95 protein-coding genes and 2 tRNA genes (1 of these 97 cut by a window edge) are annotated in these 115,343 nt (G+C 42.6%); 38 read left to right on the plus strand and 59 right to left on the minus strand.

The genetic code is table 11. The features are described 5' to 3' along the window. Nucleotides 1-814 precede the first annotated feature (814 nt). The 11 genes from ACZ5QV_RS15030 to ACZ5QV_RS15080 all read right to left on the minus strand — a co-directional run bounded on the left by ACZ5QV_RS15030 (nucleotide 815) and on the right by ACZ5QV_RS15080 (nucleotide 11,716). Entirely contained in the window at nucleotides 815-1,585 is a 771-nt protein-coding gene (locus ACZ5QV_RS15030) for a hypothetical protein (protein WP_464600567.1), read from the minus strand. A gap of 43 nt (nucleotides 1,586-1,628) precedes the next feature. Continuing rightward, a complete protein-coding gene (locus ACZ5QV_RS15035) occupies nucleotides 1,629-1,802 on the minus strand; it encodes a hypothetical protein (protein WP_464600568.1) in 174 nt (57 codons plus the stop codon). A gap of 28 nt (nucleotides 1,803-1,830) precedes the next feature. Then, nucleotides 1,831-1,998, minus strand: coding sequence for a hypothetical protein (locus tag ACZ5QV_RS15040; RefSeq protein ID WP_464600569.1), 168 nt, complete (start codon nucleotides 1,996-1,998; stop codon nucleotides 1,831-1,833). Then, nucleotides 1,995-2,345 (minus strand): PAS domain S-box protein, encoded by a 351-nt coding sequence (locus ACZ5QV_RS15045; protein WP_464600570.1) that lies wholly within the window; start codon nucleotides 2,343-2,345, stop codon nucleotides 1,995-1,997. Before ACZ5QV_RS15045 ends, ACZ5QV_RS15040 begins: the two co-directional genes overlap by 4 nt. A 199-nt stretch (nucleotides 2,346-2,544) precedes the next feature. Beyond that, entirely contained in the window at nucleotides 2,545-3,876 is a 1,332-nt protein-coding gene (locus ACZ5QV_RS15050) for an ABC transporter permease (protein ID WP_464600571.1), read from the minus strand. 41 nt (nucleotides 3,877-3,917) lie between these two features. Next, nucleotides 3,918-5,258, minus strand: coding sequence for a COG1361 S-layer family protein (locus tag ACZ5QV_RS15055; protein ID WP_464600572.1), 1,341 nt, complete (start codon nucleotides 5,256-5,258; stop codon nucleotides 3,918-3,920). Nucleotides 5,259-5,306: 48 nt separating this feature from the next. After that, nucleotides 5,307-6,023 (minus strand): ABC transporter ATP-binding protein, encoded by a 717-nt coding sequence (locus ACZ5QV_RS15060; protein ID WP_464600573.1) that lies wholly within the window; start codon nucleotides 6,021-6,023, stop codon nucleotides 5,307-5,309. A 132-nt stretch (nucleotides 6,024-6,155) separates the two neighbouring features. Then, nucleotides 6,156-8,777: an S-layer protein domain-containing protein gene (locus tag ACZ5QV_RS15065; RefSeq protein ID WP_464600574.1), complete on the minus strand. Its 2,622-nt coding sequence runs from the start codon at nucleotides 8,775-8,777 to the stop codon at nucleotides 6,156-6,158. Between the two features lie 112 nt (nucleotides 8,778-8,889). Next, complete coding sequence (locus ACZ5QV_RS15070; RefSeq protein WP_464600575.1) at nucleotides 8,890-10,062, minus strand: ATP-grasp domain-containing protein; 1,173 nt, start codon at nucleotides 10,060-10,062, stop codon at nucleotides 8,890-8,892. Nucleotides 10,063-10,310: 248 nt separating this feature from the next. Then, nucleotides 10,311-10,442, minus strand: coding sequence for a hypothetical protein (locus ACZ5QV_RS15075; protein ID WP_464600576.1), 132 nt, complete (start codon nucleotides 10,440-10,442; stop codon nucleotides 10,311-10,313). Between the two features lie 140 nt (nucleotides 10,443-10,582). Then, nucleotides 10,583-11,716 carry an aldo/keto reductase gene (locus ACZ5QV_RS15080; RefSeq protein ID WP_464600577.1) on the minus strand — a complete coding sequence of 378 codons (1,134 nt, stop codon included), beginning with the start codon at nucleotides 11,714-11,716 and terminating at the stop codon, nucleotides 10,583-10,585. A 467-nt stretch (nucleotides 11,717-12,183) separates the two neighbouring features. Between ACZ5QV_RS15080 and ACZ5QV_RS15085 the strand changes: the two genes are divergently transcribed. The 3 genes from ACZ5QV_RS15085 (at nucleotide 12,184) to ACZ5QV_RS15095 (ending at nucleotide 16,196) form a co-directional block, all read left to right on the plus strand. Next, the gene (locus ACZ5QV_RS15085) at nucleotides 12,184-12,603 is read left to right on the plus strand and encodes a MarR family winged helix-turn-helix transcriptional regulator (protein WP_464600578.1); all 420 of its coding nucleotides are present in this window, start codon (nucleotides 12,184-12,186) and stop codon (nucleotides 12,601-12,603) included. A gap of 105 nt (nucleotides 12,604-12,708) precedes the next feature. Beyond that, nucleotides 12,709-15,102 (plus strand): endopeptidase La, encoded by a 2,394-nt coding sequence (lon, locus tag ACZ5QV_RS15090; protein WP_464600579.1) that lies wholly within the window; start codon nucleotides 12,709-12,711, stop codon nucleotides 15,100-15,102. Between the two features lie 749 nt (nucleotides 15,103-15,851). Further along, complete coding sequence (locus tag ACZ5QV_RS15095) at nucleotides 15,852-16,196, plus strand: hypothetical protein (RefSeq protein ID WP_464600580.1); 345 nt, start codon at nucleotides 15,852-15,854, stop codon at nucleotides 16,194-16,196. Between the two features lie 109 nt (nucleotides 16,197-16,305). Here the strand turns inward: ACZ5QV_RS15095 and ACZ5QV_RS15100 are convergent, their stop codons facing one another. From ACZ5QV_RS15100 to ACZ5QV_RS15110, 3 genes are all read right to left on the minus strand, one after another. Continuing rightward, complete coding sequence (locus ACZ5QV_RS15100; protein WP_464600581.1) at nucleotides 16,306-19,023, minus strand: tetratricopeptide repeat protein; 2,718 nt, start codon at nucleotides 19,021-19,023, stop codon at nucleotides 16,306-16,308. Between the two features lie 18 nt (nucleotides 19,024-19,041). Further along, nucleotides 19,042-19,458, minus strand: coding sequence for a hypothetical protein (locus ACZ5QV_RS15105; protein ID WP_464600582.1), 417 nt, complete (start codon nucleotides 19,456-19,458; stop codon nucleotides 19,042-19,044). 192 nt (nucleotides 19,459-19,650) lie between these two features. Continuing rightward, nucleotides 19,651-20,109, minus strand: a complete 459-nt coding sequence (locus ACZ5QV_RS15110; RefSeq protein ID WP_464600583.1) for a pyridoxamine 5'-phosphate oxidase family protein — start codon at nucleotides 20,107-20,109, stop codon at nucleotides 19,651-19,653. Between the two features lie 602 nt (nucleotides 20,110-20,711). Here ACZ5QV_RS15110 and ACZ5QV_RS15115 point away from each other — a divergent pair. Then, complete coding sequence (locus tag ACZ5QV_RS15115; protein WP_464600584.1) at nucleotides 20,712-22,427, plus strand: thiamine pyrophosphate-binding protein; 1,716 nt, start codon at nucleotides 20,712-20,714, stop codon at nucleotides 22,425-22,427. Nucleotides 22,428-22,527: 100 nt separating this feature from the next. Here the strand turns inward: ACZ5QV_RS15115 and ACZ5QV_RS15120 are convergent, their stop codons facing one another. From ACZ5QV_RS15120 to tnpC (ACZ5QV_RS15135), 4 genes are all read right to left on the minus strand, one after another. Continuing rightward, nucleotides 22,528-24,126 (minus strand): vWA domain-containing protein, encoded by a 1,599-nt coding sequence (locus ACZ5QV_RS15120; protein ID WP_464600585.1) that lies wholly within the window; start codon nucleotides 24,124-24,126, stop codon nucleotides 22,528-22,530. Nucleotides 24,127-24,276: 150 nt separating this feature from the next. Then, complete coding sequence (locus tag ACZ5QV_RS15125; RefSeq protein WP_464599431.1) at nucleotides 24,277-25,941, minus strand: IS1634 family transposase; 1,665 nt, start codon at nucleotides 25,939-25,941, stop codon at nucleotides 24,277-24,279. Between the two features lie 624 nt (nucleotides 25,942-26,565). Next, nucleotides 26,566-28,095 carry an AAA family ATPase gene (locus tag ACZ5QV_RS15130; protein WP_464602119.1) on the minus strand — a complete coding sequence of 510 codons (1,530 nt, stop codon included), beginning with the start codon at nucleotides 28,093-28,095 and terminating at the stop codon, nucleotides 26,566-26,568. Between the two features lie 274 nt (nucleotides 28,096-28,369). After that, nucleotides 28,370-29,842 (minus strand): IS66 family transposase, encoded by a 1,473-nt coding sequence (gene tnpC, locus ACZ5QV_RS15135; RefSeq protein WP_464599339.1) that lies wholly within the window; start codon nucleotides 29,840-29,842, stop codon nucleotides 28,370-28,372. Nucleotides 29,843-30,206: 364 nt separating this feature from the next. Here tnpC (ACZ5QV_RS15135) and ACZ5QV_RS15140 point away from each other — a divergent pair, with 364 nt between their 5' ends. After that, the gene (locus ACZ5QV_RS15140) at nucleotides 30,207-31,760 is read left to right on the plus strand and encodes a right-handed parallel beta-helix repeat-containing protein (RefSeq protein WP_464600586.1); all 1,554 of its coding nucleotides are present in this window, start codon (nucleotides 30,207-30,209) and stop codon (nucleotides 31,758-31,760) included. A gap of 156 nt (nucleotides 31,761-31,916) precedes the next feature. Then, entirely contained in the window at nucleotides 31,917-33,062 is a 1,146-nt protein-coding gene (locus ACZ5QV_RS15145) for a DUF1015 domain-containing protein (RefSeq protein WP_464600587.1), read from the plus strand. Between the two features lie 130 nt (nucleotides 33,063-33,192). On the opposite strand, the gene ACZ5QV_RS15150 is transcribed toward ACZ5QV_RS15145, so the two are convergent. Beyond that, nucleotides 33,193-33,681: a hypothetical protein gene (locus tag ACZ5QV_RS15150; protein ID WP_464600588.1), complete on the minus strand. Its 489-nt coding sequence runs from the start codon at nucleotides 33,679-33,681 to the stop codon at nucleotides 33,193-33,195. Between the two features lie 210 nt (nucleotides 33,682-33,891). Further along, a complete protein-coding gene (locus ACZ5QV_RS15155) occupies nucleotides 33,892-34,794 on the minus strand; it encodes a hypothetical protein (RefSeq protein WP_464600589.1) in 903 nt (300 codons plus the stop codon). A gap of 217 nt (nucleotides 34,795-35,011) precedes the next feature. Here ACZ5QV_RS15155 and ACZ5QV_RS15160 point away from each other — a divergent pair, with 217 nt between their 5' ends. Then, entirely contained in the window at nucleotides 35,012-35,803 is a 792-nt protein-coding gene (locus tag ACZ5QV_RS15160) for a helix-turn-helix transcriptional regulator (protein ID WP_464600590.1), read from the plus strand. Nucleotides 35,804-35,920: 117 nt separating this feature from the next. On the opposite strand, the gene ACZ5QV_RS15165 is transcribed toward ACZ5QV_RS15160, so the two are convergent. The 7 genes from ACZ5QV_RS15165 to ACZ5QV_RS15195 form a co-directional block, all read right to left on the minus strand. Next, on the minus strand, nucleotides 35,921-36,046 hold the full coding sequence (locus ACZ5QV_RS15165) for a hypothetical protein (RefSeq protein WP_464600591.1): 126 nt from the start codon (nucleotides 36,044-36,046) through the stop codon (nucleotides 35,921-35,923). 309 nt (nucleotides 36,047-36,355) lie between these two features. Next, nucleotides 36,356-36,601, minus strand: coding sequence for a hypothetical protein (locus ACZ5QV_RS15170; RefSeq protein ID WP_464600228.1), 246 nt, complete (start codon nucleotides 36,599-36,601; stop codon nucleotides 36,356-36,358). 485 nt (nucleotides 36,602-37,086) lie between these two features. Then, on the minus strand, nucleotides 37,087-38,367 hold the full coding sequence (locus tag ACZ5QV_RS15175; RefSeq protein WP_464600592.1) for a nitrogenase component 1: 1,281 nt from the start codon (nucleotides 38,365-38,367) through the stop codon (nucleotides 37,087-37,089). Further along, on the minus strand, nucleotides 38,367-40,673 hold the full coding sequence (locus ACZ5QV_RS15180; protein WP_464600593.1) for a nitrogenase component 1: 2,307 nt from the start codon (nucleotides 40,671-40,673) through the stop codon (nucleotides 38,367-38,369). Before ACZ5QV_RS15180 ends, ACZ5QV_RS15175 begins: the two co-directional genes overlap by 1 nt. Nucleotides 40,674-40,989: 316 nt before the next feature. Next, a complete protein-coding gene (locus ACZ5QV_RS15185; RefSeq protein ID WP_464600594.1) occupies nucleotides 40,990-41,679 on the minus strand; it encodes a TIGR00153 family protein in 690 nt (229 codons plus the stop codon). Further along, on the minus strand, nucleotides 41,676-42,701 hold the full coding sequence (locus ACZ5QV_RS15190; protein ID WP_464600595.1) for an inorganic phosphate transporter: 1,026 nt from the start codon (nucleotides 42,699-42,701) through the stop codon (nucleotides 41,676-41,678). Before ACZ5QV_RS15190 ends, ACZ5QV_RS15185 begins: the two co-directional genes overlap by 4 nt. A gap of 1,119 nt (nucleotides 42,702-43,820) precedes the next feature. Next, a complete protein-coding gene (locus ACZ5QV_RS15195) occupies nucleotides 43,821-44,576 on the minus strand; it encodes an MBL fold metallo-hydrolase (protein WP_464600596.1) in 756 nt (251 codons plus the stop codon). A gap of 95 nt (nucleotides 44,577-44,671) precedes the next feature. Here ACZ5QV_RS15195 and ACZ5QV_RS15200 point away from each other — a divergent pair. The 3 genes from ACZ5QV_RS15200 to ACZ5QV_RS15210 all read left to right on the plus strand — a co-directional run bounded on the left by ACZ5QV_RS15200 (nucleotide 44,672) and on the right by ACZ5QV_RS15210 (nucleotide 46,952). Beyond that, nucleotides 44,672-44,756: transfer RNA gene (locus tag ACZ5QV_RS15200), tRNA-Leu, on the plus strand. Nucleotides 44,757-45,119: 363 nt separating this feature from the next. Continuing rightward, nucleotides 45,120-46,037, plus strand: coding sequence for a Dam family site-specific DNA-(adenine-N6)-methyltransferase (locus tag ACZ5QV_RS15205; RefSeq protein ID WP_464600597.1), 918 nt, complete (start codon nucleotides 45,120-45,122; stop codon nucleotides 46,035-46,037). A 276-nt stretch (nucleotides 46,038-46,313) separates the two neighbouring features. Further along, nucleotides 46,314-46,952 carry an HNH endonuclease gene (locus ACZ5QV_RS15210; RefSeq protein WP_464600598.1) on the plus strand — a complete coding sequence of 213 codons (639 nt, stop codon included), beginning with the start codon at nucleotides 46,314-46,316 and terminating at the stop codon, nucleotides 46,950-46,952. A 779-nt stretch (nucleotides 46,953-47,731) separates the two neighbouring features. Here the strand turns inward: ACZ5QV_RS15210 and ACZ5QV_RS15215 are convergent. Further along, a complete protein-coding gene (locus ACZ5QV_RS15215) occupies nucleotides 47,732-48,034 on the minus strand; it encodes a protease inhibitor I42 family protein (RefSeq protein WP_464600599.1) in 303 nt (100 codons plus the stop codon). A gap of 311 nt (nucleotides 48,035-48,345) precedes the next feature. After that, complete coding sequence (locus ACZ5QV_RS15220; protein WP_464600600.1) at nucleotides 48,346-48,522, minus strand: hypothetical protein; 177 nt, start codon at nucleotides 48,520-48,522, stop codon at nucleotides 48,346-48,348. A gap of 148 nt (nucleotides 48,523-48,670) precedes the next feature. On the opposite strand from ACZ5QV_RS15220, the gene ACZ5QV_RS15225 reads away from it, so the two are divergent. Next, nucleotides 48,671-49,459: a helix-turn-helix transcriptional regulator gene (locus ACZ5QV_RS15225; protein WP_464600601.1), complete on the plus strand. Its 789-nt coding sequence runs from the start codon at nucleotides 48,671-48,673 to the stop codon at nucleotides 49,457-49,459. 160 nt (nucleotides 49,460-49,619) lie between these two features. Here the strand turns inward: ACZ5QV_RS15225 and ACZ5QV_RS15230 are convergent, their stop codons facing one another. Next, nucleotides 49,620-49,964, minus strand: a complete 345-nt coding sequence (locus ACZ5QV_RS15230; protein WP_464600602.1) for a hypothetical protein — start codon at nucleotides 49,962-49,964, stop codon at nucleotides 49,620-49,622. 189 nt (nucleotides 49,965-50,153) lie between these two features. On the opposite strand from ACZ5QV_RS15230, the gene ACZ5QV_RS15235 reads away from it, so the two are divergent. Both ACZ5QV_RS15235 and ACZ5QV_RS15240 read left to right on the plus strand, forming a co-directional pair. Beyond that, nucleotides 50,154-52,754, plus strand: coding sequence for a histidine kinase dimerization/phosphoacceptor domain -containing protein (locus tag ACZ5QV_RS15235; RefSeq protein ID WP_464600603.1), 2,601 nt, complete (start codon nucleotides 50,154-50,156; stop codon nucleotides 52,752-52,754). A 33-nt stretch (nucleotides 52,755-52,787) separates the two neighbouring features. After that, complete coding sequence (locus ACZ5QV_RS15240; protein WP_464600604.1) at nucleotides 52,788-53,171, plus strand: response regulator; 384 nt, start codon at nucleotides 52,788-52,790, stop codon at nucleotides 53,169-53,171. A gap of 254 nt (nucleotides 53,172-53,425) precedes the next feature. On the opposite strand, the gene ACZ5QV_RS15245 is transcribed toward ACZ5QV_RS15240, so the two are convergent. Next, a complete protein-coding gene (locus ACZ5QV_RS15245) occupies nucleotides 53,426-54,232 on the minus strand; it encodes a tetratricopeptide repeat protein (protein ID WP_464602120.1) in 807 nt (268 codons plus the stop codon). 188 nt (nucleotides 54,233-54,420) lie between these two features. On the opposite strand from ACZ5QV_RS15245, the gene ACZ5QV_RS15250 reads away from it, so the two are divergent. After that, nucleotides 54,421-56,085: an IS1634 family transposase gene (locus ACZ5QV_RS15250; RefSeq protein WP_464599431.1), complete on the plus strand. Its 1,665-nt coding sequence runs from the start codon at nucleotides 54,421-54,423 to the stop codon at nucleotides 56,083-56,085. A 28-nt stretch (nucleotides 56,086-56,113) separates the two neighbouring features. Here the strand turns inward: ACZ5QV_RS15250 and ACZ5QV_RS15255 are convergent, their stop codons facing one another. Next, nucleotides 56,114-56,566 carry a tetratricopeptide repeat protein gene (locus ACZ5QV_RS15255; protein WP_464600605.1) on the minus strand — a complete coding sequence of 151 codons (453 nt, stop codon included), beginning with the start codon at nucleotides 56,564-56,566 and terminating at the stop codon, nucleotides 56,114-56,116. 281 nt (nucleotides 56,567-56,847) lie between these two features. Between ACZ5QV_RS15255 and ACZ5QV_RS15260 the strand changes: the two genes are divergently transcribed. Together ACZ5QV_RS15260 and ACZ5QV_RS15265 are read left to right on the plus strand one after the other, a co-directional pair. Further along, complete coding sequence (locus ACZ5QV_RS15260) at nucleotides 56,848-58,218, plus strand: MATE family efflux transporter (protein WP_464600606.1); 1,371 nt, start codon at nucleotides 56,848-56,850, stop codon at nucleotides 58,216-58,218. A 149-nt stretch (nucleotides 58,219-58,367) separates the two neighbouring features. Further along, on the plus strand, nucleotides 58,368-58,802 hold the full coding sequence (locus tag ACZ5QV_RS15265) for a hypothetical protein (RefSeq protein WP_464600607.1): 435 nt from the start codon (nucleotides 58,368-58,370) through the stop codon (nucleotides 58,800-58,802). Between the two features lie 181 nt (nucleotides 58,803-58,983). On the opposite strand, the gene ACZ5QV_RS15270 is transcribed toward ACZ5QV_RS15265, so the two are convergent. Beyond that, a complete protein-coding gene (locus tag ACZ5QV_RS15270) occupies nucleotides 58,984-59,118 on the minus strand; it encodes a hypothetical protein (protein ID WP_464600608.1) in 135 nt (44 codons plus the stop codon). Between the two features lie 548 nt (nucleotides 59,119-59,666). Here ACZ5QV_RS15270 and ACZ5QV_RS15275 point away from each other — a divergent pair. After that, nucleotides 59,667-60,500 carry a glycine betaine ABC transporter substrate-binding protein gene (locus tag ACZ5QV_RS15275; RefSeq protein ID WP_464600609.1) on the plus strand — a complete coding sequence of 278 codons (834 nt, stop codon included), beginning with the start codon at nucleotides 59,667-59,669 and terminating at the stop codon, nucleotides 60,498-60,500. A gap of 850 nt (nucleotides 60,501-61,350) precedes the next feature. Here ACZ5QV_RS15275 and ACZ5QV_RS15280 read toward each other — a convergent pair. The 8 genes from ACZ5QV_RS15280 to ACZ5QV_RS15315 all read right to left on the minus strand — a co-directional run bounded on the left by ACZ5QV_RS15280 (nucleotide 61,351) and on the right by ACZ5QV_RS15315 (nucleotide 71,155). Beyond that, the gene (locus ACZ5QV_RS15280) at nucleotides 61,351-63,015 is read right to left on the minus strand and encodes an IS1634 family transposase (protein WP_464599431.1); all 1,665 of its coding nucleotides are present in this window, start codon (nucleotides 63,013-63,015) and stop codon (nucleotides 61,351-61,353) included. 36 nt (nucleotides 63,016-63,051) lie between these two features. Beyond that, on the minus strand, nucleotides 63,052-64,524 hold the full coding sequence (gene tnpC, locus ACZ5QV_RS15285; RefSeq protein ID WP_464599339.1) for an IS66 family transposase: 1,473 nt from the start codon (nucleotides 64,522-64,524) through the stop codon (nucleotides 63,052-63,054). Between the two features lie 349 nt (nucleotides 64,525-64,873). Continuing rightward, nucleotides 64,874-65,473: a DnaJ domain-containing protein gene (locus ACZ5QV_RS15290; RefSeq protein WP_464600610.1), complete on the minus strand. Its 600-nt coding sequence runs from the start codon at nucleotides 65,471-65,473 to the stop codon at nucleotides 64,874-64,876. Between the two features lie 519 nt (nucleotides 65,474-65,992). Beyond that, complete coding sequence (locus ACZ5QV_RS15295; protein ID WP_464600611.1) at nucleotides 65,993-66,568, minus strand: hypothetical protein; 576 nt, start codon at nucleotides 66,566-66,568, stop codon at nucleotides 65,993-65,995. Nucleotides 66,569-66,609: 41 nt separating this feature from the next. Continuing rightward, entirely contained in the window at nucleotides 66,610-67,341 is a 732-nt protein-coding gene (gene iscB / locus ACZ5QV_RS15300) for an RNA-guided endonuclease IscB (RefSeq protein ID WP_464600612.1), read from the minus strand. Nucleotides 67,342-67,620: 279 nt separating this feature from the next. Beyond that, nucleotides 67,621-68,505, minus strand: a complete 885-nt coding sequence (locus ACZ5QV_RS15305; RefSeq protein ID WP_464600613.1) for a PAS domain-containing protein — start codon at nucleotides 68,503-68,505, stop codon at nucleotides 67,621-67,623. Between the two features lie 169 nt (nucleotides 68,506-68,674). Continuing rightward, nucleotides 68,675-68,965, minus strand: coding sequence for a helix-turn-helix domain-containing protein (locus ACZ5QV_RS15310; RefSeq protein WP_464600614.1), 291 nt, complete (start codon nucleotides 68,963-68,965; stop codon nucleotides 68,675-68,677). Nucleotides 68,966-69,727: 762 nt separating this feature from the next. Further along, on the minus strand, nucleotides 69,728-71,155 hold the full coding sequence (locus ACZ5QV_RS15315; protein ID WP_464600615.1) for an alpha/beta hydrolase: 1,428 nt from the start codon (nucleotides 71,153-71,155) through the stop codon (nucleotides 69,728-69,730). An 87-nt stretch (nucleotides 71,156-71,242) separates the two neighbouring features. Between ACZ5QV_RS15315 and ACZ5QV_RS15320 the strand changes: the two genes are divergently transcribed. Further along, the gene (locus ACZ5QV_RS15320; RefSeq protein WP_464600616.1) at nucleotides 71,243-71,371 is read left to right on the plus strand and encodes a hypothetical protein; all 129 of its coding nucleotides are present in this window, start codon (nucleotides 71,243-71,245) and stop codon (nucleotides 71,369-71,371) included. A 203-nt stretch (nucleotides 71,372-71,574) separates the two neighbouring features. Here ACZ5QV_RS15320 and ACZ5QV_RS15325 read toward each other — a convergent pair whose 3' ends face one another. After that, the gene (locus ACZ5QV_RS15325) at nucleotides 71,575-73,776 is read right to left on the minus strand and encodes a PAS domain S-box protein (RefSeq protein WP_464602121.1); all 2,202 of its coding nucleotides are present in this window, start codon (nucleotides 73,774-73,776) and stop codon (nucleotides 71,575-71,577) included. Nucleotides 73,777-73,871: 95 nt separating this feature from the next. Between ACZ5QV_RS15325 and tnpC (ACZ5QV_RS15330) the strand changes: the two genes are divergently transcribed. Next, the gene (gene tnpC, locus ACZ5QV_RS15330; protein WP_464600617.1) at nucleotides 73,872-75,434 is read left to right on the plus strand and encodes an IS66 family transposase; all 1,563 of its coding nucleotides are present in this window, start codon (nucleotides 73,872-73,874) and stop codon (nucleotides 75,432-75,434) included. Here tnpC (ACZ5QV_RS15330) and ACZ5QV_RS15335 read toward each other — a convergent pair. From ACZ5QV_RS15335 to ACZ5QV_RS15345, 3 genes are all read right to left on the minus strand, one after another. Then, on the minus strand, nucleotides 75,385-76,083 hold the full coding sequence (locus ACZ5QV_RS15335; RefSeq protein ID WP_464600618.1) for an MEDS domain-containing protein: 699 nt from the start codon (nucleotides 76,081-76,083) through the stop codon (nucleotides 75,385-75,387). The genes tnpC (ACZ5QV_RS15330) and ACZ5QV_RS15335 overlap by 50 nt on opposite strands. A gap of 545 nt (nucleotides 76,084-76,628) precedes the next feature. Further along, nucleotides 76,629-79,691, minus strand: coding sequence for a chemotaxis protein CheB (locus ACZ5QV_RS15340; protein ID WP_464600619.1), 3,063 nt, complete (start codon nucleotides 79,689-79,691; stop codon nucleotides 76,629-76,631). Between the two features lie 600 nt (nucleotides 79,692-80,291). Further along, a complete protein-coding gene (locus ACZ5QV_RS15345) occupies nucleotides 80,292-82,832 on the minus strand; it encodes a U32 family peptidase (protein WP_464600620.1) in 2,541 nt (846 codons plus the stop codon). Nucleotides 82,833-83,249: 417 nt separating this feature from the next. Between ACZ5QV_RS15345 and ACZ5QV_RS15350 the strand changes: the two genes are divergently transcribed. Then, nucleotides 83,250-83,408, plus strand: a complete 159-nt coding sequence (locus ACZ5QV_RS15350) for a hypothetical protein (protein WP_464600621.1) — start codon at nucleotides 83,250-83,252, stop codon at nucleotides 83,406-83,408. Nucleotides 83,409-84,259: 851 nt separating this feature from the next. On the opposite strand, the gene ACZ5QV_RS15355 is transcribed toward ACZ5QV_RS15350, so the two are convergent. After that, nucleotides 84,260-84,916, minus strand: a complete 657-nt coding sequence (locus ACZ5QV_RS15355; RefSeq protein WP_464600622.1) for a flavodoxin family protein — start codon at nucleotides 84,914-84,916, stop codon at nucleotides 84,260-84,262. 213 nt (nucleotides 84,917-85,129) lie between these two features. On the opposite strand from ACZ5QV_RS15355, the gene ACZ5QV_RS15360 reads away from it, so the two are divergent. Beyond that, on the plus strand, nucleotides 85,130-85,390 hold the full coding sequence (locus ACZ5QV_RS15360) for a hypothetical protein (RefSeq protein ID WP_464600623.1): 261 nt from the start codon (nucleotides 85,130-85,132) through the stop codon (nucleotides 85,388-85,390). Between the two features lie 205 nt (nucleotides 85,391-85,595). On the opposite strand, the gene fxsT is transcribed toward ACZ5QV_RS15360, so the two are convergent. Further along, nucleotides 85,596-88,538, minus strand: a complete 2,943-nt coding sequence (fxsT, locus tag ACZ5QV_RS15365) for an FxSxx-COOH system tetratricopeptide repeat protein (protein WP_464600624.1) — start codon at nucleotides 88,536-88,538, stop codon at nucleotides 85,596-85,598. A 96-nt stretch (nucleotides 88,539-88,634) separates the two neighbouring features. Continuing rightward, a protein-coding gene (locus ACZ5QV_RS15370; protein ID WP_464600625.1) for an IS630 family transposase occupies nucleotides 88,635-89,767 on the minus strand; the annotation gives its coding sequence in 2 pieces (ribosomal slippage) (nucleotides 88,635-89,341 and nucleotides 89,341-89,767; 1,134 coding nt in all). Nucleotides 89,768-89,944: 177 nt separating this feature from the next. Between ACZ5QV_RS15370 and ACZ5QV_RS15375 the strand changes: the two genes are divergently transcribed. From ACZ5QV_RS15375 to ACZ5QV_RS15390, 4 genes are read left to right on the plus strand one after another with little or no spacing between them, the layout of a single operon-like run. Further along, a complete protein-coding gene (locus ACZ5QV_RS15375) occupies nucleotides 89,945-90,181 on the plus strand; it encodes a hypothetical protein (RefSeq protein WP_464600626.1) in 237 nt (78 codons plus the stop codon). A gap of 24 nt (nucleotides 90,182-90,205) precedes the next feature. Beyond that, nucleotides 90,206-90,412 (plus strand): hypothetical protein, encoded by a 207-nt coding sequence (locus ACZ5QV_RS15380; protein ID WP_464600627.1) that lies wholly within the window; start codon nucleotides 90,206-90,208, stop codon nucleotides 90,410-90,412. 24 nt (nucleotides 90,413-90,436) lie between these two features. Then, nucleotides 90,437-90,673: a hypothetical protein gene (locus ACZ5QV_RS15385; protein WP_464600628.1), complete on the plus strand. Its 237-nt coding sequence runs from the start codon at nucleotides 90,437-90,439 to the stop codon at nucleotides 90,671-90,673. Nucleotides 90,674-90,719: 46 nt separating this feature from the next. Next, nucleotides 90,720-91,124 carry an ATP-binding protein gene (locus ACZ5QV_RS15390; RefSeq protein WP_464600629.1) on the plus strand — a complete coding sequence of 135 codons (405 nt, stop codon included), beginning with the start codon at nucleotides 90,720-90,722 and terminating at the stop codon, nucleotides 91,122-91,124. On the opposite strand, the gene tnpC (ACZ5QV_RS15395) is transcribed toward ACZ5QV_RS15390, so the two are convergent. Next, nucleotides 91,075-92,637 carry an IS66 family transposase gene (gene tnpC, locus ACZ5QV_RS15395; protein ID WP_464600617.1) on the minus strand — a complete coding sequence of 521 codons (1,563 nt, stop codon included), beginning with the start codon at nucleotides 92,635-92,637 and terminating at the stop codon, nucleotides 91,075-91,077. The two genes, ACZ5QV_RS15390 and tnpC (ACZ5QV_RS15395), sit on opposite strands and share 50 nt — an antisense overlap. Nucleotides 92,638-92,822: 185 nt before the next feature. On the opposite strand from tnpC (ACZ5QV_RS15395), the gene ACZ5QV_RS15400 reads away from it, so the two are divergent. Continuing rightward, nucleotides 92,823-93,899: an AAA family ATPase gene (locus ACZ5QV_RS15400; protein ID WP_464600630.1), complete on the plus strand. Its 1,077-nt coding sequence runs from the start codon at nucleotides 92,823-92,825 to the stop codon at nucleotides 93,897-93,899. Nucleotides 93,900-93,922: 23 nt separating this feature from the next. Here ACZ5QV_RS15400 and ACZ5QV_RS15405 read toward each other — a convergent pair whose 3' ends face one another. Continuing rightward, nucleotides 93,923-94,738: an IS5 family transposase gene (locus ACZ5QV_RS15405; protein ID WP_464599682.1), complete on the minus strand. Its 816-nt coding sequence runs from the start codon at nucleotides 94,736-94,738 to the stop codon at nucleotides 93,923-93,925. Nucleotides 94,739-94,980: 242 nt separating this feature from the next. Between ACZ5QV_RS15405 and ACZ5QV_RS15410 the strand changes: the two genes are divergently transcribed. Continuing rightward, nucleotides 94,981-95,352: a hypothetical protein gene (locus tag ACZ5QV_RS15410; RefSeq protein ID WP_464600631.1), complete on the plus strand. Its 372-nt coding sequence runs from the start codon at nucleotides 94,981-94,983 to the stop codon at nucleotides 95,350-95,352. A gap of 107 nt (nucleotides 95,353-95,459) precedes the next feature. Here the strand turns inward: ACZ5QV_RS15410 and ACZ5QV_RS15415 are convergent, their stop codons facing one another. Then, on the minus strand, nucleotides 95,460-96,101 hold the full coding sequence (locus ACZ5QV_RS15415; RefSeq protein ID WP_464602122.1) for a 6-hydroxymethylpterin diphosphokinase MptE-like protein: 642 nt from the start codon (nucleotides 96,099-96,101) through the stop codon (nucleotides 95,460-95,462). 774 nt (nucleotides 96,102-96,875) lie between these two features. Further along, nucleotides 96,876-100,052 carry an isoleucine--tRNA ligase gene (gene ileS, locus ACZ5QV_RS15420; RefSeq protein WP_464600632.1) on the minus strand — a complete coding sequence of 1,059 codons (3,177 nt, stop codon included), beginning with the start codon at nucleotides 100,050-100,052 and terminating at the stop codon, nucleotides 96,876-96,878. 393 nt (nucleotides 100,053-100,445) lie between these two features. On the opposite strand from ileS, the gene tnpC (ACZ5QV_RS15425) reads away from it, so the two are divergent. The 3 genes from tnpC (ACZ5QV_RS15425) (at nucleotide 100,446) to ACZ5QV_RS15435 (ending at nucleotide 102,972) form a co-directional block, all read left to right on the plus strand. After that, a complete protein-coding gene (tnpC, locus tag ACZ5QV_RS15425) occupies nucleotides 100,446-101,918 on the plus strand; it encodes an IS66 family transposase (RefSeq protein WP_464599339.1) in 1,473 nt (490 codons plus the stop codon). Nucleotides 101,919-102,028: 110 nt separating this feature from the next. Continuing rightward, nucleotides 102,029-102,274, plus strand: a complete 246-nt coding sequence (locus ACZ5QV_RS15430; protein WP_464600633.1) for a hypothetical protein — start codon at nucleotides 102,029-102,031, stop codon at nucleotides 102,272-102,274. Continuing rightward, nucleotides 102,271-102,972 (plus strand): IS1 family transposase, encoded by a 702-nt coding sequence (locus ACZ5QV_RS15435; protein WP_464600634.1) that lies wholly within the window; start codon nucleotides 102,271-102,273, stop codon nucleotides 102,970-102,972. Before ACZ5QV_RS15430 ends, ACZ5QV_RS15435 begins: the two co-directional genes overlap by 4 nt. Nucleotides 102,973-103,078: 106 nt before the next feature. Here ACZ5QV_RS15435 and ACZ5QV_RS15440 read toward each other — a convergent pair whose 3' ends face one another. Then, complete coding sequence (locus tag ACZ5QV_RS15440) at nucleotides 103,079-103,555, minus strand: hypothetical protein (RefSeq protein WP_464600635.1); 477 nt, start codon at nucleotides 103,553-103,555, stop codon at nucleotides 103,079-103,081. A gap of 620 nt (nucleotides 103,556-104,175) precedes the next feature. On the opposite strand from ACZ5QV_RS15440, the gene ACZ5QV_RS15445 reads away from it, so the two are divergent. Continuing rightward, nucleotides 104,176-104,658 (plus strand): hypothetical protein, encoded by a 483-nt coding sequence (locus ACZ5QV_RS15445; protein ID WP_464600636.1) that lies wholly within the window; start codon nucleotides 104,176-104,178, stop codon nucleotides 104,656-104,658. Between the two features lie 90 nt (nucleotides 104,659-104,748). On the opposite strand, the gene ACZ5QV_RS15450 is transcribed toward ACZ5QV_RS15445, so the two are convergent. The 5 genes from ACZ5QV_RS15450 to ACZ5QV_RS15470 all read right to left on the minus strand — a co-directional run bounded on the left by ACZ5QV_RS15450 (nucleotide 104,749) and on the right by ACZ5QV_RS15470 (nucleotide 107,653). Then, on the minus strand, nucleotides 104,749-105,180 hold the full coding sequence (locus tag ACZ5QV_RS15450) for a fasciclin domain-containing protein (RefSeq protein WP_464600637.1): 432 nt from the start codon (nucleotides 105,178-105,180) through the stop codon (nucleotides 104,749-104,751). Nucleotides 105,181-105,258: 78 nt separating this feature from the next. After that, the gene (locus ACZ5QV_RS15455) at nucleotides 105,259-105,453 is read right to left on the minus strand and encodes an MM0924 family protein (RefSeq protein WP_464602123.1); all 195 of its coding nucleotides are present in this window, start codon (nucleotides 105,451-105,453) and stop codon (nucleotides 105,259-105,261) included. Between the two features lie 456 nt (nucleotides 105,454-105,909). Further along, nucleotides 105,910-106,950 carry a DUF7544 domain-containing protein gene (locus ACZ5QV_RS15460; RefSeq protein WP_464600638.1) on the minus strand — a complete coding sequence of 347 codons (1,041 nt, stop codon included), beginning with the start codon at nucleotides 106,948-106,950 and terminating at the stop codon, nucleotides 105,910-105,912. Between the two features lie 69 nt (nucleotides 106,951-107,019). Then, nucleotides 107,020-107,382 (minus strand): GNAT family N-acetyltransferase, encoded by a 363-nt coding sequence (locus tag ACZ5QV_RS15465; RefSeq protein WP_464600639.1) that lies wholly within the window; start codon nucleotides 107,380-107,382, stop codon nucleotides 107,020-107,022. A gap of 163 nt (nucleotides 107,383-107,545) precedes the next feature. Further along, nucleotides 107,546-107,653, minus strand: a tRNA-Arg gene (locus tag ACZ5QV_RS15470). Nucleotides 107,654-108,138: 485 nt separating this feature from the next. Between ACZ5QV_RS15470 and ACZ5QV_RS15475 the strand changes: the two genes are divergently transcribed. From ACZ5QV_RS15475 to ACZ5QV_RS15485, 3 genes are all read left to right on the plus strand, one after another. Then, complete coding sequence (locus ACZ5QV_RS15475; RefSeq protein WP_464600640.1) at nucleotides 108,139-108,861, plus strand: ATPase domain-containing protein; 723 nt, start codon at nucleotides 108,139-108,141, stop codon at nucleotides 108,859-108,861. A 209-nt stretch (nucleotides 108,862-109,070) separates the two neighbouring features. Further along, nucleotides 109,071-109,919, plus strand: a complete 849-nt coding sequence (locus tag ACZ5QV_RS15480) for a response regulator (protein WP_464600641.1) — start codon at nucleotides 109,071-109,073, stop codon at nucleotides 109,917-109,919. 124 nt (nucleotides 109,920-110,043) lie between these two features. Next, a complete protein-coding gene (locus ACZ5QV_RS15485; RefSeq protein ID WP_464600642.1) occupies nucleotides 110,044-110,427 on the plus strand; it encodes a cobalamin B12-binding domain-containing protein in 384 nt (127 codons plus the stop codon). On the opposite strand, the gene tnpC (ACZ5QV_RS15490) is transcribed toward ACZ5QV_RS15485, so the two are convergent. Continuing rightward, a complete protein-coding gene (gene tnpC, locus ACZ5QV_RS15490) occupies nucleotides 110,391-111,974 on the minus strand; it encodes an IS66 family transposase (protein ID WP_464600643.1) in 1,584 nt (527 codons plus the stop codon). The two genes, ACZ5QV_RS15485 and tnpC (ACZ5QV_RS15490), sit on opposite strands and share 37 nt — an antisense overlap. A gap of 133 nt (nucleotides 111,975-112,107) precedes the next feature. Between tnpC (ACZ5QV_RS15490) and ACZ5QV_RS15495 the strand changes: the two genes are divergently transcribed. The 4 genes from ACZ5QV_RS15495 to ACZ5QV_RS15510 all read left to right on the plus strand — a co-directional run. Next, nucleotides 112,108-112,392, plus strand: coding sequence for a cobalamin-dependent protein (locus ACZ5QV_RS15495; RefSeq protein ID WP_464600644.1), 285 nt, complete (start codon nucleotides 112,108-112,110; stop codon nucleotides 112,390-112,392). 17 nt (nucleotides 112,393-112,409) lie between these two features. After that, nucleotides 112,410-113,435: a uroporphyrinogen decarboxylase family protein gene (locus ACZ5QV_RS15500; protein WP_464600645.1), complete on the plus strand. Its 1,026-nt coding sequence runs from the start codon at nucleotides 112,410-112,412 to the stop codon at nucleotides 113,433-113,435. Between the two features lie 300 nt (nucleotides 113,436-113,735). Further along, nucleotides 113,736-114,941 (plus strand): RNA-guided endonuclease IscB, encoded by a 1,206-nt coding sequence (iscB, locus tag ACZ5QV_RS15505; RefSeq protein ID WP_464600646.1) that lies wholly within the window; start codon nucleotides 113,736-113,738, stop codon nucleotides 114,939-114,941. A 306-nt stretch (nucleotides 114,942-115,247) separates the two neighbouring features. Continuing rightward, nucleotides 115,248-115,343 carry the start of a sensor histidine kinase gene (locus ACZ5QV_RS15510; RefSeq protein WP_464600647.1) on the plus strand. It continues 1,668 nt past the right edge of the window, so only the first 96 of its 1,764 coding nucleotides appear in the window; it begins with the start codon at nucleotides 115,248-115,250; its stop codon lies beyond the right edge, outside the window.

Consider the following 115,343-nt stretch of genomic DNA (forward strand, 5'->3'; position numbering starts at 1 on the left):
CTTTCCCAACAAGAGGCAATCCGCTTTTTCTAAAACCACTTTCGTATCAGGGTTTCCTAAGACCGGGGCATTTCCCATAATACCCGGGCCTTCTGGGCTTCTCCCTATCTGAAGGGGTCTTATTATATCCTGAGGAATTCCAACGGGTTTCCCAACTTCACGCATTCATTCCTAAATTTTCCCGCTTTTTTGCGGAGTAATCCATCTTATTACAAGTAATTATATACGTAAAATAATATATAGCCCAATCTATCCGGTTTTTTCGCAAACAGAAGGGAGGGGCTACAGGCAAGGGGAAATGCCGGTGCCATCGGATTTTTTGAAATCTTTGAAAATTCCAATGGGCCTCAAAAATACAACCTGTATGAATGTAGAAGGAGGTCAACTACCCCAACCTAAAACCTTCGCCTAACGGCTCAGGTTTTTGAGGAAGGGGCTTGTTTCGGCAAGTCCCTGGTTGACCATCCTGCCGGGGACTTCCAACAGACAAAAGGTGCTAGATCAGAAAAGAAGATTCCAACCGGTAAAATATATGGAATTAGAAAATTTGACCGTGTAAAAACAGTTAAAGGGGAAGGATTTGTGAAGGGAAAAAGAGCCACCGGCTTCTTTGCCATTCAAGATATATTTGGCAATGTAATTTCAAACAGTGTCAATGTAAATAAAAACTGTATTCGCCTCTGTGCGAGAACTACAACTTTAATCCAGGCGGTGAATGTTTGAACGCATTCCTCTCCCACCTGCCAGTTCCGCCAAAGCCGGAACTGCCGAGGATGGGGACCCCCTGTTGAGGTAAGATGAAACAGGAAGTCCTTCACTTTAGTGGCGAGTAGTTCATCAGGACATAAGCGGAAAAACTCAGGCCCAGCCTGAGGAAAGAAAAGGAAATTGAGACCATTGAAAAGGCCAGTAAATATACGTTGAGGGCCAGAATTCCGTTGAAAAACCCGGAGATGTCTATTTTTAAGGCCAGAGCGGCCACGTTTGCCAGGAGAATCAGAACAAAAATCGCAACAAGGCCCAGTGCAGACCCATTTAAGTCCGCTCTACTCAGGGCCATGTGAGAAGAAACAGAAATTGCGAGTACAAAATAGAGCCAGAAACTGAGCCTGGCAAGGTTTTCTACAGAGAATATACTTTTTAAAAGTTCCCCGGTTAATATGAACATTTTTTCCAGTAGAGCAAAGTCCAGTTGAGCGGGGTCAAGAGTCAGATAGTTTCCAAAATTCTCAAAAGACGCAGGCAGCAGGAAGTACATCCCCAGGATAAGAACCGCCGTTCCACTGAAAATAGGGCCCATACCAATGAAAAAATTCCCCACGTTCTGATAAAGGCTTTTGAGGTCCCAGCTATGTTTAACATAACCCAGAATCCCATTCCTGCTTTTAAGGTCAAGTAGCCGGAACTCATTTATTTTGTGTTTGAAGAGAAGGCACATAAGCAGATGGCCTGCTTCATGCACGGGTGTCCCTATACAGGCTGTGGCCAGGATTCCTTTCAGGCCGAAGGTCTTCAGGATGTAAAAATTGGCCCGGCTCTCCAGGAAGCCAAGTGTAAGTCCTATCAGGACAAGGAGACCTGTCACACAGAAAGTCTCGAATAGAATTAACTTCAAACCCATTAATAAACTATTTTCCAATTTCCAACCCCGGACTTGTCGATCCTGTTTTCTTTGAAGGCCTCCACTCAATGACTTTAAGATTTTCTTCAATAAGAACTTTTCCCGCAAAAACCTGTTTTGACTCGACTCTTACTTCTCCTCCGTGCATTTCCACAAAACGTTTGACAAGAGCAAGCCCCACTGCTTTACAGGCTGTCCTACAATTACTATCAGTAATAACTGAATTCCTTCTTTTTCGATTTAAAGGCTTTATCTGCCTTCTTTTTTACCTGTTTTTGCCTTGAAATTGAATTGTCGGACAGCTTCTTTAGCGTGGGGTAGTTGACTTCATCGATTGCGTCTGAGAGGGAAAAAACCTCAAGGTCAAGTTCCGTCATTCCAGCTTCACAAAAACACAATGTTTCAGCTTTCCTTCAAGCTTCAACCTTTTGAAGTTGAAAATAACTCCCTTTTTTGACCCCTCATCTGTTATTATGTCTGCTTTAAGGTCTTCAGAAAGGCCCTCTACAAGCAGGTTAAACAGGCTAAGTGCGATTCCGTTTTTATCCAGAACAGCCAGCTCATCGACATGTTTTCCGGTCAGGCTTTCCCGGGCCTGGCCGGTAGTGGCAAAAAAGAGCTCGTTTGCGGCTTCAATCCGGCCTTCGCTGTTAATTACGCACAGGCCTTCAAGACTGCTGTCAAGAAGCAAAGCAACAAACTCATGTGTTTTCCGATTGTCCATCAATTACACCTGTTTTTGAGAAGTGATGTGGATATTGACTCTCTTAGAAATAGTTTAACATCATCGATTATATAATTCGTAGGTGCATATATTTTGATACCTACTTGTAAAAAAGTAATTGAAGAAGATGGAAAACGGAAAATAGATAAAAAACCCACGACTTTAGTCGTGGATTTTTCGTGGAAGCTTTTCCGGATAGTCACTCATACCTCAAAGCGTCCACGGGGTTCAGCTCCGAGGCGTTCTTTGCCGGGATATAGCCCGCGATCAGTCCCACGATTATAGAAACCAGGGTAGCTACCAGGGTCCCTTTTATGCTGAGGGCGAACTCAAAGGGGACCTTCATTTTCATTGAGACCAGGAAGAGGATGACCTGTACGGCCGCCGTGCCCAGCAGGATGCCTATGGTTCCCCCCACAAGCCCGATCAGAGCGGCGTTGCAGAGGAAAATCAGGCGGATATCCCTGTTCTTGGCCCCGATTGCCTTCATAATTCCAATCTCTTTAGTTTTTTCAAGGACAGAGGTAAACATGGTGTTTGCAATCCCGGTGGAGCCCACAAGAAGGGAAATTCCCGCGATAAAGGCCAGGAATGCGGTAAGGCCGTTGATCAGCTTCTGGGTGCTTTCAATTGCATCTTTTGGAGAGTTTACATAGAAGTCCTGATCTTTTTCATTGACCCTCCGGGAAAGCCTCATTTTCTCTTCGATTGTCTTGAGGGTGGCTTCGTAGTCAACGTCTTTGTAGAGCTTTATTTCAATGGAATCATAGACATCATAATCTCTTGTAGGGACGTTTTCATCCTTTTCCTTAAGGGAGTACACCTCTTCGTAAGGCATGTAAACACTGCTTCCGAACATGCCTGAAAGGCCGCCCAGGAGGCCTTCATCCTTTGCCAGGATTCCTATTACCCGGTAGGACATGCCGTTTAAGAGAATCATCTGGTTGACCCGGATTTCCCTTTCCATGCCCTTGTCATGAGCAAGTTCATCGGATATGACCACAGCGGCCCGGTCACCGGGTCTGAGCATCCGGCCCTCCCCTATTTTTTTATTCGCAAGTTCAGGCCAGACCCCGGCATCTACGCCTTTTATGCCGATCCAGGTCTTTTTACCTCCGAATTCAAGGTCCGCGCCGTTCTCGACATTAACGTTAATGTACTGGATTCCCGGGATGCGCCGGAGGGTAAAAATGTCCTTTTTAGTGAGTTCCGCCCGTTCGGATTCCCGGTACACCATTTCAGTTCCTCCCCCACTGTCGAATCCATCCCCGCTATCGGATTCAGATTCTTCAGCAACCATGAAATCTTCATCTTCCATCACATTAAAGGGAGTGGAGGCCACTATCGTGATCGTATCACCTCCAAGGCCCTCCAGGGTTTCAGTTACCTGGTTCTGGAAATATTCCCCGGTCGTAACGATAGCCATTACCGAGGCAATGCCTATGATTACCCCTATGATGGTCAGCCAGCTCCGCAGTTTATTGGCTTTGACCATGTTAAAGGCAATCCTGAGTATTTTTGCAGGTTTCATTGCACCAGACCCAATGCTTTTATTTCAACTGTCCCCCGGGTTCACTCTTTCATTTTTCTCTTCTTATAGAACTTTTTGTAGGCCACGGCTCCCGCAATTCCCACGATTATAAGAAGCGTGAATTTGTAGGAGAAAGAGGCTCCGGAAGATTTTTCCCTACCAGGGATTTCAGCAGGAGCGGTATATTCCATGGCATAAAGGGATATTGCCTTTTCATCGACCTGTCTTTGCCCGTCGCTTGAGGTATAACTGATTTCAAACTTGAGAGGAAACTCTTTCCCGTAGGCTTCCGGCTTGATGTTGAAATCCGCAACCGTGTAATCTCCTTTCTGGAGGTTTCCGAGCACTGCGGAATTGCTGCCGTCCAGGACTGTCCAGTTCTCCTGTAAAGGTATGGAAACCTTCACTGAGTTTGCCTTATTGTTTCCTATATTCGAGATCGAAAAGCTGTAGGCTCCGGTCGGGCTGCGCTCCATATAGGAGACATCAAAATCGGTTGTGCCTCCGATGTAAATTCCTGCTTTGCTTTTGATTTCTTTTCGCTTCTGGTTTTCAAGCGTTCCGGCTTCCGTGATCGTCTGGAGTTCCTCAATATCGTCATAGGTCAGGACCATGTCCAGTTTGTACAGGCCGGGAAGCGTGTTCACGTTTGTCAGGACCTCAAAGGTGACGTTTGTGGAGTCTCCGATATCGATATAGCTGATGTGCTTGACGTTACTCGAACCTACAGGGAGGATCATATCCTTTTCACATTCCCAGGAAAACATTGCGTTTTTCAGGGGTGAGTTACCGACGTTTTTGATCCCGAAAGTAAGTTCCGTCTTTTTTCCGGGGACCAGTTTTTCCAGGCTGATGGATTCGATTTCCGCATTTGACTCGCTGTCTATTTCGATATATACGTCCCTGGAAATAGTAAAAGATTTTTTATCTCTAATCCCGGATAGGTATATGGTCAGGGGGTACTTTCCTTCGTTTATGTCGTTTTTAACGCGCAACTTGAATTTTACAACCTTGTTGCGGTCATCCGTATAGCGTCTACCAAGAGTGCCGATTTTCTTGATAAGTTCCTCTCCTTCAATAGCCTCAAAAGGATATTCGGACTCAAGCTTTACAACACAGTTTTCTACTTCATCGGTATCAGCGTTCTGTACGGATAGCCGGATTTCAAGTATTTCCCCCGGTTTTACAGGGTCCGGGTCCTGGTTAAGCAGATCGATAGTTATGCCATTATCTAGGCTGGGCATGGAAGTGGCAAGGGCTCCGGAACTGCACAAAGATACTCCAAGCATCAGTATAAGGAAAAGACCGGTAACTTTTCCGATAATTATTCCAGATATTTGTTTTTTGGCCCTTTTTCTGTCAGTAAATTGAAAATGATTCATTTTTTATTCTCTCCTCAATTTTTTAGTTGTCCCCAAACTTAATTCTCTTCACATTGTTTCCGGATCGAGCTGATTTTCATTGATTTCGTCCCTGATAATATTCCCGTCCTTGAGTTCTATATGCCTCCGGGCGTATTGGGCCAGGTGCATGTCGTGAGTGACCATGATTACTGTTTTACCTTTTTCTTTCCATAAACTGTGCAGCATGGCCATTACCTCACTTCCGGTAACGCTGTCTAGGGCCCCTGTAGGCTCGTCGGCCAGGACAACTTCCGGATCACATGCAAGGGCCCTTGCAATCGAGACTCTCTGTTGCTGGCCCCCGGAAAGCTGGGTCGGCCTGTGCCTGATTTTGTCGGATAGTCCGACCAGGCCCAGCAGTTCCTTTGCTTTTTTTTCGGCGACAGCGTCATCAATTTCCTGGATTTCAAGGGGCAACAACACGTTTTCAAGAGCCGTCATCCCCGGAATCAGGTTATACTGCTGAAATACAAAACCGATTGTCCTCCCTCTCAGGCTGGCCAGGTCTGATTCCTCAAGCCGGGCTATGTTCCGACCCTTGAGAAATATTTCACCCTTTGAAGGGACGTCCAGGCAGCCCACGAGGTTCATCATCGTGGACTTTCCACTTCCCGAAGGGCCAATGATTGCGGCAAATTCTCCTTTCTTAAACTCCACGCTCACATCTTTCAGGGCATTGACCTGGACCTCCCCCATCTGGTAAAATTTCCAGACATTTTGGAAGGCAATCAACGTATTTTCCATGGTTTCTCCTAAAGGGAATACATATATAAAAATATGCAGTGGTTGAAAAATATAGTTTAACTCTATTTTATAGAAAAGAAGGGAACAAAAAATTCGGTGAAGATGAGGAAATTCCTCATCTCAATATCTTTTTCAGTCTCTCTTTCTCAGCAGTACAAAAGCCATCAGGAGGACTGCCAGACTCAGCGGAGTCCCGATAAAGGGAAGTTTCTTCACAACTTCATAGCTTGCGGTCTGGTCTCCGACCTGGACCTTACAACTCCCTTCTTCGGCCTCAGTATGGGTAAATTCTATGGTCATGCTTTCCAGGGGTTCCAGGCTTATTGTTCTGGAGTCTTTCATATTCCCGTTCACAAGCAGTTCCACATTGTAGTCCCCTGCCGCATTGCCCGCGTTTGTGGCTTTGACAGATATTGCGGATTCCTTTCCTGTTTTTGCTTCAGTCGGATCGATTGCAAGCTCTGAGAACATGAATTTCGCCGCAAGGGCTCCCACATTAAGGCTAATGCTCTCGGGCTCAAACCCTTCTCCGGTGGCACTGATCTGTACGTTGCCGGTTTTTGTGAGGGGGGAGCTGATCGTCCCGTCGGCTCCGGTCATGCCAATAGAGTCTCCGTCAAAGAAGACCTCGGCCCCTTCGACCGGCTCTCCGCCGATTGCATTTACGATCTCGATGCTGACCGTATCTCCAACATAGACTTCGTTCGGGGAAACACTGATGATCATACGTTCTCTTGGGTCGAGGACATCGATACTTTTACTGGCCCCGCTGTAGTCATCCTTTTCCGCAGAAAGTTTGAAAGTCCCGCGGGTCTCCGGGGCAAAGCTAAGGATCCCCTCCCCGTTGGTATTTCCTATGAGTTCCCCGTTGAGTTTTACGGTTACGTCTTCTATGGAGCTTTCCTCGGCCGTAACTTTAATCTTAAAGCTGCTGTCCTGATAGATTTCAACTGGCACGCTTATCTCAAGTTTTTGAGCTGAATCTCCACTGTCACCACTACCTTCAGTATTAACCTCAACAAAGGGATAAAACCTGAGGTCGCCATCATCTGCGACCCTGAACTTGATATTGTTCATGATACTGATGTCATCGCCTTCGCTGAGGGAAATGTCGTCCTCGTTTTTCATCGTAATGCCACTTTTTCCCACACTTGAGATTTCCATTTCCCCGAAGGTGTCTCCGTTTTCAATCTGGATGCAGTTTTCAGAGATCTGGAATATTCCCTTAACAAATACGGCGTTGGTTTCCGAACCTGCAAAAACGCTATCGAAGTTGACAAGGATCATGGGGACATCTTCAGCGTCGCCAATGTCTGTTTCGTAGACGTAGGTATCACCTGAGGAGAGGAAACCGTCATCTACGACGTCTCCGTCCTTTTCAAGCTGGACCCAGATGCTTTCACCGTTAACGTCAACTTCCAGGATTTTGAGGGCATAGCCTTCTTCAAGTTCCAGGGCAGAGCCGGTGTAGAGGGACGTTTTGTCATCGTTGTCGATCAGGACTTTTGAGAGGGTGTTGTCCGAAAGGAGGTTAATGTTTTCATCGATTCCCCCTTTGACCGAATCTTCAAGATAACCCGCAAAATATTTTTCAGCCATGAAACCGATGACCTGGAAATTGTCCCATTTACTGTACTCGAATTTCACTCCTTCGGGTTCTGTGGAATAGACCAGTTTCTTTTCGGGAATCTCATTATCATCGAGTTTTGTTATATTAAGCTCTTCAGTGCCTATCCCTTCATCAATGTTGTAATAGAAGCCTTCGAAATTCAGGGGGGTCCAGGTAAGTACGGGATCGTCTGCATCTTTATCATACACGGTTCCTTTGAGTTCGTAAGTCCCGGCCTCGGACATGTCAACTACCGGGGCAAACCTGAGGCCACTATCATCGGCCACTCTGATCTTGAGTTTGCCCATAATATCAATGGTGTCACCGTCATCAAGGGAGATGGAGTCTTCGTTTTTCATTTTGATTTCACCACTGTTTATAGAAGTTACTTCCATTTCTCCGAAGGTGTCTCCGTTTTCGATTTTGACACATTCGTCTGAGATCTGGAAAATTCCCTCAATAAATGCCGCTGTTGTCTCCGAGCCTGCGAAAACGCTCCCGAAACGAGCGATAATTACGGGCACGTCCTCTGCGTCGCCAAGGTCGGTTTCGTAGATGTAGTTACCCTTGCCCTGAATAAAGGCGTCGTCAATTATTTTTCCGTCCTTTTTAAGCTGGACCCAGACGGTTTCCCCGTTTACGTCCACTTCTGCAATATTGAGAGAATAGCCTTCTTCAAGTTCCAGGGAGGAACCCGTATATACGGACTCTCTTTCATCACTGTCAATCAGAACTCTGGAAAGAACTCCTTCTTTGATCAAACTAACGTCGTCATCCACTACCGATGTGTTTTCTTCCTGGAATCCTGCAAAGTATTTTTCTGCCATAAAGCCAATGACCTGGTAAGAACCCCATTTTCCGTATTCAAAATCGGTTTCAATTGGTTTTGTGGTGTAAACAAGGTCTTCAGCATCAATAGTGTTACCAATATTGTTTATTTTCATTTCTTCGGAACCGAGTCCGGAGTCGAGGTCATAGTAAAAGCCTGAGTAACTCAGAGAAGTCCAGGTGTAGTCATCGCTCTGGTTATTTCCATCCCATATCCGGTCGCCGGTTTTCGAATCCTCCGCTGCGGCCGTCGTGCAGAGTAGCCCGAGCAGCAGAAGACAGGTGAATATTTTTTTTAGGTTTTTGTAAGCATCCATGTAATATCTCCATACTGTTATTAATTCAAGATATACCTTCTAATATTTTTAAAATTATTAAGAATATTCCTTAATAAAACTATGTATCTATATTCACCCAGCTTTCAAATTTTTAATCCGTCACGTATTCACTCAAATCCGATTTAAGAATCCTCTCGATTTCTCCCCATTCCTCCGCCCGGGTTTCCGTAAACAAAAATCCGAAGACCTTATACTTTTCATGGTCGGTTTTCCTGAGTTCAAGAGGTCTTTCAAAATCCGAGAGCAGTTTTTCGTAATCAAAACCTTTTATGGTTATGGCCCTTGAAGCAAGTTCTCCGCTTTTGTCCAGTACGATAAGACAGTAGTTTTTCCTACTCTTTCCTTCAAGAAGCCTGCCCCAGTCAGGTTCAAGCCCTTCAAGGAAATATTTGTAGGTGTTTATCCCGTATGCAAAATAAGCGATATCCGTCGTGCACCAGCCTGCAAAACGCATGGGGTTAAGCTCGATTGGCTGGATTCTCCGGTCATTTCCAATCCTCAGTTCTATATGAAAGGGAAAGTCCGTCAGGTCAGCCAGTTTCCCAATTTCCTTCAAAAGGTCCTCGATGGCTTCCCGGTACGTTTCTATGACCTCTTTTGAAGTAAAGTAAACCCTGTCGCTGACATCGGCGTCCGAGGAAAAGATGTGCTTGAGGATATTGAGGACAACGGGCTTTCCCTCTCCGTTATAGTAAGCATCAACCGCAAACTCCTCTCCCTCAATACATTCTTCTATAATGAACTGTTCCACATCAAGTACCTGCACCGGATAAATTCCCCTGAGTTCCTTGACTTCAGCCTTTATGCTCTTCAGGACCCCGGCCCATTCTTCGTTTTCCGAAACCTTATGCACCCCGAGGCTGAAAAACCCGACCGCGGGCTTTATGATAAAGGGCTTTTTTAATTCCTCAATCTGGATTTCGTCCAGCTCCCCGAATTTTACACCCAGGTATTGAAAGTCCGGGTATATCCTTTCCAGAAGCTCTCTGAATTTGACCTTGTTTTTAAAAAGTTCGATCTTTTCCGGAAGGCCGGTAAAGCCCAGGTTTTCGGAAATCCAGTCAATGGAATTTTCAGAATTGGTGTAGAGCCTGCATGCCCCCTTTTCTTTTGCAAGTTCAATAAATTCGGCCTCGTCGAAGAGGTTCAGAGGTTTATCTGGGTTCAGGCCAGAAGACATCTCGTTTCTCAAAACCGGGGCTTGCAGCCTGGCAGCAGTGTCTATCAAAAAGTCGGAAACGTAAGGGTGGTCAAGGATAATCATTATTCTAACCTTTTTTTAGGGGTTGATAAGTTCGTGGAGCCCAATAAGAATAACCGGGTTTAAATATTTATTGTAAGAATCTTTTTTCAAGTTTTGCACAACCAGAATCCTGAAACTTACAGGGATGCAACAGAAAGCCCCAATGCTTTAAGAATGGTGAAAATATAACTTCAGGTTTTATTTTGGGAGTTGTTTCATACTCATACATGTTGTGTTTTTGTGTAAGGGGGTGTTTGGTGTGTGTGCATTCAAACCACAGAAGACACGGAACACACGGAAAATGAATGCAGGAAGACGATAATTACGGTTTTTCCGGCATTTTTTAGTCCTCTTGAGGGGGCGTAGCTCCCGAAAAGGACCCCGTGCTGTTGCGATTTCATCGCAACTCCCAGAAAATCTTCGATTTCCTGTGATCCCGAAGCGAAACTCGGGTGCCGAAACGGATGAAGATTTGGAACTTTTCCTTGAATACATTGTCCGGTTTTTGGCAAAGAAAAAGGATTGAACAGTCAAATATTTATCACTCAAAAATGTCCACAACTTCCTTCAACATTTTCCTTATTTCAATATTCTGCGGACAGACTTCTTCACACTCCCCGCACTCAACACAATTCTCGGCCTTTTCTTCAGGAGAAAGTAAAACCCCATACTGGAATTTTGCATTTTTCACGTCCCCGAGCATGGTAACGTCATTCAGGTAACTGAGGGCCCTGGGAATGTTCACTCCCGAGGGACAGGGCATACAGTATTTGCAGTCCGTACAGTTCACCCTCATCCGGGCCCTGTAGATCTGCTTTACCTCAGCTATAAAGGCTTTTTCTTTGGCCGTCAGGGAATCAGGCTGCCCTTCTTCAGCAATTTTCAAATTTTCTTTAAGATGCTCCATCTCGTTCATCCCGCTCAGCACGACACTGATTTCGGGATAGTCCCAGAGGTAGCGGAAAGCCCATTCTGCAGGGGTTCTTTGGGTTTTGGCCCTCTCCCAGACCTTTCCAGCCTCCTCCGGGACTTTCAAGACCAGGTTTCCACCTCGGAGAGGTTCCATGATAACAACCGCAAGGCCCTTTTCAGCCGCGTATTTCAGGCCCTCAACTCCGGCCTGGTATTCCTCATCCAGATAATTGAACTGGATCTGGCAGAGATCCCAGGGATAGGCGTCCAGAACTTCCTTGAAAACGTCAAGGTTATCGTGAAAGGAAAAGCCAGTGTATCTGATCTTTCCCTTAGCCCGGGCCTTTTCCAGAAATTCGATTACTCCCAACTTCTTCATCTTTTCCCAATAACTTTTCTTCACGGCATGCAGGAGGTAAAAGTCAATGCAATCCGTCCGGAGCTTTTCAAGCTGCTCTTCCAGAAAACGGTCCATATCTTCCCTGCAACGGACCCGCTTGCAGGAAAGCTTGGTTGCCAGAAGGACCTTTTCCCGGTACCCGTCCCGAAGGGCCTTTCCAAGAAAGGCCTCGCCCATTCCACCATGATAAGAATAGGCCGCATCAATGTAATTTATGCCGTGGTCGATTGCGTAGCGGAGGAGTTCGATTGCTTTTTTCTCGTCTATCTTTCCGGGATCGTTATCGAGAACAGGCAGTCTCATACAGCCGTAGCCGAGAATCGAAGCTTTTTCACCTGTTTTTCCTAATTTGCGGTATAGCATTTTTTGCCTCGGTTTTTGTAATGGTACAAATATAACTTCAAATTTTCAATTTGGAAATTGATCTATATATTCATACAGGTTTGGTTTTCAGAATTTAATTCTTGCTGTGTTTTTGCTGGTGGAGATGTTTGGTGTGTGCAATTAAACCACGGAACACACGGAACACACGGAAAAAATGCCGGGAGATGACATTTTGTTAGTACATTTCTCTAAATAAGGTTTATAGTCTGCTTGAGCTCGCGCAGCGAGCGAAACGGACCCCGTGCTGTTGCGATTTCATCGCAACTCCCAGGAAATCTTTGATTTCCTGTGATCCCGAAGCGGAATTCGGGTAGTGGAACTCGGGTAGTGGAACTCGGGTAGTGGAACTCGGGTAGTGGAACTCGGGTAGTGGAACTCGGGAATCACAAACTATATATTACATAACATATAATTAGGGTAATACTAACTAACAAAGGGCTTAAAATATGATGGAAAAAAAAGAGCATTTATTCATAGTTTTTGAAAACCTGCTTAAAATCAAAAGCGGATGCTCTTGTGAGATCTTCTCTGGATGTGGATTATCGGATATTACGGTGAAGCAGATAGGATATCTAAAAGTCATTGATGAACACGGGGAAGTTACATTTAGCAGACTTGCTAAAATCACCAATAACTCGAAACCCACCATCACAGAGACGATTAACAAATTTGTCAAAATGGAATGTGTGTACAGGGAAAAATCCCCTGATGATGGCAGAATCTATTATATTCGCCTGACAGAAAAGGGACGTACAATAGCCCGTGCCGAACAGGAGGCCTTGCTCAGGGTTATTGAAAAAATGGCAGATTCTCTGGACGAAAAAGAAATGGACTCCCTTATTAAACTTCTTGAAATGGTCCGATAATTTTTTTGGCTGGCTAATTAGTTAGGTCAATTGAAACTAAGTAATTGCAATAATAAGCATGATAATTTCAGGTAAAAACCGGAATAAAAGTAGAGGAAACTTATAATGAACACAGAACAAAACGATAACAGTAAAGAGAACATTGTAATACCACTTTTTGAGATAGTGCTTTACCCGCAAAGCCGAACAAAATTCAGGGTTGACAAAGTCACCGGAGAAGCGTTGCTAGAGGAGATGAAAGATTCTGAATTTGCGTCTGCTATCGGACTGACAGTAAAAAGCGGAACGAAACCTTCGGAACTGTCAGAAAATAACCTGTACAAAACCGGAAACCTGCTCAAGATAACGTTTGTGCAGCCCACTGATGACGGATATCTTGTTGCTGTGAAGGTAATTCAGAGGGTAGAGACTGTTTCCATTTCCCAGAAGGACGGATTGTTCTATGCCGCATATGTGCCTGTTCTGGACTTTCCGGACCTCAGTGAGGATGTCCAGGCAGGCATGATGGCGAATGTAAAAAAGACAATTCATGAAATCAGCAGCCTTTTTCAGGGTTCTGATCAGTTTACCCGCCCGATCAATAAGATGGATTCCATTGATCAGATAATGGGATTCATCATGCCGTACATCCCGTCAAAACTTGAAGAAAAGCAGGCCCTTCTGGAAATCTTTTCTATTCGCGAACGATATACCGCATTCCTCGAAGTCCTGGCAAAGCAGAAGGAAAATATAAACCTCCAGATCGAGATGGCAAAAAAAGTTACCGAGAAGGTAAGTAAGTCAAATCGGGAGGCAATGCTTCGGGAACAGCTCAGGCTAATTCAGGAAGAGCTCAATGAATGTAATGGTTGCAATTCAGGTGAAGGTGGATACCGGGAAAAAATTGAGAATTCAAAAATGCCCGATGAGGCTAAAGAGAAGGCATTTGAAGAGTTGAAGAAACTCGAAGCCGGTGGTCCCCATAACCATGAAGCCCCTGTTATCATGAGTTACCTGGACCTCATGCTTGCCCTTTCCTGGGTAACGGAAGAAAAAGAGAAAAAGAGCATCGATATTGCCGAAGCCCGTCTTGTGCTTGACAAAAACCATAACGGCCTTGAAAAAGTCAAGGAAAGAATCATCCAGCACCTGGCAGTAATGAAACTGAAACAGGAAAAACAGGGCTCAATCCTGCTCTTTGTCGGGCCGCCAGGTACAGGCAAAACAAGCCTCGGAAAAAGTATTGCAGATGCTCTTGGTCGGGAATACGTCCGGGCCAACCTTGGAGGCGTCAAGGACGAATCCGAAATCAGAGGACACCGCCGGACCTACGTGGGGGCTCTGCCCGGAAGGATTATACAGGGCATGAAAAAAGCAGGCACGAAAAACCCTGTGTTCATTCTCGATGAAATCGATAAGCTTTCAACTTCTTACTCAGGGGATCCGGCAAGTGCCCTGCTGGAAGTCCTTGACCCCGAGCAGAACAGCAGCTTCTCAGACCACTACCTGGAAGTTCCCTATGACCTGTCTGAGGTCCTGTTCATTGCCACTGCCAATTCCCTGGCAACTGTCCCGACCCCGCTTCTTGACAGGATGGAGCTGATCGAGATTTCGGGCTACACGAAAAACGAGAAGTTCGCAATTGCAAAAGACCACCTGCTCGCCAATAATCTGAAAGAACACGGCCTTGATGCGGACAAACTCCAGATCGAAGACGAGGCCCTGAAAACAATCATTGAAAAATACACCCGGGAAGCCGGAGTCAGGCAGCTTAAAAAACAGCTTGCGAAAGCAGCAAGGTTTGTGTCCGAAAAGATCGTCTCAGGGACGGCTGAACTGCCTTACATTATAAAGGCGGACATGCTCAAAGAGACCCTCGGAAAAGAACTGGTCCGGCAGGAAGAAGCCAGAAAAGAGAACGTACCCGGCGTGGTCACTGGCCTTGCCTGGACTCCTGTAGGAGGAGAGATCCTCTTCATAGAAGGCACATTCATGCCCGGAAAAGGAAAGCTTACCCTTACAGGCCAGCTCGGGGACGTAATGAAGGAATCGGCTCAGATTTCCCTGAGTCTTGTCAGGTCCAGGCTTGCAAACACCGCAAACAGCTTTAACTTTACCACAAGCGACATTCACATCCATGTACCCTCAGGTTCAACTCCAAAAGACGGCCCGTCAGCGGGTGTGACCCTCTTTACCGCCCTTACCTCCCTGATTACCGGTAAAGCAGTTGACCCGAAACTTGCCATGACAGGAGAAATAACATTGAGTGGGGCCGTAATGCCTGTTGGTGGCATAAAGGAGAAAATCCTGGCAGCCCACAGGGCAGGCATAAAGAAGATAATTCTCCCGAAGGAGAATGAAAGAGACCTTGAGGATGTGCCCGAAGATGTCAGAAACGAACTTAAATTTGTACCTGTAGAGACTATTGAAGAGGTCCTGAAAGAGGCCCTGGGCATTGACCTGCCTGAACAGGTTGTGTCATTTGTAGAAAAAGGGTTTGTGGCTACGCAGAGTGTTTAAACGTTGAGGGGTGTAGAATGGGGTTGTAGCTGAAACGGGATATGCCAACAGTTATGTATAAAATTAAACAATATATATTATATTGATGACATATAGGCCACTCCATATATAAGAAGCAGCCGAATATTAAGGCGTTTTTCAGCTAAATTATATGGGAGCTGGAATCATAAAAATAAGCAAATAATAGAAGAAAATAAAAAAATGTTCAAATGATTGCCATGCCCCGCAGAGCTAAAGACAAATATGAAAATACAGTTACCTATACTTTAAAACCCAAGTTTGACAAATCCTTTTAATTAATAGAGTATTTGATCACAAAAAACGCATTGTATAGGCATAATGTTCTTTGGAATCCGCAATAATTTCAAAAGATATGAAACACAGAAAATAAATGATAATTGTATGGCAAAAACAGAAGCATGAAGCCCATTTATACATTTAAAAATGTCTGTTTCTGTCAAATCAGGGTTAAAACAAGAACTTGTGTTTTCGGAAGAAGACGCAAGGGTTCTTGATGGGCAATCGAAAATTTGTAACTGGCTTTACAATTGTCTTTCCGATGAAGTTGAAAAGGGTTACAAAAACAATGATGGTGTAAATAAGTTAACGAATAAATATAATTTGAGAAATTTGGTCCCAAAATTAAAAACAGTATATTCCTCTGTGTTTAAAAATACAGCATTGCGGTTAGCAGGGGCGTATAAATTTTACTTTGAACGTGGAGATGTTGGACACCCTCATCACAGAAGTTGGAAAAAAAATGGTTCTCGCTTGAATATGAAACAAAAGCAGGATGGAAAATTGATGAAAGAAATGTAATCTTCAGTTTAGGAAATTATCGAATGGACACACTAATTCAGAACTCCAACCTGATCTCAAAGAGTTCTTCAAGCAGGTTGTACTTTTTGTGGGCCCAAAGGTACTGGCAGCCCGGTTTTTCATCCCTAGCTCAAGTAGGAGTGCCGCTTTTTGCACTTACTCAGAAGAGGAAAGAACTCGTCTCAAAAGGGCCAAGGAAGTTGAAAGCCCATACTTGTGAATACCATGGCCCTGCCGTGCTGCCTGAGCACAAACAGCCGTGGGATTTAATTTGATTTGATTTGAAAACGGTTCATTGGGGCCGTTTTTCTTTTTTTATATCAGTCCTTATTTTGCAATATATGGTTTTAAATCTTAGTTATTATATACTGATAGTTCAATTCATTACCCTATTCCTTTGAAATCTATTTCATATAAAGAGTTTATACTCTTAAGTATTGGTTCAATCTCTTCATCTTTTATTAAATTTTTATGTATCAAATAATTCAATAATCCAACTATCCCACATGTTGGTTTTCCTATACGTTTCAAATAGGTTCTAAGAAGCAAATCTTCAGTAAGACAAAGACAATCAGTATCCAGAGAGAGAGAAATAAAAGATATATCTTTTTTACTTAGATTTTTTTCTGGAATTATTTTCTTCGTAGCAAAAATAGCTATATCATCAGGTTTTAAACCCTCAATCCATCCATCTTGAAATATCTTGAGAGTATTTTTTGCTTTTTTATAAGGGTGATCGATTAAATCAGTATTATTAACGATTTCATTTTCAAGTTCTTTTGTTATATACACCTGATTAAATGCTATTTTTAATAAATCATGTTTATCAATTTTGACCAATATACCTAATATCGTGTCATCCAAAAGTATATTTTTATTCACTATGGAAGCCTTATCTAATTGACCTATTTCTTCATCGGATAAACCTAAATATTGCGATACTTTGTGATTATTTATGTGGTTCAATAGATCAATTGTTTTTCTATTTAGAATCTCAGCTGCTTTTGATATTGTCATACTCCCATTTTCGTATTTCTCTATTATGTGTTGAGAAATAATTACCTGATATTCCAAATAAGAAATGATTTCTTCAGCGTTTCCAAGTTTAGCATATTCACAATTCGGATTTAACTCAGTTACTTTTTTTAGTTTTTCTGTTGCTTCATCTACTTTACCTAAATTTAATAAACAATTTCCCCAAACAAAGTATGCATATTCACTTTTTGGTTCAAGAATAGATGCTTTTTGAGCAGCTTCTAAGGCTTTTTCATAAGATCCATTTCTCAAATAAATACTTGCTAAAGCTAAATACGCTGGAGTGGATGTAGGCTCACAATGAATAATACCATTTAAAATTGCAACAGCTTTATTCTCTTCATCCAATTTCACCAAAATATTTGTATAATTTATTTTCAATTCTAAATCATCTGGATATTTTCTTAAAGCATTTTCAAATTCAATTTTAGCCTGAAGGGGTTCATGTGCTTTCAAAAGAGAAATACATAATAATCTATAAGTTTCTAACTCATCATAACCCGCATCTAAAGCTTTTCTTAAAAAATCAGCAGACATTTTATAATCTTTTATTGAATAATAAAGTGTGGCAAGATTATACAAATCAATACCCTTACTATCGGTTTCAACCAATTTTTTAGCGTATTTTATAGCATGTTCATGCATTTCACATTCAATATATAAATTTATCAAACCTACTGTTGGTTTACGTTCCCCACCACTATTTTTTATTGACTTTTTTAAGAGAATAGCTGCTTGTTCGTAATTTTTTATTTTGTGATTCAACTTGCCCTTAAGGTAATAAAACTCCCACAGATCCACCGGCACATCACTTATTTTATTCAAAATATCTATAGCTTTTTCAAAATCCCCCTTGATTTCGAAAACTTTTGCTAAGTCTATGTGTAAATGTGGGTTTGTTGGATTTTGTTTAATTAATTCATCGAATAATGCTTCAGCTTCATCTAGCTTGTTTGCAGCGGCATATGCACCTGCAAGATTAGCTTTCAAGGGAAAAAGTTCATCACTAGTAATATCCTCATTTTCAATAAGAGGCTGATAATACTCAATTACTTTACCATAATTTTGATTTATTGCGTAAGCTTCTCCGAGTTTGATATAAATATCAACACAATCTAATCCCATATCTAAAGCCATATTTAAAGAATCAATTGACCTTTTTATTTCGTTTTTTGCCAGATATGCACAGCCTAAATTCACATATATTTCAGGGTTTAAGTGGCTATTACCTTGCAAATCGTTTAAATCTCTTGCTTTTTCCAAAACTTTTATCGCTTGTTCGATATAATCATATTTCACATGATTTTCTGATTCAGAGCTAACAAAAACTTCCCCTTCGGGAGAAGCGGCTTTCAAATAAAGAATTCCTAAGGCGTTGTAATATGAATAATCTTCAGGTTCAATCTCTATAGCTTTCAAACCATAGTCGATTGCAGTTTCATAATCACCTACAAGAGAATGAACATGACCCATGCAATAAATAGGATAAGCATCCTTAGGATTAAGTGTAGATGCCTCTCTTAACTTCTTAAGACCATCTTTAGTATTCCCTCTTTCAGATTCTATTAAACCCAGGGTGCACTTTGCTAAAACGTTGTTCTGGTCTAATTCAAGTGCTTTTTTTGCGTAAGTTTCAGCTCTTTCTGGGGTTTCGATTCTTAGAAGAGACGCTATATCAGCTAAAACAATAGGATTGTCAGGGTCTACATGTTCGGCATCACAGATCAGTTTTTTTGCTTTAACAACATTTCCTTTTTTGTGATAACAGACCGCTTCTCCGACAATTACCTTAACAAATAAACGAGTTGAGGGATTATATTCTAACTTAGATTTTGCTTTATCGTAGTGTTTTAAAGCCTTATCATATTCTTTTTTATCAATACAAAATTTTGCAAATTCAATTAATTCATTTATTCTGTCTTCAACGGCTTCTGTATGAACATGAACATGTTGCGTTGTATCTCCAATATAAACAGAACTAGAATCAGCTTTAACAATAACATCCCTTCCAGCTGTGATCCCGTTTCCACCATTTACACCTACATTTTTTCGAAATTCTTCCTCCATAAACATCCTTCCAAAAAATTATGGCAAAATTGTGCTAATTCCTAATGTAGTAGCTATTTTAGCTACAAGATTGAGAATGCCTGTATCTTCAATTTTTGTTACAGTTTCCGTGATTATTTCGATAGTAGATTCAAATCTATCAACAATCTTAGATAATATTGGTTCTTTTTTTTTAGTTTCTTTAATTGCCGCGATTGTTTCGCCTTCGATTATTATTTTATCCTCGATAGAAAGGTCAGATTTTGAAATCGCTTCCCTAAAGGCAAGGAGATCATTCCTAAGCTTTTCAAAATCTAGTGAAGACACAGTTTGGCTTTGTGTAATATTTGCCCCTATTGCAACCAAGCCGTCTTTGTTACTAACACTGACATCTCCACCAGTGGTAATTCCAATACCGCCATTAACATTTTTGTAAGAGTCTTTTTCGTTTAGCATTGTGAACACCTTCTTATAAAGAGTCATCATTTCCAAATGTTATGATATTAATAGTTGAAAACATCTTTCATAACTTTATCGTATCCACTAAGGAAGTTTCTTGACGTATCTCTACTGCCCTTTTCGAAGGTTCCAATTGTTAGACGAAGCTTAGGCCTCTCAAAATCACAAATCTGAAAAAAATTGTATCACTCAAAACCCAGCCTCCTTCCCCGTCATCTTTTCAATTTTCACTTTAATTACGCACAGGTTTCTTACTTTCTTTTCCTCAAACTTAAACGGCCCCTCTTTTCCGTAATGTTCAGAGAGCACAGCCAGCCCCTCTATTTTTTTGTCGTAATTTTCCAGGATTTCGGCTCTACCGGAACCTATGACGCTGCGGTAGTGGACATTGTATTTACAGGGGTCGTCGGCGGGGACAATTTCAGCGTCGGTATCGAGCTCGAAGTAGACTTTGTTGTTCTTTTTGAGGATTTCGATTTTCTTTCCTTTTGGGGAGCTGTGGAGGTAGATTGCGTTGTCTTTGTAGCCAAAGGACATTGGAACAATATAGGGGGTATTATCCTCAGCCAGAGCGAGGCGAATAAACTTTGCATTTGAAAGGATTTCTTCAATCTGCTGCTGGTCCTGAATAGGTTTCTGGTTTCCCATGCTTTTCACTTGAAAAAGATAGCTTACTGAATAATTTTTCTGAAATTGGTACTAAACTGATATATCTTCATTTTTATTTATAATGTATCATGTAAAATAATCTCTTATAAAATGATACGTATTTATAGTTGACAACGCTTAAAATAACAAAGGAGAGATAATATGGACTCAAAAAAATTTGTTAGCGCAGCTATATCTATTATTCTTGTTTTACTGGCATTATATGTCATGTTCAGTCAATCTTCACCATTTATGTGAACTGGCCCTATTTTTTTAAGACAAAGGCCACTCTGCATATCTTTTATCCGGAAGTTCTGATCCAGGGAAGGTGATGCAGAAAAACTCATGGTAACCCTTAAATATAATATTCTACTTTTATTCTTCTAATGTTAACCTCTACCACAAACCACACGGAATCCGGTTTACCTGTATCCGTAGTGGTAGCGGTAGTTGTAGTAGTGTTAGTGTTAGTTTTAGTTTTAGTACTATTCACTTGAGCAAGAAATAGAAACTATTCTGGCTCAAGTGTGCTGTTTTCCGGTTCTTATTTTGAAATAGTGCAACCTGTGCCATGCTGGTTTCTTTCTAACGGAGTTTTGACGATGAAAGAAATGAATGGAGCAGAAGTCCTTGTTAAATGTCTGGAGGACCTTGGGGTCAGACACATCTTTGGTTATACGGGAGCGGCAATACTTCCGGTATTCCATGCCCTCGGGCATAGTGACATTGAGGTTATAGTAAACTCCAACGAGCAATCGGCGGCCTTCAGCGCAGCGGGATATTCCCGGTCAGGTAAGCGAGTGGGTATAGCCATAGTCACATCCGGGCCTGCCATAACCAACACACTCACCAGTGTTGCCGATGCCTATGGGGACAGCATTCCTCTGCTTGTATTTGCGGGGCAGGTCCCTGAGCATAAAATAGGCACCGATTCCTTCCAGCATATTAACGTCAAAAGTATCTTCAAAAATGCGGCCAAGAAGGTTATACAGCTCTCCAATGATGATGACATAGAAACCATAGTCAAGGAGGCCTATTACTTTGCAAAATCCGGAAAACCCGGGCCCGTGGTCATAGATTTTCCTCTTGACAAGCAGAAGAAAACCCATGATTATCAGGGAAGAGCCGTCACAGGTTTTGAAGCAAGTTATAATGATGACAGACATCTCAATGAGGAACAATGCAGAGCCTTTTTTCAGCTCCTGCTCAATTCCAGAAAGCCCCTGCTTTATCTCGGAGGCGGCCTGAACTCGGAATCCGGAAGCCAGGCCCTCAGAGAGTTCAATGAACTTTTCGGAATTCCTTCCGTCAATACCCTCATGGCAAAAGGTGTCGTTGACGAAAGGGACGACCTGAACATGGGAATGCTGGGAATGTTCGGGACCCCTTATGCGAACATGCTCATACAGGAGAACGACTTTTTCTTTGCCATCGGGGCAAGATGGGATGACAGGGTTGCGGAAAAAGTCGGATTTGCAATAGGTGCCGACATAGCCTATATAGACATCAATTCCGAGAAAATGCATCAGATAAAAATCGAGCGCAGTCCGAAATTCACATTCATAGGAGATGCAGCCACAGCAATCCGTGACCTGCTGAACTATGCCAGGCAGCATAACATTTGTCTGGACATTCGGGAATGGCAGATGCGTGCAAGAGACCTGAAAAGGGCCTTGCCTCTGGATTACAACAGGACATCCGGATACATACAGTCCGCCGAAGTCATTTCAATGCTTGCGGACTACGTTGATGAAAACACAAAGATAAGCACAGGTGTAGGCAACCACCAGATGCTTGCAGCACAGTACCTGCAAATGCAATGCCCGAAAGCCTTCATGACTTCCGGCTCTTTTGGCACAATGGGCTTTGCCATGCCCACGGCAATCGGCGTCCATTACGCAAACCCGCATTCAAGAGTCATAGCAGTCGATGGGGACGGCAGTCTGAGGATGAACCTGGGAGAACTGCATACCATCGTATCGCTGGACCTTCCAATCAAGATACTCATGCTGAACAACAGAAGCGATGGGATGGTCCAGAACCTGCAGGATACGGTTTATGAAGGAAAACGCATAGGAACACAAAGGCCAAAGGACGTGTATTTCGCAGAGATCGCAGGGTCATTTGGCTTCAGTTACTCAGAGAGAGTAAGCGACAGAAATGATTTGAAAGAGAAAATCGACGCCTTCATGAATGCGGAAGGCCCCTGCTTTCTGGAAGTTTGCACGGACAGAGAAGAGGTCCTCTACCCTAAGGTCCCGGTAGGGAGGGCTTATAAAGATATGATCCTGGGGCCTTATATTAAAGGAAGGGCATGATTGAGGGGGCATGATTGAGGGGGCATGATTGAGGGGGCATGATTGAGGGGGCATGATTGAGGGGGCATGATTGAGGCTTCAACTTTCATTCATTGACGGGTCAAAAATTTTTGGCATCTGAAAACACCTCAACAAGCCTCACTACCCCATTTTCTCCTTCCCGAGACGTGTCCATCTCTACCAAATACGTATAATCCGAAATTTCCGAAAGTCCTCCGGCCCCCTTTCCTCCCACAATCAAAGAATAAATCCTGGCATTGTACCGTTTCTTTGCCTCCTGCCAGCGGGCCAGTACAAGTTCGTCGGAGACTTCGGATTTCCCGTCCGTGATAAAAAGCAGGTCGGCTCCCCGAAAGTCCTTTTCCTTAAGGGACTTCAGGCCTGAAGCCAGAGCCGTGTTAAAGTCCGTGCCGCCTCCGAAGGTGTAAAGCAGGAAATTCAAAAACTTCTCGGACATCTTTTTCCTGTGGCTGAGTTCGATTTCCAGGTGCTGGCTTGTGGAGGCGAAAAGGATGACCTTCACGTCCCGTTTCTGCCTGAGCATCTGCTTCGTTATTGCCAGGACCGCGGCCTTGGCGAGCGTCTGAGGGGAGCCGTGCATGGAACCCGAGGTATCCACAAGAGCGATTAAGGGGCCTCTTGGCTTCAGGCGGGGCGGCCCCGTCCTGTGTTTTCCAAGGAACTGGTAGCTCAGGAGCTTTCCCTCCAGCATGTCCGCATAGAACTTTTTCTTGAGGGCCGGGTTCAGGAGCTTTGCGGCCTCCATGGGGAGGAGGTTATCAATTGCCCCGGAAAATTTTACCGTATGTATCCGGTTTTTGCCGTAGGGAGAAAGACGGACCTGGCCGTTTGGGGGGTCAAACTCCCTTCTTCCAATAAAATCCACAATCTTTTTCAGGTCCGGGTTTTGCTCAAAAAATTCAGAGTAGCGCTTCAGCATCTTAAGCTGGACATAAAAAGGCTCCTTTCGAAGCTCTTTTACGGAATAGCTCCAGTTCCTGCCCGGAAAGAGGAGGGCAAGGGTCTCGAAGAGTTCAAGGTTTTCCTCCATTTCCGAAACAAAGTCTTCCATCCGCAGGTAAAGCTCCTGCAACATGTTTTCGAGAAAAGCCTGACTCCCTGCCAGTTGCATGAAGGCCGGGACCCTTTCCTGAAGGGCCGGAAAAGCTGAATTCCTGCAGGCATTCCCCTCCGAATAATTGCTCCAGAGAAGGAAAGTTTCCTGCATAATTTTTTCAAATTTTCGAAGGAGCTTTTCCATTTCGGAATTGAGTCCTTTTAAATCGCTGCCCGAAAATTCTGAAAACTTTTCGAGTATCTCGTAAAGCAGAGGCAAAAGGATTTTCAGACAGGCAATCCCGGCCCCCTGGCTTTTATTCGCGATTTTTCGAATTTTCGGCCAGCTTTTCGAGTTTCTCAGAGTAAGGTAAAGCGGATAAAAGGCCCCAAAACGCCCGATGAACTTTTCTGGGTCTTTTATTTCATAAGGTTGTCCGAAAAGGACTTCAAGAGCGATTATTTCCGCCATTTTCTCACGCAGGGGGCGGGGAACGGGCCTCGGAAAGGCAACTGTGCTTCTAAGCTCATTTTCCAGCAGGGAAGCAGTCTTTTTCTGAAAGCTAAGGGCACTGGGGACGTTTCCTGATAATAAATATTCTTCAGGGGAAGAACTTTCAAAAAGGTTCGAATAATTGTCCATGGCAGCACCCGATTATAGTTAAGAATGCAATGTTTTTAAGAAACTCATCTCAGGTCTTTTAACTTTACTTTCAAAGATGCATGTTTTTCCGTTATCAAGCGGCTTTGTTTGTGTGGGCCTAAGGAATGAATAATCCTACTGATGACGTTTTTATTGGGGTGGCAGGTAATTACCCAGGTTCAAGAAAGAAAATAATGATGCTTGCTTTGTACTCATCTCTTCCAGAATAATATTACACTTATTTGATTCTTTATCCTGGATAACTGCCAGCCTAATTTCGGACAAATTTTCAATTAGTCTTCTCATAGAAAGACCATATCTCTTTGTCTCCCAGGCTAAATATCTGTAGAAAAGTAAGCCAATTATAGACAGAAATACGTGAACTTTGATATTTTCATCTTTGTGGTGGTACACCGGTCCCACAGGGACAAGCAGGTGATCATTCAATAGCTTAAAATCATCCTCTATAGCGCCTTTATTGTTGTATGTTTGCACAATTTTTTTAGTGTGCCAACGGTGCTTATCTGTAAATAGTATATTTTTTCCTAATGAATTTTCGCGCTTATTTTTATTCTCTTCGTCAATCCAGAACTTTAACTGAGGTTTTTTCTTACCTTCAGGAGCATCAGTAATTTCATATTTCACCATACTTCTGTATTTTTTGATAATAATGTCTGCAACCTCTTTTTCTACACTGCTCCTGTTTCTTGCTTTTCCTCTGTTGCTTTCCAGTCTCCTCTGTAGGTCTTCCAGATTCTCAGTTATTTTTGACATATTTGACTCACAAGTTCTTTTTTGAAGTTTGTGAGTTCCTTCATTGAAAGTAATTACTGTTGTAAATTCTGTCCCGTAAAACTGATGCTTTGTCCGATAGCCATAAATTTTGTGGCCTTCTGAGCTTTCATATAAAAATTGATATTTAGATAATGGCACTTCAAGAAGATCATCTGCCTGATTTGCTTTTACAGCCCCTACAAAATTCATCTTTGAAGTTGCTTTTTCAATGTTGTCCTTTGAATTGTTTCCCTTATCAAAAACAAGAACAAGGTCTTCCGAACAAATATTCAATTCGGTTAGACGGTTTACTATTTTGTCAACCAGACCTGAAAATTCCTCTGAATCATGCACATTTCCTGGATATGTCTCGTGAATAAAAGGTAAGTTGTAATCATTAGCAGCCAGCGCTACAGATACCTGATTTTTGTCTTTACGATGCTTTTTGTTATACCCTTTATGAAGCAATTCACTTTTTTCATCATAATTGGTAGCATAAGTGAACCAGTTTGATTCATCCACAAACAGTACTGAAGGGGTTAGTCCTTTTTCGATGAGAACTCGGCACAAATCGTCTTCAATATTTTTCATTGTGTCGGAATCAATGTAATTCATATGATTCAAAAAATTCTGACAATTTAATTTATGAGGGAATTTCCACTTAAAAGATAAGGCCGATTTTTTGAACCATTCCCCAATACCGTTTTCACTTAAAACTCCATGAGATTTCCCCACTATATCAAGTAAAAGATACTCTCCGACACTTAAACCATCGATTGATTTTTTCATAGTGTGCTTGTTCACTATGTCAACGAATCCAAGCTCTTCATTCACATGAAGAAGTGCGGCAAGTTTGCCGTACTCAAAAGATTTCAGTTTCATGTAGGGCAATGATTCACTCTGTTTTTTCATTTCAAATATTTTTTCGGCATTGCCTAAATATATCTGAAATATAGTTTTCACTTTTCCATCAATTCTGCCAGTTTTAATAATATACCAGTATTTTTTACCGTTGATTATTTTCTGTTTTAAAAAAACCATGATATAAATTTAGGTTCTACGTATATAAAGATATTTCTTCAAAAAACAGATACAATAGGCTTTTTAAATGTAATTTAGAACTTAGGCCTTACAAATATTTTTTTTAACGGATCTTCCTTGCCACTGATTTTTGTGGCAAATCAAGGCAAAAATAGCTCTTCTTTGAAAGCTGAGTTTAACCACGGAAAAGCACGGAAGGACACGGAAACCGGCCTGATGGCCGGTGGATTGTCGGGGACTTAAAGAATCGATTTAGAACCCATTGTGGACAAAACGCCAGAGCAACCGTACCCGAGTTTCGCTTCGGGATCACAGGAAATCAAAGATTTCCTGGGAGTTGCACTGCAAGTGCAACAGCACGAGGTCCGTTTCGCTCGCTTTGCGAGCTCAAGCGGACTCAAAACCCCAAAAGTAGACTAAAAAACACCAGAACAACCGTACTTGTCGTCTTCCTGCATTATTTTTTCCGTGCTTTTCCGTGTCTTCCGTGGTTTTTTCTGTTAATACATCTTTAATTGCTGACTTTTTTCCGTGTGTTCCGTGTGTTCCGTGGTTTAAATTTTCGTTAGATATTAGTAGAAAACTTTGGTACCTGAATATAAATTTATTTTTCTAAATATTTCATCATCTAAAACCGAACTTTGAACCCAGGCCTTTCATAAAGTTTCCTGCACTGTTTCCGGCCTGATTTTCAGAATCAGAAACCGGCTCAGAAACCTGAACTTTTGCGGGTCGGAAATCCAGCCCCGGCATTTTCCGGATTTCTTCCACGAGCGTTTCAATTTCGGACAAGTCCTCATATCTGCTGTCGTGCAGGAGGAGGGCCTCGTTTCGGTCAAGAGTGGAGAGCCAGATATTTGCTTCCATCATATCCCTGAGAACCTGCCGTTCCTCTCCCATCCGCTTTTTTATGCCTTTCACCAGAGCTTCCAGACCTTCGAATTCTGTTTCGAAAACCTTCCTGCGGGCTGGAGGAAGGGTTCCGGGTTTTCCTGAGTTTTCATAGAGAGAATCAAGTTTCCTGATCAGGTTATCGTAAGGGTAAATCCTTGATGAGTCTTCCTGCATAAACCTGTAACTGTGGTCGGGGTGAATATCATGGTGGGCATCCACCTCCTGCCTGAACCTGAACTTTTCCCCGCAGCTATCGCAGGCGACTCCCACGGAAAGGTCGTTTTTCAGGGCAAGACTAATAGCTTCCCTGAGGTCCCCGGCATCAAGGCGCAGTTTTTCCGTATTAATTCCGCCTGAGACCACGAATTCGAAGACCGTTTTTCGGATGGCTTCCCGCTCTTCCGGCAAATTCCATAGCATGTGCTGGAGCAAAAGCACCATAGTCCGGTCAACAGTCGGACGTTCGCTGCTGCAGGCCGCAACTTTCAGGACCCCGACGATTTTTTTCCAGCGCCGGTCCGAGACCTCAATTTCCCGGATAAGGAGGGCTCGCCGGAGTTTGGGGATGATTTTCTCCACGTTCTCATCAACGGGTACGGCTTCTGCCCTCTCACGAAGTTTCAGTATACCTGATACCGAAAGTCTGGCCCCGGGGGCAAAGTCTTCCGGAGTCCGAAAAAGGAGACTGCGAAAATTTTCGTCGTCCTGGATATAGGAGAGCCTGTGGCGGAAAAGGAAGCGGTCATAAAGGGCCTCAAGGCTTTCGTCCTCTTCGGGAAGCTCGTTTGAGGCCCCGAAGACCGAGAGGAGGGGGACATCCACGATCTCTTTTCCGTTATGGTACTTTCTTTCGTTCAGGACGGTCAGGAGACTGTTTAAGATCGCACTGCTGGCCTTGAAAATCTCGTCCAAAAGGGCCAGGTGGGCGGTCGGGAGGCAGCCATCGATTTTTCGCCTGAACTCGTCTTCTTCGAGGGCTTTTAAGGAGAGGGGACCAAAGATCTCTTCGGGGGTTGAAAAGCTCGTCAGGAGATAGTTGAAAAAATTTCCGCCCTCGATTGACTGACAGATGTTTTTTGCAAGCAAGGTCTTGGCTGTTCCGGGGGGGCCGAGGAAGAGCAGGTTTTCTCCCGAGAGGACGGCCAGGAGGGACCCGTTGATTTCGGCTTCGCGTTCCTTGAAGTATTCCGTGAATGTGGATTTGAGCTCTAAAAGGGTATCTTTCAGGGGGCAGGCCTCCAGAGTAAAGAAGTTATTGATGTAGTGCCCTGCGGGTGCATTTTCTAAAGTCTTTAGTTTGCTTATATTTTAAACCTTTCAATTACGTTTTTTCATTTTTTTTCTTTGCGGGAAATTTTGAATTGCGAGCCGGGGAAATCCCTTAACATAGTCTCAATTTTTAGAATATATTCAGGCAACTATACATCTTACTAAGAAAATTTTAATTAAAATGAGTTCGTATGTTCGTAAGTAAGGATTTAATTTCTAAAAAATTGAGGTAACTATTCAGCCTACTGATAAAAAAAGCATAGTTTCAGCTAATGTTGCAACTATCGGATAATAGCGGCGCTCCATTGAGCGCCGCTCGAATAGCATCCATGACATTCAAGCTATTCTTTCTAATAGTGGATATGTATCCCCGAATTCTGCAGAAAGCTACCGCTCCTTCGATGCTTCGGAAAGTTCCCGAAATCTTCTGTTGTAGCTTCATCATTCTGATGTCTCGCTCTGCTTGATTATTATCAAATGGAACTCTCAGGTCATTGAGGAATTTCAGAATCCTATCCTTGTATTTTATGAACCTATCAAGGAGATTCTTTGCTTTTGTTTGTGCTGGTCTTCCTCTTTTTTTAACCTGTTTTGAGAGGTCAGGAGGTGGATTTTCTTCAATTCCCTCTTTAATTATTTTATCGTATATTTCCTCGAATGCCCTGACTTTTATTGGATCTATTGGAATTTCCATTTCTCTGCATTCGTCGGTATATTTTTTTACTTCACTCAGAAGTTCATTTACTTTTTTAGCCCATTGCTGCTCAAAATTCTCTTCAACTCCAGTGAGGTCCCTCTTAAGATGAGCATTGCAGAGAGCATGTTCACATCCATATTTGTTGTATGATGCCCAACCATCATGAACTACTACCCCCTTGTATTCTGGAAGAAAACCCAAAGCATTCATTGCCTCTGATCCTCTTTTTGGATGTACAAAATAGTATGTCCACAGACTGTTTGAAACAACATGGAGCCACCATTTTGTCCCTAAAACCCTCATTCCTGTTTCATCACAATGTACAGAATAGGCTACCCGTAGATGTTCGAAAACAGCTTTTTCGAAAGGTTCCAATTTCTGGAATAATTCCTTTTCAGCTCTTTTTATGGTAGCAGGGCTGATACGTATTCCATAAAAGTCCTCTGACAAATCACAAATCCGTTTATAAGGAATCAATTGAAAGTTCCTTAAATATACAAGAGAGGATAAAAGGCGAGGTCCATATTGAATAGGGAATTTTATAGAGTCTGGAAAAGTACCTTTGTTTATTTTCCCACAGTGAGGGCATTTCTTGGACTCAGCACGATGTTCGGTAAATATGATGTTCACAGGAGGAATATCAGCTTCTTGCCTGCGTTCACAGTCCCGAACTTCAGTATCTTCAAGATCATGACCACAATTTTCACAGCAGTGAGGGGAATGAAATATTATATGGTCAGGATCCCCAACCATTTCGAAAGTACTTCCAGAATGACCTTTTTGACCACCAGGTTTTTTCCCACTTCTTGTGCGGCTACTCTTAGGTTTAGGTTTTTCATTCACAAAAACGTCAGTAGAAGGAGGTTTACTGCTGTTTTGGCTGTTTTGATTTAGACGAGCCTCTAAAACCCTTACACGTTCCTCAAGTTCAGCAATTTGAGAAGCCTGTTTCTCTATGATAGTCTCAAGTCTCTGAATTACAGCAACGACTGCTTCAGGGCCTTCTTCATAGATTTCAAGAATCTCTTCACGTGTAAGCATGATACTGAAGAGATAGAGTTATTTTATATGCAATTTTTCCTCGAAACGAGGAAAAATTGCCTTTGTTCAAAGTATGGCTGAATAGTTACAAATTGAGTATGTATATAAATAAAATTGCGTGCGGTTCCCCGGATACTCCGAAATCATTTGTTCAATTGCTAAGATTACCTCAATCTATGCGATTGAAACTCTGCTTTCGGTTTTCTCTGGGAGGAGCACAACAAAACCTGCGAGGGTTCACTTCATCCCCGACCTGAAGGACGGAGTATTCGTGACCCTCCGCGCTCCCAAAGTAATAAACATATAAACATATAAACCTGGAGATCTGGTATTCTTGAGTATAATTCATAAAATTGTTTTGACAATGTTAAGCTTATTTTTCATAGCCGCAGCAATGGGAACTGCAACGGCCGGAACCATAACTGTGGATGTTAACGGGGAAGCCGATTTCAGCTCGATACAGGAGGCCGTGTCCTCTGCGAGTGCCGGGGATACAATCCTTCTGATGCCCGGAACTTACAGGGAAAATGTGGACATTGATAGGCAGCTTACCATAAGTTCCAGCTCAGTTTTTCCGGCTGATACGATTATTGAGGCCGCAGACGCAGAAGACCATGTTTTTTACGTGAGTTCGGACGGAGTTAAAATAAGCGGTTTGGCTTTGAAAGGCGCAATGAATGAGGATGACCAGGTAGCCGGGATTTACCTTGACAGGGTCCGGGAATGTACACTCAGTAATAATATTCTATCCGATAATTATTATGGAATTGGGCTCAAGAATTCACGCAAAAATTATTTGCTGAACAATAACGTCACAGACAACAGATACGGTTTATATCTCTGTATATCCAGCAGCGAAAATGAGTTGGAAGGAAACAACATTTCAGAGAATTATTTTGGGATATATCTGGATAACGCCTGTAATAATAATATCCTGGTCAATAATACCGTGGACTCTAATAAAAAAGAAGGTATTTCTTTGATATCTTCACACAAGATTACCATAAAAAACAACATTATCAAATCAAACTTAGAATTTGGAATGCAGGTTGATGATTCCAGAGCCAGTTGCATCAGGGATAATTTGGTGGCCGGGAACAAAAATGGTATTTGTTTGATTCGCTCTTCTGAAAGTCTGGTAACGGAAAATTTGTTTGAGTCAAACAGCGGTTCAGGGCTTCATCTTGGCTGGAGGAGTCCCAACAATACTATAGAAGACAACAGTTTTTTGAAAAATGGAGAAGGTATCCTTCTAAACAATTTTGCTCGTTATAACAGGGTATTTGATAATATACTTCTGGAAAATGAAAAAGGGATTGACCTTTCAGGTCACAGTGATTACAATGAAATATCCGGCAACACTATTGTTTCGGCTTCCTGTGGACTTTATCTAAAAGAGTGCAAAGAGAACTTATTCACTCAAAATATAATAGCAGAGAGTAGTGAATGTGGAATCATGCTTATGGAAAGTTTTGACAATGTATTTCAAGACAATTATTTAGAAAACGAGAAAAATATAGATGAAGACGAGGCCAATATATGGAATGGCAGTAAAACCACATGCACAAACATTGCAGGCGGGCCTTTCCTGGGCGGTAACTGCTGGGCCACTCCTGATGGAGACGGCTTTTCTCAAACTGCGGAAGACCTTGACGGAGACGGGATATGTGATTCCGCATACGCTATAAATGATTATGACAGTGATAAATTTCCTCTTATGTATAAACCGGTAGAATACAACACAATTATTGGGGAAAAAATAATCGTACTTGAGGACACAGAGGAAGAGAATGAAGAAAGAAATGATACCGGTGAAAATCAGGAAAATGAGCCGGAAAAGGCCCCCTTAAGTCCTTTGCTTACACCTGCGGTTTTTCTGATAGCTCTTCTGGGCCTGACTAAAAGAAAGGATAAGTAAACTGCCCATAAATAAAGAGACTGTCCGACAATTCAATTTCAGAGCAAAAACAAAAATTTAAATTCTTACTAAAAGTAATTGTCGGACAATCTGTTTAATGTGGGGCAGTTCGCAAGTTTAGAAATCTTTATATCCTTTCTTTTTTCTTCATTAACTATGACGCTGCATGTCCCCCGCATTCTTCTTCCAGAGGCAAACTGGGAAAAGTGGGCCGTAATTGCCTGTGATCAGCATACACAGGATGAAGAATATTGGAAAAGGGTCGAAGAATTTGTTGGAAACACTCCTTCTACCTTGAATTTTATTTACCCGGAGATCTACCTCCCCCTTGATGAAGGAAGGGTAAAGAACATCCATGAAGCTATGAATAATTGTAAAGATGCTCTTATTGACCAGGGCCCCTGTTTTATTCTTGTGAAGCGGGCCGTTTCAGGTAGGGAAAGGACCGGCCTGGTTGTTTCCGTAGACCTTGAAGACTATGAATACGACGGGTCCGATTCCTTCATCCGGCCAACCGAGAGGACGATTAAGGAAAGACTTCCTGCAAGAGTAAAGATCAGGGAAGCTGCGGAAATAGAGCTTACCCACGTCCTTGTACTGTATGATGACCCGGCCTTTTCCGTCCTTCCGGAAAATCTCGAAAAACCGGCTGAGCTGGTTTACGATTTTGACCTTATGGAAGGCGGCGGACATGTTACAGGGTATAAGATAAGTGATGAAAAAACAATTGCGGAAATTATCAAAAAGGTCGAGGCCCTCGAAAACCTCTTTGTCGGAGACGGAAACCACAGCCTTGCCACGGCAAAGAATTTCTGGGAACATATTAAAGGGAGCGTGCCGGTCGACCACCCCGCAAGGTATGCCCTGGTCGAACTCGTAAACATCCATGATCCCGGTCTTATCTTTGAGCCTATCCACAGGGTTGTAAAAGGGATAGAGCCTGAGGAATTACTCAAAAAATTCAATGCAAGGATTGAGGAATCCCCCTCCGGCCATTCGGTCACATTCGTTACAAAAGACAAATGTGGCTCCCTTGTCTTCGATAAGCCCGAACATGATCTGGAGGTTGAAACCCTCGATGAGGTCATTGATGCTTATTCGGTCGAATATGAACATGACCCTGAAATGGTAGAAAAAATAGGAAAAGAGCAGGATAACATTGGTTTTTTCCTCCCCTCCTTAAATAAAAGTGGGTTCTTTTCTCTTATCAAAAAGAAGGGCGTTCTTCCAAAAAAGACATTTTCTCTTGGAGAAGAAAAAGAAAAAAGGTATTATATTGAAGCCAGAAGAATTGTTCAGTAACTAATATATCTATTTTGAATTGTCAACTACCCCCACCTAAAACCTTCGCCTAACGGCTCAGGTTTTTGATGAAAGGCAATGAACACGGATGACTTCAATCCGTGTTCATCTATGATTTATAAACCCCCCATCAGAGAAGCAAACGTGCCGCCTCAATCAGCTTCTGCATGGTCCCGGTTTCTGAATCTCCTTTTCCTTTCCAGCGTATGACGCCATTTTTGTCCAGCAGAAAAATATAGGCCAGATCCCTATCCTCCATATCAAGTAGTTCCTGATATCCGGAATAGTCCTCGTAAAGGGTCAGCACATAATTATGTTTTTCAGTAGGTATCCCGCCCCTCATTCCCGAATCTATGATAAGAGAAAGGAAATTCCAGTTCGGGCCCACCATTGGCACTTCGTACATCACAAAAGCCGGATTATCTCCGAATTCCTGCTCAAAGGGCTCAAGCCAGGAATCAAGCATATTCTGGGCACTGCGTTCAAAGGCGATGCCTATAAGGCTAACCTTTCCCTCCCCTGCATTAGGGAGGGTTACTGTATTACCTGCCAGGGATTTTGCCGTAAGTTCCGGGAATTTTGAACCGACAATGGTGGCCTTTTTCAGGCTCTTTGCCAATTTGGAAGCCGTGCGTTCCACGAGGCTCGATTCTTTAACGAAGTCAGCCCCTTTCTTGATTTCGGTTTCTGTTCTTATGATGGGTCCCCCGAGATTGGAATTATTAAACTTTTAGGATTATTTGTAAGGTCCCAATATATAAAAAGTATGAGAAAGGGAATCACTACCCCCACTCTACCTTCCCGCCGGTCTGTTAAAATTACATACCCATCATTTTAGTTTCGGGTAGTTGACGACCCAGTAATAGCATTTTCCGGCCGCTTTTTTATCAGAAATCCTGCCTTTGAGTTTTATAGGGCCTTTTTTACTTATATTTCCTTTAGCATCCTTTGGAAGTTCGAATTCCAGATCACTGATCCCGCAACCCGGGGGCACGTAATAGAGAAGGGTTATGTCCCCCAGGCCCGTGAACTCCGAGATGTCCCCCAGCATAAACTCAAAATCATTTGTTTTTTTGGGTTTCATGTCCATTTTTTTTACAGTCAGGTTGTATCCCCTGTCAAGGGCCGACTTTTTCATGAAATCGGACTGGAGGTCGTAGATAAAGCGGTGTTCCTTATCCACGGGGGAAAAATCAAAATCATGGCTGCATACTTTTTTCTGCCAGGCTGGGTTTTCCTGCATGGCGTCGATCAAAAGCTGCCCGTGCAGCAATTCGTGGTAAAGGAGGGCCTCGTTTTCAATTCGTCCGAACCCGTCCTTTTCATTTTGCCCCAGTTTTTCGGGATTCATCATCAAATAATTTGTAAAATTCAGGACCTTTACCCGTTTTTTTATCGTAATCCTGCAATTGTTCCAGGAATAAGCCCCGAGACTCTCATATCCCAGTTTCCGGGACTGGCTCCCGTCCCACCGGATCACCTGAGTCCTTATCCCTATACTGACTCTGTCCACCTTACTATCGGGAAAACAGGAACAGTTAATTTCTCTTATAAACGGCTCTCCCGACAGGCTTTTGAGCACATCCCCTATAGGATGGGGAAGTAAATTCCGGGCCGTGGAATCTATCAGTCTTTCAATTATTGCCAGGAACAGCTTTTTTTCTTCTTCGGTGGGTTCCTGGGGATCTAAGATTTCACCCGAGATAACAGAAAAAGGAAATTGAGAAGACAAATGAAGGCAGACCCCCAAATAGTTGTTAGTATCAACCGACCAGCGTTATCAATAACAAATAATATAGTATATTAAATATAATGAGTTTAGGATATAAATATAATGAAACAAAGTTTCTGAGGCAAGAATTATATAACTTAACTAACAATTATAAAGGTAATATATTGGCAAATAATATATAGATACATTCTAAAAATTTCTCTTTTTGGTGGTAACAATGAAAAATTCCCTCCTGGATTTGCTTTTTCTCTCTGAAAAAAGAAAAAATATCCTTTTACTCCTTAAAGAGGGAGGCCCCAAAAGCGTTGAAACTCTCAGGCAAGACCTTGATGAAAGTGCAACCTCAATCCAGCCTCAGCTCAAGAAACTCAGGGAAAAACATCTGGTGATCCGGGAAGATAACCTTTACAGGCTTTCTGAGATTGGAAAAGTCATAGTTGAAAAGCTTCCCCCCCTCTTAAACACCCTGCAGGTCTTTGAAGAAAACGGAGATTACTGGGCAAGCAGAAACCTGGAATCAATTCCTCATTCTTTTTTGCAACAGATAGGAGAACTTGGAAAATTCAGAATATCCGAACCTGACAGATGCAACCTTTTTAAGCTCATTCCGGAATGTACTTCCTCTCTGGATAGTTCAAAAGAAATTAAAGCCTTTATTTCTTATTTTCATCCCCTTTTGCCCCCCCATTTCCTGAGAAACGCCCGGGAAGGCAGGATAATCACGCTTATAGTGAATGAAATGTTTATGGAAAGAGCGGTGTGTGACTTCAGGTCTGAAACAGAAGAGTTCCTCGGGTTTGATAATACGAAAATGTACCTCTGCAAAGAACCCGGGGCGCTTCCTTCCGTTTTGGCCACTAACTTTTTTGCAGCAATCGCTTTTTTCCCTAAAGAAGGAATGTTTGACCGCAACTATGTGATGAGTTTCGATAAGAGTGCAATCTTCTGGACGGAAGACCTTTTCGAACACTTCAGAGGTATTTCCGAAGAAATTACAGAACTCTCCTAACTTTCAAAAAAAAATAATACTTCGTGGTGAAAATATAACTTCCTGTTTTATTTTGGGAATTGCTTCATACTCATACATGTTGTGTTTTTGTGTGAGGGGTGTTTGGTGTGTGTGCATTCAAACCACGGAACACACGGAAGACACGGAAAAAGACGGCAGGAAGATGACAAGTACGGTTGCTCTGGCGTTTTTTTGTCCGCTTGAGCTCGCAAAGCGAGCGAAACGGACCTCGTGCTGTTGCACTTGCAGTGCAACTCCCAGTAAATCTTCGATTTACTGTGATCCCGAAGCGAAACTCGGGTAGCGAAACTCGGGTAGCGAAACTCGGGGAAGACGGTAATTACGGTTTTTCCGGCATTTTTTAGTCTCTTTAAAGAATCCAGGGTATTTTTTGAATCCTATTGCATAAAGATCCAACTTATTCACCGGCCGCAGGCCGGTTGTCAGGTAAGTTGGGAGGATTGCTCCTCCTTTCTCCCCTAAGAACCGTACGTGAAAGTCTCCCTTCATACGGCTCAAGCGTTTTCAAACCCTTTCTGTATCGGGCATCAGTTATTTATCCATAACTGATTTTGTGATTTCGGATAACAGCCCCTTAACATTGCTGTCTGTAAGCCTCTCACCGGTTGGTGTCTTTGAGTATCTTACATTAGTGAGTTTGTTTCCGTTTTCACAAGAAAACACCTTCAGTAAGTTTGCATCCTTTCGGATAAAGGCAAAGTTTGAACCTCTATTCAATCCATTACAGATTGACATTCGCTTTATACTGATTCCTTTACCCTCTATGTCATCGTACATCCTTACGGATTTCCTACCCATTAAGGGAACATATAGGGCTTACCAAGTTCTATATCCTAAATAATTATGGATTCCTTAGGAGCCATCTATAAGCCGAGAACCGTTTGTCCATTCCCTGTAGCGTCACGGAAGCCACCACAGTCTGATTCCGTACCTTTTGGTTCAAGCGCAGTCCATTTTCGCTTGTCGGAAATCACGACTCTTACAATGATTCACATTACATTCTCCATAGAATCCTTACCCTAGCAAATATTCCAAATTGGACTTTCAGAGGTCTTCACATTGTCCCAAGAGCTTTGCACCCCGCCATTACTAGCGACGCACATCCTGGTAGGGTTACCCCGAATGGAGTGGATAGCGTTTCTGCAATTTAAGATATAACTTCTTGTCGCACTCCGTGTATTTCCGTGGTTAAGGAATGGTAAACAAAAATACTTGAAATAATATTTGACTCATTCCTTAAATCTGATTTTTCCTCGAATTTTTCAGGAGGAAGAGCGAAGCCCGTTTATGATTTCTTCCAGGAGCTGGAAAGTCCCTGCAATACCCAGGTATGTCTTCGGCACAAAGTGCAGGTAGCCCTCCGTGGGTAGAGCTATCTCAATACCTGTTTTGCAGTGGCCCGTTTCTTTTAAAAGCCCGATAGTATAACCATCGTCAAAAGCAATGTCCGCCATCTCAAGAGCAGGGTCTTGCCCCCAGGCCCCGGAAAAACCTTTTTCCTCCAAAAAAGCCTGCAGTGCGTTCTCTGATACAGAGTCGCCTCCGGGCAGGGTTTTCACCGCAAGCGGGACCATCCCCAGATAAGAATAGAGGAAGCAGGTAAGCGGATAGGCAAAAGAACTTTCGGCCATGATGGAAAAGCTTGCCCCTCCGGGAAGCCCGGTAAAAGAATGAAAGCGTGCAAGTTTCCGGTAACTCTGCTTTCTTCCCTTCCGGATCGCCTCAAGGGCGGGGGTGGGGTCAATATCAAGGGTTTTTGCAATTTCCCGGATAAACGCTTCAGTCGCCTCAAACCCCACAGGAGCTCCCAGTGGAGAAAGGGCCATGGGAATCCCGAAGCGTTCCGAATACCAGTCCGCTATTTTTGTCCCGTACTCCGGGAAAAGCACGACATTGCAGGCAGCTCCGCTTGATTCCCTGATATCCTCAAGGGCCGTGTCCGCAAAAAGCACGGCTCCGACTTCCAGGCCCAGAAGGGAAAGCAGCCTTTCAAGCTCCTCCACCGTTCCCTTCGGATGTTTATGGAGCAGGGAAAGCCCCAGGATATTTACCCGGTTTTTCCTGCGAGGAAGAGGCCGGAGCTCCAGTTTTTCAAGAAGGGCCAGGCCCGCTTTTTCAAAACCTTGTGAGGCTGGCAGGGAAAAACCCGTGTTTTCAAGTGCAAGGCAGCGTTTGCCAAATCCTGTCTTTTCCAGGATGCGCTGCAGGTCGTCTCCAATCAGGCTTGCTCCGGGGGAGTTTATCACCGCAAGCAACCCCTTTTCTTTTGCCGCCACGGCTAAAAGGGCCCTTTCAAGTTTTTCCAGAGAACCTTCGATATAGTCCTCCCCGTCCAGATAGGTACAGGGCACTCTCGGCTGCCCGAAGTAAAACTCTCCCTGAAAAGCCAGAGGGTCATGAGAAACGGTTCTTGGAAACTGCCTGTCTGAGAGGAAACTGTGGTAGAGTTTGCAGCCGGTAGGGCCGTTCAGGAGCACAGCCGCGTCTCTTATTCCCTCAAATGTAAGAATCGCCCCCGTAAGGGCATCGGGTGAAAAAATCATCAGTAATCCTCTCCGTCAAATTTCCAGCCTTCCGCAACCGGCAGCCGCAGGAGAGTACTCCAGCGTTTTGCAAGCTCGATTCCGCTCAGGAAACCTACTTTCGGGGAAAAGGGCAGGGTGTCACAGTGCACGCCTTCGGTCGGGATGAGGGGCGCGTAGCCCGAGAGGACCAGATCCGGTTTAAGGGCTTTTATGTCTCTGATCCGCTTTTCGTCCGTATAATTTTCTTTGAGTTTCCCTGCCAGGTTGGAGAGGCCGGCCAGGCCAAGCAGATCCACCACTTCCCGCTTCCCGAAAGCTGACGGCGGAACCCCTACTTTCACGATTTCCATCCCAAGGTCCCGGATCGTGTCCAGGACCCAGCCGAGGTTCTGTCCGTAGCTTACGAGCAGGACACGTTTTCCTGCAAGAAGCGGCCTGTATTTCTCAATTTCAGCCCTGTACTTTTCGGTCTCTTCTTTCAGAAGAGTCAGAGCTTCAGCCCCGTTCAGACGTTTTCCGAGGGCCTTTAGCCAGTGCTCACTTTCCCGGAACCCCACCGGGAAAGGAAGGTCAAAAAACTCAAACCCGAATTTTTCGGAGAGGTAGGCCTGCACTCTCCAGGTATCGGAATCGGTATTTGCAGGGAGGGTGAGCTCTGCCTTCTTAAATGAACGTAGTCCTTCCAGGCTGTTTCCGTTCAGGAACCGACTGTTAACCCTGTACCCGAGTTTATTGAGCAGCTCCTCAATCGTGCGAAAGTTTTCTCCGTCCACCGGGGAAAAGCTTCTTTCCCCGATTATATTCACCAGCCTCTTTTCCGCTTTGATGGACTGGTCGATCAGCTCCGCAAGGGCCCTGCAACCTTCGAAAAATCCGGCTGAAAAGTCTCCGGCCTGAACCCCATCCACAGGAAGCGGGATTATGAGAGCTCCGGGGTTGCGGGTCTCCATTTCAAAAGCCGCCTGTCTTATGTCGTCCCCTATGATTCCTGCCGGACAGCTGCTCACTATGAAGATGGTGTTTCGGCCGCCTGCGAGGGCTTCTTCTATTTTTGCTTTTAGTTTCCCGAGTCCCCCGAAAATGAGGTCCTCTTCTTCCATGTCCGTTGAGAGGAGACAGGGAAGGTTTCCCGCGTTGGAATCTCCAGAGTCCCCACGCCTCAAAAAAGAGGAGGCAAGAGCATCCGAACTTATGTGAGCACAGCTTCTCGGCCCATGCATGATTGTTGCAGCGTCTCTCATCTGAAAGGTCGCACATACGGCCCCGGAAAAGGCACAGCCGTAAAGGGGGGATCTTTTGAAAGGTTCGGAAGCCCTCGTCTCCGGTTTTGCGGGAGTGGATCCAACCTTTAGAAACTTTCCAGCCAGCTTTTTTGTACATTTTTCCGGTCCCGGATTTTCTTCTTTCAGGCTTTCTCCCAATTTCCCCATATTTCCGGCAGGCCTTTTATTATTTCCTCCAGCTGGTTTCCTTCCGGAGCTGAAGTGTTCCGCAGGGCCCCGGTTTTTTACTCCAAGTACTAGGGTTTCAAGTTCCAGATCCTCAAGGGGCTTTGCGTGATGGAGCAGGCCCCGGTTTTTTTCAATTTTTTCCACATAGGAGGCAAGCTTCCTGAAAATCTCAGAAATTTCGGATTCAGGGACCAGCTCAGCCAGGGTCATTCCCGCTTTTTCGGCTTCCGCAAATTCTTCCCTCCTGGGAATAGAGGCAACGATTGGAAGCCCCACGGCTTCTGCAAAAACAGCCACACTTTCAACCTCATTGGAAAGCCCTCTCTTGTTCAGGATGATACCCGCAACTCTCGGCTCAACGTCCTCGAAGTTGGAAATTCCCCTCAAAATATTGTTTGCCGCATAGAGGGCCATGTATTCCCCGGAAGTCACGAGAAAAACAACATCTGCATACTCTTTTCTTAGGGGAACCGCAAAACCCCCGCAGACCACGTCCCCCAGGACATCGTAGAGGATAACGTCAAATGGAATTTTTCTGATCCCGAGCCTGGCAAGGGCCTCAAACCCGCTCAAAATCCCCCGGCCAGCACAGCCTATCCCTGGCTTTGGCCCACCGGTTTCCACACAGACCGTACCCCCGTAACCTTTGAAGAGCAGAGCTTCAAGTTCCTGGGCTTCGGGAGGAGTCCTCCGGATATAATCGAGCACGGTGGGAATGCTTTTTCCACCCATAAGCAGACGGGTGGAATCGTGTTTAGGGTCGCAGCCGATCTGAAGGACCTTTTTCCCGGCTCCCGCAAGAGCCGCCGAAAGGTTTGCGGAAACCGTGGACTTGCCGATTCCTCCTTTTCCGTAGAGAGCAATCTGGATCATGGCTTTTCCCTCCGGGCCTTCGGGAAATTTCGAGAATAAATGTAGAAATAGAGAACGGGTGAGTTGTCATTCATTGTTTTTACCTTCGGTAAACAGGATTATGGAGATATGAACAGAAACAAGGGATAAAAAATAATTGGATATATCTCTGACCCATGGGCATTTTTCTGACCGGGCATAGACGAAAAGAAATTAGAAAATTATGACAATTATATTTCAACCATGTGAGCAAAAATTAGCAGAAAGGGACGGAAAAAACTTCCAAAAACAACTTTTTCTTCTGCCCATCCCCTCTAAAAAATAATTCAAGGATTTCTTACCTTCGGAGGATCATCGTCCGAAGGCGGTCGGCTGAACTTGCGGACTTGTCGGCAATATTTCCTACCTTTTCAACAAGGCCTATAAGATAGCAGGTCCCGGCTCCGCTGATCAGGTCCTCATTATCAAAGATCCTTTTCAAAAGAGCGGTTTCAAGCACGTCCACATCGTGTTCCAGTTTTTCGACTTCCGGGGCCAGAGCCAGGGTTTCCTTTATTTCTTCCTTGCTAAAGGAGGTGGCAAGCAGTTTATATAATTCGTCCACAAGCCTATCATACATCCTTACGGTTTCAAGGACTGCTGCCATAAGTTCCAAAAAACCTTCTTTTATTTCATCGGGAAGGTTTTTGCAGGACCTGAGAGTCAACCAGTAGGCTGAGGTCTGGGCGTAATCCGCGATGGAGTCCTGCTGCTTTAAAAAGGAAAGGAGGTCCTTTTTATCAACGGGTAATTTTATTGAAGAGGGAATACCTGCCCTGATTTTCTGTTTTATAATATCGGCCTCATGCTCCAGTTTATCAATCTCGGCGGTCCTTTCCGCCAGAAGTTCGGTGTCTTCCGCAAAGTAGGCTTCCATGGCCTCACTGAGTTTTTCAACTGCAAGTACCCCTTTTTTAGCGTGGGCTTCCAGAAAGAGAAAGGGGGATTCTGCGACCACGTCAAAAATTGAACGGATATAATCTTTCATAAAATCGCCTCGAGCCCCATAAAGATCAATGCCGACGTGAGGGCAGCTATTGGGACTGTTGCTAGCCAGGAAGAAACAATTTTCCAGATCACGCCCAGGTCAACGGCAGCAATTCCACCCGCCAGCCCGACTCCTATGACCGAACCCACAAGGGTATGGGTCGTGGAAATCGGAAGGGAACTGTAACTATGGAGGAGCACCACCGTGGCGGTTGCAAACTGAGCGGCAAACCCTCTTGTGGGGGTGAGTTCCGTGATCTTCGAGCCGATGGTTTCGATCACCTTGTATCCCCAGGTCGCAAGCCCAATGACCATTCCGATCCCACCAATTATAAGTATCCAGATAGGAATTTCGGAGTTGATCAGTCCCAGGGCTTTAAGGCCGGCTGCAAGAGGGCCTACGGCGTTTGCAACGTCATTGGACCCGTGAGCAAATGCAATATAACATGCAGTTATGACCTGTAACGATATGAATTTTTTCTCTATCTGCGGGAGATCCTTTGCACTGTGTAAAAACAACCTCCGGATCAGGGAAAAAATCAGGTAGGCCAGAAACGCCCCTAGCAAAGGAGAAATAAACCAGCTTGCCACGATTTTTGCAAGTACCCACCAGTGGATGTCTGAAAAAGCGATCGTGCCGTTAAGCACGGTAACCAGCCCGAAGCCGAGTACCGAGCCTACAATGGAATGACTGGTTGATACCGGAAGGTTATAGAGGGTCGCAAGCGTGATCCAGAAACTTGCGGCGAGAATCGCGGCAAGCATTCCAAGCACCACGATGTTCGGGTGGATACTGCTTATCATATCTATGGGAACGATGCCTTTGGCAATCGTTGAGGTGACCCTTTTCCCAAAACAGACCGCGCCTAAAAATTCGAAAATTGCGGCGATAATAATTACCTGCCTGATAGACAGGGCTCCGGTTCCCACTGAGGTCCCCATGGCGTTTGCAAGGTCGTTGGCCCCAATGTTCCAGGCCATGTAAAGGCCAGCAAGAATAAGGGCTATAACAAGTAAATCCATCTTTTTCTTTGCTCCAGAATTTTTGATCGACAAAATTTGTAGTGTCGTTTATATCTCAACGATCTTTGCAAATAATTTTAAATAAGTTTTTAATATATTATTGTTTTTAAGTCATTTCTTTATACTTTAGATTCATTATAAACCCCTTCAGATTTTCATTATATTTTATACTTTTTGTAGGGGTCGGCGGGCTTGATCTAATATATATGCCTATATACTAACATGAAGTAAAAGGCAAATTCTGGTAGTATATAGTTGAGCCAGCTATCTATAGACAATTTCCCAAATCATAAGATATTTCTTAAGAACAGCTAGACGATTTCTCATAAATGGACGGAACAAAATCAAAAATATGACATGTTATTGTGCCGTGAGTTTCTACACCAGATACCGGAAACCGGTTTCCGGCTGTGGTTTGCACTGATTGTGAGCAATAATAATTGGTAAGCTGCCCCAAGATAATTAAAATAAAATGATATAAGTTGTGGGTCAATTCTGACTAAAAAAAGTCGTATTGAAGCTCGGAAACCTCAATGGAAGCTTTCCATGAACTTACCCGCACACTAAGGAACGATTCAAATATAATCTCAAATATTTTCGTTTACCATTCATTAACCACGGAACACACGGAAGGACACGGAAACCGGCCTTTGGCCGGTGAGTAAGTTGGACTTTATATAATTAGATTCAAAAACACTCCCGTTTGAATTCACACACCAAAATATAGGGCAATTCCCAAACTGAATATATGAAGTTATTTTTCATCCATTCCTAAGGAACGATTCGTTGCTTGTAGAAAATCGGGTAGTTTCGACATCAAAAACAAAGAGGGGAAAAGGATCTCAATTAATAAAAAATACTTCAAAGTATTACAGAGGACAGATGGTTATGAATATTCGACAGAGAAGTGCGGCATTCCTCCCGGCGCTAAAGCAACCGGGCTCCCTGCCTGAATTTTTGTGGTTTCTTTGACAATCTGGATTTTCTGTCTGGACTTCTTTTAACCACAGAAAACACGGAAACCGGCCTGATGGCCGGGGAGTAAGTGGGGTTTAAAATATTAGAGTGTTTTAAAACACTCTCGATTTTCTTTGTACAGAAAGAAATCTTGCTATTTTTTCAGACCTCGAGCCTCATTAAGTCCTCCGCGATAATTATTTCCCCATCAAAGTAAGCTTCGAGGTAGGTGGCAGCTTCGTTTTCGTGCCCTTGCATTGCGGGGTAGAAATGAGTGAGGCAGAGGGTTCCTATATCTTCTCTATAATCCACAAGCAGTTCGGCAAGGGCGTCCGGGGTTGTGTGGATGTCAGCGTTGCCTCCAAGCGGATAAGAGCATTCATGGACAAGCAGGTCAGTCCCTGCGGCCAGATCGAGGACGTTTCGGGAGGGAGCCGTGTCCCCGGAAATTGCGATGTCGCCGTCCGCGCAGTTCAGGCGATAGGCGAGAGATCGGATGCTGTGATCCGCTTTTCCGGCCAGGACTTCACATTCGAAGCCTGCGGGCGTGAATTCTTCTCCGGGGGATATTTCCCGGATATCAACCTCAAGTTTATCCATAAAGTAGCCATAGGAATCCTCCTGTGCGGCAAACCATTCCTCTGTCCCCCGTGGCCCGTAGATGCGCGCCCAGGTTTTCCCCGCGAGCCAGTTCGCCTTCAGAAGCCCGAGGACATCGGATACGTGGTCAAGGTGCAGGTGTGAAAGCACGATGGTATCCACAGCCGTATGCTCGAATCCGGCCTCATGTATCCGGTTCAGTACCCCGCATCCACAATCAAAAAGGAGGGGACGGCCCTCTACTTCAGCAATTATACCTGATTGTACACGGTTCTTCTGGGGAAGCGCCACTCCGGTGCCAAGAAATGTTATTTCCATAATCTTAGAATAAACTTTAAATAATTTAACTCTATTTAAGGAATGCTCGCTTAATATAATTTTATACGAAAACATATACAAGTTTTTTTCAGAGAGCGAGGGTTGCCCAGCCAGGCCAAAGGCGTTGGACTTAAGATCCAATATCGAAGGATTTCGTGGGTTCGAATCCCACCCCTCGCACTAAACTTTTTTATAATATATAGGTACCCTTGAATGACTATTTTCAAAAAATTCCAAGGTGGGTTCCTTCTTCCTGATCGATAAGATAATCTCTAATAATGGAAATACATCAATCATTAACTCCGCGTCCTGTTTTTTTGTGGTGGGGAAAATGGATATGGAGTCAATCGTATTTTACAGAATTTTTGCTACACGGCTAGATTACGGACTACAGTTAAGTAAATTTGATTTAAGAACAAAGTACAGAAATCAAACATCTATATTCGAGGTTCAAAAAGAGGCTAAATAGAATGGGACAGGATAACTTATAACAAAAGTTACTTTCATGATCCACATATCCAGGAGACAAGTATGAGGAATAAAGTGCCACATCCAATACCATATCAGGGAAGCAAAAGAAACATTGCAAAACATATCCTATCATTATTCCCGGAGCAAATAGATACACTGGTTGAACCTTTTGCAGGTTCTGCAGCAATTTCAATTGCTGCTGCATATTATAATTATGCAGACAAATTTCATCTAAATGATATAAACAAACCTCTGGCCTTGTTGTTGGAACAAATTATCAATGAACCGGAAGATATTGTAGAAAAGTACGAAGAGATGTGGAAGGAACAAAACGGGAAAGAAAAAGAGTATTATAATTATATTCGAGAAGAATTCAATAACGATGGAAGTCCTGGACATTTACTTTTTTTGTTAGCTAGATGTGTTAAAGGGGCTATAAGGTACAACACAAAAGGAAAATTCAACCAGAGTCCGGATAATAGAAGAAAAGGAAAAATACCTGAAAATATGGGTAAAGAAATATTTGCCTTCTCAAAATTGCTAAAAGGGAAAACAATTGTTACATCCTGCGATTATAAAGATGTATTAAAGAAAGTAACGCAAACAGACCTGGTATACATGGATCCCCCCTATCAAGGAGTCTGCAACTCCAGAGATACAAGATATTACAATAGTATTGATTTCGACAAGTTTATGGTTGAAATTGGTAAACTGGTGGGACAGGGAGATACCATTTATATTAGTTATGATGGGAAAAGAGGGGATACTGAGTACGGTAAAAAACTACCAGAAGAATTAAATTTAAGACACACCCTAATAAATGCAGGTAGGTCTACTCAATCTACTCTTTTAGGAGAAAAAGACATCACATACGAATCGATATATCTTTCTCCAATATTAGAAGGATCTTTAAAAGAAAACGCTGAAATAAAATTTAAAGGTTTAAAAGATGGTCAAATCACCCAAACTACATTTTCTGCATATAATTGAAAATCATCCTGTCCAATGATACTAACTTTTTTGATGGTATAGGTTTTAAAAAAAATATAATTAGTTTATACTGTTTTGGCAGCATCAATTTTTAAGTAACTTTTTAATATAAAGATAACTTTTTTAAAACTCTATATATTATCTGAATATGATGAATGCCAATATTTTTCTAGGGTGTGACAATGAAAACGGATGACATTCCAGAACATGTTAAGGTTTATTTTGAATCCGTAAAAAACAAACGAGCAAAAGTAGTGATAAATAAAATATTGGAAAATGGATGCAGGTTATGATCATGCTCCAAGAGCCGCAAGAGACGTTAGAGAATTGGGTATTCCTCTTGAAACGTTTCAGGTAAAAAATAGTGAAGGAAAGTATATTGCAGGTTACAAATTCGGAGATTTATCCAATATAAACGCGTCAAAATCCAGAGGAAGAACAACATTCTCCAAAAAATCCAAAGAAGAATTATACGACCTTTGTGAAGAAAAATGCCAGATATGCAATCAAAACTTTGAGATAAGATATCTTCAAGTCGATCATAAAATTCCTTATGAACTAGGTGGGGACACTTATGAAGAAATAAGAAATGTGAAAGATTACTTACTGCTTTGCGGGTCCTGCAATAGAGCAAAGTCCTGGTCCTGTGAACATTGCGAAAATTGGTTGTACCAGAAAAAACCTGATTTATGTTTATCATGTTACTGGGGAAATCCCTCAGAATATACCCACATTGAAATGAATGATTTTCGGAGAGTTGGCATCTCTTGGGAAGGAAAAGAAACCAGGGTTTTTGAGATTTTATCAAATGAGGCAAAAGAAAATGGTAAAACGGCATCAGAACTTATAAAGAATATTTTATCCCAATATACTACAGGGATAATAAACAAACGAGAGTCAACTACCCCTCCCTAAAATATTTGTTCCGATTGTTCAAAACGACGAATCGGTTTGCTTCCTTTGCTCATAAGTCCCCGTATTCATTAATCACAGCTCTCATCAGGCAGGCCTCCTTGTGAACTACCCCCAATTCACTTTATGCCGACCCGTGCAGATAAAACGCCTTTTGAACATTCAAAAAATATGTCAGGGTACTGCAGTCATTAAGGAATGGGTCAAATATAATATCAAGTATTTTTGTTTACCATTTATTTACCACGGAATACACAGAAACCGGCCTTCGGCCGGTGAGTAAGTTGGATCTTTATGCAATAGGATTCAAAAAAGACCCTGGATTCTTTAAAGATGACTAAAAAATGCCGGAAAAACCATAATTGCCGTCTTAAGGCCTTTCTTTTTCCGTGTATTCCGTGTGTTCCGTGGTTTGAATACACACACCAAACACCCCTCACACAAAAACACAACATGTATGAGTATGAAGCAACTCCCAAAATAAAACCTGAAGTTATGTTTTCACCATTCCTAAACAAATGTTATTTAGTTAGGTAATTTTGCTACCTGACTACAGTTGTAATTAAGTTAAATAGGTAGCACAGGCATTTTCTGATTCCCAGGCTGTGACACGGGTGAACTACCCCATGCTAAAGAAGTTGTCCGACAATAATTACCGGTAATAACTGAATTACATCTTTTTCGATTTTAAGGCTTTAAATGCCTTATTTAATTGTCGGACAGCCTGTGAAGGTCAGGGTATTTGTGACTCTCTTCACTCCCGAAGTAATAAAACCATCTCATCATTCTATTATGACAAACCTTTCGTTGGATTCCAGTATCTCAAGAGGATGAGAGAACATCACATCATGGAAAATAATTTTGCCGTTGCCTTTATTGACTGCAACAAACTTGAACTGACTAGTTCCCCCGCTTCCGACACGGATAGGTTTATCGGGTATATATCCTGACTCCACAAAATAAACACAATCTGGCATCTCTGAAAGTAAACAGCTGAAGCCAGTCGTAGGATTCGATGGTATTGAAATATCGATTATATCTCCAACTTTTGCATTAATTGGTGGCAATAACTCTACTTTTTGCATTCATTGACCCCTCCTTTATATATATTACTCACTTGGTATATAGTATTGCAAGAAACATATATCCTACATTCGGCAACAACCACATTTTAACATATAGCTATTTTTAAGTACAATGTTACTGTGATGAATCTGAAAATCGGGAGGGGGAGTTGACCCCATGCTTGATAGAGTTTGATCATTGCGCCTGGCTTTTTGAGGCCTGTGCTAAAAACAGTTTTAAAATAATTTATAATAACTATTCTATTTTTTAAAAAAAAGAAGATAAAGGGCCTTAAAAATTTAAGGTTCTGCTGTCTGTTTTAGATTGCGGGTTAGACATGAAACTTTGTTTCCCCTGCTTTTGAGTTCTCGTTCTGGGAGTAGAGCCAGAACGGGATGTAGAGGAAAAGTACCACAAAACCGACTATGGTTGAGGTCCAGCCGACTTCAAGGCTGTTCAGGTAGACCACCCCTATAAGACAGAGAAGGATTAATAATATATAATCCATTGAATTGGAGAGTCTTACCCTCCAGGTTACATATTAATTTTGGAAAGAAACGAAACTTATTTATAGTAAATTCATTTTATTTATATTCTCTTCTTTTACGATAGCGCAACGTATTTATAACTACATTTATAAAAATAAGCAAGTAACAATGAGCTCCACATTATGTGATACTCTCTGGCTTTCTGAAAAAAGAAAAAACCTTCTTCTCCTGCTGATGGAAGGGCCAAGAGATATTGATCAGATAAAAACTTCCCTCAACGTGACCTCCAAAGCCATGATGCCCCAGGTTAAGATCCTGAAAAAACAGGAGTTAATCATCCAGCAGAACAACGGGGTGTACGAACTGTCGGAAATTGGCAGGCTGATAGTGGAAAACATGCTTCCCCTTATCAATACCATGGACGTCATTGAGGAAAACCGGAAATACTGGACAGGCCGGGACCTGAGTGTTATTCCTGAGGCTCTTTTTAAAAGACTCGGGGAAATCGGGCAGTTCATGTTGATCGAACCCGACATGAACCACCTCTTCGACCTCCCCAGAGAATTCACGGAAAACCTGAAAAAATCCGGGCACATCCTGACTATCATCAGTTATTACCACCCCCTTTATCCGGCCCTCTATGCAGAACTTGCAAAAAGCGGGGTGAAAATGTCCATGGTGCTCACAGAATCCGTATTTGAGAGGATGAATTCCGACTGCAAGCCCGAATTAAAGGTCATCCTGGATGCGGAAAACGTCGAAGTCGAAATATGTGGAGAAAACAACCGCCTGCCAACCATCGCGGTTACGGACCGCTTCATGTACCTCTGCCTTTTTGATAAACAGGGAAAATACGACCACCGAACACTGATGAGTTTTGATTCTACTGCTCTTCTGTGGGCCGAAGAACTTTTCGACCATTACAGGACCGGGACTCGGAAAGTTATTGATGCCTGAGAGCTGCAACGAATAATATAATATCAAGTATTTTTGCTACCCGAGTTCCTTTTCGGGATCACAGTAAATCGAAGATTTACTGGGAGTTGCACTGCAAGTGCAACAGCACGGGGTCCGTTTCGCTCGCTGCGCGAGCTCAAGCAGACTACAAACATTATTTTTAGAAGTGTACTAATAAAATGTCATCTTCCTGCATTATTTTTCCGTGTGTTCCATGCCCGAGTTCCGCTTCGGGAGCACGGGTCTGTTTCACTCGTTTCACTCGCTCAAGCAGACTAAAATATTTTCCGTGTGTTCCATGCCCGAGTTCCGCTTCGGGAGCACGGGTCTGTTTCACTCGTTTCACTCGCTCAAGCAGACCAAAATATTTTCCGTGTGTTCCATGCCCGAGTTCCGCTTCGGGAGCACGGGTCTGTTTCACTCGTTTCACTCGCTCAAGCAGACCAAAATATTTTCCGTGTGTTCCATGCCCGAGTTCCGCTTCGGGAGCACGGGTCTGTTTCACTCGTTTCACTCGCTCAAGCAGACCAAAATATTTTCCGTGTGTTCCGTGGTTTGAATGCACACACCAAACGTCTCCAACAACAAAAAAACAACCTGTGTGAGTGTAAAGCAATTCCATAAATAAAATCTGAAGTTATATTCTAAACATTCCTAAGTTTCAGCCAGGCATCGAATAAATCAGGGAGAGGGCATGAGGTTCAAGGACGTACCACTTCGCTTAAAACTAATTTTCTTCATTGTGCTCGGGGTCTTCGTGGTCCTGGCAGTCTCAACAGGCGTTATCATTAACACGGTAAGCTCTCAGGAAAAGGAACTGGCCTACGAGCAGTCCGTCGAGATGGCCAGCAACTACGCAAACCAGTTTGACACCGACATGAAAGCCAACCAGGCAATCGCAAAGACCATTGCCAGCACAATGGCAAGTTACGAATCCTCGGACCGGAAAGAAGTTATCAGGATACTGGAGAGTCTGCTGCAAGAAAACCCCCAGCTTGTAGGGATCTATGTTGGCTACGAACCCGATGCTTTTGACGGAAAAGATGCCGAGTATGCCGAAACCCTTTATCATGACTCCACAGGCAGATTTATCCCTTACTGCAATGTAATCGACGGGTCTATGATCGTTAAACCCCTCGTGGAGTATGAAGTTTCTGACTATTACCAGCTCCCAAAAACCCTGGGGAAAGATGTCCTGACAGAACCTTATTTTTACGAAGGGACCTTCATGCTTAGCCACGTTTCCCCCATCCTGAAGGACGGGAAATTCGTGGGAATCGGGGGCGTGGACGTCCAGCTCAAATACGTTGATGAAGAGGTAAGCAGTGTCCGGACTTTTGATAGCGGTTATGCATTTATTGTGAGCAATACGGGAATTTTCCTCTCCCACCCGACACACAAGGACTGGATTGGAAAAAAAAATCTCTACGACCTTGAGAACGAAGAAATCAGTAAAGCAGCCGAAAATATAAATAAGGGGATCAATGGCCACCTTGAGACCATTGACCCAACAACCGGAAAAACCGTTGTGATGTTTTACGAACCCGTAAGGACAGGCAACTTTGCCTTTGTGCTGGTGGTCCCGAAGGAGGAAATGTTTGCCGGGATTACAGCTCTTCAGAAGAAACTGCTGATTATCTCGGCAATTTCCATTCTTTTTATGGCAGCTCTTGCCTTTATGATAGCACGGACCATTACCCGGCCCATCGACGAAATCGTTAAAGGTTTCAGGAGCATTGCAAACGACGCCGTTAAAGGAAAACTTGACATCCGGGCCGATACCGACGTCGAGGTTGATTTTCGGGAAATTCCAACAGGCCTGAATGAGATTCTTGATGCCGTTATTGTTCCTATCAGAGAAGCTATCCGAGTAACCGGCGCCCTGGCCTGGGGGGAACTTGAAGCCCGCGTTGAGGTGGATGTGGAAGGAGAATTCCGGGAACTGGTAGATTCCCTGGACAGGCTTTCCGAGACCCTTAACGCGATAATAGACGACTCGAACAGCGTCCTTAAAGCCTTTCGGCAAAATGATTTTGAACTACAAATCCAGATCCACGGACAGGGGGCGTTTCGGGTCCTCACAAACGGTATTGAGGATACCCGCCGGGCCCTTGGCATAGTTACAGCTCAGAGAAAAGAAGCGGAAAAGGCGCTTTTAAAATATGCCCTGGAACTTGAAAATTCCAATGAAAAGCTAAAGGAAATGGAAAGTGTTATCAATAACAGCCCTGTGGTGGTTTTCCTCTGGAAATACAAAAACCTGTGGCCTACCGACTTTGTTTCCGGAAATATCAGTCGTTTCGGTTACAGTGTGGAAGACTTTATTTCAGGCCGGGTTCTCTATGGGGACATCGTCCACCCCGATGACCTTGAGAAGGTACAGTCCGAACTTACCCGAAACGTGGAAAACGGGAGCAAAGACTATACCTCGGCATACAGGGTCCTGACCCGGGAAGGAGAAGTCCGCTGGGTGGATGAGAGGACTTTTATACAGAGAAACCGGCTGGGAGATATCCATCTTCAGGGGATCATTCTTGATATCACCGAGCACAAAAAGGCTGAAATGGCCCTGATGCAAATGGAGGCCATCCGGAAAAAGGAGATTCACCACAGGATTAAGAATAACCTGCAGGTAATTTCCACGTTGCTTTACCTGGAGTCCGGAAACTTCAAGGAAGAAAAAGTGATTGAGGCTTTCAGAGACAGCCAGAACAGGGTGAAGTCCATGGCCCTGGTCCACGAAAAGCTTTATCAATCCGAAGATATGGTAAGCGTGGATTTTGCTGATTACCTCCAGACTCTTGTGGATCACCTGGGCCGGTCCTATACATTCGGAGGAAAAAATATCCGCCTGGAGCTTAATGTGGAGAGGGTTTTTCTGGGCATGGATACGGCGGTCCCACTTGGTATTATTATAAATGAACTGGTTTCCAACGCCCTGAAACATGCTTTTTCGGACAGGGTAAACGGAGAAATCTCCATCTGTCTCCGTAAAGAAGAAAAAGAAAAGGAAGAAAAAGAAGGAGATGGAGAAAAAAAGGAAGAAAGAAAAGGAGAAGGAAAAGAAAAAGTCGGAGGCTGTAAAAAGGAAGCTGATGATTGCTTTATGCTTGTTGTCAGGGACAACGGGACGGGATTTCCGGAAGACCTTGATTTCCGGGATACGGATTCCCTGGGCCTTCAGCTTGTTGTCACCCTTGTGGACCAGATCGATGGAAGTATTGAACTTGATACGAGCAAAGGAACTGAGTTCAGGATCCGGTTTCAAGAGTTAAAGTATAATTTAAAAGTATAACCGGGGAGATATTAAAATAAGAGGTGTGGAAAAATGGAATGTAAAAGGATTCTGGTTGTTGAGGACGAACACATAGTAGCAATAGGCATTAAGAAAATGCTAAAAAGCCTGGGGTATACGGTCACAGGCATTGCCTCTTCGGGAGAGGACGCCATTAGCAAGGCGGAAAGTACCTTTCCGGACCTGGTGCTGATGGACATTATGCTTAAAGGAGATATTGATGGAATTGAAGCCGCTGAAGCTATCAGGAACATTATTGATGTCCCCATAATTTACCTGACCGCCTACTCTGACAACAAGGTCCTCGAAAGGGCGAAAACGACCTCACCCTATGGCTATATTGTGAAGCCTTTTGATGAAAAGGACCTGCACATCAGTATTGAGATGGCCCTGTACAAACACATCAAAAAGAAGTAACTCCTATGTAAGAACCCTCCCTCTAACTTCCGGAAACTGCTGAAGGCTCTGCTACCTGAAAACAGCCCTGAATTTGACGAAGTGAACTACCCCCACCTGTCAGCCTTCGGCTGTCGTGTTAAACCATAGGTTTAACAGGAGTTTCTAATTTTCAGTTAGAAACATCGAGGAAGGAGTCTTCTGCGACACGAGATAAATTATATTCGTCAGCATATGGCCCCTTCCTCAAAAATTTGAGCCACTAGACGAAGGTTTTAGGGAGAAGAAGTTGACCCTTCTCGCCAGCTCATTTCTATCTTTTCATACAGGCCTAGCAAGTTGTTTCTCGTAATTTTGAAATACGGATGGTCCTGCCCAAGTTCCTTTTCAATAATCTCAAGGGCCCGTTCGTACAGTTCGATTGCTGTTGCGTATTCCCCCATGCTCTCATGCAGACCTGCCAGGTTGTTCAGGGTTGTTCCCACGTCCATGTGCTCCGGGCCAAGGACCTTTTCATTAATCCTGAGGGCCCTTTCATAAAGAGGCTTTGCCTTTTTATTTTCTCCCATACTGCGATAGAGTTCGGCCAGGTTGTTCAGGGTCTTGGCGACCTCCGGGTGTTCCGGGCCAAGGGCTTTTTCGTGGAGTTTGAGGGAGCGGAGGTAGAGCTCTTCAGCGGCTTTGAGCCGGCCCTTTTGCACGTAGACCCCGGCCAGGTTGTTCAGGGCTCCCGCATAGGCCGGGTGGCCGGTTCTTTCCAATTTCTCGAAAATGTCAAGAGCCTGCCTGAGGAGCACCAGGGCCTTTTCATGCTGGCCGGTCTGGTGATAAAGCAGGCCCAGGTTGTTCAGGACCCGGGCGATCTCGGGGTCTCCGGAAAGCTCGGAAGGACTCGTTTTTTCTTTTTCTTCGTTTTCTTCCTTTCCTTTTTCCCCGGCTCCGGTTATTCCTTCCCGTATCTCAAGGGCTTTCACATAATTTTTCATGGCCTCATCTGTCCGGTCCATCTCCGAGAGAAGGACTCCGAAATTATTAAGGGTGCCAGCAATGTAGGAGCTGCACCTTTTATTTTCCGGGCCTATTGAACTGAGTTTATCTCAGCTTTCAAAGAAGAGCTATTTTTGCCTTGATTTGCCACAAAAATCAGTGGCAAGGAAGATCCGTTAAAAAAAATATTTGTAAGGCCTAAGTTCTAAATTACATTTAAAAAGCCTATTGTATCTGTTTTTTGAAGAAATATCTTTATATACGTAGAACCTAAATTTATATCATGGTTTTTTTAAAACAGAAAATAATCAACGGTAAAAAATACTGGTATATTATTAAAACTGGCAGAATTGATGGAAAAGTGAAAACTATATTTCAGATATATTTAGGCAATGCCGAAAAAATATTTGAAATGAAAAAACAGAGTGAATCATTGCCCTACATGAAACTGAAATCTTTTGAGTACGGCAAACTTGCCGCACTTCTTCATGTGAATGAAGAGCTTGGATTCGTTGACATAGTGAACAAGCACACTATGAAAAAATCAATCGATGGTTTAAGTGTCGGAGAGTATCTTTTACTTGATATAGTGGGGAAATCTCATGGAGTTTTAAGTGAAAACGGTATTGGGGAATGGTTCAAAAAATCGGCCTTATCTTTTAAGTGGAAATTCCCTCATAAATTAAATTGTCAGAATTTTTTGAATCATATGAATTACATTGATTCCGACACAATGAAAAATATTGAAGACGATTTGTGCCGAGTTCTCATCGAAAAAGGACTAACCCCTTCAGTACTGTTTGTGGATGAATCAAACTGGTTCACTTATGCTACCAATTATGATGAAAAAAGTGAATTGCTTCATAAAGGGTATAACAAAAAGCATCGTAAAGACAAAAATCAGGTATCTGTAGCGCTGGCTGCTAATGATTACAACTTACCTTTTATTCACGAGACATATCCAGGAAATGTGCATGATTCAGAGGAATTTTCAGGTCTGGTTGACAAAATAGTAAACCGTCTAACCGAATTGAATATTTGTTCGGAAGACCTTGTTCTTGTTTTTGATAAGGGAAACAATTCAAAGGACAACATTGAAAAAGCAACTTCAAAGATGAATTTTGTAGGGGCTGTAAAAGCAAATCAGGCAGATGATCTTCTTGAAGTGCCATTATCTAAATATCAATTTTTATATGAAAGCTCAGAAGGCCACAAAATTTATGGCTATCGGACAAAGCATCAGTTTTACGGGACAGAATTTACAACAGTAATTACTTTCAATGAAGGAACTCACAAACTTCAAAAAAGAACTTGTGAGTCAAATATGTCAAAAATAACTGAGAATCTGGAAGACCTACAGAGGAGACTGGAAAGCAACAGAGGAAAAGCAAGAAACAGGAGCAGTGTAGAAAAAGAGGTTGCAGACATTATTATCAAAAAATACAGAAGTATGGTGAAATATGAAATTACTGATGCTCCTGAAGGTAAGAAAAAACCTCAGTTAAAGTTCTGGATTGACGAAGAGAATAAAAATAAGCGCGAAAATTCATTAGGAAAAAATATACTATTTACAGATAAGCACCGTTGGCACACTAAAAAAATTGTGCAAACATACAACAATAAAGGCGCTATAGAGGATGATTTTAAGCTATTGAATGATCACCTGCTTGTCCCTGTGGGACCGGTGTACCACCACAAAGATGAAAATATCAAAGTTCACGTATTTCTGTCTATAATTGGCTTACTTTTCTACAGATATTTAGCCTGGGAGACAAAGAGATATGGTCTTTCTATGAGAAGACTAATTGAAAATTTGTCCGAAATTAGGCTGGCAGTTATCCAGGATAAAGAATCAAATAAGTGTAATATTATTCTGGAAGAGATGAGTACAAAGCAAGCATCATTATTTTCTTTCTTGAACCTGGGTAATTACCTGCCACCCCAATAAAAACGTCATCAGTAGGATTATTCATTCCTTAGGCCCACACAAACAAAGCCGCTTGATAACGGAAAAACATGCATCTTTGAAAGTAAAGTTTATCCAGGATCTTCAGAGCCTGCTCGTAATAAGAGAGAGCTTTTTCATATTCTCCCATGCTCCGACAGAGAAAGGCCAGCCTGTTAAGGATCCGGACGAATTCCAGCCCACCTGGAGCCGGGGAGGTATTTTTGAGGATTTCAAGCATTTCTTCGTAAAGGGAGGTGAGCAGTTTCCAGGCCGCAACCCTCAGAAATGGGTCGGTCCGTTCGATAAACCAGTCGAAAAGTTCCGGAGCCTCAAATAGCATTTTTGCATGGTAAAAAGCTCCTTCTAGGGCCTCTTCTTCCTCAGGCCCAATGGTCTTTCCTGGCCCGAGTTCTTTTAACATGTTGTCGTAGTAATCGAAAACGGCTTGATGTTCAGCTTCTGTCATTTTTTTGTCTGTCATTCAACCCCTTCTGAAAAAACCGTTTGATGATGAGTATAAGCTGGATTTTCTAAAGAATACTTTGAATTGATGTTATATTACCTTTGCACATCCTGCGTTCATCAAAAAAAAGCACAACAGGATTTAAACACTTTCAACCACGGAAAACACAAAAGAACACGGAAACGGTTAACTGGTTATTTTTATATTATTTTCCCACAAAATGATTTATACTTTCCCTGCTTAGGATACCTCTCACTTCTTTAAAATTCCACATCTATCACAAACAGGACTCTCACAGGATGCACGAACGCAGTAAATTTTTAGGTACGGAAAAAATAGACAAACTTCTCTTCAGACTCTCGGCTCCTTCGATTATAGGGATGCTCGTTTACGCCTGCTACAATATAGTGGATGCGATTTTTGTGGGTCATGGTCTGGGCGATGCGAGTGTACAGGCCATAGGTGGCCTTGTGATCGCATTTCCCATTCACATGCTGGCAATGGGAATCTCAATCGGCCTCGGAGTGGGCGGAGCGTCCATTATTTCGAGGGCGCTTGGGTCAAAGGAGTTAAAAAAAGCTGAAAAAACCCTCGGGACCGTGTTTTCCCTGGCTGTTTTCCTGGGGCTGGCTTATTCCTGCCTGGGCCTTATTTTTCTTGACCCCCTTCTTTCTCTTTTCGGGGCCACTGAGGGAATCCTCCCTTACGCAAGGGAATACCTTCAGGTTATCATGGCGGGAACGATTGTTTTTACCCTCGGGATTGCCGCCGAGGACCTGGTGAGGGCCGAGGGAAACGCCCGTTTCGCGATGTTTGCAATGTTCCTCGGGGCTGGCCTGAATATCCTCCTGGACCCGGTTTTTATCTTTGGTCTGGGAATGGGAGTAAAGGGAGCCGCAATTGCCACGGTGATCTCCCAGTCTGCATCTGCGGCTTTTCTTTTGAGCTACTTTTTCAGGGGGAAAGGAGCCGTAGTCTTCAGGCTGGAAAACCTGAAACCGGACCCCGTAATCTGCAAGGAAATGCTGGTCATAGGAATGAGCCCCTTCATCATTGAGGCCTCGAACAGTTTCATGATGATTTTTGTGAACCATGCCCTCGGAGCCAACGGAGGGGACGTTTCGATTGCCGCTTTCGGAATAATCAACCGCCTCTTTATGTTTATCTTTCTCCCCATGCTCGGGATTTCTTTTGGGCTGCAGCCGATTGTGGGCTATAATTACGGGGCAAAACAGTTTTCGAGGGTGGTCGAGTCCGTAAAACTGTCCCTGAAGGTGAGCACGCTTTTTGCCGTTCTGGGCTTTCTGGTCCTCTTTTTTTTCCCGGAGTACATCCTGCCGATTTTCAGCCCCGATGCCGAACTTATAGCCGTCGGGAAGGATGCTATGAGGATTATCGTACTGGGCATACCTTTTATTGGATTTCAGGTAGTCGGCACAACCGTCTTTCAGGCCCTCGGAAAGGCCAGACCGGCGTTCCTTCTTTCACTGGTCCGGCAGATCCTTTTTTTGCTTCCTCTTATACTGGTGCTGCCTCGCTTTTACGGGCTTAACGGGGTCTGGGCTTCTTTTCCGATTTCGGATATCCTGTCTTTCGGGCTGGCGGCCTGGTTGCTGTTTCGGGAGTATAAGAAGTTTGGAAAAAAGGAAAAAGAAGAAGAAGTGGGGTGAATGAAAGTTTTTAGTAAAGTGTAGTCATATTCATTTCTATAGAAGGATTTCCAGAAAATTGTAGAAGAAAGTTGAGTCTTGTCTTTAGAAGGATAATATTATTTTGGATAATCTTTAATATGTATCGAACATATTGAAGTTTTGATACAATGCAAAATGATAATTATGACAATTTCTTAGTTGAATTATTTAGACAGAATTGTGAAGATATTAGGCATTTAGAGCAAGAGCAAAATCATTTCATTACATTTTTTGGCTCTTTCTTGGTAGCCATTACAACTTATTTGTTAACCACTCAAAATTATTCTTCAAGTACTCAAAACAATAACTTATGGTCATTAGTATTTGTATTATTATTTGCGTTATTGGGTCTATTTATTTCATTTCAAGTAAGCTCTCAAATCAATCATTATCAAAAACAAACTGTGAAAATAAAAGAAGAATTCAATATGCCAAAAAAATTTATTAGTTTTACTGAAAATGATCATTTATTATTAAAAATTACTAGGATTAAATACTTGTCTATATCTTTTTTTACGATTTTCGTATTTTTATGTATTATGGCATTAGTTCCCAAATTTTAAGTGCATATAAGTATTTCTTCAAATCTATGATCTTGGTAGGTGTCGATTTTGAAATGTGGAACTAGTGTAGCGTCAACAATCAAGCATTAGACAATTACAAACGATTGTAATTGATTAGATACGACATCACATGTTTGACATGACACTAGACTTCAGACTTTCCCGACGCTCTCGATTTTAATCATCCATAAATCTTCAGAAACTGGCCCGAAATAAGTTCATCAATTAACTCAAAATCAATAGCATCCTCATTTTCAACAACAGGTTTAGCTTCGGCGGTCCCGGCCCCCAGAACATTATTTATATTATTTAACACCGCTTTTATTCTGATTTTTATGTGAAAATCATAAGGTATATATGTTATTATTTTTGTAATGTATATCAGCAAGATCAGAAAATATAACCACAGAAAATGATGTGGCATGAATCACATTGAAAAAGAAAAAAGATAGTAAATTCCTGAAATAGTGAGGAAATATTCATTCCATGACTGTTCATTCCAGGGATATTTGTTACAAAACTGTTCGGTATAAAGCTATTACCAGACGAAAATTCTAAGATTTTAAGATACATTAGTTTTGGTTGTGTGCCTCGTTTTTTAGGTACCGCTTGTCTGACGGTCGAGCTTCATTTTTCTTACGGCATGTCCCGATGTTCTCATTGCTTTTTGCGGCAGCAGACTGTAAAAATGCTGTTTTGCGTGTAATGATTAAGCATAGCATAAGGCTTATCTGGTTTTGTTTTTCAGGGAAGGCGCCCCGCTACTTTCGGGATTTACATTTTAATATTAATCAAAGGAGGAATTTTCTGTCTCAAAACAGATCAAAGTTTTTTGTACTTTTATGTATTTTTGCTCTGCTTGCAGTGTTTGTTTCGGGTTGCACCGAAAATTCGGAAGAAATAGACGAGCAGAACCCTGAGCAGCAGACTGTCATTGTGGGCGTTGGCCCCTGGGGTACAGCCTATTCCAGTTCATATGTCATCAAGCAGGTCCTTGAGGAAGCCGGCTACAATGTAGAACTCGATTTCGTAGATATCGGGGTAGCCTATCAGGGAGTAGCCCTTGGAGACCTGGACTGCTACACGGATGCCTGGGTCCCTACATGCCATGAGAAATACATCGAAAAGTACGGGGACCAGTTAGAAATGCTTGGCAGCAATATGAACGGGACCCGTATAGGCATGATCGTGCCTACATACGTCCCGATTGATTCGATTGACGAATTGAAGGAACATACCGAAGAGTTCGACGGAAAAATTATCAGCATTGAACCCGGTTCCGGTACTGTCCGGATGAGCGAACAGGCGATAGTGGACTACGAACTTGAAGGCTATGAGCTTGTCACCGGAAGTGAAATCGGCATGCTCACCGAGCTGAAAAGTGCAATCGAAAACGAGGAATGGATTGTCATCACCGGCTGGACCCCCCACTGGAAATTCTCCCGTTGGGATCTCAAGTACCTCGATGACCCTAAGAATGTCTACGGAGACGATGAGTACATCGCAACCTTTGTAAGACCGGGGTTCAAAGAAGACAATCCTGGGGCATATGCCATACTCGATCGCTTCAACTGGGAAGCCAAGGACATGAACTGGGTGATGTACAAAGTAGAAAACGGAGCATCTGACGAAGAAGCCGCAACGATGTGGATAGAAAACAACCCCGATAAAGTAGCAGAATGGCTGGGGGAAGAGTAAGCTTTACAGTCAGTGATTAAATCGAAACCCGTTCAAAATTTTGTTTTCACAGAAGTTCTTTTAATGGCTTCTGCTTTATTATTTTTTCAGTTTATTTACTACTATAAGGTCCTTTACCGTAAGGTTCTCCATATAACATTAATATAATATTAATATTTAACTTCTCTAAGTAAATTGATGTAGCATTATACTTGAAGAGTACATAGGCAATTTGGGCAAGCTCCGACAACACAGTCTAGAAGAAATCTCCAGAGATTTCGTATTGAGAGGGGCCGTTGAAAGGTATTTGTAGGTCTCCCTTGAATGAATACTGGATATAGGTAAGATGCTCATTTTAATGGAAAGGATTTAACACCCAGAAACTTACGACAACCTGCAAAACGGCGTTGAAAACATGGAACTTTTCATCGAATACACTGCCCGTTTAGCTGAGAAACAGGACTAAAGAAGATATCGAGGCTTACATCAGGAATCTAAAGACCAAAATGATAAAAATTCTTGAAGAGAAGAACATAAGGGTGTGAATTACAGAAACACAGCAGAAAGCCACAAGGCTTTACAGGCTGTCCAACGATTACTATCAGTAATATTGGAATTCCGTTTTTTTCGATTTAAAGGCTTTATATACCTTTTTTTTACCTGTTTTTGCCTTGAAATTGAATTGTCGGACAGCTTCTTTAGTATGGGGATGAATGCGTCGAGACTACAGGGGCCGGTTTAAATAAGTTCGAATGTTAATAAATATTTTTATATATTCTTAAACTTTACTTTCAAAGATGCATGTTTTTCCGTTATCAAGCGGCTTTGTTTGTGTGGGCCTAAGGAATGAATAATCCTACTGATGACGTTTTTATTGGGGTGGCAGGTAATTACCCAAGTTCAAGAAAGAAAATAATGATGCTTGCTTTGTACTCATCTCTTCCAGAATAATATTACACTTATTTGATTCTTTATCCTGGATAACTGCCAGCCTAATTTCGGACAAATTTTCAATTAGTCTTCTCATAGAAAGACCATATCTCTTTGTCTCCCAGGCTAAATATCTGTAGAAAAGTAAGCCAATTATAGACAGAAATACGTGAACTTTGATATTTTCATCTTTGTGGTGGTACACCGGTCCCACAGGGACAAGCAGGTGATCATTCAATAGCTTAAAATCATCCTCTATAGCGCCTTTATTGTTGTATGTTTGCACAATTTTTTTAGTGTGCCAACGGTGCTTATCTGTAAATAGTATATTTTTTCCTAATGAATTTTCGCGCTTATTTTTATTCTCTTCGTCAATCCAGAACTTTAACTGAGGTTTTTTCTTACCTTCAGGAGCATCAGTAATTTCATATTTCACCATACTTCTGTATTTTTTGATAATAATGTCTGCAACCTCTTTTTCTACACTGCTCCTGTTTCTTGCTTTTCCTCTGTTGCTTTCCAGTCTCCTCTGTAGGTCTTCCAGATTCTCAGTTATTTTTGACATATTTGACTCACAAGTTCTTTTTTGAAGTTTGTGAGTTCCTTCATTGAAAGTAATTACTGTTGTAAATTCTGTCCCGTAAAACTGATGCTTTGTCCGATAGCCATAAATTTTGTGGCCTTCTGAGCTTTCATATAAAAATTGATATTTAGATAATGGCACTTCAAGAAGATCATCTGCCTGATTTGCTTTTACAGCCCCTACAAAATTCATCTTTGAAGTTGCTTTTTCAATGTTGTCCTTTGAATTGTTTCCCTTATCAAAAACAAGAACAAGGTCTTCCGAACAAATATTCAATTCGGTTAGACGGTTTACTATTTTGTCAACCAGACCTGAAAATTCCTCTGAATCATGCACATTTCCTGGATATGTCTCGTGAATAAAAGGTAAGTTGTAATCATTAGCAGCCAGCGCTACAGATACCTGATTTTTGTCTTTACGATGCTTTTTGTTATACCCTTTATGAAGCAATTCACTTTTTTCATCATAATTGGTAGCATAAGTGAACCAGTTTGATTCATCCACAAACAGTACTGAAGGGGTTAGTCCTTTTTCGATGAGAACTCGGCACAAATCGTCTTCAATATTTTTCATTGTGTCGGAATCAATGTAATTCATATGATTCAAAAAATTCTGACAATTTAATTTATGAGGGAATTTCCACTTAAAAGATAAGGCCGATTTTTTGAACCATTCCCCAATACCGTTTTCACTTAAAACTCCATGAGATTTCCCCACTATATCAAGTAAAAGATACTCTCCGACACTTAAACCATCGATTGATTTTTTCATAGTGTGCTTGTTCACTATGTCAACGAATCCAAGCTCTTCATTCACATGAAGAAGTGCGGCAAGTTTGCCGTACTCAAAAGATTTCAGTTTCATGTAGGGCAATGATTCACTCTGTTTTTTCATTTCAAATATTTTTTCGGCATTGCCTAAATATATCTGAAATATAGTTTTCACTTTTCCATCAATTCTGCCAGTTTTAATAATATACCAGTATTTTTTACCGTTGATTATTTTCTGTTTTAAAAAAACCATGTAACTATTCAGCCTACTGATAAAAAAAGCATAGTTTCAGCTAATGTTGCAACTATCGGATAATAGCGGCGCTCCATTGAGCGCCGCTCGAATAGCATCCATGACATTCAAGCTATTCTTTCTAATAGTGGATATGTATCCCCGAATTCTGCAGAAAGCTACCGCTCCTTCGATGCTTCGGAAAGTTCCCGAAATCTTCTGTTGTAGCTTCATCATTCTGATGTCTCGCTCTGCTTGATTATTATCAAATGGAACTCTCAGGTCATTGAGGAATTTCAGAATCCTATCCTTGTATTTTATGAACCTATCAAGGAGATTCTTTGCTTTTGTTTGTGCTGGTCTTCCTCTTTTTTTAACCTGTTTTGAGAGGTCAGGAGGTGGATTTTCTTCAATTCCCTCTTTAATTATTTTATCGTATATTTCCTCGAATGCCCTGACTTTTATTGGATCTATTGGAATTTCCATTTCTCTGCATTCGTCGGTATATTTTTTTACTTCACTCAGAAGTTCATTTACTTTTTTAGCCCATTGCTGCTCAAAATTCTCTTCAACTCCAGTGAGGTCCCTCTTAAGATGAGCATTGCAGAGAGCATGTTCACATCCATATTTGTTGTATGATGCCCAACCATCATGAACTACTACCCCCTTGTATTCTGGAAGAAAACCCAAAGCATTCATTGCCTCTGATCCTCTTTTTGGATGTACAAAATAGTATGTCCACAGACTGTTTGAAACAACATGGAGCCACCATTTTGTCCCTAAAACCCTCATTCCTGTTTCATCACAATGTACAGAATAGGCTACCCGTAGATGTTCGAAAACAGCTTTTTCGAAAGGTTCCAATTTCTGGAATAATTCCTTTTCAGCTCTTTTTATGGTAGCAGGGCTGATACGTATTCCATAAAAGTCCTCTGACAAATCACAAATCCGTTTATAAGGAATCAATTGAAAGTTCCTTAAATATACAAGAGAGGATAAAAGGCGAGGTCCATATTGAATAGGGAATTTTATAGAGTCTGGAAAAGTACCTTTGTTTATTTTCCCACAGTGAGGGCATTTCTTGGACTCAGCACGATGTTCGGTAAATATGATGTTCACAGGAGGAATATCAGCTTCTTGCCTGCGTTCACAGTCCCGAACTTCAGTATCTTCAAGATCATGACCACAATTTTCACAGCAGTGAGGGGAATGAAATATTATATGGTCAGGATCCCCAACCATTTCGAAAGTACTTCCAGAATGACCTTTTTGACCACCAGGTTTTTTCCCACTTCTTGTGCGGCTACTCTTAGGTTTAGGTTTTTCATTCACAAAAACGTCAGTAGAAGGAGGTTTACTGCTGTTTTGGCTGTTTTGATTTAGACGAGCCTCTAAAACCCTTACACGTTCCTCAAGTTCAGCAATTTGAGAAGCCTGTTTCTCTATGATAGTCTCAAGTCTCTGAATTACAGCAACGACTGCTTCAGGGCCTTCTTCATAGATTTCAAGAATCTCTTCACGTGTAAGCATGATACTGAAGAGATAGAGTTATTTTATATGCAATTTTTCCTCGAAACGAGGAAAAATTGCCTTTGTTCAAAGTATGGCTGAATAGTTACAAAACCATGATATAAATTTAGGTTCTACGTATATAAAGATATTTCTTCAAAAAACAGATACAATAGGCTTTTTAAATGTAATTTAGAACTTAGGCCTTACAAATATTTTTTTTAACGGATCTTCCTTGCCACTGATTTTTGTGGCAAATCAAGGCAAAAATAGCTCTTCTTTGAAAGCTGAGTTAAAAATGTATAGATGATTGTATGAAACAGGAGGGGTCCCGTCCTCGATGTTTTTAATTGAAAATTAGAAACAAAAATTACTTTTTCCTGCCTGAAACCATCATCAAATCTTTTATGAAAACCCAGGCCGCAAGCAAAAAAGCCGCAGTTATGACAAGTAGTACAGCAAACATGGGCCTGCGGACGAGCAGCCAGAATACCGCAAGGATTCCAAAGAGCCTGAGGATCATGTCCACGGCGTCCCAATTGGAATTTTCCTTTCCCTTTTTTCCGCCGGACTGAGCTGAATAACTCCTTTCCGAAGTCCTCTGGCTGCTCCTGCTGGAATTTTCCTGTCCACCCCAGGTCCAGGAGTACTCTTTTTTCCAGTGGTAACCCTCTCTAGGATTCCCGGAAGGTCTGGTCTGACCTGTCCCAAAAACTCCTCCCCGATCATATTCGGTCTTTTTTTCCGGGTCAGAGAGAACGGAGTATGCGAGATTAATTTCTTTTATACGTTCTTCCGCATACGCACTGCTGTTTTTGTCAGGATGATACTCGAAAACAAGTTTTCGATAGGCTGTTTTGATTTCCTCGTCTGTTGCGTTTTTCGAAACACCGAGGACATTATAATAATCTTCAGTATACATGAGGAGAGGGGACGGTTTTTTTTCAATACCCTGGTACTGTGATTCCAAATTATTGCCATAAACGCGAACCATGAAATAAGTCCATATGTCAACAAATTTCTCGTAGAACCACAAATGGACACGGATAAACACGGATTGAACTTATCCTTATTTAGGAATGAGTCAAATATGATATAAAGTATTTTTGCTTACCATTCCTTAACCAGGGAAACCGGCCTTCGGCCGGTGAGTAAGCTGGATCTTTATATAATCGGATTCAAAAACACTCCTGAATTCTTGAAAGCGGACTAAAAAACGTCAGCACAACCTTAAATATCGTCTTTCAGCGTTCTTTTTCGGCGTTCTTTTTTCGTGTGTTCCGTGGTTTGAGTGCACACACCAAACGTCTCTACCAACAAAAACACAACCTTTATCTCAAACAGCAGAAGACTCCTTCCTCGATGTTTCTAATTGAAAATTAGAAACTCCTGTTAAACCTATGGTTTAACACGACAGTTCCGGCTTTGCCGGAACTGGCAGGTGGGAGATGAATGCGTCGAGACTACGGGGGCCGGATTCTATATTTTTTTAACGTGGTACTGATTGGTCAATCCAACAGAATCCTTTGCCGTACTTTACAATTTTAACTTTTTGAATATTTACTACTTTGGATGATTTAATTGCTGAGGCTCGAAGTTTCACATACTTTCCGTAATTTTGTGCTCCAGCTACATAATATAGCTCTCCTTCGTACTCAACTAAATCCATTGGTTGAATAGGATAATGATTTTTTCTTATGCTGTACCTTCCTTTCTTTGTTTTCCTACCCCTATACACTCTCAAATTTTCCCCGTTAAGATTTTTGTTTCTGGTAGTTCTTCCAGAATTTAAGTCCTGTCCGGTTTTTTGAGTGCCATCCCTCAAATCAATATACTTCGCATCGTAGAATTTCGAGAGGCTTCTGTTATTTCTTCTTATTTGTCGTATTTCATGGGGAGCACATCGAGCCTGAGTTCCCCCTCCAGCAATACAGAAAGCATCGGTTGAATGAGTTTTCTCAAGATTAAGCTCGTACCTTTTCGCTTTTGTGAGATATCCGAAAGTGTGCTCAACATCATACTTTTCTTTTAAAATATCAATGAGCTTCCAGCGTACTATATTCATGAATGTAGCATCTTTGAAGCCTCTTACCTTTGGTTTCCATGTTAAAAGGAATCCTTCGTGATTTTCAGGGGTATGACACTGATTGCAGAGTGTATCAGGTTCTCAGGCCGATCAGAACCACTGTTACTTCTGTACTGGATATGATGCACCTGGAGCAAAGGCTGTTTTGATTTGTTTTTGCAGTCCGGGTTCTGGCAAGAGTATCCGTCTCTGTGCAAAATATAGGCCCGAACGTTATCGTAGCCTGCCTGTTCCCCTTCCTGATACTGTTTGCCTTCAATTTCCGGGTTTTTGATTTTTAGAATGTCGAAGTTCGCAACCTCGACAACGATTTTTGTTATGGGCAAGATTTCGGCAAGATCCTCTATTAATCTGATCTGGCTTTCAAGCTTATGCTTGATAGATGGAGCTAACCAATCTTCTTTGTTAGTGTTTTTGTTGCAACCCGGTTTCCTGTGTCTTATCTGGTTTCTTCGGTTTCCTCGGTACATTCTCCGCTCTTCGTTTCGCTCTGGCATTCCAGCAAGAAGTTTTACCTCTCCTGAAATAAGTTCTTCTTTTTCGGAAACTGCCGAAAATCCTATGTTAAGGAACCCAGTATCGATTCCCAGGGTTATTTCCTGAGTATTTTTTCCCGAAGGATAAAGAAGTTTGATAGTGAATGGATTCCTTTGTACCACTTTTGCCCCACCTGATTTAAGTAATATTCTTGCTTTCCTCGGGGTCGTGGGCATTAATGGTTCGTTGTGTATATTAATGACAAATATTTTCATAGATTTGTCCTCCTTGATTGGAGTGGGTCCACATCGCCACTGTTATACTGACTTGTTAATGACCTGAACACTTCCCCTACCTCTCAGGGATGTTTAATCCAAATCTCCGAGAACGTGTGGAGTATCCTTGAATATCATGACCAGTATAACGAAAGGCTATTCAACTAGGGCTTACCGAAGCAAGCCCCTTACTCTAAAATCTTAGCCTAAGGGCTAAGATTTTAGGAAGGGGTAGTTGACGAGTATAGAGCATTCTGAAAAAAAATTAAGACGGGTTAATTATTGTTTTTCCCGATTTTCCGTGATGTCCTCAATTATACCCTGGAAGTGGGTCGGCACTCCGCTCTCGTCTCGCTGTATGAAGGTTTTTTCCCGCACCCAGCGAACGTTTCCGTCTGCGGTCAGGACTCTGTACTCCTGATAAAACTCCTTTCCTCCTTCCTCGCAGTTTTCTTCGAGTTCGAATTCGACCTGGAACAGGTCTTCGGGGTGTATAATTTTACCGAAGAGGATACGACCTGAAAGGAAGTCCTCGGGAGCGTAGCCGAACATCCTGACGTTTTCGGAGACGTAAAGGGTGGGCCAGTACTTTTCAGCCTTCCAGAAGAAGACGACCAGAGGACTGTTATTGATTACTGTTTCAAGCACCCTCTGTCTATCAAGAAGAGCCTTTTGCTTTTCCAGAAGGGCTTTCTGGCCCTCAAGTGCGTCTTTAAGGTCCTTTTCATTTTGGACATGTTCGTTTATGTCCAGAACAATGCCCTGAAAATGAGTGACATCTCCTTTTTCATTGCGCTGTATGAAGGTTTTTTCCTCCACCCAGCGGATTTCTCCGGTACCTGTCAGGACCCTGTAGCGCATGACAAAATCATCATAGCCCTGTTCAGAGCGCCTTGCAAGCCCCGTGCGGACCCTATCAATGTCTTCGGAGTGCACGATATTTGCATACATGATCCTGCCGGTTGTGAAGTCCTCCGGGGTGTAGCCAAGCTGCGTTACGTTTTCCGAAACGTATTCGGCAGGCCAGGCCTCTCCTGCTGTCCAGAGAAAAACCATGACCGGGCTATTGTTAATAACGGTTTCAAGAGCCTTCTGTCTTTCCAGAACCTTATCCAGAGCTTTTTCGGCCCCCTCTTCCTTCATTAAAGTTTGATTTGAACTCATCCCAATTTCCTCGCATGATATTTTTTTGGATTAATTTCCGGGATTGATTCCCAGATAAAAACGATTACCTGATAGCAACCGCTCTTTGAATATCCCCGGTCCTTCTACAAATTGTTAAAACTTATATATCATATAATATATCAATGCATGATATATAAATTTTATAAAATTAAGTGGTCAGCTCTATCAGCTTATTATTAAAGGCTGTGAAAAGGTTATCTCTTGCAGCTTGAAGAGACTGAGAATTAACGTCCTTTAGCCAATCCCTATAAGTATTTTTAAGTACTGTGATATACCTAAAAAGTTGCTTTTTTGTAGGACTTGTCCTAAACCTCTTATACATTTCTTTTTTAATATTTAGTAAATTATTATACACGAAACGGCAAGCTCCGAAGTGTTGAGCAAGTGCTATTTCTTGTTCCTTTGTTGGATATAGCCGGAAAAGATTTCCCTGTTTCATGCAAACCCCTATCTATATTTAATATTAGTTAGAAGTACTTATTGACAGTGCAACTTATTAAAACCGGCCCCTGTAGCCCCTACGCATTCATTTCCCACCTGCCAGCCTTCAGCTGATAGGTGGAGGTAGTTCACTTAGATACATAGATACTGCTGTATCTGGCATTATTTGCACGGTACTTCCGTAAAAAGGGATAAATTTGCAATATATAAATATTTATATATAATTTGGAGGATTATTATTGAACTGGGCATCTGGAAAATTATTTTTTCTTTAAAATCCCCCAACTACCCCCCACTCCCAAATATCAGATGCCCAATCCCCCACAAATTATTTATCCTTCTGCTTTCCTTAAGCACCTTTTCTCTATTTTTTGCGAACTTTTGAAATTGATCGGTAGATCAACGTAAAGAACCATGGATGAACACGAATAGACACGAATTTAGGCCATTCGTGTTCATCTATCACTAAAACACATTGAAATTTGATCATAAAAACGTCAACCGATAAACAGTGGACTATCTTCATTTTCAAAATCGTAAAATCTCTGACACTTTTTAATTTATATGGAGAAGCGTAAAACCTCTGAGTCTTTAAATTGAACAAACGGAGCAAGACCCCAGTCCCAGGAAAAATGGACACCGGTAATGTTACGATTATGATGGCATTTTTAGTCCGCTTGATTCTTGGAAGTACAGGATTTCGAAAAAAAAAGATGGGGAATATGCCCCTTCGATCAGTACAGGCCTGGTATTTTTTTCATTATTGAGTGTGGTTCAGGACCCAGTCCCCGATAAGCTGCAATGCAGCTGGCGAAATGGTTTCCTGAATCGTTGCGTACTCCGAAGGGCTGCCGGTTTCGGCGGTCTGGAACAGATGATTCAGGCCCGGTATTTCTTTTACTATATAGTCCGTATTGCCCCCGGTCTCCAGAGCCTCCTCGATGGCCCGCAGGTTTTCCTCAGGCGGGACCTGAAGGTCCTTTTCCCCGTTAATTGCCAGCACCGGACACTTCACGTCCATCAGAGTCGGCCGGGGGTCATAACTCAGAAAATAGCGCATCCAGGGAGAGATCAGCACCTGTACCTGGGAATCAATACTGGCGTCGGTATAACTGAAACTCAGTTTCTCTTCCTCGCTCATATCCGCAAAGGCGGTCTTCAAAATTTCCCGGATTTTTGGCCCTGCAACCGTATTATTCATTTCTTCCTTCAGGACAGCAAATACACTCTCCTGAAGAGCCCGGTTCCGCTCGATTGCTTCGGTGTCTTCTCCCATGGCCTCAGCGATCAGGGCACCCTGGAAATAAATGATTTCCTCTCCCGGCAAACCTGGCCCCGCCATGAGCACGATAAAAGCGATATCCGGGTCCCGGACAGCTGCAAGCGGCGCAATCAAACCTCCTTCACTGTGTCCGATAAGCCCTATCCAGGCCGGATCGATTTCCTCACGGCTCTTCAGGTACTCAACTCCCGCAAGGGCATCTCCCACAAAGTCCTCAGTGGTTACCAGGGACATGTCTCCACCTGATTTCCCGACTCCCCGGTCATCCACCCGAAGCACGGCAATCCCCCAACGGGTTAAAGAATCGGCCAGCACCAGGAAGGGCCTGTGTCCGAATATCTCTTCGTTTCTGTCCTGCGGACCCGAACCACTTATGAGCAACACGGCAGGGTAAGGCCCGGCCTTTTCCCCGGAAACTTCGGCTTCGGGAAGGGTTAGGGTGCCTGCAAGCTCAATTCCCGCATCCTTATTTTCAAAAACGATTTCTTCCTCCCTGTAAGGATACGGCTTTACGGGGTCCTGGGGCCTGCTCATATCAGGAACTTTATCAACCCGTTCAAGCATAAGAGGAAGATCAGCCGCCCCCTGTTTCCATTTTCCGTCTATGAAAGTGCCGTCCTCTCGAATCTTTCCTTCAAAAATCCCCTTGATGGACTTTACTTCAAGCTTCAAATTCCCATATTCATAACTGACTCCTTCCACAGGAATGCCATTCGCTCCCTGATCCAGGCTGTCCATGGTAGCAATAACCGAACCGTCAGGCCCGGCGGAGATATTGAATAACAACCTCAACTCCATCCCGGCCTGGACCTCAAGGCTTCCCAACCAGAGCCCTTCGATCTCTTCAATATTTTCAATATTTTCCGGTCTGGAGACACAGCCCGAACCGGCAGCAGCAAAAAGCAATAAGAAAATACATATTCCAATCCCGAGTTTCGCTACCCGAGTTTCGCTTCGGGATCACAGGAAATCATAGATTTCCTGGGAGTTGCGATGAAATCGCAACAGCACGAGGTCCGTTTCGCTCGCTTTGCGAGCTCAAGCGGACTAAAAAACGCCAGAAAAACCTTAAATATCGTCTTCCTGCATTCCTTTTTCCGTGCTTTTCCGTGGTTTGAATGAACACACCAAACGCCTCCACTAACAAAAAACAACCTGTATGAGTATAAAGCAATCCCAGAATTTCTATTCCTTATCCGACTACACTTTAAAATGGGACATGAATCTTTATTTGGCTGATGAAAGCCCTTATAAGGGTACGGAAAAATGGTCTGGTGACTTCAAAGAAGATCCAACGAAACAGGGCTTTGAAATTAAAAAATGGTTCAGGATACTGTAAATTTTATCGTGTATTTCGTTCCATTGTCTCTTTTCAGTTCAAGTTCACCGTCTAACTGGTCCACAAGGGTGCTTATAAGTTGTATACCAAGACTGTCAGGATTTTCCAGATCAAAACTTTCAGGCACACCTATTCCATTGTCTGATACTGTTAAAATAAAAGTGCTGCCCTTTAAGCCCTCATTATTGTTCCTGGTTCCATTATCATTACTTTCCGGAGATTCTTCTTTACAGAGTTCTATTTGAATATTCCCATTATCTCTGTCGGCAAATGCATGTTTGAGAGAGTTTGAAACGAGTTCGTTGATTATTATACCTAATGGGACAGCGGTATCCATATCAAGGAAAATATTTTCTTCCAGGTTTATATTTAAGCTTGTACTTGTATTTCCAAGCCTGTATGTCTGGAAAAGGTTTTTAACGAGCTCTTCAATATATGAGGAGAAGTTTAATGTATTGAGCTTTCCACCTTTGTACAGTTCCTCATGGATAAGAGCCATGGACACCACTCTGTTCTGACTTTCTCTAAAGGCTTCAAGAACCTCTGAGTCCTGAATATATTCTCTGTTGTTGAATTTTTCAGCCTGCAGGTCCAGCAGGGAAGAAACTACCTGCAGGTTATTCTTGATCCTATGGTGAATTTCTTTTTTACGGGCAGTTTCGATATTCGCAAGAAACTTTTTGGTCTCTTTTTTTTCGGTCATATCATAAATAGTACCCTGGTAGAATTCCGGCATTCCATCTTGTCCCTGAATTTTCTGGTAGATTTGAGTAACCCATTTGAGACTTCCTTTCCTGTGTTTTATACGATATTCGATTTCTTTGTAACCCTCAGATTGAGATCTTCGAATATTTTCCCTTTTTTTGAGATAGAGAGACAGGTCTTCTGGATGGATTATGTCTTTCCACTTAATCCGGGATATGAAATCCTTTTCGCTATACCCGGTGATTTCTTCAACAGCGCCATGTATGAATACAGGAACAAAATATTCATCCAGCTTGAAAGCAATCCCATGGAAATTCTGTATGAAAGAGCGATATTTCCTCTCACTCTCTTCAACGTTTTTAATTGCAAGTTTCCATTCCGTAATATTTTTTGTTACTCCTATGGCTCTGTATACTTCTCCTGTATCAGTTTTTAGCCAGACTCCATAGTTTTCGGCATAGATATAACTTCTATCTTTTTTTCTTAACCTGAATTTTACCTGAAATTTTATCTTTTCCTCAAATGATTTTTTCAGGTTTTCAAGCAGTTTAGGCCTATCTTCAGGGTGAACATATTCCATCCAGACCGATATATCTAGGTTCTCTAACTCTTTCGGATCATACCCTGTTACTTCCTTTATGGCTCCTGCCCACCTGACTTTACGTGTTTCAAGATTGAAATCGAATATAACCTGTCCGGTCTGTTCTGCTGCTGTGCGATATCTTCCTTCACTTTCTTGAAGTTCTTTACTGGCAAGTTTTTTCTCTGAAATATCTTTCAGTACTCCTATAGCTCCGTAAGACTGACCCTCATGATCCGTAAGCCAGACTCCGTTGTTTTCTATATAAATACAGGTTCCATCTTTTTTTCTCAACCTTAATTCGTCCTTAAATCTGCCTCCGGCGTGTCTCACTCTCTGAACTTTTTGACCCCCATTAGGTATGTCTGTGAGATGGATATTTTTAATCCAGACTTCTTTTCCAAGCCTCTGGAATTCTTCAAAACTATACCCTGTAACTTCTTCTATGGCACCTGCCCAGCTGCTCTTATCTGTTCTGAAATCATATTCATATATCACCTGCCCTGTTTGCTCTGTGGCAATCCTGTATCTTTCCTCTTTTTTCCGAAGTTTTTCTTCTGTTTTTTTACTTTTGGTTATATCTCTGGTGATAATTGAGACAGAAATCAGCTTTTCAGAGGCATCAAAAACCGAAGAGAGAGTAAATGAAACATTTATTGTCCTGCCGTCCTTTGTTAACCGCAAAGTCTCATAATGGTGGATTTTATCTCCCTGTTTAATCAGGTTAGTCAATTCTTCCGTTTCACCAACCAATATAGATGGTTCCAGAATGGATATGGGCTTTCCCAGAATTTCTTTAGCTGAATATCCATAAATTTGCTCTGCACCTTTATTCCAGCTGGTAATGATGCCATCAAGAGATTTGCTTACAACAGCATCGCTTGAATATTCGTATCTATTCAGCTACCTCTGTTTCTAACTTATATTTCGTATAAACTCAACAATTACTTTTTTCATATAGATTAATATAAAAATCATCGGATTTTGGAATGAGGTTTATGAAATGTGAAGAGATTCTTACTCAATGCCGTTCAGACCCTGAATCCATTGTTTCATATATTGAGGATCTTGAGTCTCGGTATGAAGATCTTGGATCTCGGTATGAAGATCTTGGATCTCGACACGAAGAGCTTGAATCTCGGTATGAAGATCTTGGATCTCGACACGAAGAGCTTGAATCTCGATATGAAAATCTTGAATCCGAAAACACCGAACTTCGAGAAAGACTTAATGAGTTAGAATCTCGCCTAAAAAAGAATAACCAAAACCAAAAAAGAAATCGACTTCCCTCTACTAACAATTCTACTGATAAAATACCTCAATCAAAAGGTTCACAAAAAGGAAGTTTTAGACGTCCTGGCGGCCAAAAAGGGCATCCTGGTTCTACATTAAGGATGATTAAAAATCCTGATAAAACAATCATTTATAAGCTACATAAATGTGAACATTGTGGTTGTAACATTGAGAAGATTGAAGTTATAAATTACGAGAAGAGACAAGAATTTGAAATAATTGTAAGGCGTAAAGTGACCGAACATCGTGCTGAGATCAAAAAATGTCCTTATTGTAACCGCAAAAACAAAGCTGCTTTTCCGAAATCAATTACAAAACCTGTCCAATATGGCAATATGGTTTTAACAATTGCAATTTACCTCCGAAACTACCAATTGATTCCCTATGACCGAATCAAGAAATTATTTAAAGATGCCTTTGGATTTGATATAAGCGTTGGTACAATAATTAGGGCAGAAAATAAGTTATTTCACAAGTTGAAAGGTGCTACAAACCACATCAAGAAGCAACTGATAAAAGAAAATGTCATCCATGGTGATGAAACTGGAATCGACGTTGGTGGTCAAGGGGAATACTGCCATTTAATCTCTACAAAAAAATATACATACTATTTCCATAATAGGAGTCGAGGATCAAAAGCAATGAATAAAATGGGATTGTTGCCTAAATATAGAGGAATTATAGTCCACGATTTCTGGAAACCCTATTTTAAATACAAATGTGAACATGCGGCATGTAATGTCCACATTCAAAGAGAACTTAAAGACATTTATAACATATTCAAGCAAGTGTGGGCTGAGGAGATGTCTGATCTCCTATATGAAATTAAAAAATGCGCAGACTTTGCCAGAAAACAGGGCATACAAATAGATGAAGATACGCTCAAGACCTTTAAAGAAAAGTATCAGTCAATACTAATGAAAGGATTTGAGGACAATCCTCCACCTGAAATCTCGAAAGACAATGGGGTTAAAAGAGGAAGAAAAGCGCAGAGCGATGCAAAAAATCTCCTTGATAGACTTTCAAAGTATGAAAAAGAAATCTTGAGGTTTGCTACGGATCTAAGAGTTCCTTTCAGTAACAACCAAGCAGAAAGAGATCTCAGAATGATAACAGTTCAGCAAAAAATATCGGGAGATTTTAGGAAACCCCATGGAGCAGATGTTTTCTTTAGAATTAGGGGATACATATCTACACTAATAAAGAATAATATACCTACTATAAGTTCACTTCATGCGGCGATTGAAAATGTGCCACCCTTACCCTGAATAGATACGAATATTCCACAATATTCATCAGGTTCTGATATTTCTCTTCGGTCTTCTTGTGTCTGGAACTTTCTATCCGTTCCCATTTTCCTTCCCTTTTGACCAGAGCAAATTGGTGATTGATAACTATTTCAATGATTTCGGTTGCGTTGCATCTGTCGAGAGGATATGCACAGAGAACAATCATCCGGGAGTTGCCGATGATTCTGTCCATTTTTTCCTCATAGTCAGCAAAATCATTCCAATCCTTATTCTCCAGCCAAAAAGTGTTTCCGGCCAGCCTCAAACCATCGTAGCCATTAACCAGGGCCTGATTGAATTTTTTAACCCCATCGTTCAATACTCTCTCTGAATCAAAAACGCCTTCCTGTACATACCAGTGAGTATAGGGAACAATTTCTATTTGCCCTTGCTCCAAATAAACGTCAAAATTAGGAACAGCCCTTTTAAGGGCTTCTTTTGCCTCTTCCACTCCCGAGAGTTGTGATGTGATCCACATACAAAATTCGTTGTTTTCCAGCCCAGCCTTGAAATAGGGGACCAGTATGTCCATCAAATCTTGTTTTGTCTGGTAAAATTGGCAGAAGTGTGTTCCCCAGGGTATATCCCCAATAATATCAATACCAGTTTTTCTAAGGTTATCTCTCATTTCACATCTTCTCCGACCGGGGATTCAAAGACAAAAACTTCGTTGTCTTTTGGCTGTTTTGGGTTAAGGGAATTAATTACTAAAAACCGTAAGCATAAGAATATCCCTGCTTTTTTCCAAATATATGGTATGCCTGTTTTAGAGATAGGTTTCAGGCGGGTCTCCTTCCTCAATGTTTCTAATTGAAAATTCGAAACTCCTGTTAAACCTGTGGTTTAACACGACAGCCGCAGGCTGGCAGGTGGGAAATGAAAGCCACCCACTTCTTTAAACAATGATGATAGTCATGAACGCAATGTTTGTAACTAACTAACTAACTAACTAATCAAAGATATGTCCGAATAAGCAATATTTCTAGTGAAAGATGAGTCGCTGTTTGACTATAAATAACTTCCTTTAGATTCTGTAATAGACTCCGTTTTTTAACTTAAAAATATGCACCTGTGGGACTTGGGGTAGAGCCTGTGGATTAGTGGAGACTGCTCCGGGAAATGAAACGGGAATGAAACAGAAAACCCGTTAAATCTTTAGATTTCGTGGGTAGTTTACTCACGGTCTTCCTTCTTTGTGGTTTCTGATTTGATCTCCCGCTCCGTAATCGCAATGGCATATGCCTCATTGTTATCATTTATCAATGAGGTGGCGGTCAGCCACACATCCACGATTCGACCGTCCCTGGTGAGCCGCTGAGTGCGATAAGGTTTCAAGGCCTCAGCGTGGCTAAGCTTCTTCAATGTGGCCAACTCTTCTTCTTTCCGGTTTGCCGGGATCAAGGAGCTAATATTCATCGTCAGTGCCTCGGCTTCACTCCAGCCATACATATTCTCAGCTTTCGAATTCCAGGCTAGGATGCGGCCCTCCATATCCTGCAACATTATAGCATCGCTTGCATCATGCACTATCACGGCCAGGCGGCGCATGGCCTCGGACTTCTTCAGAATATCCCTTGCCCGCTTCATCTCGGAAATATCAATAAAGGTGATCACTGCACCCTTGATGACGTTTTCAAGAGTGCGATAGGGCCGGATGCGCAGCAGGTACCACGAGCCTTCCCGGGTCTGGACTTCAATATCTTTGGGTATCAGACTGTCCAGCACCTCCTTTATATCTTCTACCAGACGGGCATAATCCAGCAGGTTCGAGACGATGTGCCCAACCGGCCGTCCCACATCAGTCGGGATCAGATTGATTATCTGTGTAACAGTAGGAGTGAAGCGCAGGATGCGCAGTTGAAGGTCCACAAAAATAGTACCTATACCTGTACCTCCCAGCAGGTTGTTCATATCGTTAATAGCCTGCGACAGATCAGTCACCTTGTTCTGTAGTTCGGTATTGACCGTAGCCAATTCCTCGTTTACTGACTGTAGTTCCTCCTTGGAGGTCTCAAGCTCCTCGTTAGTAGATTGCAGTTCCTCGTTGATTGATTGCATCTCTTCGTTGGAGGATTTGAGTTCTTCATTGGAGGTCTCCAGTTCTTCATTGGAAGCTTTAAGATGTTCTTCCTTAACCTGCAATTCCCGCTTCAGTTCTATGATGCGCGCTTCGCTTTCCCCTGTGTCCTCAAAGTTTCCTTCACCGGTAGCTATGGTCGTGGTCTTCCCGGGTTTGCTCTGCTCCCACTCCGGCGGTTCCTCAAAGGTGATCAGGAACAGGTCTGGCCCGGAGGCTGCGTCAGGGTCTGCCGCCACAGGTCTTAATGCCAGATTGACTGTAGTGAAGTCACCGTTGGTTTTAACCCGCAGCCCGGGGTGAAATACCGGCTCTTTACTGACCACGGTTTTGTACAGATCCGTGGTCAATTCCTGTCGCAATCCTTCACGAGCCATCTTCAAGATATTCAGACCAGCCTCACCCGGAGCTGGCTCCAGGTACATGCCGGTACGGCCGTGAAGATAGAGGATCTCGCCGTGCTTGTTGACGAGCACACTGACCGGGGTGTAATATTGCAGTATCATCTGTTCGGTTAGCTCGCGCAGTTGAACTTTGCTTTCTAGAGGAGCTTTGCCGGACAGTCTTTTAGGCTCCCGACTTTTCAGTTCCGGTGTGACAAATGTCCCTATTTGAGGGAGTCCATTGATAATATCCTTTTTGTGATAGATCTTCGACGTGCGGTCCAGCGTGTCAAAAAGGTTATCGAACTCACCCATGGTCTCAGAGGGACCAAGGAAGAGAAATCCGCTCGGTTTCAATGCGTAGTGGAAGAGGGGGGTGAGCTTTCTCTGCAGTTCCCTGTCCATATAGATCAGCAAGTTCCGACAACTGAGCAGGTCGAGTTTGGAGAATGGTGGGTCTTTAATAATGTCCTGCTCGGAAAAAACTATCATATCACGGATACTTTTTCGGATGCGGTAGTTGCCATCCGAATCCTGGATAAAGAAACGCTCCAGCCTTTCCTGTGAGATGTCGATGGAGATGCTGGCTGGATAGGCTCCTCTGCGGGCTTCTCCGATGGCCCGGCTATCAATATCGGTTGCGAAGATTTGTATCTTGAACACTTGCTTCAACAATTCCATCTGCTCAAGGAGCAGGATGCCAATGGAATAAGCTTCCTCACCTGTGGAGCAACCGGGCACCCAGATCCTTATCGCTGAGTCAGGGTGCTTGCCTGTAAAGAGGTTAGGGATGACTTTCTTCTGGAGCGTCTCGAACGCCGTGGGATTCCGAAAGAAACTGGTGACACCGATTAAGAGGTCGTGAAAGAGCGCCTCCACTTCAGCAGGTTTTTGTTCTAAATAACACACGTATTCATCCACAATTTTGAGATTCAGGATGGCCATACGCCGCTCGATGCGACGGTTGATGGTGTTCTGCTTATAATGGGAAAAGTCGTGACCTGTCTGGGTACGCAGCAGGTTAAATATATGTTTCATCGTATCTTCGGCCCTGGGGATCAGGGGCCTTTTTCCAAAGACTTTGCTGATATAGGCAATGAGCTGGGCCGACATCTCAGCTGGAGGCAGGACGTAGTCTGCCAGACCTGTGGTAATAGCACTGCGCGGCATGCCGTCGTACTCGCTGGATTCAGGGCTCTGTACCATTAACATGCCACCCTCCGCCTTGATAGCCCGCACTCCCAGTGCGCCGTCGCTGCCGGTACCCGAGAGTACGATGCCAGTGGCCAGCTCCTGTTTGCTCTGAGCCAGGGAGCGGAAGAACAAATCAATTGGCAGGCGATAGCCGTGTGGTTTGGCCGGTTCCAGCAACTTCAGCGTGCCAGACTCAAGAACCATGTCGTGATTAGGTGGAATGACGTAGACGCAGTCAGGCTGGACAACCATCCCATCCTTGACCTCATAAACCGGCATCCGTGTATAGCGCCCGACCAGGTCGGTGAGGATGCTTTTGTGGTTCGGATCCAGGTGCTGCACCAGAACAAAGGCCATATCAAGCCTGGTGTCGTCGGGAATAGCTGAAAAAAAGGCTTTGAATGCAGCCAGCCCACCAGCCGATGCACCGATGCCCACGATGGGAAAATCATCTTTTAAGGGTTTATCCGGGTCTACATTCGAAGCCGGGGGTTCATTAATAGAGGTTTCTTCTGTAGTATGCAGCTGTTCTTCTTTTGAAACCTGTGTTTTCCCTTTAATTGCAGTTTTTTTCCCGACCATATTATCTCATCCTTTAATGCCTAATCCTGAAGCGATATAAAGCCTTATTTATATACATGATTCCGGCTACTCTTAGGGTTGAAATCATAAAAAAATGGTGAATTGTGAAAAATGAATATGTACAATGACAGTATATAAAAAAACTAATAGATAAATCCTTGTGCATGTCAGGTAAATTTACCAGGTGTTCAGGTGCTGGGTCCTCCCGTAGAGAGCCGGGGTTATTAACCGGACCTCGGTTTTGTAATTCATTTCAAAAAAACCGACCCCTGCATTGACCGTTGAGGGCGCCGGGACAAAGGGTCGATTCAATAAAAAAGGCCCGCGTTTTATTGAATATGTTTTCAAAAACAAAGGGGGGTTAAAGGGTTGAAGACCACTGAAGAAAAAAGAAAAGGGAGAATTGTAGGCCAATCAGAAAACCGGCCCGCCCCTTAAAAACCTGCACCACTTATGCAATATACGTAGACAGATTGGGTGGGTCACTTATTAAATATACGTTAATAGTCTGCTTGAGCTCGCGAAGCGGGCGAAACGGACGCGGGCTCCCGAATCGCAACTCGGGTGCCGAAGCGAAATTCGGGTGGCGCAACTCGGGAATTATATCCCATCAAAATAATGCCCTGTATTATATTCCACATCCGCTTTTTTCAGCTTTCCTTTCTTTCCATCAAGGGCCTGCCTGTACGCCCTTACAATATCCTTTATGTCTTTTTCATCGGTTAGGGTGAGGTCAAGTCTCAGCACATCCGCGCCGCTCAATTTCAGGTCCTCAATGTATTCCAGCATGGAAAGCACCTTTGAATTGTAGATAATTGTCCGGGTGCCCCAGCGTTTTATGGGGAAGCTCTGGTCTTTGTGGTCAAGGAGACAGGCCTCACTGTCCATTTTCATAATATTCTGGTCAATAAGCGGCCTGAGGAGATCGTGTTCAGTAACAAGCATCTGTTCCCGGCCGTGGGCCGTAATTTCAAGCTCTTCGGCTTTACCGCAGGCTTCAAGGGCCTCGTAAACGGCCCGAATCTCCTTCAGGTTCAGTTCACTTGAAAGGCCGACCCTGTAAGCTCCAGCTTTTTTGAAAGTATCGACCGTGAAAGAATTGAAGACGACCAGGTCTTTTCTGGCGACAAAGGGAATCTCCAGCTCCTTTGCAAGCTGTACGGCCCCGAAATCAGCACATCCAACAGTAAAACCGGCCTCCTTTATCTCCTTCAGGAGAGGGGTAAGGGCTCTGAGTTCCTTATTGTGGGCAACCTGCGGGATATTAAAGACGATCTCAAGCCCTTTTTCAAGCAGGGAAGCCAGTTTAATCTGGTACCTGGCAGAAGTCAGGTCATAGAACTTTTTAACAGGCAGGTAAATAATGTCTGCTTTTCCGTCCGTGGCCTGGAGAAGTCCCTCCGGGTTTTTTACCTCGACACTCAGACGCGGGCCCTGATGGCTTTGAAGGCTTTTTGCGGAAGCTAGTCCTGTGGGAACATTCGGAGAAGTTTCAGCATCGGTATCGTTTTTGCACAGGCCGGTAAGGTTCGAAAGCTGCGGGTTTCGCGGCTCCTTTGGAATTAAGTTCATGGCCTGAACCAGCAGCTGGTCCATAGCCTGTCGCCTTGCACCTTTAAGAGCCCCGATAGGGATGAAGATGTCTTCATCGGCATCTATCTCAACGGACCCCGCCTCGTAAGGAGTATCCCCGAGCTGCTCCATTGCTTTCCTTATCTTATCTTCGGTTGTGGGGGCTTTCTGGGCAGGCTGAACAACATACTCATCCTCAAACTCCACACGGCCCGCAAGCGGGCTTTCGACCGTGATCTTAAGCTGCTCCCCTTTCTTGGCTCTGACCTTAATGTTTACGAGCAGGGGGTCTAATTTAAGGTCCTTAAGCTTTGACAGGAAACGTTTGTCCGTTGTGAGGAAAACCTCATCCTGAAGACTGACGACCTTTCCGGTTTTGGGGCTGATCTCAAGGGTTACTTTCTCCCCTCTATAAGCCCTTTCCAGGCGCGAATCGTCTCTCGAAATTATGCCGTTTATTGATGAACCGAGCATCCCGGTTTTAGTCTCGACCTGGGTGTGAATCCCTATCCCATCGTCTACCTGGATATCTTCCATGAGGGTAAGGGTTATCCGGGCGTGAGGATAGGTGCGGGAAATTTTTACGACTTTCCCGAGGTAAACCCCGTAGTTTGTGCTGTACTCAAGATGGGTGACTTCCTGCTCTCCAAGAACAAAGCCCCCGGTAAAACCTCTGCAGAAAAGCTTTGCAAGCTCTGTTTTTTTCCGATCAAGTTCTTCCAGGTTCAGGGAATTTCCGGTCTTGCTGATCCGCTCTACCGCCTCTTTGTAAATGGCCGAGGTGCCGGTTACATATTCGGGCTTCTTCATCCGTCCCTCAATTTTCAGGCTCTCGACTCCGGTTGCCACGATTTTGTCGAGGCCCGGAAGGGTGAAAAGTTCGGCGCAGCTTATGGGATAATCTCCCCCGATAACCTTGTTCTGCGGCTCGCCGTCCACCATAAGTTTGTACCTCCACCTGCAAGGCTGAGCACAGGCCCCCCGGTTTCCACTCCTACCGCTTACGAAACTGCTGAAGAGGCACTTTCCGGAGTAGGAGTAACAGAGAGCTCCATGGATGAAGATTTCGACTCCGATATTTGCGGAATCCACGATTTCTTTAAGCTCGTTTGTGGAAAGTTCTCTGGATACGATTACCCTTGAAGCTCCGAGCCCCTCCACAAACCGGACCCCGGCTTTGTTGTGGATCGTCATCTGGGTACTGGCATGTAAGGCCAGGTCCGGGAAAGCCTCTTTCAGGAGCCTGAAAAGACCCGGATCTCTGAGAATGATTGCGTCAACGCCCGCAGTGTAGGCCTGGTCCAGTACATCCAGGGCAGGCTGGAGTTCTTCTTCCTTGAGAGGAATGTTGAATGCGATATAGACTCTGACTCCACGGGAATGAGCCAGATCGATTGCTTTTTTGAGTTCCCGGACGTTAAAGTTCTTTGCGCCCTGACGGGCGTTAAATTCCCCAATTCCAAGGTAAACTGCATCGGCCCCGCCTTTGAGAGCTCCAAGAAAAGCGTCATAGTCCCCGGCAGGAGCCAGGATTTCCGGGGAGTTACATTTTGTAAGGTTTTTATTCAATTATATCAGCTCTTATGATTGTTTTCTATTTAGGAAAAGTGAAAATGGGTGATTCTGGTGAATTTGATGATTTTAAATCCGTAAAAGAGAGTCTACCTATAAAAGGGGATGGTTTTCTGATATATCTATGTTTGAGTATATAATCATTTCTAATATATATTAATGATGTCGGCGGGCGGATAACAGGCTTTCCTGATTGGGCAGACAGTGTCTAAAAGTGCTGATAGAATTCAGAAGAACGTGTCTGAAAGTGGACAATTTTTATCCCGGCCTTGTTCCAGATGATGATGAAAAACAATTCCTTCGTCCTTCACAATATATAAAAATAAACAGTAATGTATAAGTATTTCAAAAATGATATTGTTTATAATGTTCATTTGAAAATGAGCATGATACATTAATAGAGGTTACAAAAATATGACACATAACACAAAAAATGAAGGAAAGAACTCGGCAAAAGACATGGCCAGTGGAAAAATTGACAAAAAAGAACTTCATGAAAGGTATGCTGATGCAAAGTTTAGAGGAGAAGGAAAAGAATTTAAAGAAGGATATGCAGAAGGGGCTTCGGAATAAGCCAACTCTTTTTCAAAAAACCTTCGCCGAATGAAGAAAGTGTTCAAATTATGGGTGTGTGGAGAATCGAGGAATCCCACGATTAAGACACGGGATGAATCGGACTCCCTCTTTTTTTCAATTGTTTTTTACTGAAAGGCATCCTTTTATTATTCTCCTATTAATTAAGAATCTTGCCGGATTGGGCAGGTCACCCGCAAAAGGCCCGGGGGTTTTTTCAGAATATTCTACAAAACGGACATGAAATGTCCGTAACTTCAATTATATGTATTTATTCAAGTGTTGGGTCGTAAAAGGTATTAAGTATATTTATTTTATTCATACCGGCCCCCGGCAATTCTCCAAAATTATGAGAAACTATCCTTTTTGGGAAATAGCTTCAAAAAATCCCCGGGACTTTTTTTTGAAAATGTACAAAACGGGCAGGGGTTTTCCGGAATTAGAGATTACTATGGAGTGAGTCAAATATAATATCAAGTATTTTTGTTTACCATTCCTTAACCACCCGAGTTCCGCTTCGGCACCCGAGTTCCGCTTCGGGATCACAGGAAATCAAAGATTTCCTGGGAGTTGCACTGCAAGTGCAACAGCACGGGGTCCTTTTCGCTCGCTTTGCGAGCTCAAGAGGACTGAAAAACGCCAGAGTAACTGTACTTGTTGTCTTCCTGCATTATTTTTCCGTGTATTCCGTGTGTTCCGTGGTTTGAATGCACACACACCAAACACCCCCTTACACAAAAACACAACATGTATGAGTATAAAACAACTCCCAAAATAAAACCTGTAATTATATTTTCACCATTCCTATAGAAAACGGCGGCGGGTTTTATTTCAGATCCAGAAATCAGACCTTACTTTTTCTTCAAAAGGGCCTGAGCTATTTTCCGGCCCAGTTCTTTTGCATCCCTCACAGCTTCGGCCTGATCTTCAAACCTGTTGACTCCCACAGATTCAGCCGTTGCTTCCGGCCCGAACATCATTTTCAGCCCGCTCGTATCACATTTTTCCCTTTCCCCACACTTTATACAGGGCACGTTTCCAAGCACCTTTACCGAGCCTATTAAATTCATTCCTTCTTCCATCATATAGTACATGACAGCGTTTATGCCGCTTTCAAAAGCATTCGGCAGCATTTCGCATCCTTCGGGAATGGCCGAAGTCATTATTATTCCCCCCGGTTTTCCTCGCATAAACCCGTGCTTATGGCGCAGGGGATAAAGCCGCTCGATAAAGGTTTTCGTGCGCGAGTCAAGGGATGAATAAGGCGTAAATCCTGCGATAATCAAAGCGTCCGCTTCTTTAGCTTTTTCGGCCAGCAGGTTCCCGTCATCCTCGAACACACAGGCGTTTGTCTCAACACACTTCAGGCAGGCTATACATGGTTTGATATCGTATTTTACAAGCTTTATAAATTCGGTTTCCAGGCCGGTGGCATCAAGAGCTGTTTTTAAGGCCCGGTCCGTGTTCCCATTCGGGATTGGCGACCCCGACACTCCTAGAACTTTCATGATTTCCCCTCCGAATTGATGTTCGGTTTTTGATATATTTTCATTGGGGCTGCCGGAATAAGTATCTAATCAGATTACATTTCCTGTTTTTTGAGATTTATATATATTTTTTGGCGGGGCCTTCGGCCCTCTTTTTTTTGAGTTTCTATATATATTCCGACCTCCGTTTTTTTCACCATTTCTATCTCCTATTCTGTCCCTGTTTTGGGTTTTATGAAGAAGTGCAAAAAACGCGGCGGGGATAAGGGAATGAAAAAAAAAGATGTGGTTTTTTCAGAGATAGGTAGTGAGGGGGAGAGGAGGAAAGGGAATAAAAAACGGCGAGAAAGGATAGGTAGTGAGGGGGGGTGCAGGGGGGAGAGGAGGAAAGGAAAAATCGGCGGCGAGAATATGAGAGCTTCTTTTGGGAGAGGAGGTAAGAGGGGTTGCAGGGGGGAGAGGAGGGAAGGAAAAATCGGCGGCGAGATAAAATAACCTCTCTAATGAGGGATAGGTAGTGTAGAGATGGTGGGAGGAGGAGGAAAGGGGGAATAAAAAAAGACCAAAAACAGAGTGGCAATCTGAATAGGTTTTTCAGGACATCTATTTTTTGGCCACAGATTAGAGTAAGCAGAAATCCAAGTATCGGAAATCAAACAAAGAGAATCAGAAAAACGATAGATGATTAAGTTGAACTTACTTATTTTTCCCTTTCGATTTTCGAACGTATTCTTTTAGCCTGATTGTTTATTTTTGTAGCTTCACGATTCTTTCTCATCTTTATCAACAAAGAAGCATACATTTCAAAAAGGTCAACGAATTTAAGACTATTTTCTCCTCCGGTATTTTCCATAACTTTAATTGCTCTTTCATAATAGAGTCTAGCCTTACGATACTTATTTTGTTTATGGTAAAATATCGCTATATTGTTAAGGCAAGTACCCACAGTTGGATGGTCAGAACCAAGGGACTTTTCGGTGAGTTCAAGGGCACGGATATACAGAGGTTCGGCTTCGGAATAACGACCAAGAGCACTATAAACAGCAGCTAAATTGTTAAGGCGAATACCCACATCGGGATGGTCAGGACCAAGGGACTTTTCGGTGAGTTCAAGGGCACGGGCACACAGAGGTTCGGCTTCGGAATAACGACCAAGAGCACTATAAACAAGAGCTAAATTATCAAGGCTCTCTGCTATAACCGGATCTTCTGGATTTAAAACATTTTCTCGGATTTCTAATGCACGCATATTTAGTATTTCAGCTTCTGAATACCTGCCCAAATCTCTGATAAGTTCTGCTAAATTGTTGAGACTCTCAGATATGTCCAAATGTTTGGGTCCTAACACTTTTTTTCGAATATTCAATGAACCTGTCAAAAGTGACTCGCTTTCCTTAAAACGTGCACGTTTATGCAGGTACTTTCCGGCTGCATTTAATAATTTCCCAGAGTCTTCAGTTTCTATGTTCCACCATTTAATATGTTCTGCACAGGTCTGTGCATGGGGAAGAAGTCTGTCGCAAAGCTCCCAATTTTTATACTCGACTTCAGGAAATGCAAGATTTACAGCTTTTACAACATGTTCAACCCAGAGCTGCTGCTTGTTTTCATTCATCCCATCCTTTAGCACTGCTTGTACGAGTCTGTGAATGTCGTATGTTTGCTTATCAGTGTCACGAGTGATTAAGGAATATTGCGTAAGGGGTTCAAGAATTTCATCAAAAACCAGAGGGTCATTTTCAACGTCTTCTAGGGCTGAAGAGATTTCAGGGCCCAGTTCCTGTGCCCCTTTGATAAAAATCTCAGATGGGATATTAGAGGATTTTAGAAAAGCACTTACATATAATATTTCTGCTGAAGCTTTTGAAATTTGCTCCACCTTTTCGAAGTTCAAAAGCCAGGTAGTAGCTACTGATTTTGGATATTTGTCTGCTACAACTTTGAATTGTTCCAATAAGTTTAATCCACGTTTTTTGTAACTGGTGAGATAATTTGCAAAGCTACTGTTCACTTTTTTAATATAAGCTCCAGCTTGTTCTATAGCCAATGGAAGATAATCAAGTTCAGATGTAAGTTCCTCAAGTGCTTTACGTTCCGAAGATTCTAAGTTTTTACGTCCAGTACGTTTGGTGAAAAACTTCCGTGCTTCATCGGGATGCATTTTTTCCATTATAATTGGACTTGTGATACCCAGATTGTCAAATAATTGTGCCCTTGAAGTTAGCAGTATGTGTCCTTTCGGATTCGAAGGCAGGAAGTTTTTCACAATTTCAGGTTCATCGGCATTATCAAAAACCAGCAACCAATTTTCATTGGTTCTAAGCCAGTTTTTTACGGCAGAAACAACGAGGGATTGATCAGCGTCATTTTTAACTGGAAGATCCAGAAATTTTGCAACAGATACGTAGTCTGAAATAATTGAATCTTCAGACTCACCCTTTACCCAAAAAACGAATTTATATTCCGCAAGATAACGATATGTGTATTCAATTGCAGTTTGAGTTTTTCCAATACCCCCAAGTCCACAAACTGCTATTGGTTGCGATAAAGCCGTTACCTTTTTTGACAGGAGAACTTCATGAATTTGTGATAACTTATCATCTCTACCAGTGAATAAGTGGTTCCGTAGGTATGGTACATTTGATTTCGTGGATTTTGATTCCTGGTTAGGCTGAGATGACTCAATGGATGTGGAACCGGAACCAGAATATTCACTAATAAACGGAATCTGAGAATTAGTAGGTGAATCACCTTTTTGTATCATTTTGTCCAGAACAGCCGTTATCTCAGGAGGGAACTTTTCAGCACGTCTGTGTTCCACAACATCAGAATTGGTATCGATTATTAAAGAAATCTTTTGCTCAATCATAACTTCTAAGACAGGCTGATTTTTGCTTTTAAAATGAGTGATGTATTCTTCACGCACGAAGGAACCGTATGATTTAAAGTCTTCAGGATGCAGCCTCACATTAAGAAGAACTTTATTCAAATCGACAAAATCAACTTTTGTATAGTTATGTAACCACCAGTATACACCGTTATCTGGATTTATAGAAAAAAGCTTTACCGTTTCAATTTTTACGCGCTTGCTGCTTATATCAAGTTCATCCGCAAAACGTAAAAGTGCAGCAACCATTTTTTTGCGGCTGTTTGGATAATAAGTGAAATAATCGGAACAATCATCAATTGACAACTTAGAATGGAATTTGCATACATCCATTAAATCATCCACGAGATCATCAGGTACACTTTTGATCCATGGAGATAGCACCGAATCATTTTTTTCATACAGGTAGTCAATCCAGGCTGCGGAAAGATAATGATGATTTTTACGAATTTCGTTCTGCTCTTCTGGGGAATATCCATTTGTTGTTTCGGAAGTAAATTCTCTATCGAACTTTGCGCCTAAATCCTCGGCTCTTTCCTTTATTTCAGGATACCTGACAATATCGCACTGCATTCCGATGTCATGCAAATAAACGCCTGCTAGAAGTAAGTAGATCTCCGGTTCCAAAAATTCAGCATTTGGATTTACTTTGAGCAACTTGTCTACAAAATAAGCAATTCTTTCACTATGCTCTACACCATGATCCGTGTAGTTCTGCACTATTCTTGGTGCGTCATTTGCCCAGATACTTTCCATCACCCCACGAATTAAAGCAAGGCTGCTAGATAACTTCGGATCCAAAATATATTTTTTTAAGATTATATTTTCAATTTCTGTAAATCTAGTGTCGCGTCAATCCTCAAGTGTCGGATAAAGACGCGATAATTTTATTCTTGCATCCTCGGTTGTGAATTGCCAATTAACCTTCGAGTTTTTGTTGTTTCTGAATTTTTGCCAAGCCAATACCTCTTTCCTAACAAACTCGATGTTGTCAATTCTCCTTTTTAAGCACTGACCTGTAAGCACATTCAATTCAATCTCTGCCATATTCAACCAGCTTCCATGTTTTGGGGTGTACACAAACTCAAACCGATCCCATAGTGCCTTCGCCTTCTCTGGCGAAAACTGTTCATAAAGAGATCCAGGAATGTGTGTGTTTAGATTATCCATTACCAGCGTTATTTTGTATGCGTATTCATATTGAGCCGCGATTTCTTCCAGAAAACAAGCCCAATCTCGCTTGGTTCTACTTTCGGTAATTTTTACCATGCGTTTTCCTGCCAATGGTTCACAGGCAAGGAATATATTGCACGTTCCACAACGCTTGTATTCGTAATCATACCTGGCTGGTTTCCCGGGTGAACCCGGGACAGGAATTCTTGTTTCTGCAATCAGTTGTTTTGGAGATTCGTCCATACATACAACAGGATTTAGTGGATCAAATGGACGCTTATAAACATCAAGCACCATTTCCATATTTGCAACAAAGCTACTGTTTTGTTTCGGTGGAATTAACCATCCTTTCTGTTGCCAGGGTTTAATTTCGTTTTTTTTAAAACACGTCGAACGGTTTCATGAGAAATATTATCAATATAGCCAAGCTCTACAACCTGATCAGCTAACAACCTCAAAGACCATATTGCAAAACCTTCGGGTGGTTCGCTGCAACTTAAGGCGAGTAAATGGGCTTCAAAATCACCATCAACTTTTTTTTTGTAAATGCGGCTTCCTTTTTTTCCGTTAAGGGTAGCTTCAAGACCCTCTTCAACAAACCGCTTCTTAACTCGATCAATTTTTCTCATGCTTATATTCAGGACACGTGAGATTTCTTCGTTGGTTGAATGTTTGTCATTCCATTCACCTTTGTCGCAACCAAGCAAGATAAGAGCGTTGATAATTTTATGTGAGTTATGGTTGCCCTTTGAGGCAAGTTCACAAAGATCTTTACGTTCATCTTCAGCAAGTGTCACAGTGTATTTATTCATAAGAAATCCTCTGGGATTCATATGAACAACATGCAATATATCTGTTACGTCATTTTACGCATGACGCGACACTAGGCATGTTACCTCTCAGAAGAATCGACAACTTTTAAGTTAAATTGAGTGAGATGACTTTTTAATATAACCATGTTACGAATTTATGATATAAGTGTTGTTAATTTGTCAAAAATCATCTCAAAAAGCGGTTTGGAAAAAAGCATATTTCCGGAAATATTTTTGGAAACGGCAAAAATCTGGTCTTTTCAAGGGAATAGAGGTGATGGGGGGTGTGGGGGGAAGAGGAGAAAGGGGAAAAACAAAACCACAGATTGCAAGATAATTATGAGGATAGAGGTGATGGGGGGTGTGGGGGGAAGAGGAGAAAGGGGAAAAACAAAACCACAGATTGCAAGATAATTATGAGGATAGAGGTGATGGGGGGTGTGGGGGGAAGAGGAGAAAGGGGAAAAACAAAACCACAGATTGCAAGATAATTATGAGGATAGAGGTGATGGGGGGTGTGGGGGGAAGAGGAGAAAGGGGAAAAACAAAACCACAGATTGCAAGATAATTATGAGGATAGAGGTGATGGGGGGTGTGGGGGGAAGAGGAGAAAGGGGAAAAACAAAACCACAGATTGCAAGATAATTATGAGGATAGAGGTGATGGGGGGTGTGGGGGGAAGAGGAGAAAGGGGAAAAACAAAACCACAGATTGCAAGATAATTATGAGGATAGAGGTGATGGGGGGTGTGGGGGGAAGAGGAGAAAGGGGAAAAACAAAACCACAGATTGCAAGATAATTATGAGGATAGAGGTGATGGGGGGTGTGGGGGGAAGAGGAGAAAGGGGAAAAACAAAACCACAGAAGACTCAGAAAAAACGAAGAGAAACAGGTATATATAAATAAATAACTCTGTTACGACTGTATACAAAAAATAAAAAAAGGTTAAATTATGCCAGGTTGCAGATTAAATGACACTGAACGTAAATTAAAAGATTGGTGGGAAAGCCCCTCTACTGGATTTAAATTCCCTGCATTAAAGGGCATTTCCATAACAGGTGAACCTGGACTACGAGGAATTACTAATCTTGAGATTAATTTTAATTATCCTCTTACTGTAATATGTGGGCAAAATGGTAGTGGGAAAACAACACTATTAGCTTTAGCTGCGTTAGCTTTCCATACGCCAGATGATATTTTTCACAGTTATCAAGCAAGAAATGAAAAGGGCCACTATACATTCGTTGATTTCTTCTTTAAAGGTGCAAAAGACCCTAATATTACGGGAGTTGAAATTATGTATCTATTCAGGGTAAGGGTGGCACATTTTCAATCGCCGCATGAAGTGAACTTATAGTAGGTATATTATTCTTTATTAGTGTAGATATGTATCCCCTAATTCTAAAGAAAACATCTGCTCCATGGGGTTTCCTAAAATCTCCCGATATTTTTTGCTGAACTGTTATCATTCTGAGATCTCTTTCTGCTTGGTTGTTACTGAAAGGAACTCTTAGATCCGTAGCAAACCTCAAGATTTCTTTTTCATACTTTGAAAGTCTATCAAGGAGATTTTTTGCATCGCTCTGCGCTTTTCTTCCTCTTTTAACCCCATTGTCTTTCGAGATTTCAGGTGGAGGATTGTCCTCAAATCCTTTCATTAGTATTGACTGATACTTTTCTTTAAAGGTCTTGAGCGTATCTTCATCTATTTGTATGCCCTGTTTTCTGGCAAAGTCTGCGCATTTTTTAATTTCATATAGGAGATCAGACATCTCCTCAGCCCACACTTGCTTGAATATGTTATAAATGTCTTTAAGTTCTCTTTGAATGTGGACATTACATGCCGCATGTTCACATTTGTATTTAAAATAGGGTTTCCAGAAATCGTGGACTATAATTCCTCTATATTTAGGCAACAATCCCATTTTATTCATTGCTTTTGATCCTCGACTCCTATTATGGAAATAGTATGTATATTTTTTTGTAGAGATTAAATGGCAGTATTCCCCTTGACCACCAACGTCGATTCCAGTTTCATCACCATGGATGACATTTTCTTTTATCAGTTGCTTCTTGATGTGGTTTGTAGCACCTTTCAACTTGTGAAATAACTTATTTTCTGCCCTAATTATTGTACCAACGCTTATATCAAATCCAAAGGCATCTTTAAATAATTTCTTGATTCGGTCATAGGGAATCAATTGGTAGTTTCGGAGGTAAATTGCAATTGTTAAAACCATATTGCCATATTGGACAGGTTTTGTAATTGATTTCGGAAAAGCAGCTTTGTTTTTGCGGTTACAATAAGGACATTTTTTGATCTCAGCACGATGTTCGGTCACTTTACGCCTTACAATTATTTCAAATTCTTGTCTCTTCTCGTAATTTATAACTTCAATCTTCTCAATGTTACAACCACAATGTTCACATTTATGTAGCTTATAAATGATTGTTTTATCAGGATTTTTAATCATCCTTAATGTAGAACCAGGATGCCCTTTTTGGCCGCCAGGACGTCTAAAACTTCCTTTTTGTGAACCTTTTGATTGAGGTATTTTATCAGTAGAATTGTTAGTAGAGGGAAGTCGATTTCTTTTTTGGTTTTGGTTATTCTTTTTTAGGCGAGATTCTAACTCATTAAGTCTTTCTCGAAGTTCGGTGTTTTCGGATTCAAGATTTTCATATCGAGATTCAAGCTCTTCGTGTCGAGATCCAAGATCTTCATACCGAGATTCAAGCTCTTCGTGTCGAGATCCAAGATCTTCATACCGAGATCCAAGATCTTCATACCGAGACTCAAGATCCTCAATATATGAAACAATGGATTCAGGGTCTGAACGGCATTGAGTAAGAATCTCTTCACATTTCATAAACCTCATTCCAAAATCCGATGATTTTTATATTAATCTATATGAAAAAAGTAATTGTTGAGTTTATACGAAATATAAGTTAGAAACAGAGGTAGCTGAATAGATACGAAATTATTTGGAAATATGGAGAAGAGATTGCTAGAAATAAAAACACAAAAAAAATCCGCAAACAAACTAAAAAATGGATGAAATACGAAACGAGACCTAAACGTCCAGTTCATTATTTTGGTGCATCACGTATTCTCCCTGCAATAGAAAAAAATGTATTACGCAGCCATTTTAAAGTGATTAGAACCCAGCATAGAAGTATACAATTGAATGATACATTTAGAAACATTTTTTGTGAGATCTTGGGGAGACGATATGAAGATGCTGAAATTACAAGATCTGATAAATATACATTGCGTAGTTGTCATTATGGATCTACTTACACCAGTTTTAACATGGGTGCTGGAGAGGACACATTAATCGAACTACTTTATTATCTTCAAGAAGCTCCAACGGGTTCACTTATTGTTATTGAAGAAATTGAACTTGGACTTCATCCAGAAGCTCAACAGAAATTTGCAAAACAATTACAAGAAATAATATTCTCGAAAAAATTTCAAGTTATCGTATCCAGCCATTCAAGAGCCTTTATAAACAGCGTCCCGCGAATTTCTAGAGTATTGATCCAGCGTTTAAACAGTACCACTCACAAAGTAATAGAAGCTCCAACAACAAGATTTGCAATGGGGTATCTTCAAGGAAATACACTAGCTGAACTAATAATTTATTGTGAGGATAAATTTGAATATTCTTTCGCAGAAAGAATGATTGAAACAGTTTTATCCCCTGAGCTTAAAAGACGTGTCAATGTAATTGGAGTCGGTGATAATAATCAAGTTGCTACTCAATGTGGAGCCCACGTAAAAAGTACTCTTCCAGAAAAATACTTAGGAGTATTTGATGGAGATGTGAGCAGAGACGATATGAAAAAATATATGAAAAAAGAGATCCCCAACAGTGATGATGGATATTATGGAAATTGTTTCCGTTTAACAGACGAATTATTAGTTCCCGAAAAATGGGTATTAACAGAGATAATGAATGATGATGATCGTCTTGAAAAAATGTGTGAAGAATTAGAAGAAGATTCAGATACTGCAATGAGTTATCTTAGAGCGTGTCTTAAAATTCAATTTGATTATACAATTGGGATAGTACTCACGTATTTGGACCAAAAAACGGTAACATTAAACCGTCAAATGTCTAAAGTCTAAGAGGCTGTCTAAATATTCACATTTCAGTTTTCTAAATGTTCTATCTTAGCCAGTCGTTTGCTCATTACACGGATCATAGCAGCATAGATGAAGGCTTGACTGGACTCTGTCAATCCTTCATAATCTTTGCTCAAACGCCGATATCGACCCAGCCATCCAAATGTACGTTCTACTACCCATCTGCGAGGAAGTACTTGAAAACCTTTGACATCATCCTTACGCCTTATGATTTCCAAAACCCAACTGCACGTAATATTGACCCAATCAATCAGTTTACCAGCATAAGCAGCATCAGCCCAAATAAGCTGCAATCGAGAGAATGTCCCATTAACTCGTTCCAGAACAAGTTTAGCTCCATCTCGATCCTGAATATTCGCTGCATGAACTACAACCGTCAATAGTAACCCTGTTGTATCCACCAGAATGTGGCGTTTTCGCCCTTTGACTTTCTTGCCAGCATCATAGCCGCGCACTCCAGGTGTTTCTGTGGTTTTGACTGATTGACTATCTATAATCGCTGCACTTGGTTCTGGTTCTCTGCCATTTGCAACTCTCAGTTTAGTTCTCAGCGCAGCATTTATGCGCTCCCAAATTCCTTTGATCCTCCAAAGACGGAAATAGTGGTAAACAGTTTTCCACGGTGGAAACTCGTGTGGTAACATTCTCCATGCACAACCAGAACGTAGCAAATAGAATATGGCATTCAATATTTTCCGATAAGAATGAACACGCTTTCGACCTCGATTATTTCTGGAATTTGGGATATGCGGCTTAAGTAGTTCCCATTCTTCATCAGATAAATCACTCGGGTAAGGCAGTCTTTCATTTTGTTCTGGCATCAACAAATGATTTGGGTGCAAGTATTATTTAATTATATTACACCCACTCAATTTTAATTATGATGTCCAATGAATTTGATTTTAAACATCGAGTAGATAAGTATGACTAAATTAATTTGCTGTGTTAGCTGAAGATCAACAATGCCTATTACCCAAATGTAGAAATGGTTTGAATATTCAGACAGCCTCTTAGAAAATTAAATCAATGTAAACCTCATGACATTGGACATGAATTATTTAAAATGTCAGGATTAAGTAAAGAAGATGCTGAATACATGTTAATTAAAGTAGCATGTAAGCAAAACAAAAAATTCAACCCGCTTTTGTTTAAAATATATGAAATTCTTGAAAATGACGAATGGTTCTTTAATAAAATATTATATAGTGAGAAGAACCTTGGAACATTTGCCAAATATTTAGGGATTGATGACGCCGAAGACGTTAAAGAAAATATTAAAAGATTAATTTATGAGATCAACAAAATAAAAAAGCAGAAAGAAAAAACTCCAGAACAAAAAAAGAGCGAAATCAACAAAATATATTTGGATGCTTTTGGTTTAAATCAAGAACAATCTGAGGACCTTATGAAGAAAGTAGTAATTGGTAGGGTTTAAACTTCAAAATATCATAAAAAACATACATGTTATTTTTAGAATAACATGCACAAAAAAATGAAAGTAGCCAGTACTTTCATGCTATATAGAGGTTCTCCTCCTTTTCTTCAAACCCCGCAAATCTCAATCAATTCCTTAGCCCAAACAAGTTTCTTCTTCTTAATCGGATTGACATCCGGGTCCTCAAAATCAAACCCCGCCAACCGGACGCTGGCGGCCCCAAACTCCTTGGCCACAAAAACACAGCGGTCCCCGTCACTGAAACCCCCGAAATTGTAAACCCTATCAAAAGGCCCGGCCTGGGTTGTTGCCAAAAATCTCTTAAACCGGGGCACGTATTTCTCAAGCTTATCCGTATTGTCCCCGTGGGCATGGATAAGGAGAAGCGAACCTTTCTCGCAGGCCAGAATCTCTTTTTCAATGTCAGCCTCGGAATTTCCGTCAAGGTCCGTCGCAATTACTTCCGGGACCCGGCCAAGATCCATAAGGACGGCGGCGGCCCCATCGGCTGCAATAATAACAAAATCGGAAAGCTCAATTTCTAAAAGCTCCGCCCGCAGGCTCGGAGCATTTCCGCAGACCAGCACCGGCTTTTTTGAAATAGCAGTCTCAAGTTCGGAAAGGCTGACAGAATTAGCCTCTGTCAGCATCCCGGAAAGGAGAAGGGCCGCCTGCTCATCGCCGAGCCGATCAAATCCGAAGTCTTCCAGTATTTTTTTGTAAATTGGCTCCCAGGTAGCAAAATCCAGTAAAATCAACTCCTTCCTATTATCATAAAGGTAGTATGTGTTTTTGTTAGTGGAGACATTTGGTGTGGGCATTCAAACCACGGAACACACGGAACACACGGAAAAAAGAATGCAGGATTATCATAAAGGTAGTATGTGTTTTTGGTAGTGGAGACGTTTGGTGTGGGCATTCAAACCACGGAACACACGGAACACACGGAAAAAAGAATGCAAGAAGACGATATTTAAGGTTGTTCTAGTATTTTTTAGTCCTCTTGAGGAAGCATAGCTCCCGAAAAGGACACCGTGCTGTTGCAATTTCATCGCAACTCCCAGGAAATCTTCGATATCCTATGATCCCGAAACGGAACTCAGGGAAGACGACAAGTAAGGTTGTTCTGGCGTTTTGTTCACAGTGGGATTTTTAAATCGATTATTTAAAAATCCGACATACTCACCGGCCGCAAGGCCGGTTTCCGTGTCATTCCGTGTCTTCCGTGGTTTTTTTCTGTTAGTACATAATTAATCACGCAAAAAAACCAGAACAACCGAAAATGGCATACATCCGGCGTTCTTTTTCCGTGTGTTCCGTGTCTTCCGTGGTTTTTTTCTGTTAATACATAATTAATCACACAAAAAAAACCAGAACAACCGAAAATGGAATATTTCCGGCGTTATTTTTCCGTGTATTCCGTGGTTTTTTCGGTTAGTACATAATTAACCACAGAAAAAAACCAGAACAACCGGTGTCCTTCCGTGGTTTAAATCTTATTTCGAGATTTTCTACTTTTCCACTTAAGCCTTCGAGATGCCCATCTTCATGGCAATGCCTTCGACGTCCCAGTCCTTGACAAGAACTCCGGAAACCTCGGCTGTGACCGAAAGTTCAAAGCTTGCGGCCCGGACTTCCTCAGCAATAAGCCCCTTGAGGGTCTCGACAAGGCCCATAACCCTTTCGTCCTCGATCCGGACTTCGACTTTGATGTTCTCATCCACAATAAGGTCGAGTTCCTTTCTCATGTCCTGGAGCCGGCGGATAACTTCCCTTGAATAACCCTCGCCTTCGAGTTCGGAGGTCAGGTTGGCGTCCACATAGACGAGACCCGCAACGGACCCCGCACTTGCGACTCCTTCAGGCAGAGTTTCCGCGAAATTGGCCATTTCCGGAGTGATGGTAACAGAGCTTCCATCAGCGAGGTTCAACTCGAACTCTCCGGCATCGGCAAAGGCTTTCTTGAGAACCACGCCATCAACCTCTTTCAGAACAGCGCTAACCTTGCCTGCGTCCCTCTTAAAAGTCGGCCCAATCTTGCCGGGGTTTGGGATTACTTCGAGGCCCAATTCATCCCAGCTTTCTCCAACCCCTGTCAGCACAATGGCCTTGGAATTGGTCTGGTCCTTCAGGACGGATTCAAGCCTCTTAACAGCTACAACTGCGGCTTCGGATTCGGGGCTGACCACGATACGAGCCACCGGCCACCTGAGTTTCCTGCCTACCTTCTGGCGGGCATTTGAAGCTGACTCAACGATTGAGCGGGCTGTGGTCATGGCGGCTTCGAGTTCGGGGTCAAGGTAAGCCTCATTGACCTCGGGCCAGTCGCACATGTGAATGGATTCAGGAGCATCCGGGTCCACGTTTCGAACGAGGTTTGTGTACATCTCCTCGGCCAGGAAAGGCATGAAAGGAGCAAGCAACCTGATGAGAGTCACATAGACCTCATAGAGCACCCTGTAAGCGGCAAGCTTGTCCGGGTCGTCAGCTTCGGTCCAGGTCCTCGGCCTGATGAGCTGGATGTACCAGCGGGAGAGGTCTTCGAGGGTGAACTCCATGATTTCCCTGACAGCCTTGTGGAGCAGATAACCACTCATAGCCTCATCCACGGCCTTGATCATGGACTGAGCCCTTGAAAGGATCCACCTGTCTTCTTCCCGAAGAGCGCCCTTGACGGAGTCCAGGGTGACTTTCATGGGATCGAATTCATCGAGGGCCATGTAGGGGAGCGGGAAGCGGAAGACGTTCCAGAGGATGTTAATGTTCCTGTGGACGGTTGCGACCTCTTCCCAGCTGAACTTCAGATCGTCCCATGGGGCACTTGCGGAAAGCACGTAGGCCCTGAGGGTGTCCACCCCGAATTTGTCGATTACTTCCTTCGGAGTGATGACGTTGCCAAGACTCTTGGACATCTTCTTCCCGGCACCATCAAGGGTGAAGCCGTGCATGAGCACACTCTTGTAAGGAGCCTTCCCGAAACCCACCATGCTGGCCCCGAGCTGAGAATAGAACCAGCCACGGGTCTGGTCATGGCCTTCGGTGATGAAGTCTGCGGGCCACCATTCGTTGAAGTCCTCTTCATGCTGCGGGAACTTCAGGGTTGCCCAGGAGGCGACGGCCGAGTCAAACCAGACATCGAAAACGTCTTCCACACGCTTCATATCCCCCCCGCAGTCGCAGGGGATAATTACTTCATCCACGTAAGGGCGGTGCAGCTCAATCTCGGCGCTGGCGTTGGACTTTTCGACCAGTTCCTGCTTTGTCCCAATGACTTCCATCTTTCCGCATTTCTGGCATTTCCAGACCGGAATCGGAACTCCCCAGTAGCGCTGCCTGGAGATACACCAGTCCCTTGCGCCTTCCACCCAGGCTCTGAAACGAGCTGAGCCAGCCCAATCGGGATACCAGTCCACGGCCTCGATTTCAGCAAGCATTTTCTCTTTGAGTTCCGTGATCTTGAGGAACCACTGCTTGGTTGCAAGGTAAATGATTGGGGTCTTGCAGCGCCAGCAGTGCCCGTACCTGTGGGTGATGCTTTCTTCTGTCAGGAGCCGGTCACGCTCAAGGAGGTCCGCGATGACAACGGCATTGGCTTCTCTTATGTTCATGCCAGCGTACTTTCCGGCTTCCTCAGTGTAGGCCCCATTCGGGCCGACCGGACAGAAGATGGGCAGGTTGTTTTTGACCCCGACGGCAAAGTCGTCCATCCCATGTCCGGGGGCGATGTGTACACAGCCGGTGTTTTCGGCGGTTACGTATTCGGCCTCGTAGACGTTGTGCTTGAACTCGGCCTGGAGTGGGATGACGTCCGCAAGCGGACTTTCGTACTCAAGCCCTGCGACGTCTTCTCCGAGCATGGTCTCAAGGATTTCGTAATCCGTGTACCTGCCCTTCTTGAGCACGTTTTTGATAAGGGTTGTGGCTGCGATCAGGACTTCTTCTTTGCCGTCCTGTCGGACTGCCCTGAACCTGGCGTATTCGAAAGAGGGGTGAACCGCGACCGCTATGTTTGAGGGAATGGTCCAGGGGGTTGTGGTCCAGATGACGATGAAGGTGTTTTCCTCACCTTTGACTTTGAACTTGACGTAGATTGAGGGGTCCGTCCGGTCGGCGTATTCGACTTCGGAATCGGCGATGGCGGTTTCGCAGCGGGGACACCAGTTGACCACGCGCTTGCCCACATCAAGCAAATCCTTTTTCTCGGCCTGCTTGAGAGTCCACCAGGCGGCTTCGATGTACTCGTCCTTGAGGGTCATGTAGGGGTCTTCCCACTGGAGCCAGACCCCGAGTTTCTCGAACTGTCCGGTCATGGCCTGCTGCTGTTCAAGGGCAAATTCCTTACATTTGGAAATGAAGTTCCCGACCCCGAAACTCTCGATGTCCTTCTTGGACTTGAAGCCTAAAATTCCTTCGACCTTGACCTCAATGGGCAGCCCGTGCATGTCCCAGCCGGGCCGCTCCATGATGTTCCGGTTGTGCATGGAGTAGTAGCGGAGAATGGAATCTTTGATGATCTTGTTCCAGGCGGTCCCCAGGTGGATGTGTCCGGTGGTGTATGGGGGTCCGTCCACGAAAAAGAACTTTTTTCCGGTTTTTCGGCGCTCCCGGGTCTTCCGGTAGGCGTCGGTTTCGTCCCAGAACTGCGTTACTTTTTGTTCAATTTGTTCTGCGTCGTATTTGGCAGTTATTTCTTTTATCATCTGGGGGGTCACCCTGTAAAGATTAGTATAAATTTGAAAGTCCTATTTTGCGGCTGGCCAACGCTGAACGTTTGCCGTGCAGTAAAGTCTAATCAGTAATTGCTACACTTAATTTAAGCTTTGTTGTATGGTGTTGTACGTGAGTCATTTACAAATCATCAGATAATAAGAGATATAATATAAATATATAATAATGGAAATGGCCTCTGATCTCGATTTATCACAATTTTGGTGCTGGAACGAAGAATGTCCTGACTATGGGAAAAAAGATCACGGAAATATTATCCTTAAACAAAGATATGGTGTAACTATTCAGCCATACTTTGAACAAAGGCAATTTTTCCTCGTTTCGAGGAAAAATTGCATATAAAATAACTCTATCTCTTCAGTATCATGCTTACACGTGAAGAGATTCTTGAAATCTATGAAGAAGGCCCTGAAGCAGTCGTTGCTGTAATTCAGAGACTTGAGACTATCATAGAGAAACAGGCTTCTCAAATTGCTGAACTTGAGGAACGTGTAAGGGTTTTAGAGGCTCGTCTAAATCAAAACAGCCAAAACAGCAGTAAACCTCCTTCTACTGACGTTTTTGTGAATGAAAAACCTAAACCTAAGAGTAGCCGCACAAGAAGTGGGAAAAAACCTGGTGGTCAAAAAGGTCATTCTGGAAGTACTTTCGAAATGGTTGGGGATCCTGACCATATAATATTTCATTCCCCTCACTGCTGTGAAAATTGTGGTCATGATCTTGAAGATACTGAAGTTCGGGACTGTGAACGCAGGCAAGAAGCTGATATTCCTCCTGTGAACATCATATTTACCGAACATCGTGCTGAGTCCAAGAAATGCCCTCACTGTGGGAAAATAAACAAAGGTACTTTTCCAGACTCTATAAAATTCCCTATTCAATATGGACCTCGCCTTTTATCCTCTCTTGTATATTTAAGGAACTTTCAATTGATTCCTTATAAACGGATTTGTGATTTGTCAGAGGACTTTTATGGAATACGTATCAGCCCTGCTACCATAAAAAGAGCTGAAAAGGAATTATTCCAGAAATTGGAACCTTTCGAAAAAGCTGTTTTCGAACATCTACGGGTAGCCTATTCTGTACATTGTGATGAAACAGGAATGAGGGTTTTAGGGACAAAATGGTGGCTCCATGTTGTTTCAAACAGTCTGTGGACATACTATTTTGTACATCCAAAAAGAGGATCAGAGGCAATGAATGCTTTGGGTTTTCTTCCAGAATACAAGGGGGTAGTAGTTCATGATGGTTGGGCATCATACAACAAATATGGATGTGAACATGCTCTCTGCAATGCTCATCTTAAGAGGGACCTCACTGGAGTTGAAGAGAATTTTGAGCAGCAATGGGCTAAAAAAGTAAATGAACTTCTGAGTGAAGTAAAAAAATATACCGACGAATGCAGAGAAATGGAAATTCCAATAGATCCAATAAAAGTCAGGGCATTCGAGGAAATATACGATAAAATAATTAAAGAGGGAATTGAAGAAAATCCACCTCCTGACCTCTCAAAACAGGTTAAAAAAAGAGGAAGACCAGCACAAACAAAAGCAAAGAATCTCCTTGATAGGTTCATAAAATACAAGGATAGGATTCTGAAATTCCTCAATGACCTGAGAGTTCCATTTGATAATAATCAAGCAGAGCGAGACATCAGAATGATGAAGCTACAACAGAAGATTTCGGGAACTTTCCGAAGCATCGAAGGAGCGGTAGCTTTCTGCAGAATTCGGGGATACATATCCACTATTAGAAAGAATAGCTTGAATGTCATGGATGCTATTCGAGCGGCGCTCAATGGAGCGCCGCTATTATCCGATAGTTGCAACATTAGCTGAAACTATGCTTTTTTTATCAGTAGGCTGAATAGTTACGATATGGTAAACACAACCAGGCGCTTCTTAAATGCAGGACATGTAAGGATTGCTTTAGTGAAACGAGAGGTACAATGTTCTTTGGACTGGATACTCCTCAAGATGAAATCCTAAGAACACTTGCAATGATCCCCGAAAAAGGGAGTATTCGTGGAGTTGCAAGAGCAACTGGGCATGACAAAGATACTATTTCCAGATGGCTTGAAATTGCGGCAACTCATTGTGAACAAGTTACAAAGTATTTTCTGCAAAATCTTAATCTAAAAAGAGTAGAAGTAGATGAAATATGGGGATTTATTAAAAAAAACAAAAAAATGTGAAAGATGACGATCCCGAAGAATGTGGTGATGTATACTCACTCACGGCGATAAAAAGTGATACGAGATTATTTCTTTGCCATCGTGAAGATGGTCGAACCGCTGAGGATGCTGCAAAGTTGTTTGATATAGTTAAGGCAATGAGTTCAAAATCATCTCCTATCCCCGTGTTTACGTCAGATAATCGGGATCCATTTGAAGAAGGACTTCTAAATGTTTATGGAATTTTTGAAGTGCCACCATACAAAGGAATCGGGAGAAAGCCACTTCCTCGAATAATCCCCTCAGATGATTTAAAATACGTCAAAATTTTCAAAAAGAAAGTGAAAAATATAGTCGTTGAAGCAGTTCAGAGGATCATTTTTGGCAAAAAAGAAGAGGTCGAGGAAATGCTCGGAATAGACGAAGATGACTATATTGGAACATCATATGTAGAAAGGATCAACCTTACAATTCGTAATTCTCTTGCAAGATTTATTCGTAAAGAAATCAATTTTAGTAAAAAAATGAGAATGCATCAAAAGGCACTAGATTTTTTCCAAGCGTGGTATAACTTTGTCAAAACACATGATTCGCTAAAAATAGAGGTGAATAGTGGGAGCCGTCGGTGGGAATATAGAACACCGGCAATGGCTGAAGAGCTTACAGATCACATCTGGACTTTAGAGGAACTTTTTAAATTCAAAGTGCCTGTTCTATAACTTGGGGACAACACCTGAAATTCAATAACAGATAAAGGTGGTACAACATGGATACTTTTCAGCATATTTCCTGCAATACCAGATGCCCCAAATGTAGTTACGGTATTCATAGGCGTACTTGCGTGTTATTTAAAAGTTTCTTGAGTGTGTGGCAGCCACCAATACCAGTGTTTGCACCGATGATAACTTCATTCCCAAGAGTTAACCTAAAGTGCCAATATGGCTCTTTACAATCAGGTACTAATGGCCAAAAAAGTTTAATATCTACAAATTTATTTCCACAATCTCTTTGATTCAGAATTTTAATTGCTTCTTCAATGTCGATTTTGTAAGATGGAATGATCCTTATTCCAAGAGGACATTGTATTTGTACCGGACATGTCATTCCATACAGTGGAGGTTGAGCCGCATAAAATGAAAAGCAAGTTCCATCTTTTGCACGCTCTATGAAATTCCAACCTAAAATATCTTTCACTTCCGTACCCATTCCATTATTGATGCAAGCTTGTTTAGATAGTAATCCTGCAATTGGTTTACCATCCAAAGCGGTTGATACTTTATCTGACAAATATTTGAGATCCATCTTTTCACCACCTATTCTATTAATTAAGAGAATTCACCAATTAGGAGCCTATCCGAAAAGTGGTTACCTGCTATAACTCTTACAATATGCAAAACCAAAAACACTTTCGATAAATGAGCTCAAACAAGCTGAGTGTGTCTTTTTTTCCAACATTATAAATAATTCACGGACCGGGCCCTTAAATTATTAAGTGTTTTATATAATGCAGTTACAATATATAGAACTATGGATATGTTCAACAAATATATGCACAGTCAGAGCTCCCAAAATCAAATTGCGTGTGGACACCCCGCCCTAAAGAAGCTGTCCGACAATACTGTGAATAATTAGAATTTCCGTAACTCGTATAACCTGCATTCCGCATTTTTAGGCGCATAAAGGCCTCAAGATATTGAATCATGTGCTTAAAATATGGTCGTACAGTGCTTCATGGTTGCTGTTTTCATTATCAATATCCAATGTGTCTTTTGCCTGTGTTTTTGGACCCTGGGTGCAGGTTGATTCCGGCCGCAGCAAAAAATGGAAAAAAGGAGCTTAAGGCTCCATTCTGATTATTTAAAATAATACCAACCGAATACAAATGGACCACCAGGATATTAATCAAAGGAATATTCAAAACCATGAAAGAAAAAACAAACAATCCGGGCAGACCGTCTCCGGAATTTGTAGAAAATGTAACGGCTTCAATACTTGAAACCGCTCAACAAAACAACCGGGACCTGCTCTGGAAAATCGATTTTCATACCGGCCTGCAAAATTATATATCTTCTCTCGCGGGAAAATTCGGTTTATGCGGAGAAATAGAATACCCGATAAAGGCCTTCCGACCGGACGGGAGAACCGGAAAAATAGACGTGGCCTGGTTTGAAGGAGAAGGACCTGAACCGGATTTTGGGCAAGAACAGCTTCCAGTGGCCGTTTTTGAAATTGACTCCGGGCTGAGGAAGAAGTCCGTCGGAAAACTGCTGGCGGTTGACGCGCCTTTTCGTTTCTGGGCCTATTACGGCAAAAAAGAGGCGGATTCCCTGCTTGAGAAAAATGACCCTGAAAGACTTATCAGGCTTATAAGGGTGGAAAGGCCGGAATTTAAGAAATTAGTGTAACAGTTGGCAGGCAAGGGAAGGTCTGAATGCGGAAAAATCAACACCGATGATAAAAAAATATAAAAAGAGGAGGACTCCCCCTTAAAGGTTTTAGTGGACGGCTAAAAGCCGTTCCTGCACTGACATCGGGATCAAAACACTGTCAATCACATGAATAACCCCATTACTGCACTCGATGTCCGGCTGAGTGACCTGAGCATCTCCAATCTGTAATCCCCGAGAGAGATCTATCTTAAGCTCTTCTCCCTGCAGGGTCTTAACGGACTTCATGCTTACTATATCCCGAGACATGGCCGTTCCGGAAGCTACGTGATAAAGCAGGACCTGTTTGAGGCTCTGTTTGTCCTCAAGGAGATTGTTAAGAAGGCCCGAGGGAAGCTTTGAAAAGGCCGCGTCGTTCGGGGCGCAGACGGTGAAGGGACCTTCATTACTTAAAGTATCCACCAGGTCTGCGGCCTCTATTGCCCTTACAAGAGTCTGGAACTCACCTGCCTGTATCGCTGTTTCCACAATATTTGCCATGTAGTACCACTCCCTTATTTTTAGGTTAATTTGATTTTTTTTCAGGAAACTCATTTAACCGAGCTGATTTCGCAAAGCTTATTTCAGAATTATCCACATCGCGACAATCTTCTCAATATCAATGTGGGTATAACCTTCTTCTTTAATGTTCCACCTAAGACTCAGGACCCCATCCTTACATTCAGCGGCAACACCTCTGTATGTGTTATTTCCCCTGACATCGATTTCAACTTCTTTTCCAAGATAATACTTTTCTATGAATTCCTGCTTTATATTGTAACCCCCATTGTTTGCATTTTGTCAAAATTATAATAAACAAATAGAATATACTATTTTAATAAAAATATACATTTTGAAATAAAGTTTCTGAACTTTGTTTCTGAACCCGGGTTAAAAGAAAACCTTTTTTTGTTTATCTGGGGCAGGGATGAATGAAAAATGAGGTTTCAAAAGGGGCGAGCTTTTTTTGAATCCTTCTGATATCGACGCCCTCAACGGCCGACAGAGGAGGCCGGGCTTTTCGAAAAAAAAATGAAAACAAAATAAGAGCCAAAAACAGCTGCCTGGAATTAAAAAAAACATCCCTGACTGCATTCATTTTTGTCTGGCCCGAGACCAACGTCTTCAAAAAACCGGGCTGTGCTTTTGAGATCAAGTATTCAGAGTTATCTACCAGCACATTTCAAGCAGAGAAAAACAAAAACAAAAAACGAAAGTACTCAGGTACTTTCATTCTAAAACCGTTCTGTCAAAGAACGGAATTCCGGCCCCCGGACACCACATCTCAAGGAAACTGAGCATATGATACTTCAGGAAAACCATAACGGGCACATTCAGGAAAAGCATTACCCCCATGAAAAACAAAAACTCCACGAAGAGCACCGGGGCCAGGCCTATCCAGACCAGATTTTCGGTAAGTAAGGCCGAGAGCAGGAAATAGAGGATTCCGTCAACAAGAAGGAAGACCAACCCGAGCCCGAGCAGCACCAGCAGGAGAAGAATCAACAATACAACTGCGGTCCCGAGCCTGAGCAGGAATCTCGACCCCCAGTAGACCAGCATTTCTTTCCAGCTCTGCCTGAAGTTTTTATAAACAAGCCCGAAGGCGGAAAGAATCCCGGATTTCTGGTAAATTGAAAGCGGGATTGCGAGGTTCAAAAAAGAGCCTATCACCGAACGTATAAGAGCAAGTACAAAGAGCACGACTAAAAGCCAGGCAATACCTCCGAGGATGAACGGCCAGTCAAGGTCAGAGCCCCCCTCAATTACTCTGGATATGAAAGGAAACATAGCCGCACCCAGGAAAAGTAAGGTGACAAGACCCAGTAAGATACGGATAATGAAAAGCCTGAAACCGTGTCCCAGGAAGCGCTTAGAGTAATTCAAGATCTTTACCTCATTGCTTACGAGGGACTCCACGAAAACAAATTCCATCAAGTTGGAGATATAGGCGAAAAACAGTCCTATGAGAAAGAGGATAAATATTCCCAGGACAATAAAATTAAAGTAAGGAAGAGAACTTATTTTGTCAAAGATGACTGAAAAATCCCCGGGGTCTTCTCCAAACCCTAAATCTGAAAAAGTCTGTTCAAAGTCCCCAGAGTCCCCATGGTAATTTCCACCGGAATTCCCTGAGCCTGCGGAAAGCCCGTTAAGCAGGAAAACTATCAACGCAAGCCTTGCCCACTTCCAGAAATCAAAAGGTTCCAGCAGGAGGCTCTTTGTCCGGGAAAATGCTTTGTCCACCGCGTCTATGCCATACCAGGTCATAATAAGGACTCATTTTTTAAAAATAAGTACCTTTCTGAAGATAGTGGGACTGCCAGGACCGAATAAGCATTATAACTTTTTCATCATGCAGACGTGTTCAATGTCTGCTTCCAGAAAAATCTCCCCATACGAAAAAAATCCCAGTTTTTCGTAAAACCCGACAGCACAGGTCTGAGCGTGCAGGTGGACTTCCAAAGGGCCCCCAGGAATAATCGCCTTCTCCAGCAATTTTTCCATTATCAGCTTTCCGACCTTCTTGCCCCTGTACTCTTTCAGGACAGCGACCCGTCCGATAAAAAAAGTCCCGGCTTCCTCAAAGATCCGGCCGGTGCCCACAGGTTTTGAAGCATCAACATCAGATACCACAACGTGCTGGGAAAAATAGTCCGCATCATCCATCTCTTCTTCCTCGGACACATTCTGCTCCTTCATAAAAACCTCCCTGCGGACATAATGAGGCTCATTCAGGGCTTCGGAACCCATAATCCATTTAACAGTAAAAACATTAAGAGGCCGTGTTTCCTTTTTGTCCATCTCAAAAACCTACAAAAGCCGGAAAACCAAAAACCCTGGAAAACTAAAAAAAAGAAAAAGATGGGCCCGCCGCGATTCGAACACGAGTCAATGGGTATCTTCGTAAACCACAATAATAAATGCAGTTACTTCGAAGCCCATTAGGATATCCTGGCTACCCTACGAGCCCTCATGTAGAAGTACTGATAGGAAGTTCTGGTATTAAAGTATTCTCGTTGGGGAAGTGAAAAACCGGAAGCCGGGCATGTGAAATTATTAACATGCACAACGGAATTTTTATAGATATGAAATGAAAAAAAAATAGAGAAAAATAACAATATCAAATTATATATAATTAAATGATGCTATAGATATATTATTACAGGATTAAACTAATTTATAGAATTCATATAATTGAATAAAGAAGTAATAAACCGAAACATATACTCGTCAATTACCCCCCCTAAAACCTTCGTCTGAGGACTCAGGTATTTGCTTATTGCCTTGCATTTAGATGCAAAAATTCAGAATTTTAAAGCTGGATGAGTATAATCACAACAGCATTTAATAAAAAATCACATTGTAAAACATGGAATATTTTAATCCGCTTGTGTGAGCAACGCTATAAAACCGGATACAGTATAATTAAGATTTGACACAGGGAAGTTATAAAAAATGGAACGGGTTTCAACAGGCATAGAAGAACTGGACACAAAATTAAGCGGCGGATACCCGGGGAACAGGGTAATACTGATAACGGGCGTTGCCGGATCCGGAAAAACCATTTTCGGGATTCACTTCCTCTACCAGGCCTGCCAGGAAGGCAAAAAATGCGTATTAATCGCAACGGAAGAAACCCCGGAAGACATCCTTTACCAGGCCCAGATGCTCGGGCATGACCTCGGACCTTATTATGAAAACGGGCAACTCCTCATTGAACGGGTCTTTGAAAGCCGCACGGAAAAGATAGAGGAGACCCGGTATGGCTTCAAAGCCGAAGGCCTTGAGATCGAATTACCTTACCTTGCGGACTTCGTCCCTGAGGGTACGGACTGCGTTGTTGTCGATAACATAGGGGTGTTCACCATCCGCCTTTCGACCAAAAAACTCAGGGATGAATTTGACGGCCTGAGCCATATTTTGACAAAAAAAGGATGTACGGCCCTTTATATAATGGACGAGGCATCTTACAACATGACGAACCAGCTTGCAGAGTATTCGGTCTACGGCTCAATCCGGCTCCTGGTAAAAGAAAATTCCTATCTCGGAAAAATGGAACGCTACCTCTACATCCCAAAAATGCGTAGCACACCGGTATCTCCCTACACAAGCGTTTTTGAAATAACTTCCAAAGGAATAAAAATCGATGAATCCGGGAATTCTGAAATAATCGGATAAAACTTTTTTGGAAAACGTCCCAATAGCAAAAACGTTTCTATCTTGAAATAGCAGAGGACTCCTTCCTCGATGTTTCTAATTGTAAATTAGAAACTCCTGTTAAACCTATGGTTTAACACGACAGCCAAAGGCTAACAGGTGGGGGTAATTCACCGTTTGATCTTTTAAAAAAATATCGTGGGTTTGGGAAAACTATGAAGGAAGTCAGTATGGAAAAAAAAATAACTCCAAAAGTTCTGATCGTTGATGACCTGCCACAAAACGCGGAACTGATAGAGGCATTCCTCGAAACAGAACCCTACGAGTTGACCATGGCCTTTAACGGAAAAGAAGCCCTCCGAAAAGTGAAGGATGAAGACCCCGATATCGTCCTGCTTGACGTCATGATGCCTGAAATAGACGGCTTTGAAGTTTGCAGAATTCTTAAAAACGATATAAAAACCCAGTTAATTCCGGTACTTATGCTCACGGCCCTTAAGGAACGTGAAGACTGGATTAAGGGCATCGATGCCGGAGCTGACGATTTTTTAACAAAGCCTATAAATGGTATGGAACTCAGGACCCGCGTAAAATCCCTCCTGCGGGTAAAATGCCTGCAAGACAGGCTTGTGGCCGAAAAAAACGCCCTTGCGGTCCAGAATAAAATCCGGAGAATTCTGACGGCAATACTTCCGACCCTGCTCCAGCCCCTTCACCCCGAACAGAAAAAGATCGTAATCAACCAGATGACAGGTATGGTTGAAAAAGCCGTCCTTGAAATGTACCAGCTTGATGAAAAAGAACTGGACCTCCCCGAAGCCGGAAAAATCTGTGCGGACATAATGAACCAGCTCGGAGGAAGTTTCACAGCCGAGGAAAACGAAGAAGGATACAGGCTAATCGGCACCTTCTGCCCCTGGGGCACGGAAGAAGCCAGGAGAAACCCGATCCTCTGCACCCTGACCAGGAAAATTATATCAAGTGTGGCCTCGAAACTGCCTGGAAAATGGGGAATCGAAACCGTTTCAACAATTGGAAACCGAAACGAGTGCTGTGATTTCAGAATTAAAAGACTCTAATTTTAAAAACCCGGAACAGTGTTGGACCCGAAGATCTATACAATTATATATTATAATTGATATGTATAGAAGTAAGACATATATATAATATTTATAAATATATTTTTAAAATAGGTCTTGATTAATGGAAAACTACGAGGCCAGGGCCCAAAACCTCGAGGAAGCTTTGCTTTCGGTTGACAGGCTCGAAGCGCAAAACCTGATAAGCAGGGAACTGGAAACCTGCACTCCTTTTGAGATTATTGAACAAATAATAGCTCCGGCCCTGGAAAATCTCGGGAAGAAATGGGAAAACGGAGAAATAGCCCTTTCCCAGGAATACATGGCAGGCAAAATTTCCGAAGAACTTGTGGAAAAACTCCTCCCCAAAAACTCCCCCGCAAGAATAACCAGTCCCGGACTTGGAATAACGACCCTTGGAGATTACCACCTGTTGGGGAAACGCATGATATCTTCATTTCTCGTATCTATTCAGGGTAAGGGTGGCACATTTTCAATCGCCGCATGAAGTGAACTTATAGTAGGTATATTATTCTTTATTAGTGTAGATATGTATCCCCTAATTCTAAAGAAAACATCTGCTCCATGGGGTTTCCTAAAATCTCCCGATATTTTTTGCTGAACTGTTATCATTCTGAGATCTCTTTCTGCTTGGTTGTTACTGAAAGGAACTCTTAGATCCGTAGCAAACCTCAAGATTTCTTTTTCATACTTTGAAAGTCTATCAAGGAGATTTTTTGCATCGCTCTGCGCTTTTCTTCCTCTTTTAACCCCATTGTCTTTCGAGATTTCAGGTGGAGGATTGTCCTCAAATCCTTTCATTAGTATTGACTGATACTTTTCTTTAAAGGTCTTGAGCGTATCTTCATCTATTTGTATGCCCTGTTTTCTGGCAAAGTCTGCGCATTTTTTAATTTCATATAGGAGATCAGACATCTCCTCAGCCCACACTTGCTTGAATATGTTATAAATGTCTTTAAGTTCTCTTTGAATGTGGACATTACATGCCGCATGTTCACATTTGTATTTAAAATAGGGTTTCCAGAAATCGTGGACTATAATTCCTCTATATTTAGGCAACACTCCCATTTTATTCATTGCTTTTGATCCTCGACTCCTATTATGGAAATAGTATGTATATTTTTTTGTAGAGATTAAATGGCAGTATTCCCCTTGACCACCAACGTCGATTCCAGTTTCATCACCATGGATGACATTTTCTTTTATCAGTTGCTTCTTGATGTGGTTTGTAGCACCTTTCAACTTGTGAAATAACTTATTTTCTGCCCTAATTATTGTACCAACGCTTATATCAAATCCAAAGGCATCTTTAAATAATTTCTTGATTCGGTCATAGGGAATCAATTGGTAGTTTCGGAGGTAAATTGCAATTGTTAAAACCATATTGCCATATTGGACAGGTTTTGTAATTGATTTCGGAAAAGCAGCTTTGTTTTTGCGGTTACAATAAGGACATTTTTTGATCTCAGCACGATGTTCGGTCACTTTACGCCTTACAATTATTTCAAATTCTTGTCTCTTCTCGTAATTTATAACTTCAATCTTCTCAATGTTACAACCACAATGTTCACATTTATGTAGCTTATAAATGATTGTTTTATCAGGATTTTTAATCATCCTTAATGTAGAACCAGGATGCCCTTTTTGGCCGCCAGGACGTCTAAAACTTCCTTTTTGTGAACCTTTTGATTGAGGTATTTTATCAGTAGAATTGTTAGTAGAGGGAAGTCGATTTCTTTTTTGGTTTTGGTTATTCTTTTTTAGGCGAGATTCTAACTCATTAAGTCTTTCTCGAAGTTCGGTGTTTTCGGATTCAAGATTTTCATATCGAGATTCAAGCTCTTCGTGTCGAGATCCAAGATCTTCATACCGAGATTCAAGCTCTTCGTGTCGAGATCCAAGATCTTCATACCGAGATCCAAGATCTTCATACCGAGATCCAAGATCTTCATACCGAGACTCAAGATCCTCAATATATGAAACAATGGATTCAGGGTCTGAACGGCATTGAGTAAGAATCTCTTCACATTTCATAAACCTCATTCCAAAATCCGATGATTTTTATATTAATCTATATGAAAAAAGTAATTGTTGAGTTTATACGAAATATAAGTTAGAAACAGAGGTAGCTGAATAGATACCATTTCTCTGCGCTGCAGGCTTCAATTTGCTAGATTTTGGATCCGTAGAACCCGAAAAACTTGTAGAACAGCTCAAAGAAGAGAAAATAGATGTGCTTCTCGTCTCTATCCTCATGCTTAACCTGACCTCGAAGGTTCGAGAACTCAGAGGCCTGCTCGAAAAAGAAGGGATGAAGACGAAAATTATAGTGGGTGGGGCCCCTTTCAAATTTGATCCTTTGCTTTACAAAGATGTCGGAGCCGACGCAATGGTCCCGAATACTTCCGAACTGATTGGCACCATCAAGCAACTGACGGAGGGAAACGTATGAGAAAGGAGATGACTCCTATGGATAGGGTACTTACAACCCTTTCCTTCGAAGAACCCGACTGTGTGCCTTTTTTCCTTTTGCTCACCACCCATGGGGCAAAGGAAACCGGGGTGTCCATCAAAGAGTACTATAGAAGACCCGAATACGTCGCAGAGGCCCAGCTTAAAATGCAAAAACGTTACGGGCACGACTGCCTGAACTCCTTTTATTATGCCGCTCTGGAACTTGAGGCCTGGGGAGGAGAAGCCATATTTTACGAAGACGGACCTGCAAATGCCGGAAGGCCCGTAATTAGCAATTTTGAGGAAATCGAAACCCTGGAAGCCCCAACGGTTGGTGACTCCCCCGAACTCCGGATGGTCCTGAAGACCACGGAAATGCTAAAAGAAAAAGCAGGAGAGGAAATTCCCATCATCGGGGTTGTTATGTCTCCTTTTTCCCTGCCTGTCATGCAACTTGGTTTTGCCCCCTATCTTGACCTTATATACGAGGCACCTGAAAGTTTCAAAAAACTGATGGAAGTAAACGAAAGCTTCTGCGTGGAATGGGCAAACGCCCAGCTCGAAGCGGGAGCTGCGGCAATCTGCTACTTTGACCCGCTCGCCTCAAGCACGATAATCCCCAGAGAAATCTACCTGAAAACAGGTTTCGAGATCTCAAAACGCACCCATTCCCGGATAAAAGGACCCACCACCACCCACCTGGCTTCCGGCCGCTGCCTGCCAGTCCTTTCCGACCTTGCAAAAACCGGGACCTCGATGGTGGGCGTAAGTGCCTTTGAAGACCTCGGGGAAATCAGGGAAACCTGCGGGAAGCAGCTGGCAGTCCTCGGAAATCTGAACGCTATTGAAATGTGCAGGTGGACGCCGGCCGAAGCTGAAGCTTCTGTCAGAGAGGCTATAGAAAAAGCGGCTGAAGGCGGGGGTTACATCCTCTCGGACAATCACGGTGAAATCCCCTGGCAGGTCCCGGAAACTGTGCTTATGCAGATCTCAAAAGCTGTCCGGAAATGGGGAACCTATCCGTCAACTACCCCTCCCTAAAATCTTAGCCTTCAGGCTAAGATTTTAGAGTAAGGGGCTTGTTTCGGCAAGTCCCTGGTTGACCAGATCGCCAGTAAGGAGCTTTGTAATACTGGCAGCCGATACGAAAGAATATTATAGTTACCCTGGAATACCGCCTCAGTTTCAGGCTCTAAGGATGCTGGTTAAACAGTCCTGAGAGGTAGGGACAGTGCTTGCATCATACAAACCTTTCAGTATCAGATCGAGAGGAAGTCGGATTTGGTGGGTTGACTCCATAGCCCCCAATACGCATAACTCCAAAAAATGGAGGTGAACTCTATGTTAGTTTACATTAAAAACCAGAACGGAAAACCACTAATGCCCTATAAACCTTCAAAGGCCAGAAAACTTTTGAGGGAAGGTAAGGCAAAGGTTTTGAGAACTACGCCATTTACGATTAAACTGCTTTTCGGAAGTAGTGGGTACACTCAGCCCGTGATAGCAGGCATAGACTCAGGCTCGAAAGTTGTTGGCTGTGCGGCCATTGCTAACGGAAAAGTACTCTATCAATCAGAAGTTCAATTAAGGCAAGATGTTTCTAAAAAGATGGATCAAAGGAGAATGTACCGAAGAAACCGTAGAGGCCGGAAAACAAGGTACAGGCCCGCAAGGTTCAATAATAGGGCAGCTTCGAGGAAAGAAGGAAGGCTTGCGCCTTCAATCAGGAGTAAGTTGGAATCTCACATCAGAGAAAAGAACTTTGTGGAATCCATCTTACCGGTTACGAAGTGGAAGGTCGAAACGGCTTCCTTTGACATTCACAAAATAACGAATCCGGAAGTTTCAGGTATTGAGTATCAGGAAGGTCCACTGAAGGATTTCTACAACGCCAGGGCTTTCGTACTGGACCGGGACGGGTACACATGCCAGCACTGCAAAGGTAAATCAAAGGATAAGCATTTACAGTGTCACCACATTATTTTCAGGACAAATGGAGGCCCCGATACTCCAGAGAACCTTATTACTTTATGCCGAACCTGCCACCAGGCCCTCCATGCCGGAGAGTTTGAGTTAAAGAAAAAGCAATCAAAAACCAAACATGCAACCGACATGGGAATTATCAAAAGCCAGCTTAAAAAGTCAGACTGGGAGTTTGAGGAAACTTTTGGTTTTGAGACCAAGTTCAAAAGAGAACAGTTTTTAAAACTTCCAAAAACCCACTATAATGATGCTGTTGCTATCTGCTGCGAGGATGGGAAAACGGTAAAGTTGGATAATACGGTTTACTACAAAAAACACATCCCTGCAGGCGATTACCAGCAAACAAGGGGTAAGCGATCAGAGAAAAAAATTCCTACTGGAAAAGTGTTTGGCCTTAGGAAGTTCGATCTTGTAATAACAGAAAAAGGGACCGGTTTTATCAGGGGCAAAAGATCAACTGGATATTTCACGTTGTGTGATATTTTCGGTAACATGATAACTACAAGTGTCAATATTAAGAAAAACTGCATCAGATTAAGAGCAAGCACATTGGTCATCGGTTAAGGAATTTTCTTGCCTGATAGCTATCGATTTTGTACCAGAAGCCTGCCTTAAATTTGGCCTCTCTGCATGAAATCGATACCTTGTTCCAGTCCACAATACATTGAAACTTATGATAACTGTTGAAGAAATGGAAGCAATTTGTCACGATTCTTCACTTAACCGAAGACGCATGAGAGCAAGCAGTACAACTTTAATTCAGGCTGTGAATGTTTGAACGCATTCCTCCCCCACCTGCCAGTTCCGCCAAAGCCGGAACTGTCGAGGATGGGGACCCCCCTGCTGCCTGAGCTGAAAAGAGGTTTTTGTATGAGGGAAAAACTCTGTCTTATTGTGCCGGAAACTCTCCGGACAGAAACGGAAACTGTGCTTGAAGAACTTGAAGTTGAGAAAAAATTGGGAGAG

Source organism: Methanosarcina baltica, assembly GCF_055394095.1.

Coding starts and splice junctions, on each gene's coding strand:
- ACZ5QV_RS15040 (WP_464600569.1), bottom strand. CDS start 1,998: ATGACGGAACTTGACCTTGAGGTTTTTTCCCTCTCAGACGCAATCGAT.
- ACZ5QV_RS15045 (WP_464600570.1), bottom strand. CDS start 2,345: ATGGACAATCGGAAAACACATGAGTTTGTTGCTTTGCTTCTTGACAGC.
- ACZ5QV_RS15050 (WP_464600571.1), bottom strand. CDS start 3,876: ATGAAACCTGCAAAAATACTCAGGATTGCCTTTAACATGGTCAAAGCC.
- ACZ5QV_RS15055 (WP_464600572.1), bottom strand. CDS start 5,258: ATGAATCATTTTCAATTTACTGACAGAAAAAGGGCCAAAAAACAAATA.
- ACZ5QV_RS15060 (WP_464600573.1), bottom strand. CDS start 6,023: ATGGAAAATACGTTGATTGCCTTCCAAAATGTCTGGAAATTTTACCAG.
- ACZ5QV_RS15065 (WP_464600574.1), bottom strand. CDS start 8,777: ATGGATGCTTACAAAAACCTAAAAAAAATATTCACCTGTCTTCTGCTG.
- ACZ5QV_RS15070 (WP_464600575.1), bottom strand. CDS start 10,062: ATGATTATCCTTGACCACCCTTACGTTTCCGACTTTTTGATAGACACT.
- ACZ5QV_RS15075 (WP_464600576.1), bottom strand. CDS start 10,442: ATGAAATCGCAACAGCACGGGGTCCTTTTCGGGAGCTACGCCCCCTCA.
- ACZ5QV_RS15080 (WP_464600577.1), bottom strand. CDS start 11,716: ATGCTATACCGCAAATTAGGAAAAACAGGTGAAAAAGCTTCGATTCTC.
- ACZ5QV_RS15085 (WP_464600578.1), top strand. CDS start 12,184: ATGATGGAAAAAAAAGAGCATTTATTCATAGTTTTTGAAAACCTGCTT.
- lon (WP_464600579.1), top strand. CDS start 12,709: ATGAACACAGAACAAAACGATAACAGTAAAGAGAACATTGTAATACCA.
- ACZ5QV_RS15100 (WP_464600581.1), bottom strand. CDS start 19,023: ATGGAGGAAGAATTTCGAAAAAATGTAGGTGTAAATGGTGGAAACGGG.
- ACZ5QV_RS15105 (WP_464600582.1), bottom strand. CDS start 19,458: ATGCTAAACGAAAAAGACTCTTACAAAAATGTTAATGGCGGTATTGGA.
- ACZ5QV_RS15110 (WP_464600583.1), bottom strand. CDS start 20,109: ATGGGAAACCAGAAACCTATTCAGGACCAGCAGCAGATTGAAGAAATC.
- ACZ5QV_RS15115 (WP_464600584.1), top strand. CDS start 20,712: ATGAAAGAAATGAATGGAGCAGAAGTCCTTGTTAAATGTCTGGAGGAC.
- ACZ5QV_RS15120 (WP_464600585.1), bottom strand. CDS start 24,126: ATGGACAATTATTCGAACCTTTTTGAAAGTTCTTCCCCTGAAGAATAT.
- ACZ5QV_RS15125 (WP_464599431.1), bottom strand. CDS start 25,941: ATGGTTTTTTTAAAACAGAAAATAATCAACGGTAAAAAATACTGGTAT.
- tnpC (WP_464599339.1), bottom strand. CDS start 29,842: ATGCTTACACGTGAAGAGATTCTTGAAATCTATGAAGAAGGCCCTGAA.
- ACZ5QV_RS15140 (WP_464600586.1), top strand. CDS start 30,207: ATGTTAAGCTTATTTTTCATAGCCGCAGCAATGGGAACTGCAACGGCC.
- ACZ5QV_RS15145 (WP_464600587.1), top strand. CDS start 31,917: ATGACGCTGCATGTCCCCCGCATTCTTCTTCCAGAGGCAAACTGGGAA.
- ACZ5QV_RS15160 (WP_464600590.1), top strand. CDS start 35,012: ATGAAAAATTCCCTCCTGGATTTGCTTTTTCTCTCTGAAAAAAGAAAA.
- ACZ5QV_RS15170 (WP_464600228.1), bottom strand. CDS start 36,601: ATGTACGATGACATAGAGGGTAAAGGAATCAGTATAAAGCGAATGTCA.
- ACZ5QV_RS15175 (WP_464600592.1), bottom strand. CDS start 38,367: ATGATTTTTTCACCCGATGCCCTTACGGGGGCGATTCTTACATTTGAG.
- ACZ5QV_RS15180 (WP_464600593.1), bottom strand. CDS start 40,673: ATGATCCAGATTGCTCTCTACGGAAAAGGAGGAATCGGCAAGTCCACG.
- ACZ5QV_RS15185 (WP_464600594.1), bottom strand. CDS start 41,679: ATGAAAGATTATATCCGTTCAATTTTTGACGTGGTCGCAGAATCCCCC.
- ACZ5QV_RS15190 (WP_464600595.1), bottom strand. CDS start 42,701: ATGGATTTACTTGTTATAGCCCTTATTCTTGCTGGCCTTTACATGGCC.
- ACZ5QV_RS15195 (WP_464600596.1), bottom strand. CDS start 44,576: ATGGAAATAACATTTCTTGGCACCGGAGTGGCGCTTCCCCAGAAGAAC.
- ACZ5QV_RS15210 (WP_464600598.1), top strand. CDS start 46,314: ATGGATGCAGGTTATGATCATGCTCCAAGAGCCGCAAGAGACGTTAGA.
- ACZ5QV_RS15215 (WP_464600599.1), bottom strand. CDS start 48,034: ATGCAAAAAGTAGAGTTATTGCCACCAATTAATGCAAAAGTTGGAGAT.
- ACZ5QV_RS15220 (WP_464600600.1), bottom strand. CDS start 48,522: ATGGATTATATATTATTAATCCTTCTCTGTCTTATAGGGGTGGTCTAC.
- ACZ5QV_RS15225 (WP_464600601.1), top strand. CDS start 48,671: ATGAGCTCCACATTATGTGATACTCTCTGGCTTTCTGAAAAAAGAAAA.
- ACZ5QV_RS15235 (WP_464600603.1), top strand. CDS start 50,154: ATGAGGTTCAAGGACGTACCACTTCGCTTAAAACTAATTTTCTTCATT.
- ACZ5QV_RS15240 (WP_464600604.1), top strand. CDS start 52,788: ATGGAATGTAAAAGGATTCTGGTTGTTGAGGACGAACACATAGTAGCA.
- ACZ5QV_RS15250 (WP_464599431.1), top strand. CDS start 54,421: ATGGTTTTTTTAAAACAGAAAATAATCAACGGTAAAAAATACTGGTAT.
- ACZ5QV_RS15255 (WP_464600605.1), bottom strand. CDS start 56,566: ATGACAGACAAAAAAATGACAGAAGCTGAACATCAAGCCGTTTTCGAT.
- ACZ5QV_RS15260 (WP_464600606.1), top strand. CDS start 56,848: ATGCACGAACGCAGTAAATTTTTAGGTACGGAAAAAATAGACAAACTT.
- ACZ5QV_RS15265 (WP_464600607.1), top strand. CDS start 58,368: ATGCAAAATGATAATTATGACAATTTCTTAGTTGAATTATTTAGACAG.
- ACZ5QV_RS15280 (WP_464599431.1), bottom strand. CDS start 63,015: ATGGTTTTTTTAAAACAGAAAATAATCAACGGTAAAAAATACTGGTAT.
- tnpC (WP_464599339.1), bottom strand. CDS start 64,524: ATGCTTACACGTGAAGAGATTCTTGAAATCTATGAAGAAGGCCCTGAA.
- ACZ5QV_RS15295 (WP_464600611.1), bottom strand. CDS start 66,568: ATGAATATAGTACGCTGGAAGCTCATTGATATTTTAAAAGAAAAGTAT.
- iscB (WP_464600612.1), bottom strand. CDS start 67,341: ATGAAAATATTTGTCATTAATATACACAACGAACCATTAATGCCCACG.
- ACZ5QV_RS15305 (WP_464600613.1), bottom strand. CDS start 68,505: ATGAGTTCAAATCAAACTTTAATGAAGGAAGAGGGGGCCGAAAAAGCT.
- ACZ5QV_RS15310 (WP_464600614.1), bottom strand. CDS start 68,965: ATGAAACAGGGAAATCTTTTCCGGCTATATCCAACAAAGGAACAAGAA.
- ACZ5QV_RS15320 (WP_464600616.1), top strand. CDS start 71,243: ATGAAATCGCAACAGCACGAGGTCCGTTTCGCTCGCTTTGCGAGCTCA.
- tnpC (WP_464600617.1), top strand. CDS start 73,872: ATGAAATGTGAAGAGATTCTTACTCAATGCCGTTCAGACCCTGAATCC.
- ACZ5QV_RS15335 (WP_464600618.1), bottom strand. CDS start 76,083: ATGAGAGATAACCTTAGAAAAACTGGTATTGATATTATTGGGGATATA.
- ACZ5QV_RS15340 (WP_464600619.1), bottom strand. CDS start 79,691: ATGGTCGGGAAAAAAACTGCAATTAAAGGGAAAACACAGGTTTCAAAA.
- ACZ5QV_RS15350 (WP_464600621.1), top strand. CDS start 83,250: ATGACACATAACACAAAAAATGAAGGAAAGAACTCGGCAAAAGACATG.
- ACZ5QV_RS15355 (WP_464600622.1), bottom strand. CDS start 84,916: ATGAAAGTTCTAGGAGTGTCGGGGTCGCCAATCCCGAATGGGAACACG.
- ACZ5QV_RS15360 (WP_464600623.1), top strand. CDS start 85,130: ATGAAGAAGTGCAAAAAACGCGGCGGGGATAAGGGAATGAAAAAAAAA.
- fxsT (WP_464600624.1), bottom strand. CDS start 88,538: ATGGAAAGTATCTGGGCAAATGACGCACCAAGAATAGTGCAGAACTAC.
- ACZ5QV_RS15390 (WP_464600629.1), top strand. CDS start 90,720: ATGCCAGGTTGCAGATTAAATGACACTGAACGTAAATTAAAAGATTGG.
- tnpC (WP_464600617.1), bottom strand. CDS start 92,637: ATGAAATGTGAAGAGATTCTTACTCAATGCCGTTCAGACCCTGAATCC.
- ACZ5QV_RS15400 (WP_464600630.1), top strand. CDS start 92,823: ATGAAATACGAAACGAGACCTAAACGTCCAGTTCATTATTTTGGTGCA.
- ACZ5QV_RS15405 (WP_464599682.1), bottom strand. CDS start 94,738: ATGCCAGAACAAAATGAAAGACTGCCTTACCCGAGTGATTTATCTGAT.
- ACZ5QV_RS15410 (WP_464600631.1), top strand. CDS start 94,981: ATGTCAGGATTAAGTAAAGAAGATGCTGAATACATGTTAATTAAAGTA.
- ileS (WP_464600632.1), bottom strand. CDS start 100,052: ATGATAAAAGAAATAACTGCCAAATACGACGCAGAACAAATTGAACAA.
- tnpC (WP_464599339.1), top strand. CDS start 100,446: ATGCTTACACGTGAAGAGATTCTTGAAATCTATGAAGAAGGCCCTGAA.
- ACZ5QV_RS15430 (WP_464600633.1), top strand. CDS start 102,029: ATGTTCTTTGGACTGGATACTCCTCAAGATGAAATCCTAAGAACACTT.
- ACZ5QV_RS15440 (WP_464600635.1), bottom strand. CDS start 103,555: ATGGATCTCAAATATTTGTCAGATAAAGTATCAACCGCTTTGGATGGT.
- ACZ5QV_RS15445 (WP_464600636.1), top strand. CDS start 104,176: ATGAAAGAAAAAACAAACAATCCGGGCAGACCGTCTCCGGAATTTGTA.
- ACZ5QV_RS15450 (WP_464600637.1), bottom strand. CDS start 105,180: ATGGCAAATATTGTGGAAACAGCGATACAGGCAGGTGAGTTCCAGACT.
- ACZ5QV_RS15460 (WP_464600638.1), bottom strand. CDS start 106,950: ATGACCTGGTATGGCATAGACGCGGTGGACAAAGCATTTTCCCGGACA.
- ACZ5QV_RS15465 (WP_464600639.1), bottom strand. CDS start 107,382: ATGAAGGAGCAGAATGTGTCCGAGGAAGAAGAGATGGATGATGCGGAC.
- ACZ5QV_RS15475 (WP_464600640.1), top strand. CDS start 108,139: ATGGAACGGGTTTCAACAGGCATAGAAGAACTGGACACAAAATTAAGC.
- ACZ5QV_RS15480 (WP_464600641.1), top strand. CDS start 109,071: ATGGAAAAAAAAATAACTCCAAAAGTTCTGATCGTTGATGACCTGCCA.
- ACZ5QV_RS15485 (WP_464600642.1), top strand. CDS start 110,044: ATGGAAAACTACGAGGCCAGGGCCCAAAACCTCGAGGAAGCTTTGCTT.
- tnpC (WP_464600643.1), bottom strand. CDS start 111,974: ATGAAATGTGAAGAGATTCTTACTCAATGCCGTTCAGACCCTGAATCC.
- ACZ5QV_RS15500 (WP_464600645.1), top strand. CDS start 112,410: ATGGATAGGGTACTTACAACCCTTTCCTTCGAAGAACCCGACTGTGTG.
- iscB (WP_464600646.1), top strand. CDS start 113,736: ATGTTAGTTTACATTAAAAACCAGAACGGAAAACCACTAATGCCCTAT.